Source organism: Cellulomonas sp. zg-ZUI22 (assembly GCF_017353535.1).
Lineage (GTDB): Bacteria > Actinomycetota > Actinomycetes > Actinomycetales > Cellulomonadaceae > Cellulomonas > Cellulomonas wangleii.
The window spans coordinates 226,096-341,438 of sequence record NZ_JAFMUZ010000001.1 but is presented as its reverse complement, the minus strand read 5'-3'; the positions used below and the strand labels follow the sequence as shown (position 1 = coordinate 341,438).

Sequence of the window (115,343 nt, the reverse complement as noted above, 5' to 3'; positions counted from 1 at the left end):
TCGAGATGCGGCGCAGATCGACCGACCCCCGTGCGGGCTGCTTTGACCGACAGGGCACTCGGCGCCGCCGTCGGTCAGAGCACGGAGGACCCGCCACCCTGTCACAGGCGCCAGGCGCGGTAGTCGTCGGCCCGTACCTCAGCCGGGTCAGGCGCCGCGGGCAGGCGGCGGCTCGAACACGACGCGATCTCGGTCGGGGTCGTAGCGCGGTGCGAGCACGCCCGCCTCGTCGGAGAGGGGCTCTGCGCCCACCACGCTCAGACGGGTTCCGCGTACCAGGACCGCCTCGAGCGCCTCGACGTCGACGGGGGTCGCGCCCTCCAGGGTGATGTCGGTGTGCAGGCGGTGGATGGCGCCGGTGTCCCGGTCCACCAGCGCCCGTTCGAGCACCTGTGCGGCGCGTGTGCTGGAGACCGAGTCGCGGCGGTCGTGCACGATCCCCGTGGCGGCGGTGGCCGCCCGTGACACGCGGATGTTGAACGTCAGCTCGCTGATGCCGTCCGCCCAGCGGGAGTTCGAGGACCCGTACCGGTGAGAGCCCCACTGGTCGGCGGGGATTGCCTCAGTGATCCAGGCGTCCACCTCGGGCCGGATGAGGTTGTCCCGGGCGGGAAGCTCGGCCCGGAACGCGGACACCGCGATGGTCGCGACCACGTCGGTAGGCAGGAAGCGCACCGTCGTCGACTTGTAGTAGTTGTCGGAGTCGGTGACCCCGGCGAGCCAGACGGTCCACAGCACACGTGACATCGGTGCCCCCTGCGGACGCTCTCGCGTGCCTCTCACGCGGGGTCGGCCGTCCGCCCAGGTCTAGCAGAGCGCAACGTCGGCCGCACCCGGATACGGCCGGGGCCGGGGACCGAGCGCGGAGCCGGCCTCGCGCACCACGTGCGCGTGGAGGGTGCGCTTCGGCGCCGGACGAGGACCGGCTGGACCCGCGTCGTCCTGCGCACCAGGCCCAACACCCTCACCCCTGGCGATCAGGACAAACCCGTGCCGGCACCACAGTCACCGTCCACGCCGTCGAGGTGACGGTCGCGATCGAGTTGCCCGACGGAGAGCCCAGGGTGGTGCGCCGCACCAACACCATGCCGTGCGGTCGATCAAGGACATGCCCCACGCACCGCTGAGACCTCCGCGGCCTGAAAGTACGTCGCCGAGCGGATGGCAGGACCGTGCAAGCGTCCTCCTGCGGCTGCTGAGGCTTGAAACCCATTCGTCGCCGTGCCCTCGCGGATCGGTTGCAGATTTCTAGCGAAGGCTCTGGATACTCGAGAAGTACCGCGGCCGGCTCTGGGCCCAACAGCTCGGCACCGCGCAGATGGTCAGCGATGCCCGCATCCGCACGATGCTGAGTCCGTAGCCGGCCCTACTCAGCGTCCTGTGCCTCGATCAGGTCGAGGTCGCGGACGCAGAAGCGGTGGTGCTCGAAGGTCTCGTTGAGCACCGTGCCGAGGCACTGCCGCACCGAGCGGCCCCGGGCGTACGGCGGCCAGACATCGTCGTCGGGCACCGGCGCTCGAGCTGCGAGCTGCACAGCGGTGACCTCGTCGAGCCAGGCCTCGAGCTCGTCGGCCTGTGCGTCACGCACGCGCACGATCTCGTCGAGGGCCGGATCGAGCGAGAGGTCGAGCCCGTGCGCTCCACGGTAGGGCTCGACGGTCGTCCCGATGCCCATCGGCGTGAACAGCTCCGTCGAGCCCAGGCAGCAGCGGCGGAACCACGAGTCGTGGACGAAGACCAGGTGGCGCATCGTCTGCACCGCCGACCACTCGTCGTTCACGCTGCGGCGCTCGATGCCGGGCGTGCGGCGGATCCGCTCGACCGTGGCGGCCCAGCCGGCATGGAGCTGACGCGATGCCTCGCGCAGATCGGCAGGGTCCTCGGAGCGGATCAGCACCCGCACCGGATGACGCCGGTCGAGCTCTGCCTCGACGTACTCGGTGACCTCGACACCGTTCACCACGAGGTTGGTGACGAACCCGTCGATCACGGCATCCTGCATGACGACGCCGATCAGGCGTGCCCCGGTCAGATCGCACTCGCGGAACTCCGCACCGTGCAGATCCTCGTCGATGTACCGCGTCATGCTCCGCACACTAGGTCCGAGCACCGACAAGCCAGCCTCCCCGGCTTGATATGGCCTCTTCCAGGTCATCGACGTACGGCAGCGACTCCCCGCGCTTGCACCTGTTCGTCTCGCCCTCGTTCGCGGCCGCGAACGGACCCTCGGGGTCCATCAGGCCGCCATGTGGGGGTCGGCGTGGTCCCGCCACCACTCCCCGGCCCACCAGCGGTGCCGCCCGTCGATCCGGACGGGGACCGTCCGCCGCGGGCGTCTCGACGCCGCCACACACGTACGGCAGCTGTGACAGGAGCAGGTTCGTCACGTCCTGCGGGCGTCCCTACCCGAACCAGCGGGACGGTCGACCAGGCTGTCCAGGTGTTGTTCCTGTACCAGCTGCGGATCTACGGCAACAACGAGCGACGCATCGACTTGCCCTCAGCCCGCCACTCGCACCCGGACGGGTTCACCCCAACGTGCGGCGCACTGGGGGACGCGAAGCACGTCGGGTCCGGGTCGTCGAGCAAGTTCTACGAACCACCGCCGGGAAGCAGCCTCGAGCGCGTCGCTGCTCACAGAATCGACGAGCGCCTCCTGGCGATGGCAGAGGCTGCCGAACAGTTCGGAGGGAATGGCGTGTTCGAGTGGGTCACGAACACCCCGGCAGCGGCGCGCTTCTTCGAGAGTCCCATGAGCGCTCTCGGGCCGCGCGGCTACGTTCGTATCGTCCCGTGAAAGGTTGGCAGGATGCCTAACTCCATCGTCGCCGTCGCGGACGGTGAGTTCCGGTTCGACCCGTCGGTCGTCTTCGACACCCTGCGCGCCGTGTGGCCAGACACCACGTTCAATGCGGTGAGCGGTCGACTCGCGACAGTCTCCGCGGGTCAGGTCGTCGTGAACGACGGTGAGGCGCTCGTCGCGGTGGACGTGGCGGGGCAGGCGCTCGACATCGACTGGCGGGCGCCGGAGGTTCTCGCCGAGGTGGTCTCTGTGATCACCTCGATCCCCGGATTCGCCGCCGGCTCCACGGTGATCCTGGCTGACTGGGCGTGGGTACTGCCGATACTGCACGAGGGGATGTCAGCAGACGACCTGCTGACGATCCGGCGCGACGGTGCGGACACCCAGGTGCCGAGCTACGAGCCCTGACCCGGTGGGGTCAGTACGGGTCGGCGACCGCAGCCAGGTGACGCTCGCTTGGTGGTCGGACGACACCGGGGAAGTGCTTGAGCGGTATCCGCTTCGAACCGGGTAGTCACGCTCGCGACCGTGACCACTCAAGCGAGCCCTGGGCGTGCCGGCGTCCTCGTCGTCGCGGCAGCCGAAGGAGGAGGTGGCCGTAGGCACGGGACCGCACGCACCGTCAGGGCCGCGTCCGTACTGTCGGGGCATGGCAGAGCTTGGGCGCGTCATGTGGCCACCCGGACCGATCGCAACCGCTCGACTTCTGCTCCGTCCGCCGGAGGCGCGCGATCGCGCGGCATTCGTCGAGCTCTACACATCACCCGAGGTCGGGACCTACACGGGCGGAGCGCGATCGCGTGAGGCGGTCGAACGCGCGCTACCAGCGGCTCCGCAGGGGCGTCCCGGTCATTTCGTGATCGACCTCGACGGAGCGATGGTCGGGATCGTTCAGCTAGAACGCCGGGACGTCGACTACGAGGTTCGCCAAGCGGCCGGCCACGTGGACCTTGGGTACCTCCTTCTGCCGGAGGCATGGGGACGGGGATACGCCACCGAAGCCTGCGAAGCCGCACTCAGCTGGTTCGCTGGCGCACTGCCCGGTGAAGCCGTCGTAGTCATCACCCAGACCGCGAACGCGCCGTCGATGCGCCTGGCAGCGAGGCTGGGGTTTGTCGAGGTCGAGCGGTTCGAGGCATTCGACGCCGAGCAGTGGTTCGGTACGTGGATCCCAGCCGCAGCGACTGGTTGAGCTGTGCCCTGCCATCACTCTCGCCTCCCTCGTGCTGACAACAACGGCTATTGCAGCTCCGTCGGTCAGCCCGAAGAAGCGGAATACGCCCACGGTGGTGAGGCCCGGTGAACGCGTCGCAACGCGCCTCCGCTAGGTATCCGCGCGCCCCGGCCGACACTCTCGGCAACGATGAGGACGTGGACGGGCGGAAGCGGGTGGCGGCGATCATCGTTCGCGACGGGTCGGTGCTGATGGTCCGGGAACGTGGGCGAGGGCCGCAGGGGCGACACGACGGCCCGGAGTACTGGACCCTGCCGGGGGGCGGGGTCCACGACGGTGAGGATCTGGCCGCGGCGGTGAGGCGCGAGGTCCTCGAGGAGACCGACCTGACCTGCACGTCGGTCCGTGCCGTGTTCGAGTTCCCGTACCCCTCAGGGTGGACGACTGTCTTCCGGGTGGAGGTCGACCCCGCGAGCGAGCCGGTGCTCGGCACCGATCACGACCTCGAGTGCGACTGCCCGAGGATGGTCGGTCTCGACTGGATCCCGCTGACCCAGGACCTCGGCGACGACGCAGGACTCGCCGTCCCGGTGATGCTCATGCGCTCGCCGTGAAGAGCTACATCCTCTTCGACCACGACGGCGTCCTCGTCGACACCGAGCACTGGTACTGGACGGCGGGCGAGCGAGCCTTGGCCGACGTCGGGGTGGTCCTGGACAAGGCGCAGTACCTGAGCGACATGACCCGAGGGCTGGGAACGTGGGCCCAGGCCAGGTCGGCGGGTGTCGACGAGCCGACCATCGACCGACTCCGCGTCGCACGTGACGGCTACTACCAGGAGTACCTGCGCACGCAGCCCATCGAGATCGACGGAGTCGTCGACGTGCTCGCCGAGCTGTCGCGGCATGCGCGTCTGGCCATCGTGACGACCTCCAAGCGCGCGGACTTCGACCTCATCCACGAGAGGCGGCAGATCCGCGCGTTCATGGACTTCGTCCTCGTCCGCGAGGACTACCAGCGCGCCAAGCCCGACCCGGAGCCGTACCTTGCTGGCCTGCGGCGCTTCGGCGCCGCACGATCGGACACCCTGGTCGTGGAGGACTCCGCACGCGGGCTGAGGTCCGCGATGGCGGCCGGCATCGACTGCGCAGTCGTGGACAACCACTTCACACGTGACGGTGACTTCTCGGGGGCGCGGTACCGGATCGACACGCTGAGAGAGCTCGTCGACATCGTCCGGGGAGACGCCGGCTGACCACCTTCGAGCCAGGTGCGCGACCGGTCCGGCTCTCCGGGCTCCTCGTCGAGCCAAGGGTGGCCCGTCATGGCCGACGGTCCCGACGCCACGTCCGCTTGCCCGTCCCCCGTACGGACAGCATGCCGCGGGCTGCCAATTAGTTCGCGTGCCGTACTTAATCAACCTGTCGCGGATCTTCAAAGTAGGCGGGATCTCGACACGAGCGCCGTCGCGGTTCCGCCAGCGCCGACCGGGAACTCAGCGAGTCGGCGACAGGACGGCGCGTCAGGAGTACGCCCGAGCCTGCCGACCGCGCGGCGCATCCGCCTGCTGCTGTCGAGATGCACGGCAGATTGACCGCTGCTGAGCGTCATACCTTGCCCGCTGGCGCCGATGTGGCCACGTCGCGGATGACCCGAACGGGCGTCCCACGGCCCCGCACCTCGGGACCTGGGCCCCGGCGTGCGCCGTCAGGCCAGGCCGTCGGCTGCCATGAGCGACAGACCCATGGGGCCCGGGTTGTACGCGAGCTCCCACCGGAACCCGTCCGGGTCCGCGACGTACGCCGAGTACCCGCCCCACTCGCGCCAGACGGGCGCGTGCACGAGTGCACCACCGGCTGCGATCACGTCAGCGACGGCAGCGTCGACGGCCGCAGGAGTCGGCACGTTGTGCGCGAGCACGAACGGCGCCTCCCCCGGCGGCGTGCCGGCCGGGCCGACCTCGTCGACGAACGAGGCCGCACGCCACAGGGACAGCACGAGCGTGGGCGACAGCCTCACGAACACGACCTCGCCCGGCACCTCCCCGAGCACGGGCCAGCCGAGCCCGTCGACGTAGAACCGGCGGGAGCGGGCGACGTCCTGCACGGCGAGTGTTACGAGGTTCACGCGCGCGTCCATGGCGTGACCCTAGGCCCGGGCACCCCCTGGTGCGGGCGGAAGCAGCCTGAGGACAGGCAGTCGGGGTGTCATCGAACCCGACCGGTCGAACAGCGCACCCGCGGACGCCCGGTACGTCAAGCGGTGTACTCGATCGGGTCACCGCGGATCTCCGGAGCAGGTCTGGACAGCCCAGACATCGACACCGTTGAGTCGGGCTACGGCGACGACAAAGGACGGGGCAGCGCAATGGCATCTCGACAGTCGTCTGTCGAGATGCACGACAGATTGACCGGGCGCGAGCGCCGTACTTTGACCGAACGGCCACCCGGCTGAAGCGGCATCCAAAGTAGAAGTGGGCAGCGTGCACGCGGTCGAGGGCACGCCACCGAGGCCTGCGAAGCCGCACTCAGCTAGTTCACCGCCGCACTGCCCGGTGAAGCCGTCGTACTCACCACCCAGACCGCGAACGAGCGGTCGATGCGCCTTGCCGCGAGGCTGGGGTTTGTCGAGGTTGAGCGGTTCGAGGCGTACAACGCCGAGCGGTGGTTCGGCAGGTGGACCCCATCCGCAGCGACCGGCTGAACCTGGTCCGCACGGGCCGCGGCGCGCGGAGATCCGGAGGTATCGGGTAGTCAAACGAAGACGAGTGTCCAGACAAACAACCTTGCATCTCGACATACGGCGCCGACTGGTCGTCGTCCAGCTCAGCGGACAACAGTTGCCGCGGTCGAGCCTCCCGGCGCGGGGGAGCATCGGGGAACCCGTGCGACGGTCGGAGTATCAACTTCTGGACGGCGCCGTCATCATCAGGCGGGAAGGAAGCCAGTGAGCGCATCGGTGAGCGCGTCGGGCGCCTCCTCCGCAACATGATGCCCGGAGTCGATGCCGTTTCCGCGCGCGTCGGAAGCCCAGTTGCTCCAGATCTCCAGCGGATCGCCGTACAACAGCTCCAGGTCGTCGCGGAGCGACCAGAGGACGAGGAGCGGCATCTCCAGGCGGCGTCCCGCGGCCTTGTCCGCCTCCTCATCGATGCGGTCGATGGTCAGGCCCGCGCGGTAGTCCTCCAACATCGCGCGCACCACCCGCGGATCGTGGATCGCTCGGCGCCACTCGGCGTGGTTGTCGGCCCCCATCACCCGCGGGTCACCGTGGTACCAGGCGTCGGGGTCCGCGGAGATGACCCGCTCGGGGACGTCGGGCTGCGCGAAAAAGAACCAGTGCCACCACCTCGTCGCGAAGCGGGCATCTGCGCGAGCGAGGTGCTCGCTGATCGGGATGCAGTCCATCAGGACGAGGTGGTCGACACGCTGCGGATGATCGAGCGCCAGACGCAAGGCCACGTAGCTTCCCCGATCGTGCCCGACCAGGTGAAAGCGGTCGTGGCCGAGCCTCGTCATCAGCTGCGCCACGTCGCCAGCGACCGCCCGCTTCGAGTGGGCACGGTGATCCGGCGTTGGTGCAGGGCCCGTCGAACGGCCATATCCCCGCAAGTCCGGGCAGACGACTGTGAACCCCGCGGCCACCAGCCGCGGTGCGACCGCGTGCCAGGTCGCTCCCGTTCGTGGATGACCGTGCAACAGCAGCACGGGCGGCCCGTCGCCGCCGTGCCTGACGTGGAGGGTCGCTTCGCCGACGGCGATGTCCTCGATGGTGAAGTCCTCAAACACGGCTCCATGATGGCGACCCTCGGCGCATACGGCGCGGCCAGAGCTCAGAGGCCACTAGCGGGGGTTCACCCGATCGATCGCGGTAACCGTGGTGGGACGCAACTGGGTTGTGTGACGGTTGTGTGGCACACATGTCGGCCACTCCTCGGGTGCGCGTCCCGCGCGTCGACGGCTAGTTTGTTAGGACTTCGTATTTAATGTTTCGGGTGCGGACATTTAAAGTAGGCCGCATCTCGACACCCGATTCTCAAAGTATTGTCGAGATGCGGGACAGGCTGACGGCCGGCGCGCGGCATACATTGAGCAAGCTGGCGTGGTGAGCCGAGATCACTCAAGGTGCGGCCCACCAGACAGTGCCCATGGCGTCACCTCGTGACCGCCGTCGCGCTCTGGTCTCTTGGGCAGGACTGCGCCTCAGCAACTGTCCCTGTCACCCGTACCAGCGGAGTGCCCGTTCGCCATGCATCGGCTGACGATCCGATGTCAGTGGCATATGCCATCGTCATGCCGTGCGCGGAAGTGACGTCGTCCAGTTCGCTGCTGACGGGCTGCCAACACGATGGCGGCTGGCCGTCGGCTCTATTGCCCTTGGACTACTGCTCCTGACTGGGACCTTCGACGACGCCGTGTTGTGGTTCATTCAAGACGTCGCCGCTGGGATCACTGAGGACCTCGTGCGCCCGCTGACAGAGCACCTTCGTCAGACGGCCACCTCCTAGATCAAGGCCGGGGCGTATGCAGCGCGTTTCGACGACTCACGCGTCATGTTCGACGCTTGGCGCCCCGGGGATGTGTCGTGCTCGCGCGGTCCGCCAGAAAGTACGCCAGCGACCAGCAGAGGAGAAGTAGATGGGCCCAGTCCAGCCGGTGTGCATCTACCTCGACATGAATATCTGGGTCGACCTCGCACGCGGCCTCAAGGCTCGCTCGGGCCCTTGGCACGAAGTCGCGTCACGACTCGCGGACCTGCGAGCCGATGAGCGTGTCGTTCTGCCGCTCTCCGGCGCCCACTACCGCGAGCTCTGGCATCGAGGCAGTGCGGCATCACGAGAACAGGTGGGCGCGGTCATGCGCGACCTGAGCGGATACCGCACGCTCGGGGCGATCGACGTCGTCCGGCGCCTGGAAATGGATACCTACATCGAGCGATGGTTCCACGGGACGACTCGCGCCACGACCTCCGCCGAGGTGCTGGGCATTGGGGTCAACCACGCGTTCAACTCGAAGTACGGCCGGCTGCGGTTCGTGGAATCCATCGCTACCTCAGAGTCACCCGAGGGTGCACCGACCAGTCCCCCGCCCGACTGGCACGACTCGGTCGCAGCGGGCCCGGCGTGGGAGTGGTTCAGCCTTGTCGGCGGCGACGAGTTCCTGAAGCGCGATGGCCTCGATCGTGCACCGGCGCATCGCGACGGCGACTACTGGATGGAGCGCGAGCTTCGGTTCCGCGAGGACCTACGTGCCGTTCCTGCGATGCGGCGGCGCTTGTGGGATCTCATCGTGGTGCAGGAGATCCAGACGATCACCGACGAGCTGAACGAGGCGTGCCTCGACGCTGGCGTGAACCCATATGGCCTCTTCTTTGCGCCGCCAGCGACCGACCCATCGAGCGCCATGAAGGCCCTGGTCGCCGGGATCCCCACCGTGCATGTCTTCGCCACGTTGCGCCAGCTGAAGCACCGCGACGCCAATCACCCGTGGGAGCAGCACGACCTGTCCGACCTGATCGCGTTGGCAACGGCAGTGCCCTACTGTGACGCGGTCGTGACCGAGAAGCGCTGGGCACACCTGCTCACCGCGTCAGGGCTATCCGAGACCTACCAGACACGCGCCGGGTCGGGACTCGCCGGCATGCGCGCAGTGTTGTCGCTCGCCGAGGACGCGTGAGATGAAGGTGCGGGAGGCTGGCAGCTATCGACGCCGGTGTCGAGATGCAGGGCAGATTGACCGGGGCCCAGCGTCCTACTTTGACCGGCTGCTCCTGCGCGGAGAGCGTTGGTCAAACTAGCCACGAAGAGTCCAGTGGCGTCGCGCCCACGCTCGGCCCCGGCGAGAACCGATCTCCCGGCTGGCCCGATAGCACGGCGCAGCACGCTACTTTTCGTACGTGCCAAGCGTCCGAGCTATCGCCCTCGCAGTGATCCGTCGGCCCGAGACCGGGCAGCTCTTCGTCGATGAGGTCGTCGAACCCGGAACAGGACGGATGTTCCATCGTCCGGCCGGCGGCGGTATCGAGTTCGGCGAGAAGGCCTCGCGGACCCTCGAGCGCGAGTTCCTCGAGGAGTACGGGCTCGCGATCACGGTTGGTCGCCAGCTCGGTGCACTCGAGAACCACTTCACCTACGCCGGTCAAGCCGGTCATGAGATCGTCCTCGTGTTCGACGCTCAGTTGGCGCACCCGGCGGACTACGAACCGGACCGAAGAACCTGCCTCGACCAGCCCAACGTCACCGGCGTCTGGCGATCACCTTCTGAAGATGCAATCCCGCTCTACCCCGACGACCTCGCCGGCCTACTGGAGGCGGATATCACCACGCATGTCCCGGCGGACGTTCCCTAGGCATGTTGGGAGGGCGTGCCCGGGCGCGGACTGGAGCGCCCTCCTCAAGCTTGAGTCCTAGCCCGAACCGCATGTACCCCGGCCAGCGGCTGAGCCGGATGGATGTCGAGATGCGGAAGGGACTGACAGTCCACTCAGCTCCGCCCGATAACGTCGTGCACATGGCTGGCTTCGCCGATTTCCGACCCGGTGCGGAGCATCGCCCAGCGCAGGTCGCCGTGCGGCCGGCCGCACTGGGGGATGTCGACGCCATGCAGGAGATCCAGCGGCGAGCGGGCAGGCCAGCTCATCCGGATGCGTACCGGCGCGCGGTGGAGAACCCGGACTGCTGCGTCCTTGTCGCGGAGTGCTCGTCGCAGGCGGGTGACCCGATCACCGTCGGCGGGGCCCAGACGTACCTTCACGCCGCGGTAGTAGATGCAGCACCCACGGGTCACTACCTTGGCGGCGTCACGGTCGACCCCTCGTGGCGGCGAAGGGGCATTGCTCTTGCTCTGACCGAGGTGCGCGTGCAGTGGATCGCGGACCGCGCAGACGAGGTCTTCTACGTCGTGAATCCGCGCAACCTGGCATCGATCGAGCTGCACCGTCGCTGGTCCTACGAGGAGGTGATGCGCTCGTCGCATCTCACGGGCGTCGAGTTCTCCGGCGGGGTGGGGATCCTGATGCATGCGGCGTTGGCCGAACGCGCTGCCTCTGACGACGCCGTCCTGCGGTAGCCCTCCGCCCGAGCGAGCGGGTCACCCGAGTACCCGCTGCCGTACGTACTTAAAGTATCCAGGCCCGACTTTCAAACTATCCTGCATCTCGACATCTCGACAACACGTCGACACCTACAGCCGCCACTACATCTGCATGTCCACGAACCGCGAGTAGTGCCCCTGGAACGCGACGGTGATGGTGTCGGTGGGTCCATTACGGTGCTTGGCAACGATCAGATCAGCCTCACCGGCGCGCGGAGATTCCTTCTCATAAGCGTCTTCACGGTGCAGAAGAATGACCATGTCAGCATCCTGCTCAATTGATCCCGATTCGCGAAGGTCGCTCATCGCCGGCCTTTTATCCGTGCGCTGCTCGGGACCACGGTTCAGCTGCGAGATCGCGATGACCGGGACCTCGAGCTCCTTGGCGAGCAGCTTGAGCGCACGCGAGAACTCCGAGACCTCCTGCTGGCGGGACTCGACGCGCTTGCCGGACGTCATCAGCTGGAGGTAGTCGATGACGACCAGCTTCAGGTCATGACGCTGCTTGAGGCGCCGGCACTTGGCGCGGATCTCCATGAGCGACATGTTGGGCGAGTCGTCGATGAACAGCGGGGCCTCGCTGATGCGGCCCATGGTCGCGGCGATCTTGGCCCAGTCGTCCTCGCCCATCGCGCCCGTGCGCAGCTTCTGCAGGTGCACGCGCGCCTCGGCGGAGAGCAGTCGCATGGTGATCTCGTTGCGGCTCATCTCGAGCGAGAACACGACGGCGGCCATGTTGTGCTTGATGGCGGCGGACCGCACGATGTCGATGCCGAGCGTGGAGTTGTGCGTCGGGATCATCGACTCGCCCGCGAGGTACAGGTGCGAGGAGTGGGAGATCTCGACACACCGCACCGGCACCGACGCCACCGGCTCGACGGACACGACGTACCGCTGGTGGAGACGCGCGGTCGACCGGCGACGCCGCTCCTTGTGGACGAGCTTCTTGCGCTCGAGCGCGAACACGTCGTCGTCGGTGGTGAACGTGATCGTGAAGCACGTCGACGAGGCCGCGGAGCGGCCGCGGACAGGCTTGACGGACCACCCGGTCCGGTACCCCAGCGAGTGGACGAGCTCACGCACGTCCCGCGCCAACCGCTCGTCGGTCACCGCGAACTGCACGGACCCGGTCGGGTTCACCGTGCCGTCCGTGTCGAGCAGCCCTGCCAGCAGGTCGCGCCGCTGTGCCTCGCTCGCCCGCAGGTAGTCGAGCGGGATGTGCTTGCGGCCCAGCACACCGAGGGTGCGCAGCCGTCCCTGCACGGTGCCGTACCGGTCGTGGCAATCCTGGCAGCGCACGAGTCCCGTGGTCTCGACACCACAGTCAGGACACGTCGGGGCGGGAACCGGGCCGGAGAGGGTCTTGACCCGCCCACCGCACGACCGTCCGCACGTACGCACCTGCGAGCGCGCGGGCACGAAGTCGGTGCCGCAGACCTCGCACTGTCGCGTCGCCGTCGTCTCGCGCGGGAGCCGCACGGTGTACAGGTCGGCGGCGCGGTCCTGCCCGGCGGCACGCACGTCGTACCCCCGCCCCTCGACCCGCATCGCGATCTCCGGGTCGGCACTCGTGAACCGGGCCGACGTCGAGTGCCCATCGCCGAGCCACACGCCCAGGAGGTACGGGTCGACGAGCAGCTCTCTGGCCGGCAGACGCAGCGGGCCCGTGGTCGCGACGGAGTGGTTCGCGCGCACGTCGGCCGTCACGCACCGGACGGTCTGCGCGAGGTCCTCGGTGGTCCGGACGGAGCCCTCGGCGCCCACCCGTCGCTCGGACCGGGTGCGCGTGAGCCACTGGTGCTGCGCGTCGGCCACGATGGTCGAGCCGTCGTCGAACATCACGCGGTAGCAGGGGCGGTCGACCATGACGTCGGTCGCCGCGACGACGCGCGTCACCGTGCCGTCGGCGGCCAGGAGCTGGTCACCGACCTGGACCTCGCCCATGGTCGTCCAGCCCGTGGGCGTCGGCAGCGGTGTGTCGAGTGCCAGGGCCTTACCAATTGCCGGCCGCGCCGCCACCACGATCATCTGCCCCGGGTGCAGCCCGTTCGTCAGCCGGTCGAGGTCCGCGAACCCGGTCGGGACGCCGATCATGCCCTCGCCGCGGTGCCCGGCCCGCTCGATCTCGTCGACCGTGCCGCCGATGACCTCGGACAGCGGCAGGTAGTCCTCGGACGCGCGGCGCTCCGTGACGGCGTAGACCTCGGCCTGGGCGTTGTTGACCAGCTCGTCGACGTCGCCGCCGTCGGTCGCGTAGCCGAGCTGCACGATGCGGGTGCCCGCCTCGACGAGCTTGCGCAGGATGGCGCGCTCCCGCACGATCCGCGCGTAGAAGCCGGCGTTGGCCGCGGTGGGGACGGCGGCGATGAGGGTGTGCAGGTACGCGGCGCCGCCGACGCGGGTCATCTCACCGCGCTTGGTCAGCTCGTCGGCGACGGTGATGGCGTCGGCGGGCTCACCGCGGCCGTACAGGTCGAGGATCGCGTCGTAGATCGCCTCGTGCGCGGGGCGGTAGAAGTCGGTGCCCTTGATCTGCTCGATGACGTCGGCGATGGCGTCCTTGCTGATCATCATGCCGCCGAGCACGGACCGCTCGGCCTCGAGGTCCTGCGGTGGGGTGCGGTCGAAGCCGCCGCCGCTGCTGCGTCCGCTGTCCGGCGGCGCGCCGTACTCGAGGTCCTCGATGGTCACCTGTCACCTGCTCCTGCTCGTCCCCACCCGTCGAACGCCTGTTCTACCGGGCCCCTCTGACAGTCACCCACGAGCGGTCCCCTCCGGGACGACCACATCCACCGGGGACCTGCCCTCGCGAGGCTAGGCCGCGAACCCCTGGGACCCAAACGGGTGTGTGCACAGGTCGGTGGACAGCCTGTGGACAACCCGTTCGACCTTGTGTGCACAGGTTGGGGATACACCTGTGGACAGCGACGGATCTGCGGCTCGGCACAGGCTCCGACCGGCACTTACGCTGTGCACGTGCTGTGGAGCGAGGAAGATTCGTGCCGCGTTCACCTGGTGGACGCCTGAACCGCCCGTCGGACACCCCCGGACCCGCGTCGCCCGACCCGACCAACTCCGCTGGGCCGCACGGGGGACGCCCGACCGACCCCGCTCCCCGCACTCCCGCCGACGCGCCGGCCCGGCCGACCGACCGCACCGGCGTCGACCGGCGGATCCTCGCCCTCGCCGTCCCGGCCCTCGGTGCGCTCGTCGCGGAGCCGCTGTTCGTCCTCGTCGACTCCGCGATGGTCGGCCACCTCGGCACCGACGCGCTGGCCGGGCTGGCCCTGGCTTCGACGGTGCTGGTGACGGTCGTCGGGCTGTGCGTCTTCCTCGCGTACGCCACCACCGCCGCGGTCGCCCGACGTCTCGGCGCCGGCGACCCGCGCGGCGCCCTGCAGACGGGCGTGGACGGCATGTGGCTCGGCGCGGGCCTCGGGCTCGTGCTCGCCGCAGCGACGTGGGCGGCCGCCCCCTGGCTCGTCGCGGTGCTGGGCGCCGACGGCGACGTCGCCACCCAGGCCGTGAGCTATCTGCGCTGGTCCACCCCCGGCCTGCCCGGCATGCTCCTGGTGCTGGCCGCCACGGGTGCGCTGCGGGGCCTGCAGGACACGCGGACACCCCTGGTGGTGGCGGCGTCCGGTGCGGCCGCCAACGCGGCGCTGAACGCCGTCCTCATCTACGGGGCGGGCCTCGGCATCGCCGGGTCCGGGCTGGGGACCGCCCTCGCTCAGCTCGGCATGGCGGGCTGGCTCGTGGTGGTCGTCGTCCGGGGGGCGCGTGCGGCCGGCGCGAGCCTGGCACCGGCAGCCGGCGGCGTCTGGGCGAGCGCCCGCGCCGGCCTGCCCCTGCTGGTGCGCACCGCGACGCTCCGCCTGGCGATCCTGCTGACCGTCTGGACCGCGACCGGCCTGGGCCCGAGCGCCCTGGCCGGGCACCAGGTCGTCAACGCGGTGTGGGGCCTGGCGGCCTTCGCGCTCGACGCCCTCGCGATCGCCGCGCAGGCGCTCGTGGGGCACGCGCTGGGCGCCCGCGACGTCGCCCGGACCCGGGCCGTGCTCCGCCGCACCCTGCAGTGGGGCGTCGGGGCGGGGGCCGTTCTCGGGCTCGTCCTCGGCGGCCTGGCTCCCTTCTACGTCCCGCTCTTCTCACCCGACGCCGACGTCCAGCGCGCGGCCGTCACCGGTCTCCTCGTCGCCGCCGTCGCCCTGCCGATGGCCGGGTGGGTGTTCGTGCTCGACGGGGTCCTCATCGGTGCCGGCGACGGGCCGTTCCTCGCCTGGGCGGGGGTCGCGACCCTCGTCGCGTACGTCCCGGCCGCCCTCGCGGTCCACGCGTGGGCCCCACCCGGAGCCGCCGGGCTGGCCTGGTTGTGGGTGGCGTTCGCCGTGGTGTTCATGGCCGCCCGCGCCGTCACCACAGGGCTGCGGGCACGGGGTGACACCTGGATGGTCGTCGGCGCCTGATCCCCGCGCCGTGCGCATGGCTCCGGCCGGTGCGTGGACGCGCACCGGCCGGACCACCGACCGGTCAGGCGCGCTCGACGGACCGCCGCCGCCCGCGCTCCACGGCCACGGCCGCGACGCCCACGGCGAAGCACGCGATCGCCCCCACGACGAGGCCCGTGCCGCGGGCGGTCGCGTCGTTCTGGCCCAGCAGCAGCAGCACGAACCCCACGGGGGTCACCGCGGCCCACAGGTCGGCAGGGCGGAACCGGGCGAGGCGGGGCGTCGGACGCTGGTCGGTCATCTCGTCTCCTCGGGTCGGGGCCGGATCGGCGCACCCCTGACGCTAGGCCCGAGCCGTGCGTCCGCAGCACCGTCCGCGGACGGATCTGTCGCCTCCGTCCCCGGACGGAGGGCGCCTGCGCGGCCGGACGGCTCAGTCGCCCCCGCCCCCGCCCCCACCCCCGCCGTCGCCGCCGCCCCCGCCACCATCGCCCACGCCGTTGTCCGTCCCGGCGGCGTCCGACCCGGTCGCGTCGTCGGGGGCGGGACGGGCGTCGCCGTCATGGGCCGCCGCGCCGCCGTCCCCGCCCGTCGAGCGGTCGCGTCGGCCGTCCTCGGTTCCGTCCGCCTGCGCGCGGGCCTTCGCCCCACCGCCGACGCCGATCGCGAAGAAGACGACACCCACCGCGAGGAACGCGGTCAGGGCGGTCTCACCGCGCGCAGCACCGCTGATCCCGAGGACGAAGAAGACGACGCCGAGGGCGACGAACGCGCCGCTCTCCTGGTCGCTCCTCGGACGCTTCACGTCACCCTCGGGTGTCGTCCGGTCGTGCTGCTCGTCGGTCATGGCGTCCTCCCGCACGTCGTCGTGCGGGCCAGGCTACGGACGGCACCCGCCGCGCACACCGCTCCCGGGGAGGAGATGTCCGTCCGTCGCGAGACCGAGGAGCCCGCCACGGTCACCCCGTCCGTCGCGCGCGTCCGCGCGGGCGGCCGACCGTCCCGTCGTGTCGCCGGCGGGGATCCGGACTCCCCCGCCCGTGGTCGCGTCAGGCGGCGACGAGCTCGTCGGCCGCGTCCGACGGGGCGGCGGCTGGGCGTGGGGCGAGCACCCCGACCGACGCGACGGCCGCTGCCGTCGTCCGGCGCTCCCGCACCCCGCGACGCACGCGGACGACCGCCTCCGGCAGGATCGCCACACCCATCGTCACCAGCGCGATCGCCATGGGCACGTCGTGCGCCGCGCGCAGGACGCCGACGACGACGAGCCCGGCGCCCAGCGCGACGATCGCCGTGACCTGCGCGACCAGGGGGACGCGTGCGCCCTGTGCCCAGCCGTTCGTGGTGCCCATGGTCGCCCTCCTCGTGCCTTCGTCGGTCCCGCGCTTCCTCCCGTCGACGCTACGGGGCACCGTGACGCGTGCCGACCCCCCGCAGGACGACCTCGGGGTCCCTCTCACGGATGACGGACAGCGCCCCGCCACCCTCCGGACGTCGCACGCCGGCGTGCCCCGGCGGGGGCCCGGCAGACGACGAGGCCCCGCACCGCCGGAGCGGTACGGGGCCTCGTGGGCTCGCGGGAGCGAGGGTCAGGCAGAGACGACCTTGACGGTCACCGCGGCCGAGACCTCGGGGTGCAGACGCACGTGCACCGTGTACTCACCGGTCGACTTGATCGCCTGGGCGACCTCGATCTTGCGCTTGTCGACGGCCGGGGCACCGGCGGCCTTGATCGCGGCAGCGATCTCGGCCGTGGTGACGGCGCCGAACAGGCGGCCCGACTCGCCGGACTTGGCCGAGACGGTGACGGGGTTGGCCTGCAGGGAGTCCCGCACAGCCTTCGCGTCGTCGAGCGTGGCGATCTCGCGCGCCTTGCGGGCACGACGGATCGCGGAGACGTCCTTCTCGGCACCCTTGGTCCACGGCGTGGCCAGGTTGCGCGGGATGAGGTAGTTACGGGCGTACCCGTCCTTCACCTCGACGATGTCGCCAGGTGCACCGAGACCGGTGACCTCGTGGGTCAGGATGATCTTCGCCATGGGTCAGTCCTTTCTCAGCGGGCCGACGACGAGTACGGCAGGAGTGCCATCTCGCGCGCGTTCTTGACGGCACGGGCGATCTGGCGCTGCTCCTGCACGGAGACACCGGTCACGCGACGCGCGCGGATCTTCCCGCGGTCGGAGATGAACTTGCGGAGCAGAGCCGTGTCCTTGTAGTCGACCGTGTCGATCTTGGCGGCCTTCAGGGGGTTCTGCTTCTTCTTGGGCTTGCGGACGACGGGCTTGGCCATCGTGGTGCTCCTTGTCTGTGGAGCCCCGAGCGTTGCCGTGCTCGGGGATGAGAAGTTCAGGTGTGCGAGGCGCCGATCAGAACGGGGGCTCGTCGGAGTAGCCGCCGCCGGACCCACCGCCCGCGGGCGTGGCCCACGGGTCGTCGGTCTGGCCGCCACCACCGGAGGACGCGCCACCGCCGCTGAAGCCGCCACCGCCGAAGCCACCGCCGCCGCCGGACCCACCACCGAAGCCACCGCCGCCACCGGACCGCTGGGTCCGGGTGACCTTGGCCGTCGCGTACCGCAGCGACGGGCCGACCTCGTCGACCTGCAGCTCGTACACGGTGCGCTTCTCGCCCTCGCGGGTCTCGTACGAGCGCTGCACGAGGCGGCCCTGCACGATGACGCGGGTGCCCTTGGTGAGGGACTCGGCGACGGACTCGGCCGCCTCACGCCAGATGGAGCAGCGGAGGAACAGCGTCTCGCCGTCCTTCCACTCATTCGACTGGCGGTCGAACGTGCGGGGCGTGGACGCGACCGTGAAGTTCGCGACCGCGGCACCGGACGGGGTGAAGCGCAGCTCCGGGTCCCCGGTCAGGTTCCCGATCACCGTGATGGTGGTCTCGCCGGCCATGACGGCCTCCTCGCTCGTTCGGAAGGTTCGGCTGCGGCGTGACGCCGCGGATGCTGGGGCCCGACGCTAGCGACGGGCACCGACACGAAGGTCTCAGGCCTCGCGGCGCAGGACCTTGGTGCGCAGGACGACCTCGTTGAGGCCGAGCTGACGGTCCAGCTCCTTGGCCGTGGCGGGCGACGCGGTGAAGTCGACGACGGCGTAGATGCCCTCGGCCTTCTTCTTGATGTCGTACGCGAGGCGACGACGGCCCCACACGTCCACCTTGTCGACAGTCCCACCGTCGGTCTTGACGACCGTCAGGTACTTGTCGAGCGACGGGGCGACGGTGCGCTCCTCGATCTCGGGGTCGAGGATGATCATGATCTCGTACTGACGCAGGCTCATACCCACCTCCTCTGGTCTTCGCGGCCACGGTCGGTCCGTGGCAGGAGGGTCTCAAGCGTCTCGGCGTGCCCGGGTCCGACAGGTGTCGGGTGGTGGGCACGACGAACCGTCCCGTGAGGGACGGCGATCGCCCAGACTACCGGTTCCCGGCCCGCGGACCGAATCGCCCGCGGGACCGGTCACCCGGACGCCTGGTCGTGCTCAACGGCCGGCGGACCCGGAGGGTCCGCCGCCCGGCGAGCCGGCGGCACCGGCGCCGCCGGCCGTCGTGCCGCCCACCGCACCACCGACCGCACCGCCGACCGCGCCGCCCGCCGTGCCGCCGCCCGCCGCACCACCGCCGGCAGCGGCGCCGCCCTCGGGCGGGTCCGTGGGCGTCGGCTCGGGCGCGGGTGCCGGGGGTGGCGTCGGGGTGGGCTGCGGCGGGGGTCCGCTGGACACCACGATGGTGACCGTGGACCCGCCGGCGACGGTGGCACCCTCGCCCGGCTCCACGCGGATCACCCGCCCGGTCGGGACGGTGGTGGACCGCTCGGTCACCACGGCCGGCACCAGGCCCACGCCCTGAAGCGCACCCGCGGCGTCCGCCTCGGTGCGCCCGACGAGCCCACCCGGCACCTGCGCCTCGGCCGGCGCCTCGGGCTCCTCGGTCACCGCAGGCTCCTCGGGGGCCGTCTCGGTCGGGGCGGGCGTCGGCTTGCCACCGACGTTGGCCCGGGCCGGGAACTGCTGGACCTCCGCGTACTTCGGCTGCTCGAAGACCTGCTTCATGTAGTGGGACCACAGCAGCGCGGGGTAGGAGCCACCGGTGACGTCCTCGACCCGCCCCCAGGCGGCGATGGAGTCCTGCGCCTTGTTGTCCTCGCCGATCTGGGAGAGGGCGACCGAGGTCGCCAGCTGCGGGGTGTAGCCGATGAACCAGGCCGACTTGTTCTCCGTGGACGTGCCGGTCTTGCCGGCGATCGGACGACGCAGCGGCTTGACGTGGTTGCTGGCCGACCCGCGCTCGACGACCTGGGTCATCGCGTAGGTCGTGTCGGCCATCACGTCGGCCGCGAACACCTGCTCGCCGGTCGTGTCCGGCGACCACACCGACTCGCCCTCGATCACGGACTGCACGATGTGCGCGTCACGGTGCACGCCCTGCGCCGCGAACGTGGCGTAGGCGTTCGTCATGTCGAGCGGGTGGACCGTGTCGGACCCGAGCACGTTGGACGGGACGGTGGTCGGCTCGTTCGTCGCACCGGCGGCCTGCGCGACCCGGGCCGTCTCGGCCGGCCCGACCTCGAGGTTCAGCTGGGCGTAGACGGTGTTGACGGAGTCCGCCGTCGCCCTGACGAGGTCGATCGTGCCGTACTTGTTGGAGTTGGCGTAGTTCTGCACCCGCCAGGGCTTGCTCTCACCGATGTCGAACTCCTGCGGGGACCGCGCGTCGTACGTCGTGCCGAGGCCGATCCCCTGCTCGAGCGCGGCGACCAGCGTGAACGGCTTGTACGTCGAGCCCGCCTGGATCCGGTCGAACGTCGCGGTGTTGCGCGTGTCCGTGAGGTAGTCGGGCCCGCCGTAGAGGGCGACGATCCCGCCCGTGGCCGGGTCGACGGTGACGATCGACATGCGCAGCCGCTCGTGCGGCGTCGCGCCGTCGGTCAGCTCGCCCGCGCGCAGCTGCGCCGCCGACTGCACGGCCAGCTCCTGCACGGCGGGGTCGATGGTCGTGACGATCTTCAGGCCGCGGGTGCGCAGCTCGTCGGCGGTCCAGAACTTGGTCGCGAGCAGCTCGTTCTCGACCATCTCCAGCAGGAACCCGTTGGGGCCGCGGTACATCTCGGACTTCACGTACTCGATGGTCGGCGGGAAGGTCTGGGCGGCGCGCTCCTCGGCCGTCAGCCACCCACCGTCGACCATGCGGTCCAGCACGATCTCCCAGCGCTGCTGCGCCTTCTCGGGAGCGACGGCCGGGTCCCAGTTGTTGGGCGACGGGATGAGGGCCGCGAGCATCGCCGACTCGGCCACGTTGAGGTCCGCGGCGTTCTTGTCGAAGTACGACTTGGCGGCCGCCTGGATCCCGTAGGAGTCACGACCGAAGTAGATCGTGTTGAGGTACCGCCCCATGATCTGTTCCTTGGACTCGTTCTGGGCGATCTTGATGGCGAGGATCGCCTCCTTCGCCTTGCCCCAGTAGTCCTTGGTCGTGTTCTGGTAGTACCGCTCGACGTACTGCTGGGTCAGCGTCGACCCGCCCTGCGTCGGCTTGCCCTGGATGTTGTTGAGGAACGCGCGCGCCATGCCCGTGAGCGACACACCACGGTTGGTGAAGAAGGTCTGGTCCTCACCGGCCGCGACCGCCTGGCCGATGTGCGCCGGCAGCGTCGCGTAGTCGACGATCTCGCGCTTCTGCTTGGCGAACGTGCCCATCTCCGGCCCGGGCTGGCCCGGCTGCTCGCCGGCGAAGTACACGGTCGTCGTCTGGAACTCGACCTCGGCCAGCGGGTCGTCCGGGTGGATGAACGCGAACGCCGCGGCGCCCGCCCCCAGCACGAGGAACACGCCACCGAGGAACGTCCCGAGGACCACGCGCCACGACGGCAGCCACCGGTGCAGGCCGGTGTGCTCGCGGCGGGGGTAGTTCCAGAAGGGGCGGCGCTCACCGGTGTCGGAGGTGGGGCGACGCGTCGCGCGCCGGGCGCGCGGCGGCGCGGTTCGGCGGTTGCTGGCTGCCAAGGGGGGGACCTCTCGTGCGACGACGATGCGTTCGGCGCCCCCCGCGGCCCGTGTCCGGGCACGCCGGTCGGGCGCTGACGGGCCTCAGTATGGACGAACGCCCCGGACGCACCACCCGGCCCCGCGCCCGGGACGTCCGGTTCCGCACGACCCTTCACATGATCGGCACGCGCCACCGACGCTCCCTCGACGGATTCCCGACGCCGGCGCCTCCCGCGCCCCGCCCGTCCGATCCCCCACGGACGCGGCGTGTTGTGCGCGACGCCCCGTCCGGCATACTCTCCGGATGTATCGAGTTGATACATCGGATCCTGCCGCTCGCCGGGTCCGCGATCTGGACGGGCGAGACGAGGAGGATCAGGTGCGCGGACGTTCCGACGTGCTCGAGCCGGCCATCCTCGGCCTGCTCGCCGAGTCCCCCATGCACGGGTACGAGCTGCGCAAGCGGCTCAACCTCGTGCTCGGCTCCTTCCGTGCGCTGTCGTACGGCTCGCTGTACCCGTGCCTGAAGGGGCTCGCGGACCGCGGCTGGATCGTCGGCGTCGAGGCGCCGGACGACCGGACGGTGGCCAGCAGGCGCGCCCGGATCGTCTACCAGCTCACCGCCGAGGGCAAGGAGCACCTGCACCAGGTGCTGTCGTCCTCGGGCCCGGCGTCCTGGGAGGACGAGAACTTCGACGTCCGCTTCGCGTTCTTCGGCCAGACCGACGCCGAGACCCGGATGCGGATCCTCGAGGGTCGCCGCATCCGGCTGACCGAGCGGCTCGAGACCATCAGGCAGTCCTTCGCACGGACCCGCGAGCGCATGGACGAGTACACGCTCGAGCTCCAGCGCCACGGCCTCGAGCAGGTCGAGCGCGAGGTCCGCTGGCTGGACGACCTCATCGACAACGAGCGCGGCGTACGTCGCGCTCGCCCCGAGGGCGGTGGCCGTCCGGCCATCGCTGCAGACGACGCCGAGGGCATCTCCGAGGCGCAACACGAGAAGGAGCGAGGATGACCTCCATCCGCGTCGCCATCGTCGGCGTCGGCAACTGCGCCGCGTCGCTTGTCCAGGGCGTGCACTACTACCGGGACGCCGACCCGCAGGGCAAGGTCCCCGGGCTCATGCACGTGCAGTTCGGTGACTACCACGTGCGGGACATCGAGTTCGTCACGGCCTTCGACGTGGACGCCAAGAAGGTCGGCTTCGACCTGTCCGAGGCGATCTTCAACTCGGAGAACAACACGATCAAGATCTGCGACGTGCCCCCGCTGGGTGTCACGGTGCAGCGCGGCCACACGCTCGACGGCATCGGCAAGTACTACGCCGAGACCATCGAGGAGTCGGACGCCGAGCCCGTCGACGTCGTGCAGACCCTCAAGGACAACGCGGTCGACGTCCTGATCTGCTACCTGCCCGTCGGCTCCGAGGCCGCGGCGAAGTTCTACGCGCAGTGCGCGATCGACGCGGGCGTCGCCTTCGTCAACGCCCTGCCGGTCTTCATCGCGTCCGACCCGGTGTGGGCCGCGAAGTTCGAGGCCGCCGGTGTGCCGATCGTCGGCGACGACATCAAGTCGCAGGTCGGCGCGACCATCACGCACCGTGTCCTCGCGCGTCTGTTCGAGGACCGCGGCGTCATCCTGGACCGCACGTACCAGCTGAACGTCGGCGGCAACATGGACTTCAAGAACATGCTCGAGCGTGAGCGCCTGGAGTCCAAGAAGATCTCCAAGACGCAGGCCGTGACGTCGAACCTGACCGACGGCCCGCTGGCCGGCAAGAAGGACGACCGCAACGTCCACATCGGCCCGTCGGACTACGTCGCGTGGCTCGACGACCGCAAGTGGGCGTACGTGCGCCTCGAGGGCCGCGCGTTCGGCGAGGTGCCCCTGAGCCTGGAGTACAAGCTCGAGGTCTGGGACTCCCCGAACTCGGCCGGCATCATCATCGACGCGCTGCGCGCGGCGAAGATCGCCAAGGACCGCGGCATCGGCGGCCCCCTGCTGTCGGCGTCGACGTACTTCATGAAGTCCCCGCCGGTGCAGACCGAGGACACCGAGGGCCGCGTCAAGGTCGAGGCCTTCATCCGCGGCGACCTGGAGCGCTGAGCCGCAGCGCAGCGGAGGGTGCCGGCCCGGCGCGAAGCGTCAGGCCGGTGCCCGCAGCAGAGCGGAGGCTCGGCGCGACCACAGGTCCAGCGCTGACCCCGCTCCGCACCAGCTGACGCCTGAGGGGCTGCCGTCGCACGTCGACGGCAGCCCCTCACGTCTGTCCCCTCGCTCAGGGGTGCTCGACCACCGCCTGCGCACCCAGGCCCAGGTCGGACTCCACCGCGGGGGCGACGAGGCGACCTGTCACGCCTGGAACGCCCCAGGGCCTCCATGCGGTGGTGGCGTCATCCGGGAGATCGTGCGCCGGCGGGAGCGGCGGTCACCGGTCCACGGCACCCCGCCGACGACACGCGCCGTAATCTTGGCGCGTGCAGGTGATCTCCGACCTCCGGGCCCTGTGGCCCCTCACCGGCTTCCGCCGGCTCTTCGCCGTACGCCTGGTCAGCCAGGCGTCGGACGGCATGTTCCAGATCGGGCTCGCCACGCTCTTCTTCTTCTCGCCGGAGAACGCGTCGACGGCCACGGGCGTGGCCGCCGCGTTCGCGGTGCTGCTGCTGCCGTTCACGATCGTCGGCCCGTGGGCCGGTGTGCTCCTGGACCGCTGGCGGCGCCGGCAGGTGCTCCTCTACGGCAACCTCGTGCGCGTCGCCCTCACGGTCGTCATCGCGGTCATCATGCTGACCAGCGGCGTCGGCCCGGCCGTGTACGTGCTGGCGCTGGCCGCGCTGTCGGTCAACCGGTTCCTGCTCGCGGCGCTGTCGGCGTCGCTGCCGAAGGTCGTCGACGGCCCGCTGCTGCTGACCGCCAACTCGCTGACCCCGACGCTGGGCGCCGCGGCCGCGGGCGTGGGTGGTGCGCTGGGCTTCGTCCTGGGCCTGCTGCTGCCGACGGGCCGGGTGCGCGACGCGACCTCCCTGCTGGTCGCCGCGGCCGTCATGGCCTGCGCGTCGGCCCTGGCCACGCGGCTCGGGCCGGACCAGCTCGGCCCGGACGAGCGCACGGCCGGCACGGACGTCCGCCGTGCCCTGGGCCACCTGGCCCGCGGCCTCGTGGACGGTGCCCGGTACCTCGTCGCCCGTCGCACGCCCGCGTACGCGCTGGGCATCATGGCGCTGCACCGGTTCTGCTACGGCGCCGTCTTCATCGCCAGCATCCTCATCTCCCGCAACCTGCTGTCCGACCCGGCGGACGTCGCCGCGGGCCTGGCCACGTTCGGCAGCGTGCTGGCCGCCAGCGCCGCGGGGTTCGCGCTGGCCGTGGTGCTGACGCCCGTGCTGAGCCCCCGCGTCGGGCCGCACGTCTGGATCGTCCTGTGCCTGCTGCTGGCCGTGGTCAGCCAGCTGCTGCTGGCGTTCACCGTGACCCTGCCCGCCGTGCTGGGGGCCGGCGCCGCGCTGGGCCTGGCGGCGCAGGGCGCCAAGATCGCCGTCGACACGATCGTGCAGCACGACACCGCCGACGCGTACCGCGGCCGCGCGTTCGCCCTGTACGACGTGATGTACAACGCCGCGTTCGTCGGAGCCGCCGCGGTCGCGGCCGTCGCGCTGCCCGACACGGGCTGGTCCCCCGTCCTGTTCGCCGGGCTGGCCGCGGTCTACCTGGCCGGCGCCGTCGTCTTCGCCCGCAGCACGCGCACCCCCGTGCCGATCGCCGCACCGCCCGCCGGGGTGACCACGTGACCAGCGCAGGGACGGTGGACGACACACCGCCGGCCGGGACCCGGCCCGTCGACGCGCGCGCACCGCACACGAGTCCGGTGCTGCCGCAGGACGTCCTCACCGGACCGCTGGCCCAGGCCGTCCTCGAGCGCGGGCCCCTGGCCATGACGGTCTCCGACCCCCGCCTGCCCGGCGACCCCGTCGTGTGGGCGAACACGGCGTTCACCACGCTCACGGGGTACACGCTCGACGAGGTCCGGGGCCGCAACTGCCGGTTCCTGCAGTGCGAGGACACCGATCCCGAGGCGGTGGCGCGGCTGCGTGCCGCACTCGAGCGCGGGGACGACGTGCAGGAGCTGCTGCTCAACGTCCGCAAGGACGGCTCGCAGTTCTGGAACCAGCTGGCGATCACGCACCTGCGCGACGCGGACGGCCAGGTCACCCACCGGGTGGGCGTGCAGGTCGACGTGACCGCCGAGGCCGTCGGCGAGGCGGCGCGCACGCTCGAGCTCTCGCTCATGCACCGCACGGCCGACCGGCTGGAGCTGCTGGCGCGCATGGGCGAGGAGCTGTCCCGGCACCTGGAGTTCGGCGACGCCGTCGACGCCCTGGCCGACCTGGTGGTGCCCCGCCTGGCGACGTGGGGGTTCGTCGCGATGGCGAGCGAGACCGGGCACCTGGAGCGGGTGCACGTCGTCACGGCGGACCCGGCGCACGCACCCGTCGCGCACGCCCTGGGCACGCAGGGCACCACGTGGCTGACCCAGTCGCCGCGCGTCGCCCAGACGCTGGCCGCCGGCGACGACCACGTGCCCATGCCCATGCCGGTGGACGTCGCGAGCCTGCCGTCGCGCACGACGCCGGACGAGCTGCGGCTGCTGGAGACGCTCGGCCTGGGCAGCGCCCTGCTCGTGCCGCTCACCGGACGCGACCGGGTGCTGGGCGCGCTGTGCCTGGTGCACCGCGACGTCGACGGGTTCGACCGGGAGGTCGTCGTCACCGCCGCCCACCTGGGCCGTCGTGCCGGCGTCCTGCTGGAGAACGTGCGCCTGTACCTGGCCGAGCGCGACGCCGCGCTGACGTTGCAGCACAGCCTGCTGCCCGTGCTGGGCGACGTCGGCGGGCTGGACGTCGCGGCCTCGTACCTGCCGTCGGGGCGCCGGGCCGAGGTCGGCGGCGACTGGTTCGACGCCTTCGTGCTGCCCGACGGCGCGGTGAGCCTGGCGGTCGGCGACGTGGTGGGTCACGACCTGCGCGCCGCCGCGTCGATGGGTCAGCTGCGCTCGCTGCTGCGCGCGTCGGTGTGGCGCGGCGACCGTCCGGGCGAGGCGCTGGAGCGGCTCGACGGCCTGGTGCGCGCGCTCGACGTCGCCGACATCGCGACGTGCGTGCTCGTGCGCTGGGAGCGCACACCCACGGGCGCCCGCCTCACCTGGGCGAGCGCGGGGCACCCGCCGGTCCTCGTGCGGCTGCCCGGCGGTCACGTCCAGGGCCTCGACGGTGCTCGCAGCACGCCGATCGGCCTGCCGCCGGTCCGTCCCGGGACGACCCCGGAGGCCGCGGCGGACGTGCCGCACGGTGCGTTCGTGGTGCTGTACTCCGACGGGCTGGTCGAGCGTCGCGACCGCGGGCTGCGCGAGGGGATCGAGACGCTGTCCGCGGCGCTGGCCGCGGTCCCCGACGACGCGACCGCGAGCCAGGTGTGCGACGCCCTGACGGGCACCCTGGTCGACGAGCACCAGGAGGACGACGTCTGCCTGCTGGTGGTGCGGGTGGACTGACGCGCCGCGTCAGTCCCCCACCACCCACGACTGCAGCCCCGCCTGCGTCGGGTCGAACGTCTCGACCGACGGCAGCACGTCCGTGACCTCGCCGGTCTCGCCGTCGACGGCCCACAGCGCCGCCGACCCGGCGGTGCCCTCGCAGTTGGTCGTCCCCGACACCAGCAGGCCGGCCGGCACGGGTGCCACGCCGGGCAGCACCGCCAGCAGGTCCGACGGGACCTCGGCGAACGGCGCCGTGTCGAGCCCGGTCAGGGTCACCAGGCGCTGCGGGCACGTGCGCGGCGCCTCGCCGGTGGGGTCGGGTCGCACCGCCAGCGAGGCGACGAGCCGTCCGTCGGCGAGCCGGTGCGCCGGGTACGCCGGGCTCGGCTCGCCGGCCTCCACCGAGCGGTGGTCGGTGATCGCCCCCGTCGTGGTGTCCATGAGGAGGGTCGTCGCGCCGAGACCCGCCGGGCGCAGGGTCGCCTCGTCGAGCCGCGGGCAGTCCACCAGCACGTGGGTGTCGTCGGACCACCCGACCATCCAGCACGCCGTGGCCGGCAGGTCGTACCGGACCTCCACCCCGTCGCGCTCCACGTGCAGGTCCGCGTCCGAGGTCCAGGCACGGGCGGCGCCGTCGGGTGACGGGTCCCCCGCCCAGTCGACGCTGTCCGGCGTGGTCCCCACCACCTGGCCGCTCACCAGGTCGACGACCGTCGCCTCCCCGAAGGACCCCTCCGCCCAGAACTCGGCCGTGCCCGCGGCACGGTCCCAGGCCGTCAGCATCTGCATCCCCTCGGGCGCGGGACCGACGTCCAGCACGTCACCGTCCGGACGCACCAGCAGGAGGCGGGCGACCGTCGACGCGGCACCGGCCGCGGGCGTGGGCGTGGCGTCGCTCGCGGGCTGCACCCACAGGGCCAGCGCGCTGCCGTCGGGGGCACCCCGCAGGTCGGACTCCTCGGCCTGCCGCAGCGGTGACAGGCCCGGCACCTGCGCCCCGCCCGGCTCGGGTGCCGCGGACGGCGGCGTGCCGCGCTGGGACCAGAGCACCGCACCGGTCACGACCACCGCGACGGCGGCGGCCGCACCCGCGACGACCAGCACCCGGCGCCGGGCCCGGGCGGTGCGCACCGCGGCCAAGGCCCGGGAGGCGGCGGCGACGACGGTCGGCTCCCCCTCCGAGGACGCCGCGCGCTGCGCCTCGGCCGCGCGCAGCACGTCGGTGAGGTCCCGGGCCCCCTCGGTCACGACGGTCGGCGTGGCGCCCGCCGGGTGAACCGCGCCGTCCGCGCGCTCACGGTCCGGGTCGGTCGTGCGCACGTCCAGCAGCGCGCACAGGGTGCGGACGCCGTCGGCCGTGGACCGCCTGACCAGCCCTTCCGACAGCCCCAGGACCTCGCCCACCTCGCCCACCGAGAGCCCGTCCAGGTGGCGCAGCACGACGCACACCCGCTCGCGGGGTTCCAGCGTGGCGAGCGCCGCCTCGACCTCGTCGGCCGGGCCCGTCGTGCCGGCCGGGGTCGGGGACGGGTCCGCCGCGTCCGGGGCACGCTGCGCCGCGAGCCGCTCCCCCGCGGCGCGCTCACGCTGCCCGTCGAGGAGCCGTGTCACCAGGGAGCGCCGGACGGCGTGCTCGGCGGCCGGCACCGACGTCGGCCGGGACCGTCCTGTCGCGGTCGCGACCAGCGCGTCGCGCACCAGGTCCTGCGCGGCGACCGGGTCGCGCACGAGCATCCGCGCCCGCGCCAGGAGCGCCGGGTACCGGTCGCGGACCAGCTGGGCCGGCACGTCGCCGGAGCGCCGCGTCACAGGAGGGTCGCCCCGTCGATGGTCGTCACACCCTCAAGGACGATCAGGACGCCCGTTCCGTTGGGGTGCGACCGCGGACCCCCTCAGGACGTCCGCGCGGCCCACCAGCTCAGCAGCTCCTCGCGTGCCCGCTCCTCGCCCAGCGGCCCGTGCTCCATGCGCAGCTCCAGCAGGTGGCGGTACGCCTCACCGACCTCCCGCCCGGGCCGGATGCCGAGGATCTCCATGATCTGCGTGCCGTCGAGGTCGGGACGGATCGACGCGAGCTCCTCCGCCTCGCGCAGCGTGGCGATGCGGCGCTCCAGGTCGTCGTACGCGGCCTTGAGGCGGGCCGCCTTGCGCTGGTTGCGCGTCGTGGAGTCCGAGCGGGTCAGGCGGTGCAGGCGCTCGAGCAGCGGCCCGGCGTCGGTGACGTAGCGCCGGACGGCCGAGTCGGTCCACTCCCCCTCGCCGTAGCCGTGGAACCGCAGGTGCAGCTCGGTGAGCCGCGCGACGTCGTGCACGGTCTGCTTGTCGAACCGCAGCGCCTTGAGCCGCTTGGACGCGAGCTTGGCACCGACCACCTCGTGGTGGTGGAAGCTCACGCCGCCGCCCGGCTCGAACCGGCGGGTGCGGGGCTTGCCGATGTCGTGCAGCAGCGCGGCGAGGCGCAGCACCAGGTCAGGGCCCGGCACCGGGCCGTCGGGGCCCGTCTCCAGCGCGATCGCCTTCTCCAGCACCATGAGCGTGTGCTGGTAGACGTCCTTGTGGCGGTGGTGCTCGTCGATCTCGAGCCGCAGCGCCGGCAGCTCGGGCAGCACGTGGTCGGCCAGGCCCGTGTCGACCAGCACCTCCAGCCCGGCGCGCGGGTGCGGGGACAGCAGCAGCTTGGTCAGCTCGTCGCGCACCCGCTCGGCGGAGACGATCTCGATGCGACCGGCCATCTCCACGATCGCCGCGCGGGCGTCGTCGTCGAGGCGGAACCCGAGCTGGGCGACGAACCGCGCGGCGCGCATCATGCGCAGCGGGTCGTCGTCGAAGGAGCGGCGCGGGTCGATCGGGGTGCGCAGGACCCCGCGCGCCAGGTCGGTCAGGCCGTCGAAGGGGTCGACGAACGTCAGGTCCGGCACCCGGACGGCCATCGCGTTGACCGTGAAGTCGCGGCGCGACAGGTCGCCCTCGAGCGTGTCGCCGAACTGCACGAGCGGCTTGCGGGACGTCGGGTCGTACGCGTCCGTGCGGTACGTGGTGACCTCGACGACGACGTCCTCGGTGGCCCCGCGGCGGCCCGCGAACCGGCGGGCACCGACGGTCCCGAAGTCGCGGCCGATGTCCCAGTGCGCGTCACCCCACGCGGCGAGCAGCGGCTCGGCCTGGTCGGGCGTCGCGGAGGTCGTCAGGTCCAGGTCGTTGCTGGCGCGCCCCAGGAACGCGTCGCGCACCGGCCCGCCGACCAGGGCGAGCTCGTACCCGGCGTCGCGGAAGCGGCGACCGAGGTCGAGGGCGTCGGGCGCCATCGCGGCGAGGGACTCCAGGGCACGGCGGCGCAGCTGCTGCACGGCCGCGGCGTCGGGCTCGTTCTCGGGGGCGTCGGACACCCGACAAGCCTGCCAGAGGTCGCGACGGGCCCGGGAACGGGTGTGCCGCGGCACGAACAGAACGGGTGAGGAGGAGTCGTTACAGTGTCGGCATGTCCACCGCCGCCCATCCGCCCGGTCCCGGGCGTGTGCCGGCACCGCCCGGTGGTCATCCGCTGCGGATCGACCCGACCCGCGTCCACCCGCGCACGCACGCCGTCGCGCTGCCGGTGGTCGACGAGACGTCCGCCGGAGGGCTGGTCGTCACGCGGCAGCAGGGGCACCTGGCCGCGGCCGTGATCGCGCGGCGCAACCGTGCGGGACGCCTCGAGTGGTGCCTGCCCAAGGGGCACCTCGAGGGTGACGAGACGCCCGAGGAGGCCGCGGTCCGCGAGATCGCGGAGGAGACCGGGATCACCGGCCGGGTGCTGCGTCGCCTCGGGGTCATCGACTACTGGTTCTCCGGCGAGGAGCACCGCGTGCACAAGGTCGTGCACCACTTCCTGCTCAGCGCGCTGCACGGGGAGCTGACCGTGGAGAACGACCCGGACGGCGAGGCGGAGGACGTGGAGTGGGTCCGCGTCGCCGACCTGTCGGACCGGCTGGCCTACCCCAACGAGCGTCGCCTCGCGGGCATGGCGCTCACGGTCCTCACCGACGGATGAGCGCACCGACCCCCCGGGTGCGGGCGCACCTGCTCGCCGCGATCGTCCCCCTCCTGGCCCTCACGGCGCTGACCGTCCCGTCGGCGGCCCTGGCGACGGACCGCTCGCCGACCCCCGCGTCGACCGCTGCGTCGACCGCCGAGGAGGAGGCCGCGTCCGACGTCCGCGTGCAGATCACCGAGGTGAACCCCGGCGTGCTGCGCCCGGGGCAGGACCTCGTGGTGCGCGCCCGCCTGACCAACCGCACGGGCGAGGTCATCGAGAACCCGCGGGCGGTGGTCCGTCTCGAGCGCCTGCGCCCGGGCACACGGGCCGACCTGCAGACGTGGCTCGACGAGCCGGTCGACGGGCGTCGCGCGGGCGAGGCCGCCGCCGCGGTCGCCGCGGAGGCGCCGCTGGCCCCCGGTGCGTCCGTGGACCTGACCGTCACCGTGCCCGCCGACGCGGTCGGGCTGCTCGACCGCCCGGACACCTGGGGTGCACGCGGGCTGGCCGTCGAGGCGACCGACGGCCCCCGCGCCCGCGTCGGTCTGCAGCGCACGTTCGCCCTGTGGGCGACCACGGACGACGTCGCCCAGGCCCGGGTGTCCGTGCTCGCACCGGTCGTCGGGCCGGCCGTCGTCCCGGCCGGCGTCGAGGTCGCGCCCCCGGGCCCGACCCTCACCGAGCTCGTGCAGCCCGGGGGGCGGCTCGCGTCCGTCCTCGAGATCGCACGCGCCCACCCGGACGTCGCCCTGGCCGTCGACCCGGCCCTCGCGGCGCAGGCCGCCGCCGGCTCCGGCGCTGTCGCCGCGTGGAGCGAGGAGCTCCGCGCGGCCGCCGTGGGCCGCGACCTGATCGCGCTGCCCTGGTCCGACCCCGACCTGGTCGCCCTCGCGCACGCGGACGCGGCCGACCTGCTCGACGTCGCGACCTCCGCCTCGGACGCGGCCACGGGTGAGGTCGTGGCCTCCGGTCAGCCCCTCGCCGCGCGCACGGACGTCCTGTGGGCGCCGGGTCCGGCGACCGACCAGGCGACCGCCGACCTGGCCGCGCGCAGCGGAGCGGCCGCGCTCGTCCTCGCCCCCGACGACCAGCCGTCGCAGGACGACGCGGGCGGCGCCCGCACCAGCCTCAGCACCCCGAGCGGCACGCTCGTGGGTCTCGCCCCCGACGCGACCCTCACGAGCCTGCTGAGCGACCCCACGTCGCTGGACCCGGACGCGACCCGCACCACCGTCGTCCAGCGCGTGCTGGCCGAGCTCTCGGTCCTCGCCCGCGGCTCCGCGGAAGGGCTGCAGCACGTGCTGGTGGCCCTGCCGCGCGACGCCGAGCCCGACCCCGCGCTGGTCGACGCGGTCCTCGACGCCGTCCAGGGCGCGCCGTGGTCCCGCACCGCACCGATGACCGCGCTGCTGGGCGCCAGCGCCGGGGACGACGAGCGCGACGCGCTGCCCCAGCTCACCGACGTGCCGGCCGCGCTCGAGGCCGCCGAGGTGCGCCGCCTGGCCGACGCGCGACGTGCGACCCTCGGGTTCGCGCAGGTCACGGAGGACCCGACGGCCCTGCTCGCCGGTGTCGACGAGGCCGTGCTGGCGCCGCTCGCCGTGGCCTGGCGCGCCGAGCCGACCGTGCGGCAGGAGATCGTCGACACCGTGGTGACCGCCGTCGACGAGCGCCGGTTCGGACTCGTGCTCGCCCAGCCCAGCACGCAGAACCTCGTCAGCGCGGACAGCGAGGTCCGGTTCTCGGTCCGCAACGACCTGCCGACCGCGGCGACCGTGCGCGTGCAGGCCACGCCGCGCAAGGCGTGCCTGAGCACCGGGCCCAGCGAGGACGTCCAGGTGGCGGCCGGCGGCGAGGCCGTGGTCCCCGTCGCCGTGCACGCGATCGCCAACTGCGAGGTGGTCGTCGAGGCCGTGCTCACCGCCGCCGACGGCAGCCCGCTGTCGACGCCCGTGACGTTCGTCGTCCGCGCGTCGCCGACCGTCGAGTCGGTCGGGACGGCCGTCGTCGGGGTGCTGCTGGCCGTCGGGCTCGTGCTGGGCGTCGGGCGGACGGTGCGCCGCGGGCAGAGCGCCCGGCGCGGCGCGCGCCTGGTCCACGACGACGAGGGCACCCGCCCGCTGCCCGTGCTGGGCGGTACACCGGAGGACGAGGCATGAGCGGCACCACCCCACCCCCCGGCGACCCGCAGGACGTCCCCGGCGGACCGGGCAGCGAGGACGGCAGCACCCCCGGCACCGACGGAAGCACCCGCGGCACCGACGGCGGCATCCGGCGTGGCGCCGCGCTCATGGCCGGCGGGACCGCCGTCTCACGCCTGCTCGGGTTCCTGCGCGTCGCGGTGCTCATCGCGGCCATCGGCGCGACGGGTCAGGCGGCCGACGCCTTCGCGGTCGCCAACAAGCTGCCCAACGTCCTCTTCATGCTGCTCGCGGGCGGTGTCCTGAACGCCGTGCTGGTCCCGCAGGTCGTCCGGGCGTACAAGCGCCACGACGGCCAGGAGTACGTCGACCGGCTGCTGAGCTTCGGGTTCGCTCTGCTCGCGGGCGTCACCGTGGCGCTCACCCTCGCCGCCCCCCTGCTGGTGTCGCTCTACGCCGAGTCGGGCAACGCCGCGCAGCAGGCACTGGCGACGACGTTCGCGTACTGGTGCCTGCCGCAGATGTTCTTCTACGGCGCGTACGCGCTGCTCGGGCAGGTGCTCAACGCCCGGGGGTCGTTCGGGCCGTACATGTGGGCACCCGCCGTGAACAACGTCGTGTCGATCGCCGGGTTCGGGCTGTTCATCGTCGTGTTCGGTGACGTGAGCTCCGCCGACGGCTGGACCGCGGGGCAGGTCGCGCTCCTCGGTGGCTCGGCCACGCTCGGTGTGGTCTGCCAGGCCCTCGTGCTCATCCCGTTCCTGCGCCGGGCCGGCGTGCGGTACCGCTGGCGCTGGGGGCTGCGCGGCTCCGGGCTCGGACGTGCCGGCACAGTCGCCACCTGGACGTTCGTGGGGCTGACCATCGGCCAGCTCGGGTACGTGATCGTGTCGCGGGTGGCGTCCGCCGCACCGGGCGCCGCCGGGCCGGCGCACACCGAAGTTGCCGGCAACGCGGCCTACGACACCGCGTTCACGCTGTTCATGCTGCCGCACTCCCTGGTCACGGTGTCCCTCGCCACCGCCCTCTTCACCCGGCTGTCGGCGCAGGCGCACGACCGCAACGTCGCCGGGGTCCGCACCAGCCTGTCGTCCGGGCTGCGCGTCGTGGGCCTGTTCACGCTCCTGGCCGCGGCCGGGCTCGTGGTGCTCGCCGAGCCGGTGGTGCGTCTCGTCCTGGCGAGCCAGCCCCAGGGGAGCGTCGACGCGGTGGCCGGGGTGCTCGTCGCCATGGCCCTCGGCCTGCCCGCGTTCGGTGCGTGGTCCATGTGCCAGCGGGTGTACTACGCGTACGAGGACGCGAAGAGCATGGTGCCCGTCCAGGCGGCCATGGCGGTCGTCGTCGTGGCCGGCACCCTGCTGGGCCGGGCCCTGCTGCCCAGCACCTCGTGGGTCGCCGCCGCGGGTCTGTCGATGAGCGTGTCGTACCTGCTGGGCACCCTGCTGGCGCTGCGCGCGGTGCGTCGCCGGCTCGACGGCGACGTCGACGGGGCCCGCGTGCTGCGCACGCACGCCCGTGCCACGCTCGCGGCGCTCGCCGCGGCCGCCGTGGGCGTCGCCGTGCTGCTGGCCGTCCAGACCGTGGGACCCGACGGGGTCCCCGGTGCGCTCGTGCAGTGCGCGGCGGTGGGGACCGTGATGGTGCTGGTGTACCTGGGCGGGCTGCGCCTGCTGCGCGTGCGCGAGCTCGACCAGCTGGTCGGGCCGCTGCTGCGACGCCTGCGGGGGCGGCGGCGGCCGTGAGCCGTCTAGCATGCACCCTGGGCCTGCATCCGCGGGTCGTGAGGTCGCGGAGGGGTCCGGAGGTGGCAGGGTGACGGAAGAGGTCGGCAGGGGCACGGTGCTCGCGGGGCGCTACCGCGTGGTCGACGCCCTCCCGTCGGACCTCGACGGCGTCTCCGTGTGGCATGCCAACGACCAGATCCTCGACCGTCCCGTGCGCGTGCGGATCCTGCAGTCGGGTGCGGTCGCTCCCGCGCTCGACGCCGCCCGCCGCGCCGCCCTCGTCACCGACGCACGGCTGGTGCGCGTGCTCGACGTCGGCATGCACGAGGGCGTCGGGTACGTCGTGTCCGAGCAGATCACCGGTGCCTCGTTGGCCCAGCTCGTCGAGCGCGGCCCCCTGACGCCCGACCAGGCCCGCGCCGTCGTCGGCGAGGCCGCCGCTGCGCTGGAGGTCGCGCGCCGGCGCGGCGTCCACCACCTGGCCCTGCGGCCGTCGGTCGTGCACGTCTCCGCGGACGGCCGCGTGCTGGTGTCCGGCCTCGCGATCGACGCCGCGCTGCTGGGCACCGCCCTGACCGACCCGCGCGCGACGAGCCGCACCGACACCGTCGACCTCGTCCGGCTGCTCTACACGGGCCTGACCGGCCGGTGGCCCACGGACCGCGACCACGACCGCGACACGTCCGTGCAGCCTGCGCCGGTGCTCGACGGGCGGCCCGTGCCGCCAGCCGAGATCGCGGCCGGCGTGCCCAACGACCTCGACACGCTGTGCGTGGTCACGCTGGGCCCGCACGAGGACGGGCCGCACACGCCCGGGGAGCTGGTCCACGAGCTCGAGCCGTGGGGCGAGATCCGCGTCGGGCGCGCCGCCGAGGAGCCGGACGAGCCCGCCGGCGCAGGCGGCGCGGTGGCCGCAGGTGCCGCGGCCGCTGCCGCTGCTGCCGACCGCCCTGCCGCGCCCGTCCGCGTCGCCCGGCAGTCGGTGCGCTCCGCGTTCGACGAGCTGCCGGCGGGCGCACCACGCCCCGGTACACCGCCGCCCGCGGTGCCGCGCCGCCAGGGCGTGCTGCCCGCGACCGCGGCGCCCGCCGCCGCGGCGCCGAGCGCGGGGCCTGCCACGTACCCGCCGGCGGTTCCGGCGTCCCTGCCTCCCGTGGCACCCACCCCGGAGCCTGAGCCCTGGGACAGCGGGCCGGCCTTCACGGACGACCCCTTCACGTTCGTCGAGGACGAGCCGGAGACCGGTCGCCGCTTCGACCCGACGGCGCTGGTCCTCGTCATCGTCGGCGTCGTCGTGCTCGTCGGCCTGGTGTTCGCCGCCCGCGCGCTCTTCGCGCCGCCGGTCGACGACCGCGAGCCCGGCGCCGGTCAGGAGACCGCGGCCCAGGAGGACCCGGCGACCCCGGAGCCCGCGCCCGCCGCTCCCGAAGAGCCCGCGGCCCCGGACCAGGCCGCCGGCCCGGTGCCCGTGGTCGCGTCGATCCGCACCTTCGACCCGACCGACCCCGCAGGTGAGCGCGTCGAGAACGTCGAGCTGGCCGTCGACGGCGACCCGTCGACGTTCTGGTTCTCCTACACGTACAACCGCCCCGACTTCGGTGGGCTCAAGGAGGGCATGGGCCTGGAGCTCGCCCTCGCCGGGCAGAGCACCGTCAGCGGCGTGACGCTGCACGTCAACGGCACCGGCGGCAACGTCGAGGTGCGGGCGACCACGGCCGAGGCGCCGACCGAGGGCGAGCTCCTGGCCTCGGGGACCCTGAGCCAGGACACCGTGCTCACGTTCGCCGAGCCGGTGCAGGCCTCCACGATCGTCCTGTACTTCACCGAGCTGCCGACCAACGCGGCCGGCCAGTTCCGCCTCGAGGTCACGGAGATCACCGTCTCCTGACCTGCCCGATGCGCGGTCGCCGACCGCGGACGGGAACAGAAGCGCCCTACCATCGGTTGGACGAGCCAGATCCCGGGCCGCACCACGGCCCCGTCGCCACCCACGGCGACGTCGAGCGACCCAGCGAGGCACCCTGTGACCGATTCCGCATCGCCCACCTCCACCGACGTGCGCGACCTCGTCGTCGTGGGCTCCGGACCTGCCGGGTACACCGCAGCGATCTACGCGGCTCGTGCGGGCCTGGCCCCGGTCGTCGTCGCGGGTTCGGTCACCGCCGGCGGCGCGCTGATGAACACCACCGAGGTCGAGAACTTCCCCGGCTTCCCCGACGGGATCCAGGGCCCCGAGCTCATGGACTCGATGCGCAAGCAGGCCGAGAAGTTCGGCGCACTGGTGCTGTGGGACGACGCGACGTCGCTCGACCTGACCGGCGAGATCAAGACCGTCACCACCGGCAACGGCGACGTGTTCCGCGCCCGCGCCGTCATCCTGGCGACCGGCTCGGCGTACCGCGAGCTGGGCCTGCCGGACGAGAAGCGCCTGTCGGGCCGGGGCGTGTCCTGGTGCGCCACGTGCGACGGCTTCTTCTTCCGCGACCAGGACATCCTCGTCGTCGGCGGAGGCGACTCCGCGGTCGAGGAGGCCACCTTCCTCTCCCGGTTCGGGCGTACCGTGACCATGGTCCACCGCCGTGACGAGCTGCGTGCCTCGAAGATCATGGCGGACCGCGCCGCGGCCGACCCCAAGATCTCCTTCGCGTGGAACTCCCAGGTCGTGGCCATCCACGGCGAGGACAAGGTCACGGGCGTGACCCTGCAGGACACCGTCACGGGCGAGACCCGCGAGGTCGCCGCCGGCGGCATCTTCGTCGCCATCGGCCACGTCCCGCGCACGGACCTGCTGATCGGGCAGGTCGACCTCGACGAGAACGGCTACGTGCAGGTCGAGGGCCGCTCGACGCGCACCAACCTCGAGGGCGTGTTCGCCTGCGGCGACGTCGTCGACCACACGTACCGGCAGGCCATCACCGCTGCGGGGTCCGGGTGCTCGGCCGCGCTCGACGCGCAGCACTACCTCGCCTCGCTCACGGACGTCGTCGACCCCGTCTCCCCGGGGGTCGCGCTCGTCGTGGCGGACGAGGCGACGGCGGACGAGGAGATGGCGCGGTGAGCACCGTCGACGTCACCGACCTCACCTTCGAGGACGAGGTGCTCCGCAGCGACCTGCCTGTCGTCGTCGACTTCTGGGCCGCGTGGTGCGGACCGTGCCGGCTGGTCGCCCCGGTCATCGAAGAGCTGTCGGAGGAGTACGCGGGCCGCGTCAAGTTCGTCATGGTCGACACCGAGGAGAACCCGGGCATTCGGGAGGACATGCACGTCCAGTCGATCCCCTACCTCGCGTTCTTCACCGGTGGCGAGCTGGAGAACGGCCTCATCGGTGCGCGGCCCAAGGCCGTCATCAAGGAGGCGGTCGAGGAGCTGCTCGTCGCGCGGGAGACCCAGAGCGGGTCCTGACCTCGATGCTCTCGGCGGGTGGCGTCGATCGTCGGGGTCGCCTGCCTGGTCACCTGCCCGCCGTGCTGAGACCGCGCAGGTTCCACAGGCCCAGGACGGCAGCCGCCGGCTTGGCCCACGTCACCTCGCCGAACCGGTGGTCGGCACCACGCCGTAGCCGGTCGGCGAGGTCGGGGCGCTGACGCCAGAGGTAGGCGCGAGCCTTCTCCGCGTGCAACGAGCTCGAGACGATCGCGATGGAGTGGGCGTCCTCGATCAGCGGGATCGCGTTCTCGATGTTCTCCCACGTAGTACGGCTCGTCCGGTCGAGCCGCACCGCACCCGTGTAGCCCAGCCGACGGGCGTGGCGCTCCAGCAGGTCGGCCTCGGGTACGTCACCGGCGGTTGGGCCGCCGCACAGGACGAGGACGCTGCGCCCCGCGGCCGGGTCGAGCGACCGCAGCCCGGCACGCACGCGGTAGCGGTTCACGGCGTTCACGCGGTTGCCCCGGCTGCGGTACCCGAGCACGACGACCGCGTCGGTGCCATCACCCACCCGGCCCTGGCCCAGCCGCCGCCGGCTCGCACGCCAGTGCACGAGCTCCGCCCAGACGGCCGACATGACGACGCCCGCGATCACGGCGGCTGCGGGATGCACCGGCCCAACCTATGACCCGTCGCCCCTCGACCGCCAGGGTGCGTGCGTGTGACTGCGGACGCGGCGGGCCCGGAGCACGGCGCACTGCCGGACCGGCGGGTCGGCGCAGCCGGCAGCTGTCCGTTCCCGGGCACCGTCGCTGGGCCCCGACCTCGTCCCCGAGGCCCCGTGCCGACGCCAGGAGGGCACGTTCGGCGTTCTCCCAGCGCCTTCGAGACGCCGTTCCGGCTCGGCACGAGCGCCGCGCGCGTCCGGTGCGCCGCTCTCAGGGCTTCCTGGAGAACTCGCGGGCGTGATGTGAACGCTCACATCGCGCGTGCTTCGTCAGGAAGGCATCGTTCGGAACCGCGAACGCCGGCCCGAGCGATGCCTCGGGCACCCCGCTCAGGTCCGGAGCACTCCCGGATCCTCGGGCGCGAGCGACGCAAGGATGCGGTTGAGGTCCTGCACGGACGCGAACTCGACCGTGAGCTTCCCGCGGGTCTTGCCGAGGTCGACCTTGACGCGCGTCTCGAACCTGTCGGAGAGACGGGTCGCGAGCTCGTCGAGGGCCTCGTTGCGGATGCCGGCCCGCGCACGCGGCCTGCGCGTCGGTGCGGACTCGTCGCCACCGAGCGACACGATCTCCTCGACCGCGCGGACGGACAGCCCCTCCGAGACGATCCGCTGAGCAAGGCGCTCGATCGCGGCACCGTCGCTCAGTCCCAGCAGCGCCCGGGCGTGACCTGCCGACAGCACGCCCGCGGCGACGCGGCGCTGCACGAGCGGGGGCAGGCGCAGCAGGCGCAGCGTGTTCGAGATCTGCGGGCGGGACCGGTGGATTCGCGTGGCGAGCTGCTCGTGCGTGCAGCCGAAGTCGTCGAGGAGCTGCTGGTACGCGGCGGCCTCCTCGAGCGGGTTCAGCTGCGAGCGGTGCAGGTTCTCCAGCAACGCGTCGCGCAGCAGGTCGGAGTCCTCGGTGTCGCGGATGATCGCAGGGATCGTCGTGAGACCGGCCTCCTGCGTGGCCCGCCAGCGCCGCTCCCCCATGATCAGCTCGTAGCCGTCGTCGACGGCACGCACCACGACCGGCTGCAGAACTCCGACCTCGCGGATCGAGCCGACCAGCTCACCGAGGGCGTCCTCGTCGAACACCTGCCGCGGCTGCCGCGGGTTGGGGCGGATCGAACCGACCGGGAGCTCAGCGAACCGGGCGCCCGGCACCGGCACCAGACCGTCGACGTCGGCTGCCACCCAGTCGCTCGACGGTCCGCTAGGCGCGGCGGGTGCCGCAGCGGAGCCCTCGCCAGCTGTCGCCTCGGCCCCGTGACCTGCGGCGTCGCCCGTCGAGACGCCGTCGCCCGGGACCGGGACCACGTCGCCCGGCACGGTCGGGACCGCCGTGGCACCAGCGGTGGCGGACACGTCCGGCACTGCCGTTGCGGCGTCCACCGATGCGCTCACCGCGGTTGCGGCGTCGGCCGCAGCGGCCTCCGTCTTGCGGTTGTCGGGGAAGAACACGTCCACCGGGCGGTCGCCGGTGCTGCGCGGTGTGTCGAGCCCAGTCGGGATGAGGGCTCCCAGACCGCGGCCGAGACCGCGTCGCTTCTCGCTCACTGATCCTCCTGTGCGGACCCGGCCGGCACACCGGCGGGGATGTCGTTGCGTGCGGCGCCGGGGGCGGCGCGCTCGGCCAGCTCGCGTGCGGCCTCGAGGTAGGCGAGCGCACCGGAGGAGCCGCCGTCGTACGTCATGACGGTCTGCCCGTAGCTCGGCGCCTCCGAGATGCGCACGGAGCGCGGCACGGTCGTGCGCAGCGTGCGCTCCGGGAAGTGGGTGCGGACCTCCTCGGCCACCTGCTGGGCGAGGTTCGTCCGTGCGTCGTACATGGTCAGCAGGATCGTCGAGACCGAGAGATGGGGGTTGAGGTGCGCCTGGATCAGCTCGATCGTCTTCAACAGCTGAGACAGACCCTCAAGTGCGTAGTACTCGCACTGGATCGGGATGAGTACCTCGCGCGCCACCACGAACGCGTTGATGGTGAGCAGACCGAGGCTGGGTGGGCAGTCCACGAAGACGTAGTCGATCTGCTCGAGCCCCTGGGTCGTGCGCCAGTCGAGGTAGACGTCGAGCGCCGTCCGCAGTCGGGTCTCGCGCGCGACCATCGAGACGAGCTCGATCTCGGCGCCGGACAGGTCGATCGTCGCGGGCAGGCACCACAGACCGGGGACGTCCGGGCTCTCCTGGACGGCCTCGTGCATGGGCGCACCGTCGACGAGGACCTCGTAGATCGACGGCGTTCCGGCCCGGTGATCGATGCCGAGTGCGGTGGACGCGTTGCCCTGCGGGTCGTTGTCCAGCACGAGGACCTGCAGCCCGGCCTGGGCCAGCGCCGCTGCGAGGTTCACCGTGGTGGTCGTCTTGCCGACGCCACCCTTCTGGTTGGCGACGGTGATCACGCGCGTCCGCTCGGGGCGGGGGAACTTGCGCCCCTTGAGCTCGATGCGGCGTCGGGCGTCGAGCTGCAGCTCGGCCAGCAGCGGCGTGTCCGCCGAGGGCCTCGGCAAGCTGTCCACGAGCGCCGCGCGCCGTGCCTCCTCCGTGTCGGTGTCGCCGCCGAGCCCGGAGCGGTCGGTCACGCCGGCGCGCGCCGGAAGGTCTTCCACTGTTCCTCTTTCGTCGTCGTGCACCGCAGCAGCGGCATCAGTGCTGGTCAGCGCGTCGCCGGGCGTGGCTGTAGGACCGGTGCCCGCGGGTGCCACGTCGATCGCGGTGCCGGTGGACGAACCCGTCGGCTGTGCTTCGCCAGGTCCACCCTGCGACTCCGGCTCCGCACCCGGGAGCACGCCGGCAGTCGTCGAGACCTTCGGGTCAGTCGCACCGGAGTTCGACGCGGACACCGCCGCGCCGGACTCCGCCGGCGTCGCGGCGGTCTCCTGCCACGGGTACGCCGCTCCCATGTCCGCCACGGAAAGCGGCTGCGGGCGGCCTTGGCGTCGCGCCCGGACCTCATCACCCAGTGGCGACACCGGGCCGGTTGCCGCGGTTCCACGTGAAACGTCGGCCGGGGTGTCGCCTTCACTTCCGCGCGCGACGGCCGGCTGAGTGGAGCGGAGGGCCTCGCCAGATGCATCGAGGCCGGCTGCGCTCGACTGGGTCGCTCCGGCTGCAGGAACGGCCGACGAGCCGGTTTCACGTGGAACCGGACGCACTGCGGTCCCACCCGCGTGTTCACCGTGCATGTCCGACGCCACCGGTGCCGTTTCACGTGAAACAGGATCGCCAGCCGTGGTGGCGTCAGACACCGCGTCCAGCGGCGTGCCCTCGGACGGCGCTTCTGCCGGAGCTGCGTCCGGGGCTCCATGGCCCGCGCCGACAGACGTCGAGTGCGCGGACGTATCGACAGCTGCGATCGACGCGGTCGCAGCCGCGACGGTGAGGTCAGCGGGCGTCCACCGGGGCGAACCGCCCCGGGTCGCCGCGCCCTCCCCCGTCGACAGGGGGCCGTCGGACGAGCGGGGGTCAGCGACCCGGACAGTGCCGGCGTCCGTCGACTCGGCGACAGCCTCGGCGACGGGCTGACCTGCACCGTCGCGGTTGTTCAGACCGGGCGCGACAGCCGGTCCCGGTGCAGCGACAGGCTCAGCGCGCCAGACCTCACCATTGCCGGCGTCCCGCGCTTCACCCTGCTGGGACGGGGGGCCGGACGTGTGGTCGGCGTCGGCAGCACCCGCGACAGCCGCCGTCCCATGAGCGGAGGCACCCGGGTCACGGACGGGATCCGGGTGTGCGCTGGCAGCGGCATGCGACTGCGCGGCGGCCGCGCGCTCGGCGGCCTCCCGCTCCTCGCGGCGCTTCTTCCTACCGAACACGCGGACCCCTTCCTCGTACTGCCGTCACGATCCGCGTCGGCTCGGTGCCGGCGATCGTGATCGCCTCGTGCACCTCTCCGTCCGTCAGGCCCAGCTTTCGCATCACGGGTGCCGCCTCGGCGAGCTCGTCTCCGGCGCGGGCGCCCTTCATCGCGACGATGCGGCCACCCACTCGCACCAGAGGCACCGTCCACCGGTACAGCTTGTCGAGTGACGCGACGGCTCGTGCCGTGACTGCGTCCGCCTCGACGGCGCCGTCCAGCTCCTGCGCCCGCGCCCTACGGATGTCGACGTTGGTGAGCCCGGTGCGCTCGACGACGTCCATGAGCCAGGTGACACGTCGTTCCATCGGCTCGACCAGCATGACCTCGGCGTCGGGACGCATCGCCGCGACGACGATGCCGGGCAGCCCTGCGCCGGACCCGATGTCGACGATGAGCCCGGATCGCGGCAGGAACGGGACGACCGCTGCAGAGTTGAGCAGGTGACGCTCCCAGAGCCGCGGGAGCTCCCGCGGTCCGAGCAGACCGCGCAGCTCTCCCTCTTCTTTCAAGAAGGCGTGGTACGCGTCCACAGCCGGCCACGCGTCGCCGAAGAACTCGGGCAGACGCGCGTCCCCGTCCCACGGGTCGGCAAGCAGCTCGCTGCCTGCGTCAGCGCCCGTTCCGTCTGGCACCCGGTCGCTCCTGTTCCACGTGAAACGAACATCGTCGCGACCTGAGGGCCCCCTAGGAGAGTCGCCTCGTCATCGCGGGCCTACGCTACCCCGCCGGACACCCGCACGACCGCTGCCCCTCCGTCCTGTGCGTAGCGGATCAGGGTCGACCGCACGCGGTCGTCCGGTGCCTGCCGGCTCGACAGGCAGTCGCGCCGGCCGAGACCGCACGTGGCCCGCCCCCACCGGCAGCATCTGCGTCGGCCCGGCACCTCGCCTCGTGCCGGCGGGGAGGTCGGATGCGGCGTGAATGCGCTGGTCAGCGCATCACCGGCCATATGCGGGCCCGCACGTCGCCGGGCACGTGCCGGCGTGTGGCTGCGCCTCCGGTGCAGGCCCCCGGCGACAGCAGACGGCAGTCCGCGTGTGCGTGAGGCACTCCCGCGCTCCACACGCGTGCGCGACGCACCGGCTTGCTCCACACAGGTGCGCGAGGGAATCCGCGTACTCCCCGCGCGGGGTGCGCTGCTGGTTGCCTCGGCGTCCTGCCGCCGGTCACTCGCCGTAGTTCGCCTCATGGCATCGCCCAGCACCGCGTGCGGCGCGCGCGTGATCGTGGCCGGCTCCGGATGACGCACCGGGCCACCACGACAGGCCACGCACCTGCTCGTGATCCCTTCAGGGCGGCGGCTCATCGTCGTCACTGCCTCTCGGACGACCACCGTGCCCGTCCGAGTCCTGCCACGACGGTCCCGTTCCCGCAGTACCCCCCGCTCTCCCGGATCCGGTGCGGCGAGGAGTCCGCCCGGTGCGAAGCGCCACAGAGACCTGCGCGTACCGGCTCCTCCGAGATCTCCCACGGCGGTCCGCGCAGTGCCCTCCACAGCGAGCCCGTGCGCACCCTGCCCCCGCGGGTGCCTGCGGAGTCCTCGCCGGCAGTTCCCTCCGTACCCTGCCCCACCGGGTCCCGCCCGAGTCCTCGCCCGCAGTTCCCACCGCACCACGCCCACCGGGTCCCCCGAGTCCTCGCCCGCAGTTCCCTCCGCAGCTGCGCCCGCGCCACTCCCACCGCGAACCGTGCCCCCCGCGGTCCCTCGGGTCCGCCGCCAGTTCACTCCGCACGGTGACCTCCGGGGTCCCCCAAGTCCTCGCCGGCCGTTCACTCCGCGCCCTGCCCCCCGAGCCGCCAGAGCGATCGCGTCCGCGCCATCCGCGCTTGTCCGCACACGGTTCCCGTTTCCCCGAGGCCTGTCACCCCGGCCCACGCACAACGAACGGGCCTTGCCGTATGGGCTCTGCCCGGCGTCGCTGGGCGGCGCGTTCGTCGGGAGGCAGCCAGGTCTCAGACCCGTGGCACACGGAGGCATACGGGTCGGTTCGCGCGCCTCAGACCGAGCTGACCACGACCCGCGGGCCAGTGCGGTGCCGTCGACGCCTCATACGGGGTCGGGCGTTTCACGTGAATCGACAACGGGTGCAGGTCCGGCTGCCGCGAGTCTCACCTTCCACGTGAACCAGCCCCCGCCTAGGTCACGCGGGCGCGTGCACTGCCCCCGTCGTCGTTCCACGTGGAACACGTGGCGGACGTGAGCGGCCTGGGTCTCGGGGCACGGTGCACGGGAGAGTGTCTGGGCTGACCCGATGCCCCGTCCGATCTTGCCGACGCCGGCCCGGGTCTCGGAGTTCGCTGCCGGCAGCGAGACCGGTCTCCAGGCAACGCACGCCCCGCTCATGTCAGCAGGGGGTTGCAGACCGGAGGATGTCGAGGTGCGTCGGTCACCGCGCACGTCGACGCGCGGGATGTTTGTTCCTCCACGATGTTGACCGCTTCCCACCGCAGCCCACTCCCCCTCAGGCGCCCCTCGGGCTCTTGTGCGAGGGCTCCTCATAGCGCCCCTCACGGGTCCGCCTGAGCCCGGCCGCACGGCCCCCGCGGACGCTGCCTGCGCGCTCCCGTCCTGCACATACCGCAGCCGCCCGTCCGTCGGAGGCAGTCCCGCGCAACCGGCGCCGACCAGCACGGCGGCATGGCGCACCACGCCCGTCGGAGCCCCCGCCCGCGCACGGGCCTTCGAGGAAGGGAGCAAGGCACACGTCTGCGTCGCGATCCGACGCACCCCTCGTCCCCTCGATCACGCGCCGGCCGTGGAGACACAGTCCTCGACTCGTCCAACGTCTGGAGTGGTCGTCGTCGCCGGGACGCGGATCACCGGGGCGCCGCACCCTTGTCGGAGGGGCAAGAGATGCCTGGGGCCGGAACCGGCAGGGACCGCACGTCGACCGTCGTCCCCCGCGATGTGAGCCGACATCCTCCGCGACCCGCCGGCTCCCCTGCCCGGGCGACACAGCGCGCTCGGCACGGCGCCTGGCGCGACCGTCTCGGTCATGCCGTGGACACGAGCGGACGCAGGAGACCCCGGACGCTGCCGAGCCGGTCCGGTTGCTCCGCGGGTGGCACCGCCAGCTCGGTCATCGGAGCCCATGCGCAGAACGCTGCGGCGCGGCGGGCCCCGGTACTGCCCGTACCCCGCGCTCTTCCCAGGGGCCCGTGTCGTGGTCAGGCCCGATCGTGACGCCAGAGGCCATGGAGCCACGTGCGCCGACCCCTTCCGCCCTGATGACAGCGAGGGACGCGGGCACCCCAGGAAGGTCTACGCGGTTCGCACATACGTTGGCGAGACCCAACGACTGCACGCTCCCTGTGGTCATCCTCGAGCGTCGAACGTCCGACTGGTGCGTGCCAGCCGGGACGAGCTACCCCTGCGGCTGTGCCGCCCGCCGCGCTGGAGTTCCGGGCGGACGGGCGCCGTGATCCCTGAGCACGTCCCACCCTGCCTCCGGCGGTGCCGGCTGCGGTGTTCGGTGGCGCGCTCGGCAGCGTGGACGGCCCACGGGCGCGAGGCGTCTGCGAGGAAGTGGACGTTCCACGTGAAACAGACGTCTGCGGCCTGGTGTGCGGGAGTGGTGTCAGCGCGGGGCGCAGCGCTGGGGGGCCGCTCCCGCGAGGGCAGTCCGCTCTTCCGCATGAACCGCGGTTCGTCGGATGTGCCCTGGGCGGTTCGGCGTGGCGTGCGGTCTGTTCACGGAAGAGCGGCGCCACGCGGGATCACCATCGGCTCCTCAGCCGATCCCGGCAGGCGTATGAGCGGTGGAGGGGCGAACATGGCCGGCGACGAAAAGTGTTCCGCTCACTCGTCGAAGCCAACGTCGACGTGCCGCTCCTCCTCCGGCGCGGCGCGTCCGTCGTTGAGGCGCCGCGTGCAGCGAGCTCCGCCCGCGGGTCGTCGCTGATCAGGTTCTCCGTGACCGCGGCGCTGATGACTCGTCACGAGGGCTACCCACACGGGCGGGTCGGCAGGAGCAGGGCAGCGATGTGCGACTCCTGCGCGACTGCGCCCTCAGAAAGCGTCGCGCGCTTGCGGCATGTCGCCTGTTCCACGTGAAACGGCCGCCGCCGACCACACCGGCTCGAACGCCCCGCCTGCCGCACATCACACCCGCGAACGGGACGGCCCGTCCCGCGGCGTGCCGCCGCGCCGCGCAAGCCCAGGTACTCCCGGCGGTGGGCGGTGGTGACGTTCCACGTGGAACACCCACCCACCCGTTCGCACCGACTGAAACCCCTGCAGCACGCACCCGTGCCCGCGAGCCGACCGGCCGTGAGCAGGCGCTCCCCCGCGGATCGCCGGGCGATCCTGCGCTCGCTGCCCGTCGGCCGCCCCCGGTCCACCGGCGGGAGGCGGCTGGGCCGCGTCTCCCAGGACGCGCGCCGTGAGGGCGGACCGATCGGTGTGGGACACGCGGCGATCCAGGCTCCCGTACCAGTGGTCGAGTCGATCAGCATCGCCTCGCATCCACACCCCTGTGCCCGCACATCACGGTGCTTGGTCCGTTCGTCGATCGCAGCGACGTCGCGAACACCTCGTGGCCGCCACCCGTGACGTGCTGGAACCTGTCCGGACCCTCGACCTCGAGCTGTCCGTGATCTCGCACTTCATGGGCGGGCTCACGTATCTGGCGTGCGAGCCGACCGAGCCCTTCTCCCAGCTCACGGAGATGTTCGCCGCTGCACTTCCCCCAGTGGCTGCCGCACGGAGGGGTGTTGGAGGACGTCGACCCTCTCCTGTCGATCGGTGAGGCGCGCCCAGAACCCGAGGTCGCCGTGTTCCGCGAGCTGCTCCGATCAGCGCGACGTGCGGCGAGGTGACCCTCACCTGGTGTGGGCGCCACGCACTCCCCGCCGCGCGCACTCGTTCCACGTGAAACACGGGTCGGGACGACGGCTGCCACTGGACTCCTGCGCATCGGTCGCGCTGGCTCCACCACGCCACGTCACCGCGAGGCCGGTTTCCCTCTCGCCCGACGCGCGCGCTGTTCCACGTGAAACCCGCCGGGTTGCTCCTGCGCCTCATCCACGAGAAGGCCGGCCGCCCCGCCATCCAGCGTGAGCACTCCGCCGCCCTGGAGGCACCCGCGCACGACATGCCACGTGCACCGGACCGGCAACACGGGCCCCGGGGACGACGAAGGGGCGGGAGGCCGCAGCCTCCCGCCCCTCACGTGTGCGCGACCGGCTCAGGCCGGACGGATCACCACGCGCCGTTCGGGCTCGACGCCCTCGGAGTCGCTCACGAGCCCGGCCTCGGCCACGGCGTCGTGCACCACCTTGCGCTCGAACGGGTTCATCGGGTCGAGCGTCACCGGTCCGCCCTCGGCCTTCACCCGCTCGATCGCCACCCGCGCGACCTCGACGAGAGCGGTCCTGCGCTCCGCCCGGTAGCCGGCGATGTCCAGCATCAGGCGGGACCTCTCGCCCGTCTTCGTCTGCACAGCGAGCCGCGTCAGCTCCTGCAGTGCATCGAGCACCTCGCCGTCCGCCCCGACCAGGCGGCGCAGCGAGTCGTCCGCCACGTCCTCCGCCACGATCTCGACCGCGGCACGGCCGTGCTCGACGTCGATGTCGATGTCCCCGTCGAGGTCCGCGATGTCGAGGAACTCCTCGAGGTAGTCGGCGGCGATCTCGCCCTCCTCCTCGAGACGCGTGACGAGGTCGCCGTCCTGCACCGTGCTCGTCTCCGAAGTACCCATCTCTTCTCCGTTCAGGGAAGTCGCACCCACGGCGGCCCACCCGGGCCGGTGAGCGGTGGTCAGGACGCGGCGGGGCCCTCGGCCTGGCCGGAGGACGGACTCTTGCGCTTCTTCTTCTTGCCTGCCGTCGTCGTGGTCGTGGTCGGAGCATCCTCCACCGCGGCCGGCTCGTCCGTGACGACGTCATCGACGGCGGCGTCGGACGGCGCGGCGTCGGACGGCGCGATGTCGGACGGCGCGATGTCGGACGTGCGTCCCCCGGGCTGCGCAGGACGGGCCTTCGCGCGCTCCTTGCGCTTCGGCTGCGGCCGCTGACCTCGGGGCTTCTCCTCGATCACGACCGTGCTGGAAGCATCGGGCTCGATGACCTTGCCCCGAGCCGCCGCCTTCTTGGCCTGACGCGCCTTGAACGCCTTCTCCGCCTCGGAGCCGGGCGCCGGCATGCGCCGGATCGTGTAGAACTGCTGGCCCATCGACCACAGGTTGGTGGTGGTCCAGTAGATGAGCACACCGATCGGGAAGTTCACGCCGGAGAACGCGAAGATCAGCGGCAGCATGTAGAGCAGGATCTTCTGCTGCTGCGCCATGGGGCCCTGCAGGGCCGCCGGCGGCATGTTCTTCATCGTGAGCTGGCGCTGCGTCGTGAACGTCGTCACCGACATCGCGACGATCAGGACGACCGTGACCACCTGGATGTGCCAGTTGCCGTCGGCCTGCAGGAACGTGCCCGACAGCGGGGCGCCCCAGATCGTGGCCGCCTCGGCCTGCCCGGCGAGCTCCTTGGTCAGCGGTCCGATGCTGTCCGCGCGGTCGTACGTGCCGGCGGCGAGACGCGGCAGCTCGAACAGCACCCGGAACAGCGCGAAGAAGATGGGCGACTGCAGCAGGATCGGCAGGCAGGAGGCGAACGGGTTGGTCCCGTGCTTCTTGTAGAGCTCCATCATCTCGCGGCTCATGGCCTCACGGGACGCGGGGTCACTCTTGCCCTTGTACTTCTTCTGCAGCGCCTGCATCTCGGGCTGCACCAGCTGCATGCCGCGCGAGGCCTTGATCTGCTTGAAGAACAGCGGGATCAGCAGGATCCGCATGACGATCACGAGACCGACGATGGACAGCGCCCACGCGGCGCCGCTGGCCGGGTCGAGACCCACCCAGGTGAGCAGGTCGTGGAAGCGGACCATGAGCCACGCGACCGCGACCATGATGGGCCACAGCAGGCCGTCCATCCATCCCATGAAACAGTGCTCCTCGCGAGCGTCAGTGGGCGGCGCGAGCCGCGTGGTGAGAGGGGTGCGCGTCGCGCGCTGGTGGAACGTCGTCGACGCCACCAGGGTTCCAGGGGTGGCACCGGGCCACCCGCCGGACGGCGAGCCAGCCGCCGCGCAGGGCGCCGTGGCGCCGGACGGCCAGCACCGCGTACTGCGAGCACGACGGGTAGAACCGGCAGGTCGGCGGCGTCAGCGGCGACACGACGCGCTGGTAGACCCACAGCAGGCCGAGCAGCGCGGCACTCGGCAGCCGCCGGACCGTGGACCAGACCGACGCCCAGGTCATGCCGGTGCCCGGTGCTCGTCGCGGCCGGTGAGCCGTCGCCGGGCGGTCGCGAGCGCCTTGTCGAGGTCGCGGCCGAGCTCCCCCGACGACGACGCTGCGGCCGCCGGCTGTGCCCGCACGACGAGCAGTGAGCCGTCGGGGACCTCGTCGAGCCGCGCCGTGACCAGGGCCCGCAGCCGCCGCTTGACCCGGTTGCGGGTCACCGCGTTGCCGACGGCTCTGGACACGACGAGACCGACCACCGGCGGGCCGGGGTCGGTCGAGGTCGTGAGGTGCACGACGAGGGTGTCGCGGCCCCCACGCGCGCCCCGGCGCACCGTCTGCTGGAAGTCGGCAGAGCGGCGCATCCGGTGCGCTGCGGGGAGCACCGGGACGAGCGTCAGGCCGAGAGCTCGGTGCGCCCCTTGCGGCGGCGCGCCGCGAGGATGGCGCGGCCGGCACGCGTCCGCATGCGCAGACGGAAGCCGTGGGTCTTGGCCCGGCGCCGGTTGTTCGGCTGGAAGGTGCGCTTGGTCACGACGTTCTCCACACGTTTGTCGTAGCGATCGCACGCAGTCGCGCGACCAGGTCCTGGTGCCGTGTTCCACCGCTCCAGGGAACGCACGCTGTGAGACGTGCGACGGCGTCAGGGCGCGCCGGACGGAGCCGTTGAAAGGCTGAACCACGTTACGCTCCCGCCCGCGGCGCGGTCAAATGCGTGCACCGCTACCCTTCGCGCCCTGCGGCCCGAGGTCGCCGGTCCTGCGCGATACCCCAGGTCACCGCGTCCACGATACCGCCGGGTGCGGCGTGTCGCGTCTCTCACCCGGTCGCGCGCTTCTGCGCTCCGCCGTGTGGCCGTAGCATCGGCACGTCGCGCCTCCACGGGTGACACCGGGCCCGACCTGACGCGCCCCGACGGCGCGGCTCGCCCGGCGGCGATGCCCCCCGCAGGCGCGGCGACGCACCGGCGGCTGCACCTCGGACGACCCTCCACCCGCGCGCACAGGTGTGGACAACTATGTGGACGACGGTCGCCCGTGCGACACTCAGCCCGCCCGCAGGACCGATCACGAGGTAGGACGTTGTCACAGGACGAAGAGCCGGCCCGCCTCTGGGGGCACGTGGTCGCCAGCCTCGAGGCGAGCCCCGACATCACCCCGCGGCAGCTGGCGTTCGTCCGTCTCGCGCACCCCCTGGGGCTGCTCGACGGCACCATGCTCCTGGCCGTCGGCAACGACCTGACCAAGGAGTACCTCGAGTCGCGTGTCCGCGCCGAGGTCACGCAGGCGCTGACGGAGGCCCTCGGTCGGGAGGCGCGGTTCGCCATCACGGTCGACCCCGAGGTCGCCGACGACGTGCCCCCCGCGCTGCGCGTCGTGCCGCCCGCACAGGCGACCGGCGGGTACGAGCGCAACGGCGAGGTGCGGCCGGACCTCGCGCTGGTCACGTCGCACGGCTTCGGCCGGGACGACACGACCCAGGACGAGGCTCCCCCGCGCGACGACGCGCCGGACCGCGATCAGCACCGCGAGACCCGTCCCGCCCTGCGCGCCGTCGACGGCGACGGCCCCTCGCCTCGCCGCGGTCTCTCGGAGCCCGCGCGGCTGAACCCCAAGTACCTGTTCGAGACCTTCGTCATCGGCTCGTCCAACCGCTTCGCGCACGCGGCCGCCGTCGCCGTCGCCGAGGCACCGGCCAAGGCGTACAACCCGCTGTTCATCTACGGCGACTCGGGGCTGGGCAAGACCCACCTGCTGCACGCGATCGGGCACTACGCGCAGAACCTCTACCCCACCGTGCGGGTGCGGTACGTGAACTCGGAGGAGTTCACCAACGACTTCATCAACTCCATCGGCGAGGGCAAGGCCGGCGCGTTCCAGCGCCGCTACCGCGAGGTCGACGTCCTGCTCATCGACGACATCCAGTTCCTGCAGGGCAAGGAACAGACGATGGAGGAGTTCTTCCACACGTTCAACACGCTCCACAACGCGAGCAAGCAGGTCGTCATCACCTCCGACGTCCCGCCCAAGCAGCTCAACGGGTTCGAGGACCGGATGCGGTCCCGGTTCGAGTGGGGCCTGATCACCGACGTGCAGCCGCCGGACCTCGAGACCCGCATCGCGATCCTGCGCAAGAAGGCCGCGAGCGAGCGGCTGCAGGCGCCGGACGACGTGCTGGAGTACATCGCGTCGCGGATCTCGACCAACATCCGCGAGCTCGAGGGTGCCCTCATCCGCGTCACCGCGTTCGCCAACCTGAACCGGCAGCTGGTCGACGTGTCGCTCGCGGAGATCGTCCTGAAGGACCTCATCACCGACGACCAGACGCAGGAGATCACCGCCACGACGGTCATCGGCCAGACGGCGGCGTACTTCGGCCTGTCGATCGAGGACCTCTGCGGCTCGAGCCGATCGCGCGTGCTGGTCACCGCGCGGCAGATCGCCATGTACCTGTGCCGGGAGCTCACGGACCTGTCCCTGCCGAAGATCGGACAGGCCTTCGGCGGGCGGGACCACACCACGGTCATGCACGCGAACCGGAAGATCCGCGAGCTCATGGCCGAGCGTCGCTCGATCTACAACCAGGTCACGGAGCTGACCAACCGCATCAAGCAGCAGCACCGCGGCTGACGCCCGCGGACGGCACGCAGGGGCGCCCGCCGGCAGTACCGCCCGTGCGTCCTCGCGGCCGTGCCCCACGGTCAACTCCTGAGGGCATGCTCCGGGTGGGTCCTGACGGCCCTGCTCAGGCGGGCCCCGCCGGCCTGCCCCGGTGGCTCCTGGCACCCGCCCACGGGGTCCTGGTGGTCGCCCTGACGAGTCCCTCCGGCCAGCCCTGACGAGCCCCTCCGACCAGCCCTGACGAGCCCCTGCCGGCCTGCCCGTGCTGGTCGTCAGCGACCCACGGGCCAGCCCGCAGCTCTTCGGGCGAACGGCACGGCATCCCGCGAGGCTCCCGCCACGACGCGCCGGACTCCCCCGCCGCCACCGGCGCGGTGACGCCGGTCACCCCGCCGGGCGGCCCGGGCGCGCACCCGACGCCGAGCACCGGAGCCCGACCCGGGACGACGCCTCCGCACGACACGTCCCCACCTGGGGACGAGATGGTCGGACTGTCCGTTTCTCTCCACCGGTGATCCGGGTTGTCCACAGGTTTGCCCACCGCCTGGGGACATTTGTGAAGCAGTTCACCCGGACGCCCACGAGCCTGTGGACAACTGACCTGCTGCGCGAGTCCTTAGCCCTCTGAACTGCACAAACGTTCCGACGAGCCGGCCCGGCGACCACGGCGCGCACGTCATGCGGACCCGTCTGGACCGCGCGTCCATGAGAGGACTCTCACCACCAAACCCGGACAAGTGTCTTGACGGGGCTGTGGACATGCGGGTGAAACACGCATGGGACGAATGTTCACACCTGTGTACACACCTGTGGACGACGGTGGACGACACCCACAAGACCTGTGGACCCGGGGGTGCCCGTCGGTGGACACGGATCGACGACTTCGGGGGCGTCCACCCCCGTCCACCGGGGCAGCGTCCTGCGTCCCCACTCGCCGCACAAGACGATATGCCTTCTGACCTGCATGAAGACGCGTCGTCCACATGATCAACACCCCCGATGACGACGACGACCCATTCACCAGGAAGAGATCCACACACCGACGTGGGGTGCGCTGGTGCGACGGCCGGGGCCCGGCCGGGACGCCAGGAAGAACCGACGACCTCGCACGGTGTACCCGGCGTCGGACGTGTCGCGTAGTCTTCGGCTCAGCCCCACCAGCGCCCGCCGTCGTGCCCGCCCGTGCCTCTCGGCACGCCGCGCACGAGCCGGACGGGCCGGACGACGAGAAGGTGATGCATGAGGTTCCGCGTCGATCGTGACGTGCTCGCCGATGCCGTCACGTGGACCGCACGCAGCCTGCCGACCCGCCCGCCGGTCCCCGTCCTGGCGGGCGTGCGCATCGAGGCGGACACCACCGGCACGATCCAGCTCTCGAGCTTCGACTACGAGGTCTCGGCCCGTGCGCAGCTCCCGGCGGACGTGAGCGAGCCGGGCACCGTCCTCGTCTCCGGGCGTCTGCTCGCCGAGATCTCGCGCTCCCTGCCGGCCAAGCCGGTGGACGTCGTCCTCGACGGCACGAAGGTGCAGGTCACGTGCGGTGCGAGCCGGTTCACGCTGCTGACGATGCCCGTCGAGGACTACCCCAACCTGCCGGTGATGCCGGAGGTCACGGGCACCGTCGACGGTGACGAGCTGACGCACGCCGTCGCGCAGGTGTCCGTGGCGGCCAGCCGGGACGACACCCTGCCGCTGCTCACCGGTGTGCGCGTGGAGATCGAGGGCGAGAAGGTCACGCTGCTGGCGACCGACCGCTACCGCCTCGCGCTGCGCGAGATGACGTGGAAGCCCACCAACCCGGGCGTCGAGGCCGTCGCCCTGGTGCGGGCGCGCACGCTGTCGGACGCCGCCAAGTCGCTCGGCGGCTCGGGCTCGGTGTCGGTGGCGCTGTCCACCGGCGGCGGTGTCGACCTCATCGGGTTCGAGGCCGGCGGTCGGCAGACCACCAGCCTGCTGGTCGACGGCGACTACCCGCCCGTGCGCCGGCTGTTCCCGGACGAGACCCCTATCCACGCCATCGTCAACACGCAGGCGCTCGCCGAGGCCGCCAAGCGCGTCGCCCTCGTGGCCGAGCGCAACACGCCCATCCGGCTGACGTTCAGCGAGGGGCAGGTCGTGCTCGACGCCGGGCAGGGTGACGACGCGCAGGCGTCGGAGGCCCTCGAGGCCGTCCTCGTCGGCGACGACATCTCGGTGGCGTTCAACCCGCAGTTCCTGGCCGACGGCCTGGGCGCCCTGGACACGACGTTCGTCCGGATGTCGTTCACGCACCCGAACAAGCCCGTCGAGTTCACGGGCCAGGAGTCGCTGGAGAGCGACGACCGCAAGGACTACCGCTACCTGCTGGTGCCGATCCGCTTCTCGAGCTGACCCCCGCGCGGCGGGGCCGTGTGTACGGCACAGTGACCGGGTCGGGCCCGGACGGGGCCCGCGGAGAGGGGCGAGGCATGCACATCGGTCTGGTCGGGCTGGGCAAGATGGGCGCGAACATGCGCCAGCGCATCCGGGACGCGGGGCTCGAGGTCACAGGCTTCGACCGCAACCCCGAGGTGAGCGACGTGCCCACGCTGGAGGCCATGGTCGAGGCGCTGCCCGCCGGTGAGCGGGTCGTGTGGGTCATGGTGCCCTCGGGGCCGATCACCGACGCTGTGGTCCAGGACCTGGCGGGACTCCTGACCGCCGGTGACCTGGTGATCGACGGGGGCAACTCGTACTACCAGGACGACGAGCCCCATGCGGCGCTGCTGGCCGAGCGGGGTATCGGCTTCATCGACGCCGGGGTGTCGGGCGGCATCTGGGGCCTGGAGAACGGCTACGGCCTCATGGTCGGCGGCGCGTCGCGGGACGTCGAGCGGGCCATGCCGGTGTTCGACGCGCTGCGCCCCCCGGGGGAGCGCGCCGACGGGTTCGTGCACGCGGGCCCCGTGGGCGCCGGGCACTACGCGAAGATGGTCCACAACGGCATCGAGTACGGGCTGATGCAGGCGTACGCCGAGGGCTACGAGCTCCTCGCGGCGAAGGGCCTCGTCACGGACGTGCCCGCGACGATGCGGGCCTGGTCGACCGGCACGGTCGTGCGGTCCTGGCTGCTGGACCTGCTGGTGCAGGCGCTCGAGGAGGACCCGAAGTTCGGGGCGATCGACGACTGGGTCGAGGACTCGGGCGAGGGCCGGTGGACCGTCGACGAGGCGATCGACCTGGCCGTCCCGGCCCCGGTCATCTCGGCCGCGCTGTTCGCGCGCTTCTCCTCCCGGCAGGGCGAGTCGCCGGCCATGAAGGCCGTCGCGGCGCTGCGGCAGCAGTTCGGCGGCCACGCGGTGCGAGCCGCCGGCGCCGCGACCGTGACCCCGTCGGCACCGCCCACGTCGGAGGCCTGAGCCGCGTGTACGTCGCGCACCTGTCCCTCACCGACTTCCGGTCGTACCCTCAGGTCGAGCTCCCGCTCGACCCGGGCATCACCGCGCTCGTCGGCCCGAACGGGCAGGGCAAGACGAACCTCGTCGAGGCCATCGGGTACGTCGCGACGCTCGGCAGCCACCGGGTGCCGTCCGACGCCGCGCTCGTCCGGGCCGGGACGAACCGTGCGGTCGTGCGCGCCAAGGTCGTCCGGGAGGAGCGTGCGACGCTCGTCGAGGTCGAGATCACGCCCGGCAAGGCGAACCGGGCCCGGGTCAACGGCGGCTCCCCCGGCCGGGCCCGCGACGTGCTCGGCATCCTGCGGACCGTCCTGTTCGCCCCCGAGGACCTCGCCCTGGTCAAGGGTGACCCGGACGGGCGCCGCCGGTTCCTCGACGACCTGCTGGTGCAGCTCACCCCGCGCATCGCCGGTGTCCTGAGCGACTACGAGCGCGTCCTGCGGCAGCGGTCGGCCCTGCTGAAGTCCGCGGCGGCGGCGACGCGGGCACGGTCGGGGGCGGACCTGCGCACGCTCGACGTCTGGGACGCCAAGCTCGCGCAGACCGGTGCCCAGGTGGTCGTCGCGCGCCAGGCACTGGTGGCAGCCCTGCGACCGCGCGCCGCGGAGTCGTACCACCAGGTCAGCGCCGGTCAGGGCGAGCTGGGGCTGACGTACCGCTCCTCCCTCGACGCGGCGCTGGGGCAGGCGGACGACGAGCCCGCCGTCGCACCGGGCGCCGGCGTCGAGGTGGTCGAGGCACGGCTGCTCGAGGCGATGGGTCGGCTGCGGAGCAAGGAGATCGAGCGGGGCGTGTGCCTCGTCGGTCCCCACCGCGACGACCTGCACCTCACCCTCGGCGACCTGCCGGCCAAGGGGTACGCGAGCCACGGCGAGTCGTGGTCGGTCGCCCTCGCGCTGCGGCTCGCGTCGTACGCGCTGCTGACGCACGGTGTCGACGACGCGGGCGCGTGGGCGGCCGACTGGGGGCCGGACGGTGAGCCGGTGCTGATCCTCGACGACGTGTTCGCCGAGCTCGACACGCGCCGGCGGGAGCGTCTGGCCGAGCTGGTGGCGCCCGCGCGGCAGGTGCTGGTGACGGCGGCGGTGCCGCAGGACGTCCCCGAGCCGCTGGCCGGGGCGCGGGTGGACGTCATGGCCGGTGAGGTGGCGCGTGCCCGCTGACCGCCGGCCCGGCGCCGGGCGCGCACCCGGTGCAGCCGCGGCACCCGGGGCATCCGCGCGGCCCGGCGGGACGTCGGACGACGACACCCTCCTGCCTGCGCCGATGGGCGTCCCCGACGGCGTCCCGGTCTCCGAGCTGGTGAATCTGACGCCCCCGGAGCAGGTGGTGCGCGCGGCGCTCGCCCGGGCGAAGCAGGCCGCTCGGGCCCGCGGCCTGCGGCCGGGGGTGGTCCGCAGCAGGCCGGTGAGCAGCGGCTCCGCCCCCGGGGCGCGCGACCCGCAGCCCTTGTCGGTCTCGGCGGGCCTGCTCGCGCGGGACCTGGGCTGGGAGCCCGGCCTGGTGGTGGGCGACCTGGTGCACCGGTGGGCGCAGATCGTCGGCCCGCAGATCGCCGACCACTGCGAGTACGTGTCCTTCACGTCCGGGCTGCTGACGGTGCGCGCCTCGTCGACGGCGTGGGCGGCGAACCTGCGGCTGCTGGCACCGGCCATGCTCGCGCGGTTCGACGAGGCCCTCGGCGAGGGCGTCGTGGTGCAGGTGGACGTCCTGGGACCGGTGGGGCACGGCTTCGGGCGCGGTCCGCGCCGGGTCGCGGGCCGAGGTCCGCGGGACACGTACGGCTGACGTCCTCCCCCCGGGTGGCGCCGCCGCGCGCCCGACCTGCCCAGGATCGGGCGTCCACCGGGTAGACTGGACAGGTCATCCAAGGCGCCTGCGCGCCCCCGTGAGCCGAGAACTCCGCCACCGTGGAGTGATCCGGACTCCTGGGCGGTTCGCAGCCGTTCACGACGCGCCTGACGCCCACCAGCTCTCGAGGAGAACCGCCGCCCGTGGCCGACCAGAGCACCCCTCCCGACCCGCAGGACGACGCCGTCGAGGAGCAGGGAACGGCCGCTGCGGCGCCCCGGCGCGCGGACGACGGCTCGTACGACGCCAGCGCGATCACCGTCCTCGAGGGCCTCGAGGCGGTCCGCAAGCGTCCGGGCATGTACATCGGGTCCACGGGCGCCCGCGGCCTGCACCACCTGGTGTACGAGGTCGTCGACAACTCGGTGGACGAGGCCCTGGCCGGGTACTGCGACACCATCGAGGTCACGCTGCTGGCCGACGGCGGGGTGCGCGTCACCGACAACGGGCGCGGGATCCCCGTGGCGATCCACCCCACCGAGGGCAGGCCGACCGTCGAGGTCGTCATGACGATCCTGCACGCCGGTGGCAAGTTCGGCGGAGCCGGCTACGCCGTCTCCGGCGGTCTGCACGGCGTGGGCATCTCGGTGGTCAACGCGCTGTCCTCGCGCGTGGAGACCGTCGTCAAGCGCGACGGGTTCGTCTGGAGCCAGAGCTTCGCGGACGGTGGCAAGCCCGTCGGCGAGCTCCGCAAGGGGGAGGCGACGGACGACAGGGGCACGTCGCAGACCTTCTGGGCGGACCCCACGATCTTCGAGACGGTCGACTACGACTTCGAGACCCTGCGCGCGCGCTTCCAGCAGTACGCGTTCCTCAACAAGGGCCTGAAGATCTCCCTCACGGACGAGCGGCCGCAGCACACGGGCACCGACGACGAGATCACGGGCGAGCCGGGCGACGACCAGCAGCCGGAGACGACGGTGCGCACCGTCACGTACAAGTACGACGGCGGCCTGGTCGACTACGTCACGCACCTGAACTCGGCCAAGAAGGTCGACCACGTGCACCCCGAGGTCATCGACTTCGAGGCCGAGGACAAGAGCCGCAAGATCGCGGTCGAGATCGCGATGCAGTGGACGACCGCCTACTCCGAGTCGGTCCACACGTTCGCCAACACGATCTCGACGACCGAGGGCGGCACGCACGAGGAGGGGTTCCGTGCGGCGATGACGTCGCTGATGAACCGCTACGCGCGTGAGAAGGGCATCCTGAAGGAGAAGGACGAGAACCTCACGGGTGACGACATCCGCGAGGGTCTGACGGCCGTCATCTCCGTCAAGCTCGGCGAGCCGCAGTTCGAGGGCCAGACCAAGACCAAGCTCGGCAACACCGACGCCAAGCGCTTCGTCCAGCAGGTCGTCAACGACCAGCTCGGCGCGTGGCTCGACGCGCACCCGGTCGAGGCGAAGGACGTCATCCGCAAGTCCATCCAGGCGGCGGCAGCCCGTATGGCGGCCCGCAAGGCCCGCGAGGCGACCCGCCGCAAGGGTCTGCTCGAGTCCAACTCGATGCCGGGCAAGCTGCGCGACTGCCAGTCGAACAACCCCGCCGAGTGCGAGGTGTTCATCGTCGAGGGTGACTCCGCCGGTGGCTCGGCCGTCCGCGGCCGCAACCCCCGGACGCAGGCGATCATGCCGATCCGCGGCAAGATCCTCAACGTCGAGCGCGCGCGGCTGGACAAGGCCCTGGGCAACCAGGAGGTCCAGGCCCTCATCACCGCGTTCGGCACGGGCATCGGCGAGGACTTCGACGTCAGCAAGCTGCGCTACCACAAGATCGTGCTGATGGCGGACGCCGACGTCGACGGCCAGCACATCCGCACGCTGCTGCTCACGCTGCTGTTCCGCTACATGCCGGACCTCATCACCGGCGGCTTCGTCTACATGGCCCAGCCGCCGCTGTACCGCATCAAGTGGAGCAACGCCCCGCACGACTACGTCTACTCGGACCGGGAGCGCGACGCGGTGATCGCCGACGGCCGCGCGCACAACCGCCGGCTGCCGAAGGAGAACGGCGTCCAGCGCTACAAGGGTCTGGGCGAGATGGACTACACGGAGCTGTGGGAGACGACCATGTCCCCCGAGCACCGGACGCTGCTGCAGGTGACGATGGACGAGGCCGCCGCCGCCGACGAGATCTTCTCGGTGCTGATGGGCGAGGACGTCGAGGCCCGACGCGCGTTCATCCAGCGCAACGCCAAGGACGTGCGTTTCCTCGACATCTGACGCGGGCGCCGGCGACCCCGGCGCGCGCGACCGAGCTGGTACCGACGACTGGAGTGACCCGCACGTGACCGAGACCCCGGGCGAGATCGAGCACGGCCGCATCGACCAGGTGGACCTGCAGCTCGAGATGCAGCGTTCCTACCTGGACTACGCGATGGCCGTCATCGTCGGCCGCGCGCTGCCGGACGTCCGCGACGGCCTCAAGCCGGTGCACCGACGCGTGATCTACGCGATGTACGACGGCGGCTACCGGCCGGACCGGCAGTTCTCCAAGTGCAGCCGCGTCGTCGGCGACGTCATGGGCAAGTACCACCCGCACGGCGACACGGCGATCTACGACGCCCTCGTGCGCCTGGTGCAGGACTGGTCGCTGCGCTACCCGCTGGTGTCCGGCCAAGGCAACTTCGGCTCCCCCGGTGACGACCCGGCGGCCGCGCCCCGGTACACCGAGTGCAAGATGGCGCCGCTGGCCATGGAGATGGTCCGCGACATCGACGAGGACGCCGTCGACTTCCAGGACAACTACGACGGCCACACGCAGGAGCCGGCTGTCCTGCCGTCGCGCTTCCCGAACCTGCTGGTCAACGGCTCGGCCGGCATCGCCGTCGGTATGGCGACGAACATCCCGCCGCACAACCTGCGCGAGGTCGCCGCGGGTGTGCAGTGGCACCTGGACCACCCGGAGGCCTCGAAGGAGGAGCTCCTCGACGCGCTCATGGCGCGGATCAAGGGCCCCGACTTCCCGACCGCCGCGACGATCCTGGGTCGCCGGGGCATCGAGGACGCGTACCGCACGGGTCGTGGCTCGATCACGATGCGCGCGGTCGTGCAGGTCGAGGAGATCCAGGGCCGCCAGTGCCTGGTCGTCACCGAGCTCCCCTACCAGGTGAACCCGGACACCCTGGCGAAGAAGATCGCCGACCTCGTCAAGGAGAACCGCGTCCAGGGCATCGCGGACATCCGCGACGAGACGTCGGGCCGCGCCGGCCAGCGCCTCGTCATCGTGCTCAAGCGCGACGCCGTCGCCAAGGTCGTGCTGAACAACCTGTACAAGCACACGCAGCTGCAGGACACGTTCGGCGCGAACATGCTCGCGCTGGTCGACGGGGTCCCGCGCACGCTCAGCCTCGACGCGTTCGTCCGGCACTGGACGACGCACCAGATCGACGTCATCCAGCGCCGCACGCGGTACCGGCTGGCGCAGGCCGAGTCGCGCATCCACATCTACCGCGGCTACCTCAAGGCGCTCGACGCCCTCGACGAGGTCATCGCGCTCATCCGGCGCTCCCCCGACGCGGAGGAGGCCCGCACGGGCCTCATGGAGCTGCTCGAGATCGACGAGGAGCAGGCCCAGGCCATCCTCAACCTGCAGCTGCGCCGCCTGGCCGCCCTGCAGCGCCAGGAGATCCTCGAGGAGTACGCCAAGCTCGAGGCGATCATCACCGAGCTCAACGAGATCCTGGGCTCGCCGGAGCGGCAGCGGCAGATCGTCAGCGAGGAGCTCGACACGATCGTCGAGAAGTTCGGCGACGAGCGACGCACGCACATCCTGCCGTTCGACGGTGACGTGTCGATCGAGGACCTGATCGCCGAGGAGGACGTGGTCGTCACGATCACGCGCGGCGGCTACGCCAAGCGCACCCGCGTGGACGCGTACCGCGCGCAGCGTCGCGGCGGCAAGGGCGTGCGCGGCGCGCAGCTGCGCGAGGACGACATCGTCGACCACTTCTTCGTCACCACGACGCACCGCTGGCTGCTGTTCTTCACGAACCTCGGCCGGGTGTACCGCGCCAAGGCGTACGAGCTGCCCGAGGCCGGGCGTGACGCCAAGGGTCAGCACGTCGCCAACCTGCTGGCCTTCCAGCCGGGCGAGAAGATCGCCCAGGTGCTGGACCTCAAGGACTACGAGCAGGCCGAGCACCTCGTCCTGGCCACCAAGCGCGGCCTGGTGAAGAAGACGCGACTGACGGAGTACGACTCCAACCGCAGCGGCGGCGTCATCGCGATCAACCTGCGCGAGGACGAGGAGGGTCGCACCGACGAGCTCGTGGCCGCTCGCCTGGTCGACTCCAGCCAGGACGTCATCCTCGTCTCGCGGCTCGGGCAGTCGGTGCGCTTCACCGCGTCCGACGAGGCCCTGCGTCCCATGGGCCGCGCCACCAGCGGCGTCACGGGCATGAAGTTCCGGGACGACGACGACCTGCTCGCGATGGACGTCGTGCGTGAGGACGCCTACCTGTTCACGGTCACCGAGGGCGGCATCGCCAAGCGCACGGCCCTGACGGTCGAGAACTACCGCCAGCAGGGCCGCGGTGGTCTGGGCATCAAGGTGGCCAACCTGCCCGAGGCGAACGGGGAGCTCGTCGGCGCCCTCGTGACGGACGAGGACGACGAGGTGCTGGTCATCATGGAGCGCGGCAAGATCGTGCGGTCCTCCACCTCGGAGGTCAATGCGACCGGTCGCACGACCCAGGGCGTCATCTTCGCCAAGCCGGACGCCAACGACCGGATCATCGCCGTCGCCCGGAACAGCGAACGACACCTCGACGACGATGGCGGTACCGTGGGCGAGAACGTGCTCAACCACGACGCACCCGACGTACCGGACCCGGACGGATCGGTGCCTGACGGCGGCGACCGACCCGCGGAGGACGCATGAGTGACACGCCCCCCTCGATCCCCCCGCGCAAGCGCCCGACCCCCCCGATGAACGACGGGGGCAGCGCGTCCGGCGAGGGCGGGGCCGTGCAGTCGGCCGAGCACGAGGCCGGCGGCAGCTCGTGGGCGTCGTTCGGCGGCCCGACCGCCTCCGCTCCCCCGACCTACACCGTCGACGTGCGCGGCTCCGGGTCGTCGTCGGGCCGGACGACGTCCCCCGCGGGCCCGCGTACCGCCGAGCGTCCGCCGGCCGAGTCGTCCGCCGAGCGGCCGACGGCCGATCGAGCAGCGGCCGACCGGACGGAGCCGCGCCCTGCGCCCGCGACCACCGCGCCCGCGGACGGGAGCGATCCCGACGACGCCGCGTCGCCGTTGGTGACGGCCGTCGACGCGACGACCGTGTGGCTGAAGAAGGCGGCCGGAGCCACCGGTTCGGGTCTCTCGAGGGCGTACTCTCAGCTGACCCGCCCCCGCACCGAGGACGACCACATGACCACGACGCCGACGACCACCGGTGCCGCGACCACCGAGCGCCCCGCGCCGCGGTCGACGGCTCCCGTCACGGGGGCGACCGCCCGTCCGGCCACCGGCCGGATCCCGAGCGTGGGCGGCGGCCCGCGCCGCGTCCGCCTCGCGGTGTCCCGCGTGGACCCCTGGTCGGTCATGAAGCTGTCGTTCCTGCTGTCCGTGGCGGTCGGCATCATGATCGTCGTGGCGGCCGTCGTCGTGTGGTTCACGCTGGACGGGCTGCAGGTCTTCGCACGCGTGGACGATCTCGTCCGGCAGGTCGTCGGGCAGGACAGCCCGCTGGACGTCATGGCCTACGTGTCGTTCGAGAAGACCGTCTCCGCGGCCACGCTGGTCGCCGTGATCGACGTCTTCCTGCTGACGGCGCTGGCGACGATCGGCGCGTTCCTCTACAACATCGTGGCGGCGCTGGTCGGTGGCGTGCACGTGACGATGACCGACGAGTGACCCGGCCGGGACGCCCCGGCAGCCCGACGCAGCCCGCCGGTTTGGGCGCGGCGGCCCGCCTGGGGTAGTCTCGACCGTCGCGCCCACCGGTGCGGATCCCTCACGGGATTCGACCGGCGGTCGTGTCTCACGGGCCTATAGCTCAGACGGTTAGAGCGCTTCCCTGATAAGGAAGAGGTCACAGGTTCAAGTCCTGTTAGGCCCACGCTGCAGGTTCGGTCGTCGTCCCACGGACTGCCGGCACCCACCCGAGACGGGGGAACCGATGAAGAAGCTCCTGCTCCTGGCCGCTGTCGCGGCCGTCGGCTACGTCGCCTGGCAGAAGTACGCGCAGGACCGCGACGAGCGCGACCTGTGGGCCGAGGTCACCGACACCTTCGAGTGAGCGGCGGCCCGCACCCGGGGCCATGGCGCAATTGGTAGCGCACCTGCTTTGCAAGCAGGGGGTTAGGGGTTCGAGTCCCCTTGGCTCCACACCCGCGAACGGCGCAGGACCTCGTGTCCTGCGCCGTTCGGCGTTCCCGGGGCCGTCGTCGTCGTCCGAGGACGGCAGGGCCGCAGGACAGGAGCGTCGGACGCCGGGACCGTCACTCGACGGGGAACGTCGCCCAGATGTTCTTGGTCATGTCCGTCTCGTACCAGCCGACCTCGAGCGAGAGCCGGCGGGCCAGGTGCAGGCCCAGTCCCCCGGCGCCGGTGATGCGGGCACCGGCGTAGACCGGCGCGGACTCCGGGTCGTGGTCGGCGACGTCGAGCATCCACTGGTCGTCGGTGCGCGACAGGGCGACGGTCGTCGGCGGCAGGCCGTGGGTCAGCGCGTTCGCGGCGAGCTCGGTGGCGATGAGCACGAGCTTGTCGGGCGTCGCCTCCAGATCCTGCCGGGCCGCGCCGGTGCCGGCGCCGATCTCGTCCGCCAGGTGGTGCCGCAGCGTGCGCAGCTGCGCGGTGGACGCCAGCTCCCAGCGCCGGACGGGTGCGAACCCCTCGGGGGGACGGCTGACGGGCAGGCCCGCGTCCACGTCGATGAGCTCGAGCTGTTCCTGGCTGCCGGTCATGCCGCCTCCCCCGCGTCGTCAGGCGATGAGCCTCACAGGCCGCGGGCGATCGCGCACGTCGAGAGGCCGCGTGGCGACGAGGCCGGCGCCCCGAAATCGAGAGGCGCCGGGTCGCACGGACGGGCATCCTTCCGCTGGCCCCGTGCACGACCCGTCCGGGCGCCCCACCCGGCGGACGCCGGACGACGCCCCGGAAGGGGGATGTCATGACCAGCACCTTCCCGGTCACGCTGCGCGGCGCCGCCGCCCCCACCCTCATGTGGGCGCACGAGCACGACGTGGAGCCGGCGGCGCTGCAGCAGCTGCGCACGATCGCCGCACTCCCCTGGGTTCACGGGGTGCGCGTCATGCCCGACGTCCACCTGGGCATTATCTGGACAGATGCCGGTAGGGACGGCAGTCCTCGACTGCGGATTCCCGCAGGCAAGACGCGAAAAGAGCGCAGCATCCCGCTGCACCCCGACGCGGCCGACGCGATTCGAGAGCTCCAGGCGATCCGTGCAGGCGACCACGACCGGGGCATCATCGATCGCGTCACCGAGCGACGCACGCGATACCTGTTCACGCGCAAGGGCCGGCACATCTCCAGGTCGCACCTCTTCGACAAGCCGCTACAGCTGGTGTGTGAGTACGCCGGCCTGCTGACCGTCGAGGGCGGGAAGCTGGTCACGGCCCATCGGTTCCGCCACACCCTCGGGACGGAGCTGGTCGAGGCCGGAGCCCGATTCCAGACTGTGATGGCAGTACTCGGCCACGACTCAGCGGACATGACCTTGACGTACGCGCAGGTCAGCGACCCGACGGTGAAGGCGGACTACGAGAAGGCCGTAGAGGCGGGCTCGATCGCGGGCCCCGCCGCGGCAGCGATCCGCGACAAGACGCTGAGCCAGCGCGAGGTCTCGTGGCTCCAGTCGAACTTCTTCAAGACTGAGCTCGAGCTCGGCGCATGCATCCGCCTGCCGGAGGAGGGCCCCTGTGAGTGCGAGATCTTCTTCACGTGCGGCAAGTTCTTCACGACTGAGGAGCACGCTCCACGTCTCCGCTCACGTTGGCACAAGGAGGAGCGCCTGATCGATGACGCGCGCGAGCGGGGTTGGGCGCGCGAGGTGGAACGGCACGAGGCGGTGCAGAGGCGGATTGAAGCGCTCCTCAGCGACCTCGGCCAGACGCTCGACGGACCCCAGGATGAGTGCTGAGCCCCCGAGAAACATCGGCACCCGCCCCGGGCGAGGGCGATCGCCAGACGCAGCCTGCGATCCGGCTACCGTGGAGCGGTGCACGAGACCCAGCCAGACTTCCCGATCTGGGGCGACATCGTCTGGCTGACTCCCGAACAGGGCGGTCGTGAGTCCGGCCCTCCGCCTACACCCTGGGACAGGTACTACCACGCCACCGCGTTCGTCCCGCCACAGACGAGTTACAGCGGCCTGGCGTCGATCAGTCTGCACGTCTCGGTACGGGACGCGTGGACCTCGCACGCGAAGGCGAGGTGGCTGGTTCCCCCTGGTCCCGTCGTTGACGAAGGCTCGGTGATCATGGTCACCGAGGGCCCGAGAACGGTCGCCGTCTTCGCTGTCACCCACGTCGAGCGCGGACAAGGTCATGCCGATCTCCCCAGGCCACCGCTCTCGGGCCAGGCCATCGCCGAGATCGAGGCCCGAGCAGGAGCCGCAACTCGCGGACCGTGGCGGTCGTTCGTGGAAGGTCGGGACCATCTTGCCGGGGACAGTTTCGTGATGACCGGCACGGAGAAGGATCGCGGACCGGACATCTACCTGACATGGGATCCCCTGGTGTCGGAGGAACAGCGCCTCGCCGACCAGGACTTCATCGCCCACGCGCGGCAGGACGTCACCGCCCTCGCCATGGACCTCCGAGAACTGCGCGTGTGGCACGAGCTCGAGGAAGTCGACGAGGAAATCGAAGAGCCCGCCGTGGCGGGCGACCTCCCCGACGGATACCAGCAGCCATCTGTTGCCTACGTCGTTCAGACCGACCCGTCGCAGCCCGAGTCATACCAGCTTGGCGGGTTCACCAGCGAACGAGAAGCTCTCAAAGCCCTGTACGAGGCGCGACGCGACCGCCCATCGGAGAGCTGGGTCATCAACATGATCACGGTGTGGGATCGGTTCACGGACTACAGATCAGAGTCCTGACCGCTTCTTCGAGCTCGTCTCGGCAGACACATCCGATGGCATCGAGACAGGGCGTTCGGTTGGAGATGCAGTAGGTCGCGAAGACGCGTTCCTCAGCCCTTGCGGCTTGTCCAGATAACTACTAAGGGCGCGACCGTCGGCTCCGTCATCGCGATGCGCGACGCGGTGTCCCCCAACGCCGTCGGTGTCGACATCGGCTGCGGCATGATCGGCGTGCGGACGTCCCTGACCGCCGAGGACCTCCCGGACGACCTGCACGCGTTGCGCAGCGCCGTGGAGTCTCGCATCCCCGTCGGGTTCCGCTCGCACGACGAGGGGGTCGACCTGCGCAGGCTGCGGCCGATCGGCGCGCACGCGCGGACGGCCGAGGCGCTGCGGGGCGCGGACGCCTTCTGGGCCCGGTTCGGTGCTCTCACCCCGCGGGTGCGGGACCTGGAGGGGCGGGCGCGGCGCCAGCTCGGCACGCTGGGCGGCGGCAACCACTTCCTCGAGGTCTGCCTCGACGACGACGGGACGGTGTGGCTGCAGCTGCACTCCGGGTCGCGCAACATCGGCAAGTCCCTCGCCGAGGTGCACGTGGCGGTCGCCAAGTCGCTGCCGCACAACGCGGGCCTGGTGGACCGGGACCTGGCCGTCCTGCTGGCGGGGACGCCGGAGATGGACGCCTACCTCGAGGACCTGTCGTGGGCGCAGGAGTACGCGGCCCGGTCCCGGGCCGTGATGATGACGCTCTTCGTGGACGCGGTGCGTGCCGCCTTCGGCGACCGTGAGGTGGCGTTCGAGGAGGTGGCGAACGTGCACCACAACTACGTCACGACCGAGCGCATCGACGGTGCCGAGCTCGTGGTGACCCGCAAGGGCGCCATCCGGGCCGGTGCGGGCGACCTCGGGCTCATCCCCGGGTCGATGGGCACGGGGTCGTACATCGTGCGCGGACTGGGCAACCCCGCGTCGTACTGGTCGGCGTCGCACGGCGCCGGCCGGCGGATGTCCCGTGCCGCGGCCCGGCGGACGTTCACCGTGGAGGACCTCGCGGCGCAGACCGCCGGCGTCGAGTGCCGCAAGGACGCCGGGGTCGTCGACGAGATCCCCGGCGCCTACAAGGACCTGGACGAGGTGATCGCGGCGCAGGCCGACCTCGTGGAGGTGGTCGCACGACTCCGCACCATCGTGTGCGTGAAGGGCTGACCTGCGACGACGCCTCCTCGGCGGCCCCGGAGACCCCGGGGTCGCCGAGGCGGTGCTGGACATCCGCCCGATCTCGTGTAGAGTCGTCGAAGCGTTCTGCCGCGCGAACACATCCGCGGCGCACTTCGGTACCTCAGCATCGAAGCGAGGACCGCACGCATCCGGCAGCAGAGGCTGTCGGCGAGGATCTCCGGCCACCGGGCGCGGAGCGGAAGCAGAGAACATCACACACACCACCTTCGAGCACCGGCCGACCGTTGCTGCGGTCACCGTGAGCTCAGGATCGGACGCCGTCTGGCGCTCCGTCGACGCCGACCTGTGGGTCGGGACCGTCGACGGCGAGTACGCCGGGCTCATCGTCCGTACCCCCGACGGGTTCCACACCCACGACCGCTGGACGCGGCTCGTGGGTGTCGCCCCGACGTTCGACCGTGCGACGTGCCTCCTGGCACCGGCCCGCACGAGCTCACCCCGAGCGCGTCGTACGTCGACCCTTCACCGTCTGCGCCCCTCGGGGCGCGGCAACCGGCGCCGCACCAGCGCGCCGGCAGACCGAACGAGAGAAGACATCATGGCCACCGGCACCGTCAAGTGGTTCAACGCGGAGAAGGGCTTCGGCTTCATCGCTCCGTCCGACGGCTCCGCCGACGTTTTCGCGCACTTCAGCGCGATCGTCTCGACGGGCGGCTTCCGCACGCTCGAGGAGAACCAGCAGGTCGAGTTCGAGGTCACCCAGGGCCCCAAGGGCCTGCAGGCGTCGGACATCCGACCGCTCTGACCCGAGCTCCCCACGAAGGCCGCACCGCGACTCGCTGTGCGGCCTTCGTCGTCCCCGGGCGCCCGTCGCGCCTCCCCCGGCCGCTCATCCGCCGTCCCGGGCGCCACGAGGGCGCCCGAGGGCCTTCCCGGCGCCCTGGGCGGGGGTACGGCCGTCAGAAGCCGGTGCGTCGGGCGCGTGCCACGAGGTCCGTCAGCACCTCGGGGCTGTAGACCGGGACCGGGCCGTCGGTCACCGGGCCCTCCTCCAGGGTCGACCACTGCCAGTGCGGCATGACCTGGGTCGCGGCGGCGTCGGCGTCGTCCAGGCGCAGGTCGAGCAGCACGGCGTAGCGGTACCCGAAGCGCTGCTGCACCGACCGGGCGGCCGCGAGGTTCGCCGTCCCCGCCGTGGCCGCCGCGGCGTCGGCCGTCAGCTCGACCAGCAGCAGGTTGTGCTCCGGCCCCAGCCGGCCACGCCGGTGGACGATGAGGTGCGGCGGACGGAGCGTGACACCGTCGAACCGGACCGAGTCCTCCAGCACCATGCCGGACCGGTCGTAGTCGGCGTCGAGGTCCCACCTGCCCTCGATGGTGCCGCGCAGGGCCCAGCCGAGGTGGAACGAGATGGTCCGCTCGGAGGGCCGGCTGGTGCCGGCCGAGGGCGCGAGCAGCGTCCACTCGTCCACCAGCGTGGTCGTGAGCGCGATGCGCACGCGGGACTGCAGGTCGGCGAGGAGCATGGCCGGACGCTACTCCCGTGATGTCGGCCGCGACAGGGACCTGTGTCACGGCAAGGTAAACACACCGCCTGCTCCGCGTCTGCGCCGTGTCGGTCCCCGGTCAACAGGGTCGGCCTCCGGCGGGCTCAGCCGGAGAGCCCGAGCTGCGACCGCACCGGGCCCAGGCCCTCGATGCGGATCTCGGGTCGCAGGTGGTCCGGCCGGGCGTCCCAGTCGGCGCGGTCCAGCACGTACAGCTGGCTGTCGACCGGGCCACCCTCACGGGCCTGGTGCAGGATCCCGTTGGGCCGGTACCCGATCTTGCGGCTGACGCCCGACGAGCCCGGGTTGTCGACGAACGCGGAGCTCGTCGCGTACCGCGCGTCCAGACCCTCGAACAGCAGGTGCAGGACCATCAGGCGCATGCGGGTGCCGACACCGCCGTGCTGGTGCCGCAGACCGAGCCACGACCCCGTCTCGGCGCTACGGGCCACCAGGTAGTCCTTCGCGTACAGGCCCTGGGTGCCCAGCGGCTCGCCGTCCCGCACGACCGCCAGCTCGATCGCCCAGTCGGAGGGCGCGGTGCGCTCGCGCAGCCCCCACTGGTACGTCATGACGCTGCGGGCCACCTGCACCGGTGTCCCGCGCGTCCACGGGACCAGGAACGGCATGTAGTCCGGCTGGTGCACGCCCTGGGCGGCCAGCCGGGCCAGGTCGAGCAGCATGCGGTCGTCCGGCGCCCGCAGCTCCAGGTCGCCGCAGACGACCCGCAGGCCGGTCAGGGGCCAGATGTCGACGTCGGACAGGACGGCGGCGTCCGTGCTCGAGGGGGTCGTCGCGGGCGGCGTCTGCGGGGATGCGGGCGGGGCCGTGTCGGTCACCCCCGCAGGCTCCCGGTCCGCGCGCCCGCGGTCAACTCCCGGACCTGCACCCGTCCCGTCGAGCGGCCGCTGCCACCCGGTCGCCCTCCGACGGGCGACGAGGGCGTCGCGCACGCGCGACGCCCTCGTGCGGCGTCCGGCTGCCCCCGCGGCGGACGCCCGGCCCGGGCGGGCGGATACGGGCCGCCCGCCCGGGGGTTGGATCGGTCCCGGTCCGGCGACGTCGGGGGTCGAGCCGGACCGGGACCCGTCTGTCACCCGGCCGCGCAGGTGGCGCCGTTCACCGTGAACGACGTCGGGGCCGGGTTCTGGCCGGTGTGCGACCCGTTGAAGCCCAGGTCGACCGACGCGCCGGGGGCGAGCGTGGCGTTCCACGCCGCACCCGTGGCGGTCACGGTGGAGCCCGTCTGCGACCACGTCGCGCTCCATCCCTGCTGCACCTGCTGCCCCGCGGGCAGCGAGAAGGACAGCGACCAGGTCAGCGGCGCCGAGCCCGTGTTCTTCACCCGCACGGACGCGGTGAAGCCCGAGCTCCAGGTGTTGGCGCTGTACGTCACGGCGCACGTGGCCGGGCCCGGCGGCGGGGTGACGCCCGGGGTGGGCGTGACCGTGGGCGTCGGGGTGACCGTGGGGGACGGCGTGACCGTGGGTGTCGGGGTCACGGTGGGTGTCGGGGTCACCGTGGGTGTCGGGGTGACGGACGGCGTCGGGGTCGGGCCCGTCCCGTCGGGCACCGTGCCCCACAGCAGCGTGCCACCCTCGTGCAGCGTGATGCCCGTGGTCCGGACCGGGTCCCCGGTGGCGGGCAGGCCGGCGAACGACGGGTCGTTCGTGGCGTCCCACCCGGTCGTGCCGGCGACGCGGAACTGGATCTCGCGACGGTGCTGCGACTGGCCACCGGGGTGGATGTTCTGCCCCGCGCAGCTCAGCTCCGCGTAGTACAGGCTGCCCCCGGCGGCGACGACCTTCGACGGCGTCGTGCCGCACTCGCTGTAGTTGGTCGAGACGGTCACGGCGGAGGCGGGCACGCCTGCGTCGAGCGTGAACCAGTACCGGATCGAGGCGTTGGTGAGCGATCGCGCCGGGAACGCCGAGCGGTTGCGGATGATCGCCTTGACCTCGGTGAACGTCCCCCCGGCGGGCTGGTTGAGCTTGGCCTCGACGAAGAACTCGGCCTGGTCCGGCTTCTCCGGCTGCGGGAACGACGCGAGCGGCGTGCCGCCGTACTCGGCCGTGAGGTACGCCAGCGCGCCGGTGAAGCCGGCGTTGTAGTCGGTCGCGACCTCGTTGGCGACGTAGTCGCCGCGGTCGTCGGTGTACGCGTCGTTGGCCGAGCCGGGGCCGCCCACCAGGGCGCCGTACAGCACGTGCCGCGTCTCGACCGGGTCCTTCAACGAGTCCAGCCACGACCCGTGCGCGGTGCGGTGGTGCGGGTTCTTCGGCGGGTTCGTGCCGAAGCCGACGACGTACGAGGACTTGCGGGGGTTGTCGCCCAGCGCGTAGTTGATCTGCCGCACGCCGAAGTCGTGGTACCGCGCCTTGCGGGTGGTGTCGGTGAGCCAGTCGCTGTAGACCAGCGCGACGAACGACGTGTTCGCGGCGTACCGCAGGGCGCCCCAGGAGTCGAGCACGGCCATGCCGCCGGGGGAGTAGGTGACCTTCGCGCCGTTGACGCCGACGGTCCAGTAGTCGAGCCAGCGGTTCGCGTCGTCGACGTACTTCTGCTTGCCGGTCTCCATGGCCAGCAGCGCGTACGCGGCGTACGACTTGTCGTCCCACGCGACGGTCCACTTGTACGACTTGGTGGTCGTCTGGTTCTCGTTGCTGAGCTTGTCGTACTCGGCCTCGGCCTTGGCCAGGTACGTCGCGTCACCCGTCGCCTTGTAGAGCCAGTACGCGCCCCACACCAGCTCGTCCTGGTAGCCGGACCACGACTTGTAGAACGACTGGGCGTCGGTGACGCAGTCGGAGTACTTGCCGCGGTAGGTGTCCGCGAACGAGTAGAGCTGCTTGGCGTGGCTCAGCAGGGTCGCGGAGTAGGAGGCGTCCGACCCCTTGAACACCAGCGCCGCGGACGCCATGGCCGCGGCGGTCTCGGCGGCGGCGTCGGAGCCCGGGCAGGACGCGCTGATCTTGTACGCGGGGCGGGCCATGGTCATGACCTCGGCCGGGCCCCACCACTTGTGGTCGTCGTCGCCCTTGCCGACCTGCACGTAGAGCTCGTCGGGGGCGGTGTGCGCCTTGATGAAGTAGTCGTTGACGGCGCGCAGGTTGTCGCGCAGCTCGTCCATCTGGCCGGCCTGGGTGTACCCCTGCGGGCTCTCCACCGCGCCCCACGCGAGCATCGTCGCGGTGAAGGCCATGGGCAGCCCGAACTTCACGTGGTCCCCGGCGTCGTACCAGCCACCCGTCAGGTCCTTGCCGACGTCCTTGCCGTCGTCGAGCGCCGAGTCGCCGCGCCACGACACCGGGTAGTCGGCCGGCAGGTCGCCGGAACGCTGCGCCTGGTAGAAGAACATCGACTTCTGCAGCGCCTCGGCGTAGTTGTACGCGGGCGCGGCCTGTGCGGCCTGGACCGGCAGGGTCACGGCTCCGGCGGCCATCGCGACGGCGGCGGCGCCGGCCCACAGCGCGCGGCGGCGCGGGCGGGGGGTGGGGGTGCGGGGCATGGCACTTCCCTTCGGACGGGACCGGGGCGCCGGTGGAGCGCTCCCACGACCGCCGGACGCGGCACGACGACGACGTCGCAGGACGGGGGTCTGGGGCGATCGTCGTGAGGTGAGCCGGGGGCGGTCAACGCCCGAAGCGTTTAGGCCCGGACGCACGCCGGCCCCGGGCCGTCGAGGACGGGCCGGGGCCGGACGGGCGTGATCAGGTCAGGACGCGGGCGTCGTGCCCTCGTCGGGCGTGGTGCCGTCCGGCGTCTTCGGGGTGGAGCGGCGCGTGGCCTTGCGGGCCGTCTCCTGCGCCGCGTCGCGGGCCTCCTTGGCCTTGTCGCCCAGCTCCTCGGTCGCGTGGCCCACGGCCTCGGCGGCCTTGCCGACCGCGTCGCGGCTCTTGGCCACGGCCGTGCCGGCGGCCTCGCCCACCGCGTCGGCGGCGTCGCCCACCGCGTCCGTCAGGTCACCGGCCGCCGTCTGCGCGCGGGCGCGCAGCGACTCGCTGCCCAGGGAGTCCGCCGGCTCCCACGGCTCGGCCCACGGGTCCGTGGTCGAGCGCGAGCGGAGCCACGCGAACAGCGCGGCACCCGCGCCGGTCAGACCCGCCACGACCCAGAACACCTTGGCGCCGGAGCGCTTGTGCTCGGCCTTGGCCGCCTCCTTGGCGGCCTTCCGCGCGGCCTTGGCGATCTTCTTGGAGTGCTTGCCCGCGGACGTGGCCGCGACGTCCGCAGCCTGCCCCACCTGGGCGCCCGCCTTCACCGCGGCCTCGTTCATCGCTGCGACGAGCTTGGGGATCAGCTCGTCGACCAGCTTGTCGTGGGCGGTGTCGATCGCCGGGGTCGCCTTCTGCGCGACCTTCTCCACCTGCGGGGCGGCCGTCTTCACGCTCTCGCGGTACAGGTGCTCCACCTGCGGCACGAGCCACGCGACGAAGGCCTCGACCTTGGGGGTCGTCCAGTCCTTCGCCTGGCCTGCCGCGTCACTCGCCCGGGCGGCGCCGTGCTTGGCGCCGTCGGCCAGGGTCGCGCCGAGGCCCGCTGCTTGGCCCTTCAGGCGTTCGGTGTCGACGTCGATCTTCGGACGGTGGGTCATCTGCCACTCCCGCGCTGTCTCGGCTGTCTCGGCTAGGTGGTGCTGGGGTCTTCTCGAGCGGTGGCTCGACGCTGTGACCTCACACTCTGCCACCGCTCGCGCCGTCGTGCCCGACGCACAGGGGTGGTTCGGCCGTTGCGATCGACCCGACCGTCCGCGGTGCGACGTCGGCGACGGGTGCCAGACTGGACCCATGTTCGCCACCATCCACACGTCCGCCGGTGACATCCGGGTCGAGCTGTTCGAGAACCACGCGCCGCGCACCGTCGAGAACTTCGTCGGGCTGGCCAAGGGCACCATCGAGTGGACCGACCCCAGCACCGGCGCGCCCCGTACCGACCCGCTGTACTCCGGCGTCGTCTTCCACCGCGTCATCCCGGACTTCATGATCCAGGGCGGCGACCCGCTCGGGAACGGCCGCGGCGGCCCGGGCTACCAGTTCGACGACGAGATCCACCCCGAGCTCACGTTCTCCGAGCCCTACCTGCTCGCCATGGCCAACGCCGGCAAGCGCCTCGACCCGGTCACGGGCAAGGTCGGCGGCACCAACGGGTCGCAGTTCTTCATCTCCGTGGCGCCCACCACGTGGCTCAACGGCAAGCACACGATCTTCGGCAAGGTCGTGGACGACGAGAGCCGCAAGGTGGTCGACGCGATCGCCGCGACGCCCACGCGTCCCGGTGACCGCCCCGTCCAGGACGTGACCATCACGTCCATCACGGTGGAGGACTGACCATCAGCGGTTCCGACGTGCCGGGCGGCCCCCCCGCGGGGCCGCCCGGCGTGCCCGGCGGTGCGGCCGAGCAGGTTCCCGTGTGCCCGCGGCACCCCGACCGCGTCTCCTACGTGCGGTGCCAGCGCTGCGGCCGGCCCGCGTGCCCCGAGTGCCAGCGGCCGGCCCCGGTCGGCATCCACTGCGTCGACTGCGTCGCGGAGGCGGCACGGACCGCCCGCGAGGGGCGCACCGTGTTCGGCGGCCGCGTGCGCGCCGGGCGGCCCGTCGTCACGCTGACCCTCATCGGGCTGTGCGCCGTGTCCTACGTGCTCCAGCTCGCGGTGCCCGGGTGGACGTCGCAGTGGGCGTTCAGCCCGCTGGCCGGCGCCTTCGAGCCGTGGCGGTTCCTCACCGCGGCGTTCCTGCACTCGCCGGGCCAGGTCTTCCACATCCTGTTCAACATGCTCGCGCTGTGGATGATCGGGCCGTACCTGGAGAGCACGCTCGGGCGCGCGCGGTTCGCCGTGCTGTACCTGATGAGCGCCCTCGGCGGGTCCGTGGCCGCCGTGCTGCTCGCGACCGCCACCGACAGCTGGACCACGGCGATGGTCGGTGCCTCGGGTGCCGTCTTCGGACTGTTCGGCGCCGTGCTCGTGGTGCTGCGGCGCCTGGGCCGTGACGCCGGGCCCATCATCGGGATCCTCGTCCTCAACGGCGTGCTGGGGTTCGTGCTGCCCAACATCGCCTGGCAGGCGCACCTGGGCGGACTCGTCGTGGGGGCCGCGCTGGGTGCGGCCTTCGCCTACGCCCCGCGCGAGCGGCGGGCCCTGGTCGGCTGGGCCGCACCCGTCGCGGTCCTCGTCCTGCTCCTCGGGGCCACGTGGGCGACGTACGCGTCCGTCGGCCTCGTCTGACCTGCTGACGCACCCTCCCCAGCGTTACTCACAGCTGTGGAACTACACCGATGTAGTTCTCCACAGGTATGTGCACCGCCTGTGGATGACCAACGGCGCGGGTTGTGGACAGGGCTGTGGGCGCGTGACGCGCGCTCAGCCCTGTCCCCGCGGGAAGAAGGTGCTGCTCAGCGCCAGCGCGTCAGCATGCCGAAGCCCACGATGATGATCGCGAAGCCGACGGCGAGGTTCCACTGACCGATGGGCAGCGGGTACGCGGCACCGGGGGAGAGGTACGTGACGACCAGCCACAGCAGGCCGAAGATCATCAGGCCCAGCGACACCGGCAGGAACCAGCGGGGCAGGGGCTTGGGCGCGGCGGCCTTGGCCGGCGGCGGGGTGTAGGTCGCCTTCTTGCGCGACTTCGACTCGGGCACGGGCGGGCTCCTGTCTGCGACGGTGCGATGAGCAGGTGGGAACCGACACCACCGGGCGGATCTGGACGGTGGGCCGTCCGAGTGCCCGATGTCGTCGACCTGCGGACCGGTGTCGGCGTGCCGCCGAACGTGACCTAGCGTAGTGCCGTCGTCCCGCCGCACGTGCGGGGACCCTGCGGAGGGAGACGCCGTGACCGAGACCGCCGGTGCCCGGGCGCGCGCCCGACGGCCCGGCCTGGGCCGCGGCGCCGTCGCCGTGGGTCTCGTCCTCGGGCTGTCCGGCCTCCTGTTCACCGTCAACGCCCGCAGCGCCGGCACGGACGAGGCGCGCCACCCGCAGGACCTGCGCGAGCTGACGCAGAAGCAGGCCGCCACCGTACAGCGGCTGTCCGGCGAGGTCGACACGCTGCGGGCCGAGGTGGAGGCACTCACCGCCGAGCAGAACGCCCTCGCGGGCAGGCCGGCCCTCACCCCCACGGCGGGTGACCTCGTGGCGGGTGGCTCGGTGCCGGTCAGCGGACCGGGCCTCGTCATCTCCCTGGACGACGCCCCGGTGGACTCCCGGCGCGACGACGTCCGACCGGACCTGCTCGTGGTGCACCAGCAGGACATCCAGGCCGTCATGAACGCCCTGTGGGCGGGTGGCGCTGAGGCGATGGGCCTGATGGACCAGCGGGTGGTGTCCACGACCGGCGTGCAGTGCCAGGGCAACGTCCTGCGCCTGCACGGCCGCATGTACTCGCCGCCGTTCGTCATCACGGCCGTGGGCGACCCCGAGCAGCTGCGTGCCGCGCTCGCCGCGGACGAGGACGTCCGCACCTACGTGCGGCAGGCCGGTGAGCTCAACCTGGGCTGGGACCTCGAGGAGCGGAGCGAGGTCGAGCTGCCCGCCTACTCCGGCGCGACCGAGCTGGGCTGGGCGCGCGTGCCGGACGACGTCGAGGTGCTGCCCGGCGTGCCCGCGGCGGCACCGGCGGACGAGGACGCCCCCACGGCGAGCGCCCGGCCGAGCGGCCCGCGGACGACCGAGGAGGGCCACCTGTGACCCGGTCCGCCACGACGGAGCGGGCACCCGCACACGTCCGCGCGACACGTCCGCGCACCGCTGCAGGGTTCTTCTACGGCGCCGTGGGTGTCCTCGGCGAGCTGCTCATCACCCTGGGTGTGCTGCTGCTGGGGTTCCTGGTGTGGCAGCTGTGGTGGACGGACGTCGAGGGCGACGCCGTGCAGGCGGAGATCGTCCGGGACCTCGACTTCGCCCCGCCCGCAGCGGCGGTCGACGACGACAGCGGGATCGCCGAGCCGCGACGCGACGAGCCGCCGGTGATCGAGGAGCCCGCGCACGCGGTCTCGTTCGCCACGCTCCAGGTGCCGCGCTGGGCCGGGGAGCCCGAGCGCCCGATCTCGCAGGGGACCGACCGGCCCACGGTGCTGGACGTGCTGGGCATCGGGCACTACCCCGGCACCGCGATGCCGGGGGGAGTGGGCAACTTCGCGCTCGCCGGGCACCGGGTGACGTACGGCAAGCCGTTCAACCGCATCGAGGAGCTGCAGCTCGGCGACCCGCTCGTCGTCCGCACGGCCGACACCTGGTACGTGTACCGGGTCACGGGCACCGAGGTCGTCCTGCCGCCCGACGTGCGGGTCATCGCGCCCGTGCCCAACGAGCCCGGCGTCGAGCCGACGGAGCGGTACATCACGCTCACCACGTGCCACCCCATGTTCTCCGCGCGCGAGCGGTTCATCGTGCACGGCGTGCTCGACTACTGGGCCCCCGTGTCGTCCGGCACCCCCGCCGAGCTGCTGGGGACGCCGTGACCGGCAGGCGGGACCGGGCTGGGCGCACGACGACGGGAGGCTCATGATGTACGGATGGTTGTGGCGGCACCTGCCGGGCCCGGTGCCCGTGCGCGTGGTCCTCGCGGCCGTGCTCGCCGCGGCGGTGCTCGCGGCGTGCTTCCTGTGGCTGTACCCCGCGGTCGCGCCGTACATGCCCTTCAACGAGACCACGGTGGGTGAGGGATGACGCGGATCCTCGTCGTCGACAACTACGACTCGTTCGTCTACACGATCGTCGGCTACCTCGACCAGCTCGGGGCGAAGCCGGAGGTCGTGCGCAACGACGCCGTGCCGCCCGCCGCGGAACGCGCCGGGTACGACGGCGTCCTCGTGTCCCCGGGCCCCGGCGCACCCGCCGACGCCGGTGCGAGCACCCAGGTCATCCGGGACTGCGCGACGTCGGGCACGCCCATGCTCGGCGTGTGCCTGGGCCACCAGGCCCTCGGTGAGGTCTTCGGCGGCACCGTGACGCACGCCCCGGAGCTCATGCACGGCAAGACGAGCCAGGTCGAGCACGACGGTCAGGGCGTGCTCGCCGGGCTGCCCGTCCCGTTCACCGCGACGCGCTACCACTCGCTCGCGGTCGTGGACGGCACGTTCTCCGACGAGCTGGTGGTCACGGCCCGCGCGAACGGCATCATCATGGGCCTGCAGCACCGGGACCTGCCCCTGCACGGCGTGCAGTTCCACCCCGAGTCCGTGCTCACCGAGGGCGGGCACCGGCTGCTGGCCAACTGGCTGGAGGTCTGCGGGGCACGGGACGCCGTCGAGCGGTCGCAGGGGCTGCACCCGCTCGTCCGCCTCTGATCCACCGGGTCACCCGCGCTACGCGTGCGCGGATCCCGACGGACGGACCATCGCCGCACGGGACCCCCGACGCACGCACGCCCCCCGACGCACGCACGCCCCCCGACGTACGGACGCCCCCCGACCCTGAGGTCGGGGGGCGTCCGCGTCGCTGTCAGTCGTCCGACGCCCGCGTGGGCGAGGGGGACGGTGCCGGGTTGTTGCCGGCGCTCGGGCCGCGCGACACCCGCAGCGTCACGCGCTGCTCCTTGGCGATCTCGGTGCCGCCGCTCGGGTCGGACGACACCACCGTGTTCGCCGCCTCGTCCGAGGCGACGTCCTCACGGGCGATGTTCGTCAGGCCGACGGCCTGCAGCGCCTGGACCGCCTGGTCGTACGTCAGGCCCCGCAGGTTGGTGGGGACGGCGGCGGTGTTGGGCGGCTCGGCGATCCCCAGGTTGACGGCCGATCCCTGAAGCACGACCGCGCCCTCGGGACGGTCCTGCGAGACCACGTTGCCCTCGGGCTCGGTCGACGCCACGTTGCTGGTGTTGACCCGCAGACCGAGCGCCGTCAGCTCCTCGGTCGCGACCTCGACGTTCTTGCCGGTCACGTTCGGCACGACGACGTTGCCGGAGGACACGTACAGCGTCACGGTGGCGCCCGCCTTGACCGGGCTGGCCGCCGGGGGGTCGGTCTTGGTGACGCGGCCCTTCGGCACCGACGGGTTGTCCTCCGGCTGCCGGGTCGGCGACACCGACAGGCCCGCCGCCTCGAGCGCGGCGGCCGCCTCGGCCTCGGTCTGCCCGGCCACGTCCGGGACCGTGACCTCGGAGGGGCCGGTCGAGATGTAGACCTTGACCGACGTCTCCTTCTCGACCGTCTCGCCGGCCGCGGGGTCGGTACGGGTCGCGGAGCCGGCAGGTACGTCGTCGCTGGGCTCCTGCGCGGGCTCCGGGACGAGGTCCGCGTCGCGGATCGTCTGGACGGCCTCCTCCTGGGACATCCCGGCGACGGTCGGGACCGCGACGGTCGTGTCGACCGGCGCGTCCTGGCCCCGCATGAGCGCCCAGACGATGCCACCCACCGCGAGCAGCGCGACCGCCGCGAGCACCCAGATGAGCCAGGGGCGCTTCTTCTCGTCCTCGTCCGGGCCGGGCTCGTCCGTCTCCAGCGTGCTGAGGCCCGTGGCGCCCCACGGTGCCGTCGCCGGGGGCATGGCCTGCGTCGTCTGCGTCGTCGGCGCCATGACCTGCGTGGCGTCCGCGGCCGCGACACCGGCCGCCGCGGCACCCACGGCGGGCGCGTTGACGTGGCCGCCGCGCAGCACCGCCTCCAGGTCGGCGCGGAACTCCGCCGCCGACGAGTACCGGGCGTCGCGCTCCTTGGCCAGCGCCTTCAGCGTGATGCGGTCCAACGCCTCGGGGACGTCGGACGCGATGGAGCTGGGTACCGGCGGGATCTCCCGCACGTGCTGGTAGGCCACCGCCACGGGGGAGTCCCCGACGAAGGGGGGCCGGCCCGTGAGCAGCTCGAACAGCAGGCAGCCGGTCGAGTACAGGTCGGACCGGGCGTCCACCTGCTCGCCGCGCGCCTGCTCGGGGGACAGGTACTGGGCGGTGCCGATGACCGCCTGCGTCTGCGTCATCGTCGCGGCCGAGTCGGCGACGGCACGGGCGATGCCGAAGTCCATGACCTTGACCGCGCCGGTGGGCGTGATCATGACGTTGGCCGGCTTGATGTCGCGGTGCACGATCCCCGCGTGGTGCGAGTACTCCAGCGCCGACAGCACGCCCGCGGTGATCTCCACGGCCTCGTCGATCGGTACGGCCTGGCCGTCGCGCAGGATGTCCCGCACCGTGTGGCCCTCGACGTACTCCATGACGATGAACGGCACGTGCGCGACCGTGCCGGTCGGCTCGGTGAACACGTCCTCACCGGTGTCGTACACCGCGACGATCGCCGGGTGGTTGAGCGCCGCGGCCGACTGCGCCTCACGGCGGAACCGGTTCTGGAAGGACGGGTCACGTGCCAGGTCGGACCGCAGGATCTTGATGGCCACGGTGCGTCCCAGGCGCGTGTCGTGCCCGATGTGCACCTCGGCCATGCCGCCGCGCCCGATGAGCTCGCCGACCTCGTACCTGCCGGCGAGGATGCGCGATCCTTCGTCCACCACTAGGAGTCCTTCACTTCCGTCGGTCGGGGCGCACCGGTTCGTGCCAGGGCCCCGTCTGCCGGGGCGGGGAGGCCGCCGCGGCTCGGTTCTGCGGCGATCATCCCACCCGGTGGGCCGCCACGAGGGTACTCGGCGGTCACCGCGCGCCCTGCCGGTTCCTGCGGGCCGGCCCCGAGCAGCCGGTCCGCCAGCGCCGCCCCGAGCAGTGCGACCAGCACGAGCACGAGCGCGACCAGCGGCAGGCGCAGGCGCCGGACCCAGCCGGAGGCGCTCGCCAGGACACCGTCGAGCGGGCCGTCGGACGGTGCTTCACGGCGACCACGTCGGGTGCCGTCGTCAGCGGGTGCGGCACGCCCGGCGCGCTCGCGCCGGGACGGCGGGTACGACGGCGGCGCGGCCTCGGTGCGCGCGGCCTCCCTGCCCGCACCGGGGCGCGTGGTGCCGCCGACGGGTGCGGGCCGGGAGGCCGCGTCCGGCGACGTGCGCGGGCCGGTGGCGCCACGGCGGTCCTCACGGGCCCGGTCCGGCTTGCTGACCAGAACGGCCACGCCGGACGGCGGCGTCTGCGGCAGAAGCCGGTCGAGCAGCCCCGCGAGCTCCTCGCCCGACGCCGGGCGCTCGGAGGGCTCCTTGGACAGCAGGCGCAGCACGAGCGCCGCCAGCTTGCGGTCCACGGACGCCGGCAGCGGCGGCACGGGGTCGTTGACGTGGGCAACGGCGATGTCGACGGCCGTGGGACCGGTGAAGGGCCGGCGGCCGGCCAGCGCCTCGTACGCCACCACACCCAGGGAGTACAGGTCGGACAGCGGGGTCGCGGGGCGGCCCACGGCCTGCTCGGGGGAGAGGTACTGGGCCGTGCCCATCACCATGCCGGTGGCCGTCATGGTCTTCTGGTCGGCGGCGAGCGACACCCCGAAGTCGGTGATCTTCACCCGTCCGGACCGCGCGAGCAGCACGTTGCCCGGCTTGACGTCCCGGTGCACGACGCCGGCCTGGTGCGCGGCGTGCAGCCCGCGGGCGGTCTGGGCGAGGATCGGCAGCAGCCGTCGGGGCGGGAGCACGGGCTCCCGCTCGAGCAGGTCGGACAGCGGCTCGCCCACGACGAGCTCCATGACGAGGTACGCGGAGCCCTCCTGCTCGCCGTAGTCGAACAGCGCGGCGATGTGCGGGTGGTGCAGGGCGGCGGAGTTGCGCGCTTCGGTGCGGAACCGCTCCAGGAACCCGGCGTCCCCGGCGAACTCGTTGCGCAGCACCTTGACGGCGACCGCACGCGCCAGGGCGTCGTCGTTGGCCTCCCACACCTCGCCCATGCCGCCCACGGCGATGCGGCGCAGCAGCCGGTAGCGGCCACCGCCCAGCGCGACACCCGGAGCCGTCCTCATGAGGCCAGCACCGCCTGGATGACGGCGCGGGCGATCGGTGCGGCGACCGCCCCGCCGGTCGCCTCGTTGCCCAGGCTGCCGCCGTTCTCCACGATCACCGCGACCGCGACACGCGGTGCGTCGGCGGGGGCGAAGGCGGTGAACCACGCGTGCGGCGGCTGCCCCTCGACGGTCTGGGCCGTGCCGGTCTTGCCCGCGACCTGCACACCGTCGATGCGGGCGGAGCGTCCGGTGCCGGACTCGACCACACCCACCATCATCTGCGTCAGGGCGCTCGCGGTCGACGCCGACACGGCGTCGGAGAGCGCCTCGGGCTTGGTCTGCGACACCACGGTGAGGTCGGCGGCGCGGACGGTGTCGACCAGGTACGGCGTCATGACGCGCCCGCCGTTGGCGATCCCGGACGCCACCATGGCCATCTGCAGCGGCGTCGCCTGCACGTCCCGCTGCCCGATCGCGGACTGCGCCAGCATCGCCGGGTCCAGGTCGTCGGGGAACACGGACTCGACCACGGGCATCGGCACGGTCAGCGAGTCGTCGAGGAAGCCGAAGCGCTCGGACTGCTCGCGCAGCGCGTCCTCCCCGAGCGTCAGGCCGAGGCTCGCGAAGGCGGTGTTGCAGGAGATGCGCAGCGCCTCCGCGAGGCTCACCTGGTCGGCGCCGCAGCTGCTGCCGCCGAAGTTGCTGATCGTGGCCGAGGTCTGGGGGAGCGCGAGCTCGGTGGGTGACGGGACCAGGGTGTCCGCGGTGTACTGCCCGGACTCCAGGGCGGCCGCGGCCGTGACCAGCTTGAACGTGGACCCGGGCGCGAAGCGCTCCTGGGTGCCCTTGGAGCGCAGCGGGTTGCCCGGGGCCGCCTCGAGCGCGCGGTACTGCGCGGCGGCCTCCGTCGTGGAGTGCACCGCCAGGGCGTTGGGGTCGAACCCGGGGGTGGACACCAGCGCGAGGATCCGCCCCGTGCTCGGCTCGAGGGCCACGACCGCGCCCTCCTGGTTCCCCAGGCCGTCCCAGGCCGCCTGCTGGGCCGCGGGCACGATGGTCGTCTCGACCGCGGCGCCCTCGGGCCGCCGGCCCGTGAGCAGGTCGCGGATGCGGGTGAAGAAGAGCTGGTCCGACCGGCCCGTGAGCTGGTCGTTCTCGGCCTCCTCGAGCTGCGTGCGGCCGTTGGCGATCGAGTAGAACCCGGTGACGGCCGAGTACACGGCGCCCTTCGGGTACTCCCGCTGGTAGCCGAAGGGGTCGTCGACCGGCACCGACACGGCGATGGCCTCACCGCCGGCGACGATCGGGCCGCGCGCGTTGCCGTGCTCCCGGTACAGGGTCCGCACGTTGCGGCCGTCGGTGTTGAGGGACTCGGCCTGGAAGAACTGGACCCACGACGCCGCGCCCATGAGGGCCACGAACATCACGAGCGTCAGGGTCGCGAGACGGCGCAGCGGGGTGTTCACCGGTCCTCACCTCCCAGCAGCTCGGTCGGGTTGTCGTCAGGTGCGGGGCCGTCGGTCCCGTCGTCCCGGGTGGGCGTCGACGTGCGCAGCGGCGCACCGCCGGCGTCCGCGGCCGGGGCGCCGGGGCGGGCCGTGGAGCGTCCGTTGCCGGCGGGGCGCGAGCGTCCGGGACCGGCCACCGGGATGCCGATGTCCGGCGTGGCGATCGCGCGGACCGCGGGCACGGGACGTCGTGCCTCGTCCGAGATGCGCAGCAGCAGCGCGGCGATCATCCAGTTGGCGACCAGCGAGGACCCCCCGTACGCCAGGAAGGGCGTGGTCAGGCCGGTCAGCGGGATGAGCCGGGTCACGCCGCCGACGACGACGAACAGCTGGAACGCGATGACGAAGGACAGGCCGCCGGCGAGCAGCTTGCCGAAGCCGTCGCGCACGCCGATCGCCGTGCGCAGGCCGCGCTCCACCAGGATCGTGTACAGCAGCAGGATCGCGATGAGCCCGGTCAGCCCCAGCTCCTCGCCGAGCGACGCGACGATGAAGTCGGAGTAGGCGAACGGGACCAGGTCGGGGCGGCCCTGCCCCAGGCCGGTGCCGAACAGGCCGCCGCTGGCCATGCCGAACAGCCCGGCCACGAGCTGGCCCGAGCCGCCGGGCGACCGGTTGTAGATCTCGGGGTCCAGGGCGTGCAGCCACACGTCGAACCGTGCGCCCACGTGGCCGAACGCGGTCGCCGCGACCGCGGCGCCGCCGACGAACAGCAGCAGGCCGATGACGATCCAGGACGTGCGCTCCGTGGCCAGGTACAGCACGGCCACGAACAGCCCGAAGAACAGCAGCGACGTGCCGAGGTCGCGCTGCAGCACGAGGACCGCGAGCGACGCGGCCCAGACCACCAGGATCGGGCCCAGGTCGCGGGCGCGCGGCAGCTGCAGGCCCACGACACGCTTGCCGGCCAGGGCGAGCGTGTCGCGGTGGGTCACCAGGTACCCGGCGAAGAACACCGCCAGCGCGATCTTGGCGAACTCCGCCGGCTGCATGCCGACCGGCCCCACGCGCACCCAGATGCGGGCGCCGTTGATGGTCTGTCCCAGCCCTGGGACCAGGGGCAGCACGATGAGCACCAGACCGACGACCATGGCCGTGTACGTGTACCGGCGCAGGGTGCGGTGGTCGCGCAGCACCAGCAGCACGACGATCGCCAGGGCGACCGAGATGGCGGTCCACGCGAGCTGGCGGTCGGCGATGTCCGCGTCGGCACGGCCTCGCGCCGCGTACGCGATGGAGATGCGGTAGATCATCGCCAGGCCGATGCCGTTGAGCGCCACCACCACCGGCAGGATCACCGGGTCGGCGTACGGGGCGCGCAGGCGCAGCACCACGTGCACGACGAACGCGAGCACGGTGGTGCCCGCGGCGTAGGCGATGACGTGGGGCGGTACCGAGCCGGTGGCACCCAGGCCGGTCAGCACGTACCCGGCGATGCCGATGCCGAGCGCCGGGACGAGCAGCAGCAGCTCGGTGCCACGCCCGGGGCGGACGCGGTGCGGCTGGACGCTGGCCATCACAGCGCGGGTGCGACCGCTGCCGGGCCGCCGGACGGTGCACCCGCCGCGGGGGCGGGCTCGACGGGGGGCGGGATCACGGGCTCGGTCGCGGGCGTCGGCAGCGTCTGCTCGGGGGCGGGGGCGGGGGTCAGGGAGGGGACGGGCGTGGGCGTCGGCAGCACGACGTCGTCGGTGAGCATCTCCACCAGGCGTCGCGCCTGGTCCAGCGAGGGGGCGGAGATCGTCTTCTCGACGCGCTCGCGCAGGTAGGCGGGCAGGTCGTCGACCTGGACGTCGGAGGTCTCGACGACGGACGCGAGCTCGAGCGGGCCGAGGGACTGCGGGATCCCGCGGAACACGGTGACCCGACCGTCGGACGTGCCGACGAAGTACTGCGTCTGCGTCCAGGCGTACCCACCCACCAGGGCGGCGACCACCGCGACCCCGACGGCGACCCACGTGAGCACCAGACCACGTCGGCGCGGCGCGGGCGCCAGCGGCTCGTCGCCGTCGTCCGGGGCGGACGCCGTGGCGACCTTCGCGTCCTCGTCGTCGTCCTCGGCGCCGTCCTGCGGGTCCGACGCGCCGGTGCGGGCGCGCCGGGACAGCGACGCCGCACGCGCGGCCGGGCCGTCCACCGCGGCCGACGGCCGCTTGCGGCTCAGGGCCGCGGCACCGACGACGACGCTGGCGGTGGAGGGCATGGCGCCGTCCGGCAGGTCGTCGAGCTCGACGACGTCGGCCAGCACCACCGTGACGTTGTCGGGGCCGCCGGCCCGCAGCGCGAGCTGCACCAGGCGGTCGGCGCACGCGTCGACGTCCTCGATGTCCGCGAGGGTCTCCGCGATCGTCTCGGCCGAGACGTACCCCGACAGCCCGTCGGAGCACAGCAGCCAGCGGTCCCCGGGCCGCGCCTCGCGCACCGACAGGTCGGCCGTGAGGTCGGTGTCGAAGTCGCCCAGCACCCGCATGACGACGGAGCGCTGCGGGTGGTGCTCGGCCTCCTCGGGCGTGATGCGCCCGGTGTCGACGAGGTGCTGCACGAACGTGTGGTCGGTGGTGACCTGCGTGAGCGTGCCGTCGCGGAACAGGTACCCGCGCGAGTCGCCCAGGTGCACCATCGCGAGCTTGTTGCCCGCGCGCAGGATCGCCGTGACGGTGGTGCCCATGCCGGCCAGGTCCGGCTCGGCGTCGCTGCGGGAGATGATCTCGGACCGCGCGTCGTCCAGGGCCGTCTCGAGCTCGTCGAGGGCGTCGTCGGGGCCGTGCGACTCACCGTCGAGCGGGGCCATGGCCGCGACCGCGACCGACGAGGCGACGTCGCCCCCGGCATGGCCGCCCATGCCGTCGGCGACGACGAGCAGGTGCGGGCCCGCGTACGCGGAGTCCTGGTTGTCGGAGCGCACGAGCCCCACGTCGGAGCGCGCGGCGTAGCGCAGGGCGACCGTCACGCCGTCACCTCTGCAGCTCGAGCAGGCTCTGCCCGACGCGGATCGGCGTGCCGGTGGGCACGGGCGTGGGCTGCTCGACGCGCGAGTCGCCGACGAACGTGCCGTTCGTGGACCCGAGGTCCTCGACGAACCACCGGTCGCCCTGCGGGAAGATCCGCGCGTGCCGCGACGAGGAGTAGTCGTCGTCGAGGACCAGCGTGCAGCTGGGAGCCCGACCGACCAGCACCGCGGAGGAGCCGAGGGGGAGCGTGGTGCCGCGCAGCGGGCCCTCGGTCACCACGAGCCGGGTGGGGCCGCCGCTGGTGCGCGGGCGTCGCGGCGCGCGCGGCGCCTCGCCGGCGGGGACGGGTGCCTCGGCGGGCGCACCCTTGCCGGGGGCGCGGCGTCGGTCGATGATCCGCGTGCCGTACAGGTCCCGGCGCAGCACCGTGATGGCGGACAGGACGAGGAACCACAGCAGCGCGAGGTACCCCAGGCGCAGCAGGGTGATCGTGAGCTCACTCATGCCGCGGCATCACTCGTCCACGTCCGCGTCGCCCCCGGTCCAGAAGAGGATCCGGGTCCGGCCGATGGTCAGCGTGTTGCCGTCCAGCAGCGTCGCCGCGGGCACCTGGTGCCCCTCGACGAACAGTCCGTTGGTGGAGCCCATGTCGCTGGCGACGACCCCGTCCGGGGTGACCCGGATCTCGAGGTGCCGCCGGGACACACCCGGGTCGTCGACGATGATGTCGGCCTCCGAGCCGCGGCCGATGACCGTGACCGGGCCCGTGAGGATGTAGCGCTGACCGTCGATGTCGATCAGCGGGTGCCGCGGGCTGGGTGCCGCGTTGGTCGCCGGTGCCACCGGGCCGCGCACGGTCGCGCTGTGGACCGCGAACCGGCCGGCGTCCTGCTCCGTGTTCTCACTGAACGAGACGGTGACGGGGCCGACGAACGCGTAGTGCTGGCTCGCGGCGTGCTCCGTGACGTTGGCGGCCAGCTCCTCCGCGAGGGCCTCCGCACCCCAGGCCTCGACCTGGTCGTAGTCCGGCGTGGACAGCTCGATGGTGAACTCGTTGGGCACCACGGTGCGGTCACGGCCGACGACGGCGGCGCGGTCGTCGATCTCGCGGCGCAGCGCGTCGGCCAGCTCGATCGGCTTGACCTCGCTGCGGAAGGCCCGGGCGAACGCGTTGTTCACCACGCGCTCCACGCCGTTCTCGAACTTGTCGAGGAACCCCACGTCCACCTCCCTCCCGCCTCGGGCGGGCCGGTCGCCCGTCCCACCTGCCCTCGGTCCGTCCGCGCGGTGCGACGACGATCCGCGTCGATGGTATCCGTGCGGCGGCCTGGACGGGTGCCTGGGAGGGTGAACGGTGTACGCGGTGCGGTGTGGGCGGGTCGGGAGGGCTGACAGTGGACCGGTGGCGGCAGGCGTGCCGGTGCCGCCTCCGGTGGGTCGCTGTGGGGGAAGGCCCGAGGGAGCGCGGGGGTTGGCAGAGGCGGCGTGGTTGCACGGGTCGGTGGCCGTGGGACAGGGCCCTCGCCGCCCGTCGCGGGCAGTGTTTTTGACGGGGCCCTCGACGTGCTAACTTTGGCGGCGCGCGCGAGTGGCGGAACGGCAGACGCGCTGGCTTCAGGTGCCAGTGTCCGAAAGGGCGTGCGGGTTCAAATCCCGCCTCGCGCACAGTGGGGTCTCAGGACAACTGAGGCCCGGTAGTCCGGACAACTCCCGGCAGGACGAGATCCTGCCGGGAGTTTCTGGTTCCAGGGCCGAGTCGGCGACTTGGTGAGCACGCCAGCGTGCTATTACCTGCTCTTTACGCTGTGGAGCCGGCGTCGAGCGCGGATGGGCGCATGCCGACCAGCCCGGTCACCGTGGTGGTGCCGGGCTGGCTGAGGTTCCGTGGAGTTCGGTGGCGCCTCGTGCGTCAGGCGGTCGTGGGTGGCCTCTGCTTCGCGGAGTAGTAGGCCTCGTGGAACGCGCGCTTCCGTGTGCTCAACGTGCGAGACGTCCCGAGTCGGTTCTGGGGCATTCCGTACAGTCCGGACCCGATGACTCGCCGTCGCCGGGTGCGACCCGGCGCGAGGGCGCTAGGCGAGGGGGCCACGAGATGACGATGACCACGGGCGCGAGCGCGAGTTCTTCGCGCCTGCCGAGCAGGAGCGGGTCATGTCCGTCGCGCGCAAGACGATGGCTCTTCTCGAGGCGCTGATGACGGTCGCCGGCGCCCGCGAGGGTGCTGTCCGCCAGTGGGCCGACGACGTCCAGCGGTCGCGGCAGATCTCGCAGAGCCTGGGTGGTGCCCAGTCGCAGGACTGGTATCCGGCCAGGGACGGCACCCAGGCCGCGTTCGGATACGACGCGATCCTCAGCGCCCGCCGTCACTCATCCTCGCCTCCGCGGTGTGTCCCCGCGTGCCTTCGCATGCCGGCATCGCCGCCCGAACCCTCCCGTGCCATCCGTCAGGAGCGCGCCATGCCCACAATGTCCGGCCACCTTCCCGCTCCCGCGACCGGGGCCCGCCCGGTGTCGCCCGGCGGGCACGTCACCTCGGCAACCATGCTCGGCCACACCGTGCTGCTCGACCACGCCGTTCCCGAGGTCGACGCGCTCCTGCGTGCCGAGCTCGGGGCCTACTTCGGCATCGACGCACAGCTGCCCGAGCCACTCGTGCCGCTCGCGAGAGTTTCCGTCGAGGTGTCCGCCGAGGCCGGTGACCGGTGGCGTACCTCGCGCGGTGACGCGGGCCGCCCGATCCTTCTCCACTCCGGCAGCCACGCGTACGACGTCCGTCGCGGTGTTCGCCACGAGCACGACGGCGTGGTCGTCGTGGAGTCGGTCGACACCGGCTCGTGCGTGGTGTCCGACGTGGCCGCACGCACAGTCCACGTCGTCAACGGCGACCCGGCAGCCGCTGCCAGCGACGTGCGCCGTGTGGTGCGCGACCTGCTCTTCCTGCCGTGGCTCGAGGCGCACGGCGGCGTCGTGGTACACGCTGCGGCGGTCGTCGGAGCCGACGGCAGCGGGACGCTCGTCGTGGGCGATCGCGGCGCAGGCAAGACCTCGGTGTTCATGGCGGCTGCGCTGGACGGCGCCCGCGAGGCGCTCTCCTGTGAGCGCATCGTTCTGCTGCCCACACCCGACGGTCTGCGGATGCTGGCGTGTCCGGAGAAGATCAGCACGTTCCCGGGCACGCTGCGCGCCTTCCCGCAGACCGAGCACCTTGCAGGACCGCGCTCTGCCGACACCGAGTGGTCCCGGCCGGGCAAGCGGCGCATCGCCTGGCAGGACATGTTCGCCTGCCTCGGCTTCACCCCGGCCCAGCGTCCCGTGTACCTCGACCGCGTGGTCTTTCCCACCTGGGAGCCCGCAGGGAGGCCGGCGCGCCGGCTGGACCGCACGCAGACCTGGTTCCGGCTACTGGACCAGACCGTCACGGGGCGCAGCGTCGAACGCCCCGACTGGCTCGGTTGGTTTGCGCCCGCGCACACCGACGAGACCCTCTGGGCCGCCTCGGCCGCTCCGGCGTGGGCGGCGACATGGTCCGACCTCGACTCGGCCGCCGCGCTCACCCGCGGCGCACTGGACGACTGAGCACACACCTCCACTGCGAGAGAGAACGAGACCGATGACGAACACCGCCGAAGTGACCGACACCAACACTGACGCCGGCGCCCCCTGGACGAGCGACGCGTGGCGCACGCGACCGGTCGCGCAGGCTGTCGACTGGCCGGACGAAGCGCAGGCACAGCGGGCGCTCGAGCAGCTCCGCAAGCTTCCGCCGCTGATCTTCGCGGGCGAGGCACGTGCGCTGCAGAGCCAGTTGGCCGACGTCACCCGCGGCGCGGCGTTCGTCCTTCTCGCGGGCGACTGCGCCGAGTCGTTCGACGAGGTGTCGGCCGACCGCATCCGCGACCAGCTCAAGATCATCCTGCAGATGTCCCTGGTCCTCACTCACGGCGCCGGGCTCCCGGTGGTGAAGATCGGCCGGATGGCGGGGCAGCTAGCCAAGCCGCGCTCGGCGCCCACCGAGATCGTCAACGGGGTCGAGCTCCAATCGTTCCGCGGTCACCTCCTCAACGCCGAGAACGAGGACCCGGACTCGCGCCGCCTCGATCCCCGCCGGCTGGTCCAGGGCTACCACCACTCGGCGATCGTGCTGAACCTCGTGCGCGCGTTCACCAGCGGCGGATTCGCCGACCTGCGGGAGGTGCACCGCTGGAACCAGAGCTTCATCGCCGAAAGCCCTTCGGGTCAGCGGTACGAGATGCTGGCCGCCGAGATCGACCGCGCCGTCGAGTTCCTCCACGCGTGCGGCGTGCGCGACGACAACGACGAGCTCTCGCGCACGGCGTTCTACACCGCACACGAGGCGCTCGTCCTGGACTACGAGTCGGGTCTGACGCGACGCGAGGCCGCAACGGGCGAGTGGTACGACTGCTCGGCACACCTGCTGTGGATCGGCGAGCGCACGCGAGCGCTCGACGGCGCGCACATGGACTTCGTCAGGGGTATCCGTAACCCGATCGGCGTGAAGATCAGCGACGACTGCAGCCCTGAAGAGCTGCTGCAGATCTGCACCATGCTCAACCCCGAGCGCATCCCCGGTCGGCTGACGCTGATGATCCGCATGGGTGCTGGCGTGATCGACCGAGCACTGCCCGCGCTGGTCCAGGCCGTCGTCGACGCGGGGCACCCCGTCGCGTGGGTCAGCGATCCGATGCACGGCAACACGCGCACGACCGCGAGCGGCGTGAAGACGAGGTCGTTCGAGGACGTCAGCTCCGAATTCCTGTCGTTCGTGCGGATCGTGTCCGAAGCGGGTGCGTGGCCCGGCGGCATCCACCTCGAGCTGACCCCCGACGACGTCACGGAATGCACGGGCGGAAGCTGGCTGCTCGACGAGGACGAGCTAGGGCGCAACTACACAAGCCTCTGCGACCCGCGCCTGAACGGGCGCCAAGGGCTCGATCTGGCATTTCTCGCGGCCGAGGCGCTGCGCGACGCCCGGACGCTTTTGGCGCGCTGATGCGACGCTCGTCGGAGCAGGACGCACGGTCCGCAGCGCTCGACCAGCTGTCCCAGCGAGTTGTCCCAAGACCCCACAGTGAGGTGGTTCCGGAAGGAACCGCTCGAGCAGTAGCTTCGTGGTTTCCGGGGGTGCATGGGGCTGCTCTGGGGTGCTCGCGACGCGGCCCGGCGGTGGCCGGGCGAACAGGTGTGGACTCTCAGGCCGTCACCCGCGGCACGGGCGCGACGCCGGCCTCTGGTCGAGGGGTACGCCCGGTCGAGCGGTTCGGGCGACGGTTCTCTCCGAGCTCGACCTGCCAGGGGTCGGGCTGGAGGTGGTCGTCCGGGCTCACAGGGCCGGAGCCGGCGTGCCCAGGAGCTCCAGCAGGCCCAGGGCTGCGTCACGCATGCGGTCGTCGACGTCGTGGGTCGGGTCCCACGAGGCGACGGTCGCCGACGCGAGCGGGAGTCGCGTGACGGCGTCGAGCACCGTGGCGCGCACCTCGTCGGGCGTGAGGCCACCCGGCGCGGCGTAGGAGTTCGCCGGTGGGAGGGACGTGTCGTGCACGTCGAGGTCGACGTGCACGTGCACCGCGTCCGCGTGCGCGAGCACCCGGTCGAGCACGCTTCCCGCCCGCCCCGCCCGGACGTCGGCCACGGTCAACCACGTCGGTCCGGGGCCGTCAAGGAGCCGGCGCTCGGCCTCGTCGAGCTGGTGGCCGCCGACGAGGACCGTGCGGTCGTCGGGCGAGGGCGCGTACCCGGGCACGCTCGCGGCGAGTCCTTGCCAGCACCGGCCCGTGGTCATCGCCAGGCTCATGCCGTCGAAGAACCCGCTCGCCGACGTCGCGGGCGTCTGCAGGTCGCCGTGGGCGTCGAGCCACAGGACCGCCACGCGCCGCTCGGGCGCGAGGGCACGCAGGCCGGCGACGACCCCGAGCGTCACCCCGCAGTTGCCTGCGAGCACCACCGGCAGGTGGCCGGCGTGGGCGGCGACGTCCTGCGCGACGAGCCGCATCACCTCGGTGCCCGCGGCGGCCTCGACGATCGGACCGGGGCCGGCCGCGAGCTGGACGCGCCCGTGGTCGACGACGGCACCGTGGTGGGCCAGCCGCTGCGCAGCACCTGCGGCGACGAGGGCGGGCGGGCCGGCACCGTGGCGCACGTCCCGGCAGCCCGAGTCGTAGGGGACCTCCAGCAGGCGGATCCGGGCGGGCACGGCGTCCACTATGCCCGTGGGCACGTGGCGCTGGCCACTGGTTCAACGAGACAGGAGGTGGTGACGCCTGTCGGCATCGGTCGCCGCCAGGGTGATGTCGCATTCTCGCCAGACGCACGTCGCCGACGGGCACAAGACTGGCGATGTGCACCAGGACACCGAGCGCTGCATCCGCGCCGTGCAGTCGAGGGACAGCCGGTTCGACGGCTGGTTCTTCACCGCCGTCCTGAGCACGGGCATCTACTGCCGGCCGAGCTGCCCGGTGCCACCTCCCAAGGTCGTGAACATGCGGTTCATGCCGACCTCGGCCGCGGCCCAGCAGGCCGGGTTCCGGGCGTGCAAACGGTGCCGCCCGGACGCCAGCCCCGGCTCGCCGGAGTGGAACCAGCGGGCCGACCTGACGGCGCGGGCCATGCGGCTCATCGCCGACGGCGTGGTCGACCGGTCGGGGGTCTCCGGGCTCGCCTCGCGACTCGGGTACAGCGTGCGACAGGTCGAACGGCACCTGCGCGAGGAGCTGGGGACGGGCCCTCTCGCCCTCGCTCGCGCGCAGCGGGCGCAGACGGCGCGCCTCCTGCTGGAGGGCACAGGGCTGCCGATGGCCGACGTGGCGTTCGCCGCCGGCTTCTCCAGCGTCCGGTCGTTCAACGACACCGTGCGCGAGGTCTTCGCGCTGGCCCCCACCGAGCTGCGCCGTCGCGGCGCGGGCAGCGAGCTCGCCGCACCCGGGGTGCTGACCGTGCGGTTGCCCTTCCGTGAGCCGCTGTGCCCGGACAACCTCTTCGGCCACCTCGTCGAGACGGCGGTGCCCGGTGTGGAGGAGTGGCGTGACGGCGCGTTCCGTTGCTCCTTGCGGCTCGGGACCGGGCACGCGATCGCCTCCCTGCGTCCGATGCCGCAGCACGTCGTCTGCGGGCTCGTCCTCAGCGACCTGCGCCACCTGTCGACGGCGATCGCGCGCTGCCGCCGCCTGCTCGACCTCGACGCCGACCCCGTGGCCGTCGACGACGCCCTGCGTGCCGACCCGGTCCTGCAGCCCCTCGTCGACGCGGCACCCGGCCGCCGCGTGCCGCGCACGACCGACCCGGAGGGCTTCGCCGTGCGGGCCGTGCTGGGCCAGCAGGTCTCGACGGCCGCCGCGCGCACCCACGCGGCCCGGTTGGTCGTCGCGCACGGAACCCCGATCGACGATCCCCACGGCGGCCTGACCCACCTGTTCCCGGAGCCGTCGAGCCTTGCTTCGCTCGACCCGGCCCGTCTGGCGTTCCCGACGTCCCGACGCCACGCCGTCCTGCGGCTCGTCGAGGCGCTCGCCGACGGCAGCGTCGACCTCGGAGCGGGCGGCGACTGGCAGGAGGCGCGTGCCCGCCTGGCGGCGCTGCCGGGGATCGGGCCTTGGACGGTGGAGATGATCGCGATGAGGGCGCTCGGCGACCCCGACGCGTTCGTGCCGTCCGACCTCGGGGTGCGCGCGGCGGCGCAGCGGCTGGGCCTTCCCTCGACCCCTGGCGCCCTCACGCGGCGCGGCGCCCCGTGGCGACCGTGGCGGGCGTACGCGGTCCAGTACCTGTGGGCCGTCGGTGACCACCCCGTCAACCAGATGCCCTCGTGAGCCGGCACCCGATCGCGGCCAGGAGACCCGATGAAACGCTCACGGACACCCAGGAGAACCGCCATGACCACCACGACCGACCGTGCACCGGCATCGGCCGCCGAGCGTGCGCAGCGATTCCGGGACCTGCACGACCGGCTCCTCGTCCTGCCCAACGCCTGGGACGCCTGCAGCGCGGCGATCGTCGCAGCCGCAGGCGCTGCCGCGGTGGCGACGACGAGCGGTGGTGTCGCCTGGTCGCTGGGACGCGGCGACGGTGAGCTGCTCACCCGGGAGGAGACGGCCGAGGTCGTGCGCCGCATCGTGCAGGCGGTCGACGTGCCGGTGACCGCCGACGTCGAGGGTGGCTACGGGCCCGCACCCGAGGACGTCGCGCGGACGGTCGGGCTCGTGGTGTCCGCCGGTGCCGTCGGGGTGAACGTCGAGGACCTCGACCCCGGGGCGGGGTCGCTCCACCCGGTGGACGCGCAGGTCGCACGGATCGCGGCCGCGCGCGAGGCCGCTGCCGCCGCCGGGCTCCCGGGGCTCGTCGTCAACGCCCGCACCGACGTCCACCTGCGCGGCGTCGGCGCGGCGGACACCCGGCTCGACGAGACCGTCGAGCGGGCGCGTCGGTACGTCGCGGCCGGCGCCGACTGCGTCTTCGTCCCGGGCCTGCTCGACCTGCCCGAGCTGGAGACGCTCGCACGGGCCGTCCCCGCGCCGATCAACGCCATGGCGGTGCCGGGCGGCCCCTCCGTCGCTGCACTCGCCGCGGCGGGTGTCCGCCGGGTCAGCGTCGGCACGGCCCTGGCCGAAGCCGCGTACACGACGGCGCGCGCGGCTGCCACGGCGTTCCTGCGGGACGGCGAGCTCCCGGTCGCGGGGGACGCGCTGGACTACGGCGCGCTCCAGGCGCTGAGCGCGCGCGGCTGACGAGAGGTCCTTCGTGCCGTACCGGCACGTCGACGACCGTCCGGCGCGGCCGGGCGGTCAGGTGTCCAGGGGGCAGGGGCAAGGCGAAGGCCCCCGGTGGTGAAGCGGCTCCACCGCGTCACCACCGGAGGCCCTCGCGCCCGGGCTGCCCGACCGAACGCCCGGATCGGCCGCCCTCGTCAGCCCCGCGTCACCAGGTGCCGGGTGTAGGCGGGGATGGTGAGGAAGGTCGGGAAGTCGTCCGCGAGGGCGACCTCGCCGAACAGCGCGGCGGCGTCGTCGAAGCGGTCGCCCTCGCGGCGCTCGACGTCGGTGAGGACGTCCGCGAGCACCTCACGGACGGTCGGGGCGTCGATCACCGTGCCCTCGGCGGTCGTCGTGCCCTGGTGCACCCACTGCCACACCTGCGACCGGGAGATCTCCGCCGTCGCGGCGTCCTCCATGAGGTTGTCGATGGCCACGGCGCCGAGCCCTCGCAGCCACGCCTCGAGGTACCGCACGGCGACCGACACGTTCTGCCGGAGCCCTGCGTCGGTGACGGCGCCGGGCTGCGCCCCGCCCGCGGACGGGATGTCGAGCAGGTCGGCCGCGGTGACCTGCACGTCCTCGCGCAGGCGGTGCCGCTGGTCGGTGCGGTCGCCGAAGGCGGTGTCGAAGACCTCGCGCGCCACGGGCACCAGGTCGGGGTGGGCGACCCACGTGCCGTCGTAGCCCTGGCCGGCCTCGCGCTCCTTGTCGGCACGGACCTGCTCCAGGGCGCGTGCCGTCACCTCGGGCTCGCGGCGGTTCGGGATGAACGCGCTCATGCCGCCGATCGCCTGCGCCCCGCGGCGGTGGCACGTCGCGACGAGCAGCTCGGTGTACGCCTTCATGAACGGGACCGTCATCGTCACGCGGCCGCGGTCCGGCAGGACGAACCGCGGCCCGCGGGCACGGAAGCTCTTGATGATGCTGAAGATGTAGTCCCAGCGCCCGGCGTTCAGGCCCGCGCAGTGGTCGCGCAGCTCGTAGAGGATCTCCTCCATCTCGAACGCGGCCGTGATCGTCTCGATGAGGACGGTCGCGCGGATCGTGCCGTGCCGCAGGCCCAGGTACGTCTCGGTGAAGCGGAAGACGTCGTCCCACAGCCGCGCCTCGAGGTGGCCCTCGATCTTCGGCAGGTACAGGTACGGGCCGCGGCCCGCGTCGATCAGCGCCTGCGCGTTGTGGAACAGGTAGAGCCCGGCGTCGAACAGCGACGCGGAGGCCGCGCACGACTGGCCGGCACGGTCGGTGAGCTGCACGTGCTTCTCGGTGAGGTGCCAGCCGCGGGGGCGGAAGACGATGGTCGGCGTCGTCACACCGACCCGGTACTCCTTGCCCTCGGGCGTCGTGAAGTCGACCTGCCCGCGGATCGCGTCGTACAGGTTCACCTGGCCCGAGATCGCGTTCGTCCACGTGGGGCTCATGGCGTCCTCGTGGTCGGCGAGCCACACCTTCGCCCCGGAGTTCAGCGCGTTGACGGTCATCTTGCGGTCGGTCGGGCCCGTGATCTCGACGCGCCGGTCCGTCAGGCCCGGCCCCGGTCCGGCGACGCGCCACGTCCGGTCGGCGCGGATGTGCGCCGTCAGCGGCAGGAAGCCGGGGTCCGCGCCGTTGGCGAACCGCTCGCGGCGCCGCTGCCGGGCGAGCAGCAGCTCGTGCCGCCCACCCGAGAAGCGCTCGTGCAGGGCGGTGAGGAAGTCCATCGCCTCGGGCGACAGCACCAGGTCGGTGCCCTCGACCGGGGGCCCGGTCACGGTCAGCCGGGGGTGCGCGAACGGCGAGGTCAGGCTCGCCGCCCGGGGCGACGTGTCGGTGAGGGTCATGACGTTCTCCTGGTTCGTGATCAGCGTGAGGGGACCTCTGCGGGAGGACCGAGCGGCGTGCCGCGAGAGGGTCGGGCCGGGCGGGTCAGTGGCGGAACTGGGCCGTCTCGGTGGAGCCGGCCAGCGCGAGGGTGGCGCTGTCGGGGCTGATCGCGGTGGCGACCTGGTCGAAGTAGCCCGTGCCGACCTCCCGCTGGTGGCGGGTCGCGGTGTAGCCGTCGGCCTCGGCGGCGAGCTCGGCCGTCTGCAGGTCGACGTAGGCGCTCATGCCGCGCTCGGCGTAGCCGCGGGCGAGCGTGAACATCGACTCGTTGAGGGCGTGGAAGCCGGCGAGGGTGATGAACTGGAACGCGTACCCGTGGGCCGCCAGCTCGCGCTGGAACCGGGCGATCTGCGCGTCGTCGAGGTGCGCGCGCCAGTTGAACGACGGCGAGCAGTTGTAGGCGAGGAGCTTGCCGGGGAACGTCTCGTGGATCCGCTCGGCGAACTCGACGGCCAGCGCGACGTCCGGCGTCGCCGTCTCGACCCAGATGAGGTCGGCGTGCGGTGCGTACGCCTGCGCCCGTGCGACCACCGCGTCGAGGCCCGGGCGGACCCGGAAGTACCCCTCGGCGGTGCGCTCGCCCGTGAGGAACTCCTGGTCGCGCTCGTCGACGTCGGACGTCAGCAGGTCCGCACCGAGGGAGTCGGTGCGGGCGACGACGACCGTCGGGGCGCCGGCCACGTCGGCCGCGAGCCGTGCCGCGGACAGCGTGCGCACGTGCTGCGACGTCGGGACCAGGACCTTGCCGCCCAGGTGGCCGCACTTCTTCTCCGCGGCGAGCTGGTCCTCCCAGTGCACGCCCGCGGCACCGGCGGCGATCATCGCGTGCATCAGCTCGTACGCGTTGAGCGGGCCGCCGAAGCCGGCCTCGGCGTCGGCGACGATCGGCGCGAGCCAGTCACGCGTCGGCGTGCCGTTCTCGGCGACGTCGATCTGGTCCGCCCGCAGCAGCGCGTTGTTGATGCGCCGCACGACGGCCGGCACGGAGTTCGCCGGGTAGAGCGACTGGTCCGGGTACGTCTGGCCCGACAGGTTCGCGTCGGCGGCGACCTGCCAGCCGGACAGGTAGATCGCCTCGAGCCCCGCGCGGACCTGCTGGACGGCCTGGTTGCCCGTCAGGGCGCCCAGCGCCGGCACGTGCGTGCGGGTGTGCAGCAGCTCCCACAGCCGCTCGGCGCCGCGCCGGGCCAGCGTGGGGTCCTCGCGGACCGAGCCGCGCAGCCGCACGACGTCGGCACCGGTGTGCCGGCGCTCGATGCCGGCCCAGCGCGGGTCGGTGCGCCACGTGTGCTCGAGCTCCTCGGCGGTGCGGGTCTGCGCGCCGGGGCGGACGTCGACCGCACCCGCGACGGCGGCGGGGGCCTGCAGGTCGTCCAGCGGGGTGGTGGGAGCGGTCATCGTCGTGCCTCTCGCGTCGTGCGTGGCCCCGGAGGGCGTCCGGGGGGAGCCGGTCGGCGTCCCACGACCAACGTGCCCGCTCGGCGAGGGCCGTGGGGCGGTCGTGGCTGCGGAAGATCGGGGAGTCTTCCGCGGCGCGCAACAGGCCGGGTCGTCGCACCGCTCGAACGAGCCGATGTGAAGAGCGACGGTTCTTCACAGGGAATCGACCGGTTCGCCGCGGAAGATCGACGCATCCGCGCACGTCAGCCGATCAACGACGGAAGGATCTCGATGCTTCTCCTGGACGGGACCGTTCCCACGGTGTGACGCTGACACGGTGACGACGACGGCACCCCGGCCCCCGGACCCCCGACGCGCGATCGACCCTGCGGCCGGTCGCGTCGCGGCCTCGAGGGCCGCGTCGGCCTCCCGCGCGCCCGGGGGAGGGGTGGGACGCCCGAGGTCTGCCGAGCCCGGTACGTCTCGCGGCAGGACTGCGGACGCCGGTACCGACCCGGTCTCCCGCGGGTCCGGGGACGGGGGCGGCGCGACCGTCGACACCCTGGTCCTGGGCCGCCTCGTGCGTCACCTGCGCACCGCGCGTGGCATGACGCTCGACGACCTCGGGCGCGCGATCGGGCGGGCGCCGTCGCAGGTGTCGATGCTGGAGAACGGGCACCGCGAGCCCAAGCTGTCGCTGCTGGCGCAGGTGGCCGAGGCGCTCGGCGTCCCGCTGCGGGACCTGCTCAGCCCCGAGCCCCCCACGCGCCGTGCCGCGCTCGAGGTGCAGCTGGAGCGGGCGCAGCGTGGCCCGCTGTTCGCCAGCCTCGGCATGCCGACGGTGAAGGTGGGTCGCTCGCTGCCGTCCGACGCGCTCGAGGCGCTCGTCGCGCTGCAGGACCAGGTGCAGCGGCTGCTGACGGAGAACGCGGCCACGCCCGAGGAGGCGCGGCGCGCGAACGCCGAGCTGCGGTCCCGGATGCGCGCGCAGGACAACTACTTCCCCGCGCTCGAGGAGCACGCGCGGACCCTGCTGGACGCCGTCGGGCACCACGGTGGCCCGCTGTCGCAGCGCGCGACGGCGGAGATCGCGGCGCACCTCGGCTTCACGCTGCACTACGTCGCCGACCTGCCGCACTCGACGCGCACGGTCACGGACCTCGCGCACGGGCGCATCTACCTGCCGCAGACCGGTGCCGCGCACAACGACTCACGCTCACCGCTGCTGCAGGCCGTCGCGTCGCACGTGCTGGGGCACTCCGAGCCCGTCGACTACGCGGACTTCCTGCGCCAGCGCGTGGAGGCGAACTACCTGGCCGCGGCGCTGATGATCCCCGAGGCGTCGGCCGTGGCGTTCCTCGGCGACGCCAAGGCCGAGCGGCGGCTGTCGGTGGAGGACCTGCGCGACACCTACGCCGTGCCGTACGAGACGGCGGCCCACCGCTTCACCAACCTCGCCACGCGGCACCTGCAGATCCCGGTGCACTTCATGAAGGTCCACGAGGGCGGCACGCTGCACAAGGCGTACGAGAACGACGGCGTCGTGTTCCCGTCGGACCCGCTGGGGGCGATCGAGGGGCAGCCGGTCTGCCGGCAGTGGACGGCGCGCGTGGTGTTCACGCTCGACGACCGGTTCAGCCCGTACTACCAGTACACGGACACGTCGTCGGGCACGTTCTGGTGCACGTCGCGCGTGCAGGGGTCATCCCAGGGTGCCTTCTCCGTGAGCGTCGGGACGCCCTTCGCGCACGTCCGCTGGTTCCGGGGACGCGAGACGACGGAGCGCGCGGCGTCGCGCTGCCCGGACGCGTCGTGCTGCCGGGAGGCGCCGCGCGCGCTCGCGAGCCGCTGGGAGGACCAGGCGTTCCCGAGCGCCCGGCCGCACGCGTCGCTGCTGGCCGCGCTGCCGGTGGGCGTGTTCCCCGGCGTGGACCAGACCGAGGTCTACGAGTTCCTCGAGCGGCACGCGCCTCGGTCCTAGGCCCGCCAGAGGCGCTGCTCGACATCGGTCAGCGCGTCCCGCACCGCGGCCGGCACACGCTCGCCCACCTCGTCGAACCAGGCGGCGGTCCGCGCCACCTCCTGCCGCCAGGCGTCCGTCGGCACGTCCAGCAGCGCCGCGAGCTCGCCGTCGCCGACGTCCGTCCCGGTGACGTCGAGCGCCCCCGGAGCGGGCACCAGGCCGACGGGCGTCTCGACCGCGGCCGACGACCCGTCGAGCCGTCCCAGCGCCCACGCCAGCACGCGGACGTTGTCCCCGAACCCCGGCCACAGGTACCGCCCGTCGGCGTCGGTGCGGAACCAGTTGACGCAGAACACCGCCGGCGCGCCGACCCCCAGCCGCTCGCCGACGCGCAGCCAGTGCGCCCAGTGGTCGGCCACGTGGTACCCGCAGAACGGCAGCATGGCGAACGGGTCGCGCCGCAGCTCCCCGACCGTCCCCTCGGCGGCCGCGGTCTGCTCGGAGGACACGGTCGCGCCCAGCAGCACGCCGTGCGCCCAGTCGCGCGCCTGCACCACCAGGGGCACGGTCGACGGACGACGACCGCCGAACAGGATCGCGTCGACGGGCACGCCCTCGGGGTCGTCCCAGTCGGGGGCGATCGTCGGGCAGCGGTCCGCGCGCACCGTGAACCGGGAGTTGGGGTGGGCGGCGGGGCGGTCCGCGTCGGGCGTCCAGTCCTGGCCCCGCCAGTCGACGAGGTGGGCCGGCGGCTCGTCCGTCAGGCCCTCCCACCACACGTCGCCGTCGTCGGTCAGCGCGACGTTCGTGAAGATCGTGTCGCTCGCGACCATCTCGACCGCGGCGGGGTTGGTGCGCGGCCCCGTGCCGGGGGCGACGCCGAAGAACCCGGCCTCGGGGTTGATGGCCCGCAGCCGCCCGTCGGGACCCGGCCGCATCCACGCGATGTCGTCACCGATCGTCTGCGCCGTCCAGCCGGGCAGCGTCGGGCTGAGCATCGCCAGGTTCGTCTTGCCGCACGCCGACGGGAAGGCCGCGGCGACGTGGAACGCGCGGCCCTGCGGGGACGTCAGCCGCAGCAGCAGCATGTGCTCCGCGAGCCAGCCCCCGTCGCGCCCCATGACGGACGCGATCCGCAGGGCGAAGCACTTCTTGCCCAGCAGCGCGTTGCCGCCGTACCCCGAGCCGTACGACCAGATCTCGCGGGTCTCGGGGAAGTGCACGACGTACTTGGTCGGGTTGCACGGCCACGCCACGTCGTCGGCGCCGCCCGGTGCGAGGGGCGCGCCGACGCTGTGGACGGCCGGGACGAACGCGCCGTCGGACCCGAGGTGCTCGAGCACGGCGGTCCCCACGCGGGTCATCAGGTGCATGCTCACCACGACGTACGGGGAGTCGGTCAGCTCGACGCCGTACTCGGCGAGCGGTGAGCCGACCGCACCCATCGCGAACGGCACGACGTACATCGTGCGGCCGCGCATCGAGCCGGCGAACACGTCACGCAGCTCGGTGCGCATCGCCGCGGGGTCGCGCCAGTTGTTCGTCGGACCGGCGTCGGCCTCGTGCTGCGAGCAGATGAAGGTGCGGCTCTCGACGCGCGCCACGTCGTCCGGCGCGGAGCGCGCGAGGAAGCTGCGGGGACGACGCTGCGGGTCCAGCCGCACGAAGGTGCCCTGCGCGACGAGCAGCTCGCACAGCCGCGCGTACTCCTCGGGTGAGCCGTCGCACCAGACGACCTCGTCGGGCTGCGTCAGCTCCGCCGTCGCCGCGACCCAGGCGCGCAGGTCCGCGTGGGTCGTCGGGGCGCCGGTCGCCGTGGCCGGGGTGTCGAGCGTCGTCATCGTCCGTCCCTCCCGTGCGGCACGGCGTCACCGCCGTGGCGCGTGGTCCGTGCACCTGCGGCACCGCACCGGAGCCGCATCTCCACCGTGGACCTGCACGAGCGCCGCGGCGAGCCGCGCGCGGGAGAAGTTCGGGGGATCTTCCTGGTGACGGAAGAGGTTGCAGCGGTCGCGCCCAGGCCGCGTGGAGCCGGTCCTGACGGCAGGCGTGCGGACCTGCTCGAGACGGAAGGGACACGACGCGCGCGCGGACCCTGGTGGGCGACCCGGCTCCTGCCCGACCGTGCCGTGGTCACCGCGTCACACGGCGACCACCGCTCACCCCTGCAGGCGGCGACGGAGCTCGTCGTAGGTCGCCCGCAGGCGTGTGTCGTACCCACCGTCCTCGTCGAGGTCCTCGTCGTCCTCGAGGTAGGGGTCGCGGTCCTCGGCGGCGGCCAGCTGCGCCAGCGCCGCCCGCTCCTCCGCCTCGGGGTCGAAGTGGAGCGCCTCGATGAGGATGTCCGTGAGGTCCAGGGTCTGGGTGCCGTCCTGCGCGACCCGCACCGGGCAGACGGCACCGCGCACGTGGTGGTCGAACTCGTCGAGCAGCGGGGTCTGGCCGGGCCGGACCGTCAGCGTGACGGTCGGCGGCGGCTCCGTCAGCACCGCCAGCTCGGCGGCCGAGAGCGCGCGGATCTCCTCGAGCTCGGCGACGTCGACCGCGCTGCGCGGGAACAGCTGCCCGACGGTGAGGTCGGGGCGTGTGATCGCCAGGGTCGAGAGGCGGGACGCGGCTCGGGCCAGCCGGTCCGCGTGCTGGGCGAGCGCGCCGATCGTGAACTCGTCGGGCACGGTGCCGACGTGCAGCGTCCACGCGGAGATGGCCTCGTCGATCGTCGCGATGATGTCCCGGGCCCTGTACTCGTCCACGTCGTCCTCCGTCGGATCGTCCACGTCCTGCCAGCAGCGGCACCCGACGGCCCGTTCAGGACCGCGGTCATCCGTACGGCGCAGGCACGCGGACGGCACGGCCGACCCGCCTCACCGCACCTCGCCCGTTCGGGCGACGACGGCTGCCGGCAGACGGCACGGGGCCAGGACGAGAGTCAGCGATCCACGGCCGGGTCGAGCGCCTGGAACATGGCGTGGTCCTGCCAGCGGCCCGCGATCCTCAGGTACTGCGGCGCGGTGCCGTAGCGGACGAAGCCGTTGCGGGCGAGCACCCGCTGCGACGCGACGTTGTGCAGGAGCGTCTCGGCCTGCACGCGGTGCAGGCCGAGGTCGCGGAACGCGACGTCGAGCAGCTCCCCGACCGCCGCCGTCGCCAGGCCCCGGCCGTTGTGCGCCGAGGCCACCCAGTAGCTCAGGGCGCACGACTGCAGGGCTCCCCGGACCACGCCGGTCAGGGCGATCCGACCGACCACGGACCCCTCGTCGACGATCACGTGCACCCGGCCGAGACCGTCGCGCTGCATCGCCAGGGCGTCGCGGACCGCCTCCCGCTGCCCGTCGAGAGAGAAGAAGGACTCGTCACGGATCGGGTCCCACGGCGCGAGGAACGCCCTGTCGACGCGCAGCAGGTCCACGAGCGCCGGCGCGTCGTCGAGCTCGATCGGGCGGGTCACGACGGTCGCGGGCACGTCGCCATGATGGCGGACGTGCCCGCGGCGTGGCGGCCCGCGAGCGTCCCCGCGCCCGACCTGACGGTCCTGCGGCGCGCGGGACCGTCGGCGTGCGGGTGGAGCTCCGGGCCGTCCGTTCCCCGCCGGCGCGGACGCGGGTAGCGTGGGGTGATCCGCTGCGCCGACCCGGGGGGAGCGCTCGTGACCGACCTCGACCTGGACCTCGACGAGGACCTCGAGCGTCCCGTCGTGACGCGCCGCCCCGCGGGGCCGCCGCCCCCGCTGTTCCAGCCGCTGTCCGCCACCGTGCGCTACCCGCCGGGGCCGGTGCCGGACGTCGAGGACGACGTGCCGCAGCCCGCCGCGACGCCGCGTCGCTGGGGCGCGCTCGTGCGGCAGCTGTTCGCACCGCGGACGTCCGTCGCCGCACGCCCGGTGACGGACGCGGGGCCGGCGCTGCGTTCGCGGCCGTTCGTCCTGCGCGGGCGGGTCATGGTGCCCGTGGGTCCGTGGCCGCGCTCGCGGGTGGTCGCCGGGCTGCTCGGCGTCCTGCTCGGCGCGACGGGTCTGCACGCGGTCTACCTGGGCCACCGGCGCCGCGGCCTGCTCATGCTGGCGACCGCGGTGGTCGGTGGGGTGCTCACGCTCGGTCTGGCCACCCTCGCGATGGGTGTGTGGGGATTCACCGAGGGGCTGCTCGTGCTGTGCGCCCGGCGCGGCCGGTTCGCGCACGACGCCTGGGGTCGGCCGCTGCGCGGCTGAGGCACGGGCCGCTGCGGTGGCCGGAACGCGCCGCCGCGTCAGCCTGGCGTCGCGGCGAGGTCCTCGAGGTGCCGGCGCAGCACGGCCCGGCACCGCTCGCCGGTGACGGCGTCCGGCCGGACCGCCGCGTGCACCGCGAGACCGTCGACCACCGCGTGCAGCCGGTCCGCCTCCAGGTCCACGTCCACCCGCCCTGCGGCGATCGCCTCGACCCAGTGCCGGCACCCGGCGCGGACCAGGTCGTGGTTCTCCTCGGCGCACGCGCGCAGCGACGGGTCGACCAGCGCGCGGGCGGTGAACGCCGTCCAGACCTCGTTCTCGGCGCGGCGCTCGTCGTCGAGGGGGAGCAGCTCGAGCAGGTGCCGCTCGGCCGCGTCGAGCGGATCACCGGACGCGTCCTGCGCCGCGACGCGGGCGGTGACCCGCTCGACGACCTGCGCCATGGCGAACACGAGCAGCTCGCCCTGCGTGGCGAACATGTGGCGCAGCGACCCGGCCGACAGTCCGGCCTCGGCGGCGACGTTGCGCACCGACGCGTTCTCCAGCCCGTCGCGGCGGATCACCCGCCAGGTCGCGTCGGCGATCTCGCGGCGTCGGGCGTCGGCGTCCAGGAGTCGGGGCACCTCGTCGTTATAGCACAGTCGTGCTAATCTCTCGGGAACTAGCACGGTCGTACTACATCAGGGGGCCCGCGATGGCCACGACGACCACCCCACGCACCTCGCCCGGCCCGTGGGCCACCGTCCGGTGGCTCGCCCGGCACCGCAGCGTGCAGGTGACTGCGGCGCTGTGGCTCGCGGGCAACGCCGTCGTGCTGCTGCTGGCGGGACGGACCCTGCCGTTCGACTGGCCCGCGCTGCCGGGCTCGGCCGTCGACCAGCTCGTCGGTGCCGACGTCGCGATGCTGAGCGTCCTGGCCCTCATGGCCCTGACGTGCCTGCTGACCCGGCGGCGGGTGCGGCCCGACGTCGCCGCCCGCGCGCCGGACGTCGCGACGGCGCGCCGCGAGACCGTCCTGCTCCTGGCCTGGGCGGCGCTCGGCCTGCTCGGCGGGTTCGTGCTGGGCCGGCTCCTGGGGTGGCACCCGATCGGCCTGCACCTCGCCGGGTCCGTGGTCGGGACGCACGACCACGTGGCCCCCGCCGAGGCGGGCACGTGGGCCGTCTACAACCTCGTCGTCTACGCGATCGTGCCGCTCGCCGTCTTCCGCCGCCGGTACTCGGCCGCGCAGCTGAACCTCGTCTCCACCGACCGCCGCGGTGACGTGCGGCTGATCCTCGTCGTCCTCGTCGCGGAGTCCGCGATCCAGGTCGCGACCCTCGCCACGGTGGTCGGCCGGCTGTCGACGCACCAGTACCTCGTCGGCGTCCCGGTGACCTTCCTGCTCTACCTCGCCGGCACCGGCCTGCCGATCATGGTGTTGGTCCACGCGCTGCTGGTGCCGCGGCTGCTCCGGCTCACCGGCTCGACGCCCGCCACGGTGGTGCTCGGCGGCGTCCTCTACACGGCGCTGCACGCCTGGGACGCCTGGACGGTCCTCACGACGCCCACCGACGCGGTGCTGTCGGTCGTCTTCCTGTGCTTCGTCTACCTCGCCCCCGGGATGATGAAGACCCTGCTCACCGTCCGGACGGGGAACGCGTGGGTGCACCTGTGGGCGTACCACGCGCTCGCGCCGCACACCCTGATCGACAGCCCGCACGTGGTCGAGATCTTCAGGATCCGTTGACCGGGTGCCCGCCCGCGTCCCTGATCGGCGGGATCTCGGACTCGTCCCTGATCCGGGCGTGGGTGAGGTCGAAGCCCCGCAGGAGCGCCAGTGCGCGCTCGCTCACGCACAGGTACACCCTGCGCACGAGCGTGAAGTCGTCGGTGGGCGTGCCGACGGGCACCAGACGGTGCCACGTCGGCATGTCCAGCCCGTCGGGATGCAGCTGGTCGAACACGTCGGAGGTGCTGACGCGCACGGGTGCGAGCTCCCACCCGGTCAGTGCGGACGTCGACAGCGCCTGCGCGAGCCTGCCGCTCACGAGCCAGTACCCCGACGTCTGGACGATGTCGTCACCTCCCCAGTCGTCGAACTCGTAGGCGAGCTCACCGAGCAGCTGGGGGTCACGGGTGATGTCGTAGTCGACTCCGGGACCGAGGTCGCCCTCGACAGCGGGGTGCAGCCAGTACATCGTCAGCGCTCCCTCGGTCGGAACCGGTGGCCGAGCCGGTCCAGGCAGCCGACCAGCCCGGCACGGTCGGACAGCAGCAGGCGCCGCAGCGTCTCCTCGACCAGCAGGAACGCGGTCCTTGAGGCCAGGCCGCACCGTAGTGGTACCCGACCCGCTCCCGCGCACGCCGTCCACAGCCACCCGTCCCGTGGCACAGGCACGAGGTCCGACGCCCACGGTCCCGGCTGGATGTGGGGGTGGGTCGTCCCCGGGATCGTCATCACGGTGCTCGTCGACGCGTGGCTGGTGGTGGACCTGACAGGGCGCGCCGGCCGCGCCGCTGCGACGACCCTGGTGCTCAGCCGCTCACGACGGCTCCGCGACGACCCCGCCTGGAGCGCGCACCCGGCCGTCCCGGCCCCGCCGCAGCCGAGGCGCGAGCAGGTGCACCCCGACGACGGCCGCGACGGCGCCGCCCAGGGTGTTGAGCAGGACGTCGTCGACGGTGGAGTAGCGGCCCAGGCCGAGCACGTACTGGGCGGCCTCGACGGCGGCGGACGTCGCGGCGACGACGGCGGTGGTGCGCGGGACCGTGGCGAGGCGGCACGACACCACCGGCAGCAGCAGGCCGAGCCAGGACAGCAGGGCGAGGTTCCCGGCCACCTGCGCCCACGTCGTCGAGCTCACCCCCGCGGCCAGGGCCGAGCGCAGGGGCACCAGGTCGACGGCGCGGCCCTCGCCCGTGCCCAACGGGGTCAGGGTCGCGAACCCGGTGGCGACCGCGAGGACCACGAACACGGCGCGCGGCGCGACCCGTAGCAGGAACGACGACCACGTCCCCCCGCTGCGCACGTCGCGCACACCCAGGACGACGACGCCGAGGACGGCGAACGCCATCAGCACGGCGAGCACGACGAACCGGCCCGCGAAGGCCTCCAGGTAGTAGCGCACGGCGCGAGTCTGTCGTTCCAGGACGTCGGCCGTGACGACGGTGGCAGGACGTCCACACGATCTCCTCGTCGCCCCCCGTGGCTGATCGCAGGACCGTCCGGGTGTCGTGACCCCGTGGTGCTTGCGGACGGACCCCGCGGGGAACGCGGCCGGTGCGGTCGTCGCGGAGGTCGGCTACTCCTGCACCAAGGCGGGCGCCGGCGCCTCGGGCGCGTCAGCCGACAGGGTCGCCGTCCAGTCGCGCGCCTCCGACGAAGGAGGTCGGAGTCCCGGCCGGCGCGGTGACGTCCTCCGCCTACGACTCCCTCGGGGTTTCACGCCCGCCCAGCCGGGTGCGGGACGACGGCCCGGTCCTCGCGGGCCGGGCCGTCGTCGCCCCTCCGAACGCGGCGCACCGGGCGGCCGCGGCGGAAATCACGGTCATGCCCTGCCGAGGCCCGGGCATCATGAGCCCATGAGTGCGACCCTCCAGGCCAAGGATGTGGCCGCGGCGTTCGGCGACCGCGAGCTGTTCTCGGGCCTCGACCTCGTCGTCGCGCCCGGTGACGTCGTGGGGCTCGTCGGCCCCAACGGCGCCGGCAAGACGACCCTCCTGCGCATCCTCGCCGGTCAGCGCGCCCCCGAGGCGGGCTCGATCGCCCTGTCGCCGCCGACGGCGCAGGTGGGGTACCTCGTGCAGGAGGTCGAGCGGCACCCCGACGAGACGGTCCGCGGGTTCCTCGAGCGGCGCACGGGCGTCGCCGACGCGCAGCAGGCGATGGACGCGGCGTCCGACGCGCTCGCGGCCGACGCCCCCGACGCGGCCGACGAGTTCACGCACGCGCTGGAGCGCTGGATGGCGCTCGGCGGCGCCGACCTCGACGCCCGGCTCGGCGTCGTCGCCGACGACCTCGGGCTCGCGGTCGACCTGGACCTGCCGATGACGGCGCTGTCCGGCGGGCAGGCCGCGCGCGTGGGCCTGGCGGCGCTGCTGCTGTCACGCTTCGACCTGTACCTGCTCGACGAGCCGACCAACGACCTGGACGCTGACGGCCTGGACCGGCTCGAGGAGTTCGTCGAGCGCGCGCAGGCGCCGATCGTCGTCGTCAGCCACGACCGGGAGTTCCTGGCGCGGACGGTCACGACGGTCGTCGAGATCGACCGCAGCCTGCAGCGCGTGGCCACCTACGGCGGCTCGTACGACGCGTACCTGGAGGAGCGCTCGACGGCCCGCCGCCAGGCGCGCGAGGCGTACGAGGACTACGCCGGCCGCCGCGACGCGCTCGCGGGCCGGGCGCGGATGCAGCGCGCGTGGATGGAGAAGGGCGTGCGCAACGCGCGGCGCAAGGCCAGCGACAACGACAAGTTCGTCAAGCACCACCGTGGGGAGACGTCGGAGAAGCAGGCGTCCAAGGCACGCCAGACCGACCGCATGATCGAGCGGCTGGAGACGGTCGAGGAGCCGCGCAAGGAGTGGCAGCTGCGCATGAGCATCGCCACCGCGCCGCGCTCCGGGGCCGTCGTCGCGACCACCCGGGCGGCGGTGGTCCGGCGCGGGGACTTCGTCCTCGGGCCCGTCGACCTGCAGCTCGACTGGCAGGACCGGGTCGCGGTCACCGGGCCCAACGGGTCCGGCAAGTCCACGCTGCTGGCGCTGCTGCTGGGACGCGTCGACCCCGACGAGGGATCCGCGGCGCTCGGCCCCGGCGTGCTCGTCGGTGAGGTCGACCAGGCGCGCGCCGCGTTCGAGGGCGACGAGCCGGTGGGGGAGGCGTTCGCCCGGCAGGTGCCGGACTGGACGACCGCCGACGTCCGGACGCTGCTGGCCAAGTTCGGTCTCGCCGGGCACCAGGTCGGGCGCCCGGCGGCGTCGCTCTCCCCCGGGGAGCGCACGCGCGCCGCGCTGGCGCTGCTGCAGGCCCGCGGCGTCAACCTCCTGGTCCTCGACGAGCCGACGAACCACCTGGACCTGCCGGCGATCGAGCAGCTCGAGCAGGCGATGGAGTCGTTCGACGGCACGATCCTGCTGGTCACGCACGACCGGCGGATGCTCGACACCGTGCGGCTCACGCGTCGGTGGCACGTCGAGGACGGGCAGGTGGCCGAGGTGCAGCCGGACTGACCGGGTGTCGGTGGTCCGCGCGACGATCGCGAGATGGGTGACGAGGACACCGCCGGTCCGGGTCGCGCCGGTCTCGCGGGGACGGTCGTCGAGCCGCTCGACGTGCGTGTGCCGCAACGCGTCCTCGACGACCTGCGCGACCGGCTGCGGCGCACCCGGTGGTCGGAGCAGGTGCTCGGCTCGGGCTGGGAGCGCGGTGTCCCCCTCGACGCGCTGCGACCGCTGGTCCAGCGGTGGGCGGACGCGTACGACTGGCGCGCCACCGAGGACCGGGTGCGGGCGGCGGGGGAGTGGACGACGGTCGTCGACGGGCAGCGCCTGCACCTGCTGCACGTGCGGTCCGCCGAACCCGGTGCGCTGCCGCTCCTCCTCACGCACGGATGGCCCGGAGGTGTCGTCGACCTGCTGCCGGTCCTCGGGCCGCTCACCGACCCGGCGCGGCACGGCGGCGACCCCGCCGACGCGTTCCACGTCGTCGCGCCCTCGGTGCCCGGTGCGGGCCGGTCGACGCCGCTGACACCCGGGTGGGACCACCAGCGGGTCGCGCGCGCCTGGGTCGAGCTCATGACCCGGCTCGGGTACGACAGGTTCGGCGCGGCCGGGGGCGACACCGGGTCGGTGGTCTCACCGCTCGTGGGGGCGCTCGCGCCGGACCGCGTCGTCGGCGTGCACCTGCACGGCAACCTCGACGTCCCTGACCCGGTCGGTCCGCTCGGTGCGGCGGAGGCGGAGCGCCTCGCGTGGGCACGGCGTCGGGCCGCGGCGGACGGCGGGTACGCGGCGCTGCAGGCCACGCGGCCGCACACCCTGGGGCACGCGCTCTCGGACTCCCCGGTCGGGCAGCTCGCGTGGATCCTCGACAAGGTCCACGACTGGTCCGACCCGGCGCGCCCGCCGTTCGGCGACGTCGACCCGGGCGACGTGCTCGACCTCGCGACGTGGACGTGGGTGACCGGGACGTCGGCGACGGCGGCGAACCTCTACCTCGAGAACCGCCGAGCGGGCGCTCACCCGCCGGTGCGCAGCGCGGTGCCGACCGGTGTCGCGCTCTTCCCCACCGACCCGATGCTGCGGTCGGTCGCCGAGCGCCGGCACACCCTCGTCCACTGGACGGAGCACCCCCGGGGCAGCCACTTCGCGACGCTCGACGCGCCGGACCTGCTCGTCGCCGACCTGCGGGCGTTCTACCGGTCGGTGCGGGACTGAGCCGCCCGTTCCCCGCCGTCCGGTGGCCGGTGGCCTGCTGTCAGCGCCGGTCGACCCACCGCTCGCCGACACGCTCGGGCACGACCCGGCCCGAGGTGAGCGCCGCGAGGGGGGCCACCAGCGCCTGCGGGTCCTCGACGCCCAGCAGCAGCCGGACGTCCTGCGCGTACGTGGCCTCGAGCACCTCGACACCCCGGGCACGCAGCTCGCCCTCGACACGCCCCGCCTCGGTGTGGTCGAGGCGCACCGCCCACTCCTGGAGCAGCCGGCGCTCGAGCGTGCCGACCTCGGCCAGCCCCGCGGACACCGCGTCGCCGTACGCCCGCACCAGCCCGCCCGCGCCCAGCAGGATCCCGCCGAACCACCGCGTGACGACCACCGCGACGTCGCTCACCCGGTGCCCGCGCAGCACCTCGAGCATCGGGGCGCCCGCGGTCCCGGCCGGCTCACCGTCGTCGGACGACCGCTGCAGCATCGCGTCCGGGCCGATGACGAACGCCGAGCAGTGGTGGCGCGCGTCCCAGTGGGTCTTGCGCATCTCCTCGACCAGCGCGCGTGCGTCGCTCTCCTGCTCGACCCGGCGCAGCGTGCACAGGAACCGGGAGCGCTTGATCTCGAGGGTCGCCTCGCCGTCGCGGGCGATCGTCAGGTAGGAGGGCATGGCACCACCCACGATGCCATGCGGGCGAGCACCCGCCGCGGGACGGACCGCGGGTCGTCCGCGCGATCGACGCGGGTGCGGCTCGCCGCTGGCTAGCGTGACGGCATGGACGACAGCACACCTGGGACGACCGACCGGAACCGTGCCCGCGACGCCCTCGTGGCGGGGCTGACCACGACCGCCTACTACGCGGTGCCGGACGTCGTGAGCTCCCGCGCGGCGCGCTTCTGGCTGAAGACCGCCCTGCTGGGCCTGGGCATGACCACGATGGAGGCCATGCCCACCACGCGGGCGGGCTGGGAGGAGAAGCGCACGTCCTGGCGAGAGGCATTCGCCGGCGTCTCGTCGCGGGACGGCGCGGGCGACGTGCTCGACGCCCAGCCCCGCTCCGACGCCGACCCCGACGCCGCGGTGAGCGACCCGTCCGACGCCGGGACCGCCGGCACCGACGTGCTGCCCGGCCACGAGGACGGCCTGACCGGTCGCCCCAGCGCGTCCCAGCGTGCCGCCGCGGTGGGCGTCGCGGCGGTGCTCGTGGTCGTCGCGACGGCCGGCACCGTCGCGTTCGAGCGCTGGGTCTACCGCCGGGGTCAGGCGCGCGCGGCGGCGGGCGTGCGGTTCGCCCACACCCGCACCGGGGTCGTCATGGGTGTGCTGGCCGCGGCGGGCGCGCTCGTCCCGGAGCCGTCCGAGCGCCGCTGAGGCCGCTCGCCACGCCGGTGGGCGGATCCGCGGGACCGAGGACCCAGGCACCCGCTGCGACGACGCCGAAGACTTCGGGACGAGGCCACGGCACGTGGCCCGCGTCGAAAGGGAAGTGCGTCATGAGCAGCGTCCTGGTCGTCGGAGGCTCCGGTCTCCTCGGCTTCCACACGGTCCTCGAGCTGGTCGCCCGCGGGCACCGCGTCACGAGCCTGTCGCTGCCGCCGGTCGCGACCGACATCACGTTCCCGGACGGCGTCCAGGCGCTGTGGGGCGACGTGGCGACGATGACGGACGACGAGCTGACGTCGCTGCTCACGGACATGGACGCGGTCGTCTACGCCGCGGGCGCCGACGAGCGCACGGTCCCGCCGGCCCCCGCCGCGCACTTCTTCCACGAGGCGAACGTCCGCCCGACGCAGCGCATGGCCCGCCTCGCGCGCGCGGCGGGCGTCACGCGGTTCGTGCTGTTCGGCTCCTACACCGCCGAGTTCGCCGAGCGCTTCGACGACCTGGGCTACCGCACCCACAACGGCTACCCCCGCACCCGCCTGGCGCAGGAGGAGGCCGCGTACCTCGAGGGCGACGGCGCCATGGACGTCATGGTCCTGCGGCTGCCGTACATCTTCGGGCTCGTCGGGCAGCGCCGGCCCCTGTGGCAGTTCGTCCTCGACCGGGTGCAGGCGCCCGGGCCCGTCGCGGTCCTCGGTGGCTCGACGTCGTCCGTCACCGTCCGGCAGGTCGCGCAGGCGGCCGTCGGTGCGATGGAGTCCGGCACGCACGGTGCCCGCTACGCGATCAACGGGTACGACCTGACGTACGCCGAGCTGTACCGGCTGGCGTGCGAGGCGGTCGGCCGCGACCCGCAGGACGTCGTCGTCGTGCCGCTCGAGGCGATGCTGCCGTACGGCCCCCAGGCCGACGCGGCCGCCGCCGCGCAGGGCACGGAGCACGGCATCCACGTGGTCGACTCGCTGCGCTTCCAGGACCGCGACGCCGTGAGCGACATCGAGCCGACGGCCTCCACGCTGGGCATGGAGCCCGACGACGTCGTGGCCGCGATCCGCGAGACGTTCCGCTGGTGCGTCGAGCACCCGGTGGCGACACCGGTCGGCTGACCGGGCACGACGCGACGAGGCCGGCCCGCACCCCTCTGCGGCCGGCCTCGTCGTCGTGCCGGTGCGCGCACCACCCGGCCCCGCGTGCGGTCCGGTTGCTCCGGCGGTGCACCTTCCCTCCGGAGGTGTCCGTTCCCTAGCCTGGCGAGGGGTCGCGACGACGCGACGGCCACCTCAGTCACCGGGGAGCGCGCATGCCCGAGAGCCCGCAGGTCCACGCCACGTCCCGCCCCACCCCGCCCCCGGGCGGACCGGACCTGCGTCGGCGCACGTTCCTCGCGGTGGCCGGCGCGGCCGTCGCGGTCGTCGCCGGGGCCGGTGCGGCCGGCGCGCACGACGGGCGCGGGTGGGGACCGCGACCCCCGGTGCACCCCGGTCCGCCCCGGCACCACGGCGGCCCGGCGGGCGCCGAACGTGCGGCGGTCGCGTTCGTCCGGGCGGCCACGGACGCGTACCCGGCTCTCAACACGGGCCCCCGGCTCGCGCAGAGCTACACCGACGAGCTCGGCCTGTTCTCCACCGCGTTCGTCTACGACAACGCCCTGGCGGTCTGCGCCCTGCTCGCCGACGGGCGTCGCGGCAGCGTCGAGACCGCACGGGTGATCGGCGACGGCCTGCTCTTCGCGCAGGAGCACGACCCCGACCACGCGGACGGCCGCCTGCGGCAGGGCTACAACGTCGGCCCGTACACCTTCTACGACGGCTCGCCCCAGCCCGACGGGTTCGTGCGCGCCGACGGTGCCGCGAACGTCGGCTGGCAGTTCGGGTTCCTCGGCACCGCGGTGGGGGACATGGCCTGGCCGGGCATCGCCCTGCTCCAGCTCTACCGCGCGACGCGTGACCCGCGGTACCGCGACGGGGCGGTGCGCATCGGCGAGTGGATCACCGCGACCACCTGGTCGACGGCTCCGCTGGGCGGCTTCTCCTTCGGCGTCGACGGCGCGAACCAGCCCGTCCCCAACGGCTCCACCGAGCACAACGTCGACTGCGTCGCCTTCTTCACCATGCTGCGAAAGGCCACCGGCGACCGGCGCTGGGGCGGTGCCGTCGAGCACGCGCGCCGGTTCGTCGAGCGCATGTGGGAGCCCGCCTCGGGCTGGTTCTGGACGGGCACCAACGACGGCGTCGAGATCAACCGCGACCCCGTCCCGCTGGACCCCGCCACGTGGAGCCGCCTCGCGATCGGCGACCGCCGCTACGACCCCGCGCTCGACTGGGCGGCCTCCGCGCTCGCGGTCACGG

The 115,343-nt window shown here is 72.8% G+C and carries 97 protein-coding genes, 3 tRNA genes and 1 pseudogene (1 of these 101 running past the window's edge); 54 read left to right on the top strand and 47 right to left on the bottom strand.

Going from position 1 to position 115,343, the window contains the following annotated elements; all coding sequences use genetic code 11:
- Positions 1–147: 147 nt before the first annotated feature.
- Complete coding sequence (locus J1G43_RS01540) at positions 148–747, bottom strand: hypothetical protein (protein ID WP_207377807.1); 600 nt, start codon at positions 745–747, stop codon at positions 148–150.
- A gap of 517 nt (positions 748–1,264) precedes the next feature.
- Between J1G43_RS01540 and J1G43_RS19755 the strand changes: the two genes are divergently transcribed.
- Entirely contained in the window at positions 1,265–1,360 is a 96-nt protein-coding gene (locus J1G43_RS19755; protein ID WP_374191789.1) for a hypothetical protein, read from the top strand.
- A 6-nt stretch (positions 1,361–1,366) separates the two neighbouring features.
- Here the strand turns inward: J1G43_RS19755 and J1G43_RS01535 are convergent, their stop codons facing one another.
- Positions 1,367–2,086 carry a DinB family protein gene (locus tag J1G43_RS01535; RefSeq protein WP_207377806.1) on the bottom strand — a complete coding sequence of 240 codons (720 nt, stop codon included), beginning with the start codon at positions 2,084–2,086 and terminating at the stop codon, positions 1,367–1,369.
- 354 nt (positions 2,087–2,440) lie between these two features.
- Here J1G43_RS01535 and J1G43_RS01530 point away from each other — a divergent pair, with 354 nt between their 5' ends.
- The 5 genes from J1G43_RS01530 (at position 2,441) to J1G43_RS01510 (ending at position 5,232) form a co-directional block, all read left to right on the top strand.
- On the top strand, positions 2,441–2,797 hold the full coding sequence (locus J1G43_RS01530) for a restriction endonuclease fold toxin-2 domain-containing protein (RefSeq protein WP_207377805.1): 357 nt from the start codon (positions 2,441–2,443) through the stop codon (positions 2,795–2,797).
- A gap of 12 nt (positions 2,798–2,809) precedes the next feature.
- A complete protein-coding gene (locus J1G43_RS01525; RefSeq protein ID WP_207377804.1) occupies positions 2,810–3,211 on the top strand; it encodes a hypothetical protein in 402 nt (133 codons plus the stop codon).
- 241 nt (positions 3,212–3,452) lie between these two features.
- Positions 3,453–3,995 (top strand): GNAT family N-acetyltransferase, encoded by a 543-nt coding sequence (locus tag J1G43_RS01520; protein WP_207340022.1) that lies wholly within the window; start codon positions 3,453–3,455, stop codon positions 3,993–3,995.
- Between the two features lie 179 nt (positions 3,996–4,174).
- Positions 4,175–4,591, top strand: coding sequence for an NUDIX domain-containing protein (locus tag J1G43_RS01515; protein WP_307859440.1), 417 nt, complete (start codon positions 4,175–4,177; stop codon positions 4,589–4,591).
- Positions 4,588–5,232 carry an HAD family phosphatase gene (locus J1G43_RS01510; RefSeq protein ID WP_207377803.1) on the top strand — a complete coding sequence of 215 codons (645 nt, stop codon included), beginning with the start codon at positions 4,588–4,590 and terminating at the stop codon, positions 5,230–5,232. The genes J1G43_RS01515 and J1G43_RS01510 overlap by 4 nt, the downstream gene beginning before the upstream one ends.
- A gap of 452 nt (positions 5,233–5,684) precedes the next feature.
- Here J1G43_RS01510 and J1G43_RS01505 read toward each other — a convergent pair whose 3' ends face one another.
- Positions 5,685–6,116, bottom strand: a complete 432-nt coding sequence (locus J1G43_RS01505) for a VOC family protein (protein WP_207377802.1) — start codon at positions 6,114–6,116, stop codon at positions 5,685–5,687.
- A 788-nt stretch (positions 6,117–6,904) separates the two neighbouring features.
- Positions 6,905–7,765, bottom strand: a complete 861-nt coding sequence (locus J1G43_RS01500; RefSeq protein ID WP_207340026.1) for an alpha/beta fold hydrolase — start codon at positions 7,763–7,765, stop codon at positions 6,905–6,907.
- Between the two features lie 849 nt (positions 7,766–8,614).
- Between J1G43_RS01500 and J1G43_RS01495 the strand changes: the two genes are divergently transcribed.
- From J1G43_RS01495 to J1G43_RS01485, 3 genes are all read left to right on the top strand, one after another.
- A complete protein-coding gene (locus J1G43_RS01495) occupies positions 8,615–9,652 on the top strand; it encodes a hypothetical protein (RefSeq protein WP_207377801.1) in 1,038 nt (345 codons plus the stop codon).
- A 250-nt stretch (positions 9,653–9,902) separates the two neighbouring features.
- Entirely contained in the window at positions 9,903–10,325 is a 423-nt protein-coding gene (locus tag J1G43_RS01490) for an NUDIX domain-containing protein (RefSeq protein ID WP_207369709.1), read from the top strand.
- A gap of 71 nt (positions 10,326–10,396) precedes the next feature.
- On the top strand, positions 10,397–11,044 hold the full coding sequence (locus J1G43_RS01485; protein WP_207340031.1) for a GNAT family N-acetyltransferase: 648 nt from the start codon (positions 10,397–10,399) through the stop codon (positions 11,042–11,044).
- Between the two features lie 126 nt (positions 11,045–11,170).
- Here the strand turns inward: J1G43_RS01485 and dnaB are convergent, their stop codons facing one another.
- Positions 11,171–13,759, bottom strand: coding sequence for a replicative DNA helicase (dnaB, locus tag J1G43_RS01480; protein ID WP_207377800.1), 2,589 nt, complete (start codon positions 13,757–13,759; stop codon positions 11,171–11,173).
- Between the two features lie 482 nt (positions 13,760–14,241).
- Here dnaB and J1G43_RS01475 point away from each other — a divergent pair, with 482 nt between their 5' ends.
- On the top strand, positions 14,242–15,534 hold the full coding sequence (locus J1G43_RS01475) for an MATE family efflux transporter (protein WP_307859510.1): 1,293 nt from the start codon (positions 14,242–14,244) through the stop codon (positions 15,532–15,534).
- 64 nt (positions 15,535–15,598) lie between these two features.
- Here J1G43_RS01475 and J1G43_RS01470 read toward each other — a convergent pair whose 3' ends face one another.
- From J1G43_RS01470 to J1G43_RS01435, 8 genes are all read right to left on the bottom strand, one after another.
- A complete protein-coding gene (locus J1G43_RS01470) occupies positions 15,599–15,817 on the bottom strand; it encodes a hypothetical protein (RefSeq protein ID WP_207340033.1) in 219 nt (72 codons plus the stop codon).
- A gap of 132 nt (positions 15,818–15,949) precedes the next feature.
- Complete coding sequence (locus J1G43_RS01465; RefSeq protein WP_207377799.1) at positions 15,950–16,363, bottom strand: hypothetical protein; 414 nt, start codon at positions 16,361–16,363, stop codon at positions 15,950–15,952.
- A gap of 202 nt (positions 16,364–16,565) precedes the next feature.
- Positions 16,566–16,868, bottom strand: coding sequence for a hypothetical protein (locus tag J1G43_RS01460; protein ID WP_207377798.1), 303 nt, complete (start codon positions 16,866–16,868; stop codon positions 16,566–16,568).
- Between the two features lie 237 nt (positions 16,869–17,105).
- On the bottom strand, positions 17,106–17,555 hold the full coding sequence (rplI, locus tag J1G43_RS01455) for a 50S ribosomal protein L9 (protein ID WP_089802863.1): 450 nt from the start codon (positions 17,553–17,555) through the stop codon (positions 17,106–17,108).
- Between the two features lie 14 nt (positions 17,556–17,569).
- Complete coding sequence (gene rpsR / locus J1G43_RS01450; protein WP_062101988.1) at positions 17,570–17,806, bottom strand: 30S ribosomal protein S18; 237 nt, start codon at positions 17,804–17,806, stop codon at positions 17,570–17,572.
- Positions 17,807–17,882: 76 nt separating this feature from the next.
- Complete coding sequence (locus J1G43_RS01445; protein ID WP_207340036.1) at positions 17,883–18,422, bottom strand: single-stranded DNA-binding protein; 540 nt, start codon at positions 18,420–18,422, stop codon at positions 17,883–17,885.
- Positions 18,423–18,515: 93 nt separating this feature from the next.
- Entirely contained in the window at positions 18,516–18,809 is a 294-nt protein-coding gene (gene rpsF, locus J1G43_RS01440) for a 30S ribosomal protein S6 (RefSeq protein ID WP_207340037.1), read from the bottom strand.
- A gap of 201 nt (positions 18,810–19,010) precedes the next feature.
- On the bottom strand, positions 19,011–21,530 hold the full coding sequence (locus J1G43_RS01435; protein WP_207377797.1) for a penicillin-binding protein: 2,520 nt from the start codon (positions 21,528–21,530) through the stop codon (positions 19,011–19,013).
- 361 nt (positions 21,531–21,891) lie between these two features.
- Between J1G43_RS01435 and J1G43_RS01430 the strand changes: the two genes are divergently transcribed.
- The 4 genes from J1G43_RS01430 (at position 21,892) to J1G43_RS01415 (ending at position 27,063) form a co-directional block, all read left to right on the top strand.
- On the top strand, positions 21,892–22,530 hold the full coding sequence (locus J1G43_RS01430) for a PadR family transcriptional regulator (protein ID WP_207340039.1): 639 nt from the start codon (positions 21,892–21,894) through the stop codon (positions 22,528–22,530).
- Complete coding sequence (locus tag J1G43_RS01425) at positions 22,527–23,621, top strand: inositol-3-phosphate synthase (protein WP_207340040.1); 1,095 nt, start codon at positions 22,527–22,529, stop codon at positions 23,619–23,621. The genes J1G43_RS01430 and J1G43_RS01425 overlap by 4 nt, the downstream gene beginning before the upstream one ends.
- Before the next feature lie 371 nt (positions 23,622–23,992).
- Positions 23,993–25,303, top strand: coding sequence for an MFS transporter (locus J1G43_RS01420; protein ID WP_207369703.1), 1,311 nt, complete (start codon positions 23,993–23,995; stop codon positions 25,301–25,303).
- The gene (locus J1G43_RS01415; protein WP_307859439.1) at positions 25,300–27,063 is read left to right on the top strand and encodes a SpoIIE family protein phosphatase; all 1,764 of its coding nucleotides are present in this window, start codon (positions 25,300–25,302) and stop codon (positions 27,061–27,063) included. The genes J1G43_RS01420 and J1G43_RS01415 overlap by 4 nt, the downstream gene beginning before the upstream one ends.
- Positions 27,064–27,072: 9 nt before the next feature.
- Here the strand turns inward: J1G43_RS01415 and J1G43_RS18850 are convergent, their stop codons facing one another.
- The gene (locus J1G43_RS18850) at positions 27,073–28,857 is read right to left on the bottom strand and encodes a sigma factor-like helix-turn-helix DNA-binding protein (protein WP_307859438.1); all 1,785 of its coding nucleotides are present in this window, start codon (positions 28,855–28,857) and stop codon (positions 27,073–27,075) included.
- An 83-nt stretch (positions 28,858–28,940) separates the two neighbouring features.
- Positions 28,941–30,353, bottom strand: a complete 1,413-nt coding sequence (locus tag J1G43_RS01405; RefSeq protein ID WP_242635297.1) for a CCA tRNA nucleotidyltransferase — start codon at positions 30,351–30,353, stop codon at positions 28,941–28,943.
- A gap of 173 nt (positions 30,354–30,526) precedes the next feature.
- Between J1G43_RS01405 and J1G43_RS01400 the strand changes: the two genes are divergently transcribed.
- The 6 genes from J1G43_RS01400 (at position 30,527) to trxA (ending at position 38,330) form a co-directional block, all read left to right on the top strand.
- A complete protein-coding gene (locus tag J1G43_RS01400; RefSeq protein WP_207340043.1) occupies positions 30,527–31,078 on the top strand; it encodes an NUDIX hydrolase in 552 nt (183 codons plus the stop codon).
- Positions 31,075–33,222: a DUF6049 family protein gene (locus tag J1G43_RS01395; protein WP_207369702.1), complete on the top strand. Its 2,148-nt coding sequence runs from the start codon at positions 31,075–31,077 to the stop codon at positions 33,220–33,222. The genes J1G43_RS01400 and J1G43_RS01395 overlap by 4 nt, the downstream gene beginning before the upstream one ends.
- Positions 33,219–34,946 carry a murein biosynthesis integral membrane protein MurJ gene (gene murJ / locus J1G43_RS01390; protein ID WP_207377796.1) on the top strand — a complete coding sequence of 576 codons (1,728 nt, stop codon included), beginning with the start codon at positions 33,219–33,221 and terminating at the stop codon, positions 34,944–34,946. The genes J1G43_RS01395 and murJ overlap by 4 nt, the downstream gene beginning before the upstream one ends.
- A 70-nt stretch (positions 34,947–35,016) precedes the next feature.
- Complete coding sequence (locus J1G43_RS01385; protein ID WP_207377795.1) at positions 35,017–36,816, top strand: protein kinase family protein; 1,800 nt, start codon at positions 35,017–35,019, stop codon at positions 36,814–36,816.
- A 135-nt stretch (positions 36,817–36,951) separates the two neighbouring features.
- Positions 36,952–37,986: a thioredoxin-disulfide reductase gene (gene trxB, locus J1G43_RS01380; RefSeq protein WP_207340047.1), complete on the top strand. Its 1,035-nt coding sequence runs from the start codon at positions 36,952–36,954 to the stop codon at positions 37,984–37,986.
- Positions 37,983–38,330, top strand: a complete 348-nt coding sequence (gene trxA / locus J1G43_RS01375) for a thioredoxin (RefSeq protein WP_207340048.1) — start codon at positions 37,983–37,985, stop codon at positions 38,328–38,330. The genes trxB and trxA overlap by 4 nt, the downstream gene beginning before the upstream one ends.
- A 49-nt stretch (positions 38,331–38,379) precedes the next feature.
- Here the strand turns inward: trxA and J1G43_RS01370 are convergent, their stop codons facing one another.
- The 9 genes from J1G43_RS01370 to rpmH all read right to left on the bottom strand — a co-directional run bounded on the left by J1G43_RS01370 (position 38,380) and on the right by rpmH (position 50,632).
- Positions 38,380–38,967, bottom strand: a complete 588-nt coding sequence (locus tag J1G43_RS01370) for a YdcF family protein (protein ID WP_249670672.1) — start codon at positions 38,965–38,967, stop codon at positions 38,380–38,382.
- A gap of 384 nt (positions 38,968–39,351) precedes the next feature.
- Positions 39,352–40,563, bottom strand: coding sequence for a ParB/RepB/Spo0J family partition protein (locus J1G43_RS01365; protein ID WP_207340049.1), 1,212 nt, complete (start codon positions 40,561–40,563; stop codon positions 39,352–39,354).
- A complete protein-coding gene (locus J1G43_RS01360; RefSeq protein WP_372434870.1) occupies positions 40,560–41,612 on the bottom strand; it encodes a ParA family protein in 1,053 nt (350 codons plus the stop codon). The genes J1G43_RS01365 and J1G43_RS01360 overlap by 4 nt, the downstream gene beginning before the upstream one ends.
- 1,195 nt (positions 41,613–42,807) lie before the next feature.
- Positions 42,808–43,494, bottom strand: coding sequence for a 16S rRNA (guanine(527)-N(7))-methyltransferase RsmG (gene rsmG, locus J1G43_RS01355; protein ID WP_207377794.1), 687 nt, complete (start codon positions 43,492–43,494; stop codon positions 42,808–42,810).
- A gap of 4,554 nt (positions 43,495–48,048) precedes the next feature.
- Positions 48,049–48,561 (bottom strand): R3H domain-containing nucleic acid-binding protein, encoded by a 513-nt coding sequence (locus tag J1G43_RS01350; protein WP_207340051.1) that lies wholly within the window; start codon positions 48,559–48,561, stop codon positions 48,049–48,051.
- 59 nt (positions 48,562–48,620) lie between these two features.
- On the bottom strand, positions 48,621–49,796 hold the full coding sequence (gene yidC / locus J1G43_RS01345; RefSeq protein ID WP_207340052.1) for a membrane protein insertase YidC: 1,176 nt from the start codon (positions 49,794–49,796) through the stop codon (positions 48,621–48,623).
- Between the two features lie 22 nt (positions 49,797–49,818).
- Positions 49,819–50,115 carry a membrane protein insertion efficiency factor YidD gene (gene yidD, locus J1G43_RS01340; RefSeq protein ID WP_207340053.1) on the bottom strand — a complete coding sequence of 99 codons (297 nt, stop codon included), beginning with the start codon at positions 50,113–50,115 and terminating at the stop codon, positions 49,819–49,821.
- Positions 50,112–50,483: a ribonuclease P protein component gene (gene rnpA / locus J1G43_RS01335; RefSeq protein ID WP_207340054.1), complete on the bottom strand. Its 372-nt coding sequence runs from the start codon at positions 50,481–50,483 to the stop codon at positions 50,112–50,114. Before rnpA ends, yidD begins: the two co-directional genes overlap by 4 nt.
- 11 nt (positions 50,484–50,494) lie before the next feature.
- Entirely contained in the window at positions 50,495–50,632 is a 138-nt protein-coding gene (gene rpmH, locus J1G43_RS01330; protein ID WP_191783193.1) for a 50S ribosomal protein L34, read from the bottom strand.
- Positions 50,633–51,179: 547 nt separating this feature from the next.
- Here rpmH and dnaA point away from each other — a divergent pair.
- The 11 genes from dnaA to J1G43_RS01280 all read left to right on the top strand — a co-directional run bounded on the left by dnaA (position 51,180) and on the right by J1G43_RS01280 (position 64,317).
- On the top strand, positions 51,180–52,727 hold the full coding sequence (dnaA, locus tag J1G43_RS01325; RefSeq protein WP_207340055.1) for a chromosomal replication initiator protein DnaA: 1,548 nt from the start codon (positions 51,180–51,182) through the stop codon (positions 52,725–52,727).
- A 1,230-nt stretch (positions 52,728–53,957) separates the two neighbouring features.
- Positions 53,958–55,088, top strand: a complete 1,131-nt coding sequence (dnaN, locus tag J1G43_RS01320; RefSeq protein WP_207340056.1) for a DNA polymerase III subunit beta — start codon at positions 53,958–53,960, stop codon at positions 55,086–55,088.
- A 77-nt stretch (positions 55,089–55,165) separates the two neighbouring features.
- A complete protein-coding gene (gene gnd, locus J1G43_RS01315) occupies positions 55,166–56,095 on the top strand; it encodes a phosphogluconate dehydrogenase (NAD(+)-dependent, decarboxylating) (protein WP_207377793.1) in 930 nt (309 codons plus the stop codon).
- Positions 56,096–56,100: 5 nt separating this feature from the next.
- Positions 56,101–57,297 (top strand): DNA replication/repair protein RecF, encoded by a 1,197-nt coding sequence (gene recF, locus J1G43_RS01310; protein WP_207340058.1) that lies wholly within the window; start codon positions 56,101–56,103, stop codon positions 57,295–57,297.
- Entirely contained in the window at positions 57,287–57,922 is a 636-nt protein-coding gene (locus tag J1G43_RS01305; protein WP_307859437.1) for a DciA family protein, read from the top strand. The genes recF and J1G43_RS01305 overlap by 11 nt, the downstream gene beginning before the upstream one ends.
- A 206-nt stretch (positions 57,923–58,128) precedes the next feature.
- Positions 58,129–60,210 (top strand): DNA topoisomerase (ATP-hydrolyzing) subunit B, encoded by a 2,082-nt coding sequence (gene gyrB / locus J1G43_RS01300; protein WP_207340059.1) that lies wholly within the window; start codon positions 58,129–58,131, stop codon positions 60,208–60,210.
- A 64-nt stretch (positions 60,211–60,274) separates the two neighbouring features.
- Positions 60,275–62,869, top strand: a complete 2,595-nt coding sequence (gene gyrA / locus J1G43_RS01295) for a DNA gyrase subunit A (protein ID WP_207340060.1) — start codon at positions 60,275–60,277, stop codon at positions 62,867–62,869.
- Positions 62,866–63,843, top strand: a complete 978-nt coding sequence (locus J1G43_RS01290; RefSeq protein WP_207377792.1) for a DUF3566 domain-containing protein — start codon at positions 62,866–62,868, stop codon at positions 63,841–63,843. Before gyrA ends, J1G43_RS01290 begins: the two co-directional genes overlap by 4 nt.
- A 131-nt stretch (positions 63,844–63,974) precedes the next feature.
- Positions 63,975–64,048, top strand: a tRNA-Ile gene (locus tag J1G43_RS01285).
- Positions 64,049–64,108: 60 nt separating this feature from the next.
- Positions 64,109–64,228, top strand: coding sequence for a DLW-39 family protein (locus J1G43_RS18845; RefSeq protein ID WP_213319957.1), 120 nt, complete (start codon positions 64,109–64,111; stop codon positions 64,226–64,228).
- A 16-nt stretch (positions 64,229–64,244) separates the two neighbouring features.
- Positions 64,245–64,317 (top strand) — tRNA-Ala (locus J1G43_RS01280).
- A gap of 113 nt (positions 64,318–64,430) precedes the next feature.
- Here the strand turns inward: J1G43_RS01280 and J1G43_RS01275 are convergent.
- A complete protein-coding gene (locus J1G43_RS01275) occupies positions 64,431–64,898 on the bottom strand; it encodes an ATP-binding protein (protein ID WP_207377791.1) in 468 nt (155 codons plus the stop codon).
- Positions 64,899–65,104: 206 nt separating this feature from the next.
- On the opposite strand from J1G43_RS01275, the gene J1G43_RS01270 reads away from it, so the two are divergent.
- From J1G43_RS01270 to J1G43_RS01255, 4 genes and pseudogenes are all read left to right on the top strand, one after another.
- A complete protein-coding gene (locus J1G43_RS01270; protein WP_207369693.1) occupies positions 65,105–66,094 on the top strand; it encodes a site-specific integrase in 990 nt (329 codons plus the stop codon).
- Positions 66,095–66,172: 78 nt separating this feature from the next.
- The gene (locus tag J1G43_RS01265) at positions 66,173–67,054 is read left to right on the top strand and encodes a hypothetical protein (protein WP_207369692.1); all 882 of its coding nucleotides are present in this window, start codon (positions 66,173–66,175) and stop codon (positions 67,052–67,054) included.
- A gap of 123 nt (positions 67,055–67,177) precedes the next feature.
- Positions 67,178–68,242: pseudogene (locus J1G43_RS01260) on the top strand (RtcB family protein); the annotation flags it as partial.
- A gap of 571 nt (positions 68,243–68,813) precedes the next feature.
- Entirely contained in the window at positions 68,814–69,020 is a 207-nt protein-coding gene (locus tag J1G43_RS01255) for a cold-shock protein (protein ID WP_089802810.1), read from the top strand.
- Between the two features lie 154 nt (positions 69,021–69,174).
- On the opposite strand, the gene J1G43_RS01250 is transcribed toward J1G43_RS01255, so the two are convergent.
- The 4 genes from J1G43_RS01250 to J1G43_RS01235 form a co-directional block, all read right to left on the bottom strand.
- Complete coding sequence (locus J1G43_RS01250) at positions 69,175–69,741, bottom strand: hypothetical protein (protein WP_207340065.1); 567 nt, start codon at positions 69,739–69,741, stop codon at positions 69,175–69,177.
- Positions 69,742–69,866: 125 nt separating this feature from the next.
- Positions 69,867–70,601 carry a GNAT family protein gene (locus J1G43_RS01245; RefSeq protein WP_307859436.1) on the bottom strand — a complete coding sequence of 245 codons (735 nt, stop codon included), beginning with the start codon at positions 70,599–70,601 and terminating at the stop codon, positions 69,867–69,869.
- A gap of 254 nt (positions 70,602–70,855) precedes the next feature.
- Positions 70,856–73,270: a glycoside hydrolase family 9 protein gene (locus J1G43_RS01240; protein WP_207377790.1), complete on the bottom strand. Its 2,415-nt coding sequence runs from the start codon at positions 73,268–73,270 to the stop codon at positions 70,856–70,858.
- A 207-nt stretch (positions 73,271–73,477) separates the two neighbouring features.
- Positions 73,478–74,356 (bottom strand): hypothetical protein, encoded by an 879-nt coding sequence (locus J1G43_RS01235; protein WP_207340067.1) that lies wholly within the window; start codon positions 74,354–74,356, stop codon positions 73,478–73,480.
- 193 nt (positions 74,357–74,549) lie between these two features.
- Here J1G43_RS01235 and J1G43_RS01230 point away from each other — a divergent pair, with 193 nt between their 5' ends.
- Both J1G43_RS01230 and J1G43_RS01225 read left to right on the top strand, forming a co-directional pair.
- Complete coding sequence (locus J1G43_RS01230) at positions 74,550–75,089, top strand: peptidylprolyl isomerase (RefSeq protein WP_089802803.1); 540 nt, start codon at positions 74,550–74,552, stop codon at positions 75,087–75,089.
- A 17-nt stretch (positions 75,090–75,106) separates the two neighbouring features.
- Positions 75,107–75,985 carry a rhomboid family intramembrane serine protease gene (locus J1G43_RS01225; RefSeq protein WP_249670675.1) on the top strand — a complete coding sequence of 293 codons (879 nt, stop codon included), beginning with the start codon at positions 75,107–75,109 and terminating at the stop codon, positions 75,983–75,985.
- A 167-nt stretch (positions 75,986–76,152) separates the two neighbouring features.
- Here the strand turns inward: J1G43_RS01225 and J1G43_RS01220 are convergent, their stop codons facing one another.
- Complete coding sequence (locus tag J1G43_RS01220) at positions 76,153–76,401, bottom strand: cell division protein CrgA (RefSeq protein WP_207340068.1); 249 nt, start codon at positions 76,399–76,401, stop codon at positions 76,153–76,155.
- A 190-nt stretch (positions 76,402–76,591) separates the two neighbouring features.
- Here J1G43_RS01220 and J1G43_RS19515 point away from each other — a divergent pair, with 190 nt between their 5' ends.
- The 4 genes from J1G43_RS19515 to J1G43_RS01200 are packed head-to-tail and all read left to right on the top strand — an operon-like array spanning position 76,592 to position 79,047.
- A complete protein-coding gene (locus tag J1G43_RS19515; RefSeq protein WP_207340069.1) occupies positions 76,592–77,446 on the top strand; it encodes a DUF881 domain-containing protein in 855 nt (284 codons plus the stop codon).
- A complete protein-coding gene (locus tag J1G43_RS01210; RefSeq protein ID WP_207340070.1) occupies positions 77,443–78,219 on the top strand; it encodes a class E sortase in 777 nt (258 codons plus the stop codon). Before J1G43_RS19515 ends, J1G43_RS01210 begins: the two co-directional genes overlap by 4 nt.
- A gap of 46 nt (positions 78,220–78,265) precedes the next feature.
- A complete protein-coding gene (locus J1G43_RS01205) occupies positions 78,266–78,427 on the top strand; it encodes a hypothetical protein (protein WP_177199764.1) in 162 nt (53 codons plus the stop codon).
- Positions 78,424–79,047: an aminodeoxychorismate/anthranilate synthase component II gene (locus J1G43_RS01200; protein ID WP_207340071.1), complete on the top strand. Its 624-nt coding sequence runs from the start codon at positions 78,424–78,426 to the stop codon at positions 79,045–79,047. Before J1G43_RS01205 ends, J1G43_RS01200 begins: the two co-directional genes overlap by 4 nt.
- A gap of 154 nt (positions 79,048–79,201) precedes the next feature.
- On the opposite strand, the gene pknB is transcribed toward J1G43_RS01200, so the two are convergent.
- The 7 genes from pknB to J1G43_RS01165 are packed head-to-tail and all read right to left on the bottom strand — an operon-like array spanning position 79,202 to position 88,246.
- Complete coding sequence (pknB, locus tag J1G43_RS01195) at positions 79,202–81,202, bottom strand: Stk1 family PASTA domain-containing Ser/Thr kinase (protein WP_207340072.1); 2,001 nt, start codon at positions 81,200–81,202, stop codon at positions 79,202–79,204.
- A complete protein-coding gene (locus J1G43_RS01190) occupies positions 81,202–82,584 on the bottom strand; it encodes a serine/threonine-protein kinase (protein WP_207340073.1) in 1,383 nt (460 codons plus the stop codon). Before J1G43_RS01190 ends, pknB begins: the two co-directional genes overlap by 1 nt.
- Complete coding sequence (locus J1G43_RS01185) at positions 82,581–84,032, bottom strand: penicillin-binding protein 2 (protein WP_207369689.1); 1,452 nt, start codon at positions 84,030–84,032, stop codon at positions 82,581–82,583. The genes J1G43_RS01190 and J1G43_RS01185 overlap by 4 nt, the downstream gene beginning before the upstream one ends.
- Positions 84,029–85,591, bottom strand: a complete 1,563-nt coding sequence (locus tag J1G43_RS01180) for an FtsW/RodA/SpoVE family cell cycle protein (protein ID WP_207340075.1) — start codon at positions 85,589–85,591, stop codon at positions 84,029–84,031. Before J1G43_RS01180 ends, J1G43_RS01185 begins: the two co-directional genes overlap by 4 nt.
- Positions 85,591–87,024, bottom strand: coding sequence for a Stp1/IreP family PP2C-type Ser/Thr phosphatase (locus J1G43_RS01175; protein ID WP_207377789.1), 1,434 nt, complete (start codon positions 87,022–87,024; stop codon positions 85,591–85,593). The genes J1G43_RS01180 and J1G43_RS01175 overlap by 1 nt, the downstream gene beginning before the upstream one ends.
- A gap of 4 nt (positions 87,025–87,028) precedes the next feature.
- The gene (locus J1G43_RS01170; protein WP_207369686.1) at positions 87,029–87,529 is read right to left on the bottom strand and encodes an FHA domain-containing protein; all 501 of its coding nucleotides are present in this window, start codon (positions 87,527–87,529) and stop codon (positions 87,029–87,031) included.
- A gap of 9 nt (positions 87,530–87,538) precedes the next feature.
- Positions 87,539–88,246, bottom strand: a complete 708-nt coding sequence (locus J1G43_RS01165) for a DUF3662 and FHA domain-containing protein (protein WP_207340078.1) — start codon at positions 88,244–88,246, stop codon at positions 87,539–87,541.
- A 361-nt stretch (positions 88,247–88,607) separates the two neighbouring features.
- Between J1G43_RS01165 and J1G43_RS01160 the strand changes: the two genes are divergently transcribed.
- The 3 genes from J1G43_RS01160 to J1G43_RS01150 all read left to right on the top strand — a co-directional run bounded on the left by J1G43_RS01160 (position 88,608) and on the right by J1G43_RS01150 (position 92,036).
- A tRNA-Leu gene (locus J1G43_RS01160) sits at positions 88,608–88,690 on the top strand.
- A 792-nt stretch (positions 88,691–89,482) separates the two neighbouring features.
- The gene (locus J1G43_RS01155; RefSeq protein ID WP_207340079.1) at positions 89,483–90,601 is read left to right on the top strand and encodes a hypothetical protein; all 1,119 of its coding nucleotides are present in this window, start codon (positions 89,483–89,485) and stop codon (positions 90,599–90,601) included.
- Positions 90,602–90,635: 34 nt separating this feature from the next.
- On the top strand, positions 90,636–92,036 hold the full coding sequence (locus J1G43_RS01150) for a class II 3-deoxy-7-phosphoheptulonate synthase (protein ID WP_207377788.1): 1,401 nt from the start codon (positions 90,636–90,638) through the stop codon (positions 92,034–92,036).
- A gap of 330 nt (positions 92,037–92,366) precedes the next feature.
- Here J1G43_RS01150 and J1G43_RS01145 read toward each other — a convergent pair whose 3' ends face one another.
- Entirely contained in the window at positions 92,367–93,236 is an 870-nt protein-coding gene (locus J1G43_RS01145; protein WP_207377787.1) for an arginase family protein, read from the bottom strand.
- Positions 93,237–93,381: 145 nt separating this feature from the next.
- Between J1G43_RS01145 and J1G43_RS01140 the strand changes: the two genes are divergently transcribed.
- On the top strand, positions 93,382–94,848 hold the full coding sequence (locus J1G43_RS01140; protein ID WP_207377786.1) for an AlkA N-terminal domain-containing protein: 1,467 nt from the start codon (positions 93,382–93,384) through the stop codon (positions 94,846–94,848).
- Positions 94,849–94,911: 63 nt separating this feature from the next.
- Positions 94,912–95,763 (top strand): isocitrate lyase/phosphoenolpyruvate mutase family protein, encoded by an 852-nt coding sequence (locus J1G43_RS01135; protein ID WP_207377785.1) that lies wholly within the window; start codon positions 94,912–94,914, stop codon positions 95,761–95,763.
- Positions 95,764–95,942: 179 nt separating this feature from the next.
- Here the strand turns inward: J1G43_RS01135 and aceB are convergent, their stop codons facing one another.
- The gene (gene aceB, locus J1G43_RS01130; RefSeq protein WP_207377784.1) at positions 95,943–97,610 is read right to left on the bottom strand and encodes a malate synthase A; all 1,668 of its coding nucleotides are present in this window, start codon (positions 97,608–97,610) and stop codon (positions 95,943–95,945) included.
- Between the two features lie 85 nt (positions 97,611–97,695).
- The gene (aceA, locus tag J1G43_RS01125) at positions 97,696–99,051 is read right to left on the bottom strand and encodes an isocitrate lyase (protein WP_242635183.1); all 1,356 of its coding nucleotides are present in this window, start codon (positions 99,049–99,051) and stop codon (positions 97,696–97,698) included.
- 544 nt (positions 99,052–99,595) lie between these two features.
- On the opposite strand from aceA, the gene J1G43_RS01120 reads away from it, so the two are divergent.
- Complete coding sequence (locus J1G43_RS01120) at positions 99,596–101,014, top strand: helix-turn-helix transcriptional regulator (RefSeq protein ID WP_207369978.1); 1,419 nt, start codon at positions 99,596–99,598, stop codon at positions 101,012–101,014.
- On the opposite strand, the gene J1G43_RS01115 is transcribed toward J1G43_RS01120, so the two are convergent.
- The 3 genes from J1G43_RS01115 to J1G43_RS19310 form a co-directional block, all read right to left on the bottom strand.
- Complete coding sequence (locus J1G43_RS01115) at positions 101,011–102,837, bottom strand: phosphoenolpyruvate carboxykinase (GTP) (protein WP_207377783.1); 1,827 nt, start codon at positions 102,835–102,837, stop codon at positions 101,011–101,013. The two genes, J1G43_RS01120 and J1G43_RS01115, sit on opposite strands and share 4 nt — an antisense overlap.
- A gap of 318 nt (positions 102,838–103,155) precedes the next feature.
- Entirely contained in the window at positions 103,156–103,749 is a 594-nt protein-coding gene (locus tag J1G43_RS01110) for a hypothetical protein (protein WP_207340086.1), read from the bottom strand.
- Positions 103,750–103,925: 176 nt separating this feature from the next.
- A complete protein-coding gene (locus tag J1G43_RS19310) occupies positions 103,926–104,459 on the bottom strand; it encodes a GNAT family N-acetyltransferase (RefSeq protein ID WP_207377782.1) in 534 nt (177 codons plus the stop codon).
- 183 nt (positions 104,460–104,642) lie between these two features.
- Between J1G43_RS19310 and J1G43_RS19510 the strand changes: the two genes are divergently transcribed.
- Positions 104,643–105,203: a TM2 domain-containing protein gene (locus J1G43_RS19510; RefSeq protein ID WP_207377781.1), complete on the top strand. Its 561-nt coding sequence runs from the start codon at positions 104,643–104,645 to the stop codon at positions 105,201–105,203.
- A gap of 38 nt (positions 105,204–105,241) precedes the next feature.
- Here J1G43_RS19510 and J1G43_RS01095 read toward each other — a convergent pair whose 3' ends face one another.
- Entirely contained in the window at positions 105,242–105,826 is a 585-nt protein-coding gene (locus J1G43_RS01095; protein ID WP_207377780.1) for a TetR/AcrR family transcriptional regulator, read from the bottom strand.
- Between the two features lie 71 nt (positions 105,827–105,897).
- Between J1G43_RS01095 and J1G43_RS01090 the strand changes: the two genes are divergently transcribed.
- Positions 105,898–106,932 (top strand): hypothetical protein, encoded by a 1,035-nt coding sequence (locus J1G43_RS01090; protein ID WP_207377779.1) that lies wholly within the window; start codon positions 105,898–105,900, stop codon positions 106,930–106,932.
- On the opposite strand, the gene J1G43_RS01085 is transcribed toward J1G43_RS01090, so the two are convergent.
- Together J1G43_RS01085 and J1G43_RS01080 are read right to left on the bottom strand one after the other, a co-directional pair.
- On the bottom strand, positions 106,919–107,383 hold the full coding sequence (locus tag J1G43_RS01085; protein ID WP_207340091.1) for a hypothetical protein: 465 nt from the start codon (positions 107,381–107,383) through the stop codon (positions 106,919–106,921). The two genes, J1G43_RS01090 and J1G43_RS01085, sit on opposite strands and share 14 nt — an antisense overlap.
- Positions 107,384–107,728: 345 nt before the next feature.
- On the bottom strand, positions 107,729–108,313 hold the full coding sequence (locus J1G43_RS01080) for a VanZ family protein (RefSeq protein ID WP_207377778.1): 585 nt from the start codon (positions 108,311–108,313) through the stop codon (positions 107,729–107,731).
- A 454-nt stretch (positions 108,314–108,767) separates the two neighbouring features.
- Here J1G43_RS01080 and J1G43_RS01075 point away from each other — a divergent pair, with 454 nt between their 5' ends.
- Both J1G43_RS01075 and J1G43_RS01070 read left to right on the top strand, forming a co-directional pair.
- Positions 108,768–110,414, top strand: a complete 1,647-nt coding sequence (locus J1G43_RS01075; RefSeq protein ID WP_207377777.1) for an ABC-F family ATP-binding cassette domain-containing protein — start codon at positions 108,768–108,770, stop codon at positions 110,412–110,414.
- Between the two features lie 33 nt (positions 110,415–110,447).
- Positions 110,448–111,620, top strand: a complete 1,173-nt coding sequence (locus tag J1G43_RS01070) for an epoxide hydrolase family protein (RefSeq protein ID WP_207377776.1) — start codon at positions 110,448–110,450, stop codon at positions 111,618–111,620.
- Between the two features lie 40 nt (positions 111,621–111,660).
- Here J1G43_RS01070 and J1G43_RS01065 read toward each other — a convergent pair whose 3' ends face one another.
- On the bottom strand, positions 111,661–112,281 hold the full coding sequence (locus J1G43_RS01065; protein WP_207377775.1) for a YigZ family protein: 621 nt from the start codon (positions 112,279–112,281) through the stop codon (positions 111,661–111,663).
- A 105-nt stretch (positions 112,282–112,386) separates the two neighbouring features.
- On the opposite strand from J1G43_RS01065, the gene J1G43_RS01060 reads away from it, so the two are divergent.
- The 3 genes from J1G43_RS01060 to J1G43_RS01050 all read left to right on the top strand — a co-directional run.
- On the top strand, positions 112,387–112,983 hold the full coding sequence (locus tag J1G43_RS01060; protein WP_207377774.1) for a hypothetical protein: 597 nt from the start codon (positions 112,387–112,389) through the stop codon (positions 112,981–112,983).
- A 122-nt stretch (positions 112,984–113,105) separates the two neighbouring features.
- On the top strand, positions 113,106–114,101 hold the full coding sequence (locus tag J1G43_RS01055; RefSeq protein ID WP_207340097.1) for an NAD(P)-dependent oxidoreductase: 996 nt from the start codon (positions 113,106–113,108) through the stop codon (positions 114,099–114,101).
- Positions 114,102–114,295: 194 nt separating this feature from the next.
- Positions 114,296–115,343 carry the 5' portion of a Tat pathway signal sequence domain protein gene (locus J1G43_RS01050; protein ID WP_242635182.1) on the top strand. Its footprint extends 416 nt past the window's final position, so 1,048 of the gene's 1,464 nt are visible here — the first part of the coding sequence; its start codon is at positions 114,296–114,298; its stop codon lies off the right edge, out of view.

Bases quoted from the DNA above. Each gene is read 5' to 3' on its own strand.
- J1G43_RS01540 (WP_207377807.1), bottom strand. From the start codon at position 747: ATGTCACGTGTGCTGTGGACCGTCTGGCTCGCCGGGGTCACCGACTCC.
- J1G43_RS01535 (WP_207377806.1), bottom strand. From the start codon at position 2,086: ATGACGCGGTACATCGACGAGGATCTGCACGGTGCGGAGTTCCGCGAG.
- J1G43_RS01525 (WP_207377804.1), top strand. From the start codon at position 2,810: ATGCCTAACTCCATCGTCGCCGTCGCGGACGGTGAGTTCCGGTTCGAC.
- J1G43_RS01520 (WP_207340022.1), top strand. From the start codon at position 3,453: ATGGCAGAGCTTGGGCGCGTCATGTGGCCACCCGGACCGATCGCAACC.
- J1G43_RS01505 (WP_207377802.1), bottom strand. From the start codon at position 6,116: ATGGACGCGCGCGTGAACCTCGTAACACTCGCCGTGCAGGACGTCGCC.
- J1G43_RS01495 (WP_207377801.1), top strand. From the start codon at position 8,615: ATGGGCCCAGTCCAGCCGGTGTGCATCTACCTCGACATGAATATCTGG.
- J1G43_RS01485 (WP_207340031.1), top strand. From the start codon at position 10,397: ATGTACCCCGGCCAGCGGCTGAGCCGGATGGATGTCGAGATGCGGAAG.
- J1G43_RS01470 (WP_207340033.1), bottom strand. From the start codon at position 15,817: ATGACCGACCAGCGTCCGACGCCCCGCCTCGCCCGGTTCCGCCCTGCC.
- J1G43_RS01465 (WP_207377799.1), bottom strand. From the start codon at position 16,363: ATGACCGACGAGCAGCACGACCGGACGACACCCGAGGGTGACGTGAAG.
- J1G43_RS01460 (WP_207377798.1), bottom strand. From the start codon at position 16,868: ATGGGCACCACGAACGGCTGGGCACAGGGCGCACGCGTCCCCCTGGTC.
- rplI (WP_089802863.1), bottom strand. From the start codon at position 17,555: ATGGCGAAGATCATCCTGACCCACGAGGTCACCGGTCTCGGTGCACCT.
- rpsR (WP_062101988.1), bottom strand. From the start codon at position 17,806: ATGGCCAAGCCCGTCGTCCGCAAGCCCAAGAAGAAGCAGAACCCCCTG.
- J1G43_RS01445 (WP_207340036.1), bottom strand. From the start codon at position 18,422: ATGGCCGGCGAGACCACCATCACGGTGATCGGGAACCTGACCGGGGAC.
- rpsF (WP_207340037.1), bottom strand. From the start codon at position 18,809: ATGAGCCTGCGTCAGTACGAGATCATGATCATCCTCGACCCCGAGATC.
- J1G43_RS01425 (WP_207340040.1), top strand. From the start codon at position 22,527: ATGACCTCCATCCGCGTCGCCATCGTCGGCGTCGGCAACTGCGCCGCG.
- J1G43_RS01405 (WP_242635297.1), bottom strand. From the start codon at position 30,353: ATGGCGCCCGACGCCCTCGACCTCGGTCGCCGCTTCCGCGACGCCGGG.
- J1G43_RS01400 (WP_207340043.1), top strand. From the start codon at position 30,527: ATGTCCACCGCCGCCCATCCGCCCGGTCCCGGGCGTGTGCCGGCACCG.
- J1G43_RS01395 (WP_207369702.1), top strand. From the start codon at position 31,075: ATGAGCGCACCGACCCCCCGGGTGCGGGCGCACCTGCTCGCCGCGATC.
- murJ (WP_207377796.1), top strand. From the start codon at position 33,219: ATGAGCGGCACCACCCCACCCCCCGGCGACCCGCAGGACGTCCCCGGC.
- J1G43_RS01350 (WP_207340051.1), bottom strand. From the start codon at position 48,561: ATGGGTACTTCGGAGACGAGCACGGTGCAGGACGGCGACCTCGTCACG.
- yidC (WP_207340052.1), bottom strand. From the start codon at position 49,796: ATGGGATGGATGGACGGCCTGCTGTGGCCCATCATGGTCGCGGTCGCG.
- yidD (WP_207340053.1), bottom strand. From the start codon at position 50,115: ATGACCTGGGCGTCGGTCTGGTCCACGGTCCGGCGGCTGCCGAGTGCC.
- dnaN (WP_207340056.1), top strand. From the start codon at position 53,958: ATGAGGTTCCGCGTCGATCGTGACGTGCTCGCCGATGCCGTCACGTGG.
- gnd (WP_207377793.1), top strand. From the start codon at position 55,166: ATGCACATCGGTCTGGTCGGGCTGGGCAAGATGGGCGCGAACATGCGC.
- J1G43_RS01290 (WP_207377792.1), top strand. From the start codon at position 62,866: ATGAGTGACACGCCCCCCTCGATCCCCCCGCGCAAGCGCCCGACCCCC.
- J1G43_RS18845 (WP_213319957.1), top strand. From the start codon at position 64,109: ATGAAGAAGCTCCTGCTCCTGGCCGCTGTCGCGGCCGTCGGCTACGTC.
- J1G43_RS01275 (WP_207377791.1), bottom strand. From the start codon at position 64,898: ATGACCGGCAGCCAGGAACAGCTCGAGCTCATCGACGTGGACGCGGGC.
- J1G43_RS01270 (WP_207369693.1), top strand. From the start codon at position 65,105: ATGACCAGCACCTTCCCGGTCACGCTGCGCGGCGCCGCCGCCCCCACC.
- J1G43_RS01255 (WP_089802810.1), top strand. From the start codon at position 68,814: ATGGCCACCGGCACCGTCAAGTGGTTCAACGCGGAGAAGGGCTTCGGC.
- J1G43_RS01250 (WP_207340065.1), bottom strand. From the start codon at position 69,741: ATGCTCCTCGCCGACCTGCAGTCCCGCGTGCGCATCGCGCTCACGACC.
- J1G43_RS01240 (WP_207377790.1), bottom strand. From the start codon at position 73,270: ATGCCCCGCACCCCCACCCCCCGCCCGCGCCGCCGCGCGCTGTGGGCC.
- J1G43_RS01235 (WP_207340067.1), bottom strand. From the start codon at position 74,356: ATGACCCACCGTCCGAAGATCGACGTCGACACCGAACGCCTGAAGGGC.
- J1G43_RS01230 (WP_089802803.1), top strand. From the start codon at position 74,550: ATGTTCGCCACCATCCACACGTCCGCCGGTGACATCCGGGTCGAGCTG.
- J1G43_RS01205 (WP_177199764.1), top strand. From the start codon at position 78,266: ATGTACGGATGGTTGTGGCGGCACCTGCCGGGCCCGGTGCCCGTGCGC.
- J1G43_RS01200 (WP_207340071.1), top strand. From the start codon at position 78,424: ATGACGCGGATCCTCGTCGTCGACAACTACGACTCGTTCGTCTACACG.
- J1G43_RS01190 (WP_207340073.1), bottom strand. From the start codon at position 82,584: ATGAGGACGGCTCCGGGTGTCGCGCTGGGCGGTGGCCGCTACCGGCTG.
- J1G43_RS01180 (WP_207340075.1), bottom strand. From the start codon at position 85,591: ATGGCCAGCGTCCAGCCGCACCGCGTCCGCCCCGGGCGTGGCACCGAG.
- J1G43_RS01170 (WP_207369686.1), bottom strand. From the start codon at position 87,529: ATGAGTGAGCTCACGATCACCCTGCTGCGCCTGGGGTACCTCGCGCTG.
- J1G43_RS01155 (WP_207340079.1), top strand. From the start codon at position 89,483: ATGCCCACAATGTCCGGCCACCTTCCCGCTCCCGCGACCGGGGCCCGC.
- J1G43_RS01150 (WP_207377788.1), top strand. From the start codon at position 90,636: ATGACGAACACCGCCGAAGTGACCGACACCAACACTGACGCCGGCGCC.
- J1G43_RS01135 (WP_207377785.1), top strand. From the start codon at position 94,912: ATGACCACCACGACCGACCGTGCACCGGCATCGGCCGCCGAGCGTGCG.
- aceB (WP_207377784.1), bottom strand. From the start codon at position 97,610: ATGACCCTCACCGACACGTCGCCCCGGGCGGCGAGCCTGACCTCGCCG.
- aceA (WP_242635183.1), bottom strand. From the start codon at position 99,051: ATGACCGCTCCCACCACCCCGCTGGACGACCTGCAGGCCCCCGCCGCC.
- J1G43_RS01115 (WP_207377783.1), bottom strand. From the start codon at position 102,837: ATGACGACGCTCGACACCCCGGCCACGGCGACCGGCGCCCCGACGACC.
- J1G43_RS01090 (WP_207377779.1), top strand. From the start codon at position 105,898: ATGGCCACGACGACCACCCCACGCACCTCGCCCGGCCCGTGGGCCACC.
- J1G43_RS01085 (WP_207340091.1), bottom strand. From the start codon at position 107,383: ATGTACTGGCTGCACCCCGCTGTCGAGGGCGACCTCGGTCCCGGAGTC.
- J1G43_RS01075 (WP_207377777.1), top strand. From the start codon at position 108,768: ATGAGTGCGACCCTCCAGGCCAAGGATGTGGCCGCGGCGTTCGGCGAC.
- J1G43_RS01070 (WP_207377776.1), top strand. From the start codon at position 110,448: ATGGGTGACGAGGACACCGCCGGTCCGGGTCGCGCCGGTCTCGCGGGG.
- J1G43_RS01065 (WP_207377775.1), bottom strand. From the start codon at position 112,281: ATGCCCTCCTACCTGACGATCGCCCGCGACGGCGAGGCGACCCTCGAG.
- J1G43_RS01060 (WP_207377774.1), top strand. From the start codon at position 112,387: ATGGACGACAGCACACCTGGGACGACCGACCGGAACCGTGCCCGCGAC.
- J1G43_RS01055 (WP_207340097.1), top strand. From the start codon at position 113,106: ATGAGCAGCGTCCTGGTCGTCGGAGGCTCCGGTCTCCTCGGCTTCCAC.